Below are 112223 nucleotides of genomic sequence, written 5' to 3' on the forward strand. Positions count from 1 at the left end.
GGTGCCGTCGCTGATGGCGCTGTTCGGCAAGGCCAACTGGTGGGCGCCGGGTCCGCTGCGCCGGTTCCACGAGCGCTTCTTGAGCGGACTCCAGGAGCGGGACGAGCCTGCCGCGGCCGCAGGCGCCGGACGCGAGACCGTCTCCACCGGACGGGAGGCCTGACTTGACCGCTGACACCGCGCTTGCCGAGCGCCTGGAGGAGCGCTTCGAGGAGCTGCTCCGCAACGACGAACGGGTCGAGCCGCACGACTGGATGCCGGACGGCTACCGGCGCATGCTCATACGACAGATCGGCCAGCACGCCCACTCGGAGATCATCGGCATGCAGCCGGAGGGCGCCTGGATCGCCCGCGCCCCCTCGCTGCGCCGCAAGGCCGTACTCCTTGCAAAGGTGCAGGACGAGGCGGGGCACGGGCTCTACCTCTACGCGGCGGCGCAGACCCTCGGCGTCAGCCGCGGCGAGCTGCTCGATGCCCTGCACAGCGGCAGCCAGCGCTACGCGGGCACGTTCAACCACCCGGCGCTCACCTGGGCGGACACCGGGGCCATCGCCTGGCTGACGGACGGCGCCGCCGTCATCAACCAGGTGCCGCTGTGCCGCACGTCCTACGGGCCGTACGCCCGCGCCATGCTGCGCATCTGCCAGGAGGAGACCTTTCACGTACGCCAGGGCTTCGATTCCCTGCGCGCGCTGTGCAAGGGCACGCCCGAGCAGCGGCAGATGGCACAGGACGCGGTGAACCGCTGGTGGCTGCCTGCCGTGGTGCTGATGTTCGGCCCGCCGGACACCCCGGCGAGCAAGGACCGCGCCGCCTCCTTCGGGGCGGCGCACACCAAGCGGGCCATCGCCTGGGGCATCAAGCGGCACCCCAACGACGAGCTGCGCCAGCGGTTCGTCGACATCTGCGTGCCGCAGGCCGAGGAGCTGGGCCTGAGCCTGCCCGACCCGGCCATCGGCTGGAACCCCGAACGCGGGCACTACGACTTCACGCCCGTCAGCTGGGACCAGTACCGCGAGGTGCTCTCGGACGACTCCCAGTGCGCGCGGCAGCGCCTGGTACACCGGGTCGCCGCGCACGAGGACGGCGCCTGGGTACGGGAGGCCGCCGTCGCGGCCGCCCGGCGCGAAGCGGAACGGACAACGCAGGGGGACACACCCGAGGGGGCCCGTGGGACCGCACCGGCCGCCGACCAGAGCAGGGGGACACCGTCATGAGTACGTACACGACCACGAGGGCCGAGACGCCGTGGGAGGTCTTCGTCAGAACCCGCCGCGGCCTGGGGCACCAGCACGTCGGCTCGGTACTCGGCTCCGACGCCGACCTGGCGATGGCCAACGCGCGCGATCTGTACACACGGCGCGGGGAACCGTCGTCGATCTGGGTGGTCCGCTCCTCGGACATCCGGGCCACCGCGCCGGACGAGAAGGAGCCGCTGTTCAGCAACGGCACGGGCAAGCCGTACCGGCTCTCCGAGCAGTACGCGGCCCCGGCGGGTGGAAGCGACCATGGCCACTGACACCTTGACCGCGCTGCCGGACACCTCCGTGCTGGAGAGCGACACCGCGCAGTACGCGCTCGCCCTGGGCGACGACGCTCTGATCCTCTGCCAGCGGCTCTCCGCCTGGGTGACCAGGGCGCCCTCCATCGAGGAGGACCTGGCGCTGTCGAACATCGCGCTGGACCTCCTCGGCCACGCCCGCACCCTACTCTCGTACTCCGCCGAGCTGACCGGACACGGTGACGAGGACACCCTCGCGTTCACCCGCACCGAGCGGCAATTCCGCAATGTGCTGCTCGTGGAGATCCCCAACGGGGACTATGCGCTCACCCTCGTGCGTCAGCTCTGCCTCACGCATCACACCAGGCTGCTGTACACCGCGCTCACCGATTCTGCGGACTCAGCACTCGCCGCGTTCGCCGGAAAGGCCGTCCAGGAGTCCGCCTACCACTGCATGCACGCCGAGCAGTGGACGGTCCGGCTCGGCACCGGAACCGAGGAGAGCCACCGCCGGATGCAGGCGGGCCTGGAACAGGTCTGGCCGTACACCACCGAGCTGTTCGCGACGGACGCGGTGACCGCACGGCTCGCGGCGGAAGGTGTCGCCGTTGACCCGGCGGGGCTGCGGGCGGAGTGGGACGCGGCCGTCGGCGGCGTTCTCGCCCGGGCCGGGCTGACCCTGCCCAAGACCACCTGGCACGCCCGCGGTGGCCGGGACGGCCTGCATACCGAGGGGTTCGGGCCACTGGTGGCCGAACTCCAGGCGGTGCACCGGCAGCACCCCGGAGGCACCTGGTGACGGCAGTACGCGAGCGGCTGGCTCCCGAGCAGGTACGGGAGCGAGTCTGCGCGGTGTCGGACCCGGAGCTTCCGTTGATCACTCTCGGGGAGCTGGGGGTGGTGCGTCATGTGACGACGGGCCCTGACGGGACCGTGGAGGTCACTGTCACGCCCACCTACACCGGCTGCCCCGCCATGGATACCATCGTGGCGGAGATCAGGGTCGAACTCGCCCGCTGCGGGCATCCGGACGGGCGGGTGCGGACCGTCCTCGCGCCTGCCTGGACGACCGACTGGATCACGGCCGACGGTCGGCGCAAGCTCGCCGAGAACGGTATCTCACCACCGGGCAGCCGGACCGCGCCGCTTGACCTGCGGCTCGGCACCGGCGTGGTCTGCCCGCACTGCGGCTCGACGGCCACCCGGCCGCAGAGCCCCTTTGGGGTGACGCGCTGCCAGTCCATGCTGGTGTGTCTCTCCTGCCGGGAGACCTTCGGCCACATGAAGGCGATATGACACCACGAGACGGAGCTGTCCGTACCCTCATAGAGCGAATGCAGAGCCCCGACCGGCACCGGCCGCCGGAGCCGGTCCTGACCGGACCCGGTTTCCACGCGCTGCCGGTGCACCGGGTGGACCGGCTCACCGAAACCGCCGTGGCCGTCACCCTCAAGGTCCCCGACGGGCTGGCCGCCACCTTCACCCACCGTCCCGGCCAGCACATCGCCGTACGCCACCGTCTCGGCGGCGCGGGCGCGGGCGAGGAGATCCGGCGCAGCTATTCGATTTGCGGGCCGCCCGGCTCCGCGCGGCCGGGGACGCTGCGCATCGTCGTCAAACAGCTGGGGCCGGGCGGCTTCGGTGAGTACGCCGTCACGCGGCTCACCGTGGGCGACACCCTTGAAGCCAGCCCGCCGAAGGGCAGTTTCACGCTCGCGGACCGGCCCGGCGCGCACCACGTACTGATCGGCGGCGGCAGCGGAATCACCCCACTGCTGAGCATGGCGGCCGTTGCACTGCGCGACGACCCGCAGTGCAAGGTCTCGCTCATCTACGCCAACCGCACGGCGCGCTCGACCCTCCTCGCCGAGGAGGTGACGGACCTCAAGGACCGCCACACCGGCCGGTTCTTCGTCCTGCACGTTCTGTCCGGGGAGGAGCGCGAGTCGGAGGTACTGTCCGGCCGGATCGACGCCACGAAGCTGCCGTTCCTGCTGACCGGGCTCGGCGCCGAACCGGGCGATGCCCGCACGCACTTCTACCTCTGCGGTCCGTGGGGCCTGGTGGAATCGGTGGACGAGGTGCTGCGGGAGCTGGGCGCCGTCCCGTCCCGCGTACGCAGGGAACTGTTCACGACGGACCCGGACGCACAGGACCGGACGGCCCGCCAGGACACGGCTGCGGGCGACGGCGGCGGGGCCCGGATCACGGCCAAGCTGCACGGCCGCAGCACCGAGGCCGAGATGACCCCACAGGACCCCTCGCTCCTCGCGGCGGTACTGCGGTACCGGCCGGAGACCCCGTACTCGTGCCGCGACGGTCTGTGTGGCTCGTGCCGGGCGCGGGTGGTCGACGGCAAGGTCGTACTCGCCCGGCGCTACGCGCTCACCCAGGAGGAACAGGACGCCGGCTACACGCTGCCGTGCCAGGCCCGTCCGGCGTCGGACCACTTACGGCTGGACTTCGACGCGTAAGCACACGAGGCACAAAGACTGGGCCGGAACCGCAACATGCGGTTCCGGCCCAGTCTCTTGGAGCGGGGCGTCCGGCGGCCTGTTATGCGGCGGGTTCGGGCTCCGGCGCGTCCTCGGACTCCTCCGAAGCGGCCGGGTCGGCCGGGGTCTTCACCGAGTCGAGCAGCAGCTGTGCCACGTCGACGACCGTCAGGGACTCCTTGGCCTTGCCGTCGTTCTTCTTGCCGTTGACCGAGTCGGTCAGCATGACGAGGCAGAACGGGCACGCCGTCGACACGATGTCCGGGTTGAGGGAGAGAGCCTCGTCGACGCGCTCGTTGTTGATGCGCTTGCCGATCCGCTCCTCCATCCACATCCGCGCACCGCCGGCGCCGCAGCAGAAGCCGCGTTCCTTGTGGCGGTGCATTTCCTGCTGGCGCAGGCCGGGGACGGCGGACATGATCTCGCGCGGCGGCGTGTAGACCTTGTTGTGACGGCCCAGGTAGCAGGGGTCGTGGTACGTGATGAGGCCCTCGACCGGCGTCACCGGGATCAGCTTGCCCTCGTCGATGAGGTGCTGGAGCAACTGGGTGTGGTGGATGACCTCGAACTCGCCGCCGAGCTGCGGGTACTCGTTGGCGATGGTGTTGAAGCAGTGCGGGCAAGTGGCGACGATCTTCTTCGACGCCTTCGGCTTCTTCGTCGACGGGTCCTCGTCGTCCTCGCCGTACGCCATGTTCAGCATCGAGACGTTCTCCTGGCCGAGCTGCTGGAACAGCGGCTCGTTGCCGAGGCGGCGGGCGGAGTCACCGGTGCACTTCTCGTCGCCGCCCATGATCGCGAACTTGACGCCCGCGATGTGGAGGAGTTCGGCGAAGGCCTTGGTGGTCTTCTTGGCGCGGTCTTCGAGGGCGCCGGCGCAGCCGACCCAGTAGAGGTACTCGACCTCGCCGAGGTCCTCCAGGTCCTTGCCGACGATCGGGACCTCGAAGTCGACCTCCTTGGTCCACTCCACCCGCGCCTTCTTGGCGAGACCCCAGGGGTTGCCCTTCTTCTCCAGGTTCTTGAGCATCGTCCCGGCCTCGGACGGGAACGAGCTCTCGATCATCACCTGGTAGCGGCGCATGTCGACGATGTGGTCGATGTGCTCGATGTCGACCGGGCACTGCTCCACGCACGCGCCGCAGCTCGTGCAGGACCACAGGACGTCCGGGTCGATGACGCCGTTCTCTTCGAGCGTGCCGATCAGCGGGCGCTCGGCCTCGGCGAGGGCCGCTGCGGGTACGTTCGCCAGCTGCTCATCGGTCGCCTTCTCGTTGCCCTCGGCGTCCTTGCCGCCACCGGCGAGCAGGTACGGGGCCTTGGCGTGCGCGTGGTCGCGCAGCGACATGATCAGGAGCTTCGGGGAGAGCGGCTTGCCGGTGTTCCAGGCGGGGCACTGCGACTGGCAGCGACCGCACTCGGTGCACGTGGAGAAGTCGAGGAGGCCCTTCCAGGAGAACTGCTCGACCTGGCTGACGCCGAACACCGCGTCCTCGGCCGGGTCCTCCCAGTCGATCTCCTTGCCGCCCGAAGCCATCGGTTGCAGTGCACCGAGCGCGGTGCGGCCGGAGGATTCCCGCTTGAACCAAATGTTCGGGAAGCCGAGTATGCGGTGCCAGGCGATGCTCATGTCGAGGTTCAGGCTGACCGTGATCATCCAGATGAAGGACGCGCCCAGCTTGAGCATGGCGAAGAAGTAGACCAGGGTCTCCACATTGGCGTTGCTGACGCCCTCGAAGAGGAGGGTCAGGCCGTAGGAGACGTAGTTGTCCGGGCCGTAGTCCGCGTGGTGCAGCACGCCTTCCAGGCCGCGCAGCGTCATCACCGAGAAACCGATGAGGAAGATGACGATGTCGACGAAGTAGGCGTGGGCCCGGTTCGATCCCGCGAAGCGGGACTTGCGGCCCGGCCGGGTCGGCAGGCTCAACTGGCGGATCACGAACATGATCACGATGCCGAGCGTGGTGCCGGTACCGATGAACTCGATGTACATCTCGTACGGCAGCCAGCCACCGACGACCGGCAGCTTCCAGTCCGGCTTGAACAACTGCCCATACGCGTTCAGGATCGTCAGGAACAGCGTGTAGAAGCCCAGCGCGACGAACCAGTGGGCAAAGCCCACCAGTCCCCACTGCATCATCCGCGTATGGCCCAGGAACTCCTTGACCAGCGTCACACTCCGCTGCCACGGATTGTCCAGACGATCCGCATTCTCCGGCAACGGCGCACCCAGCCGGAAGAAACGGAAGAAGTGCACGAAGGCGCGCACGAACAACGCAATGCCGACCGCGCTGAGTGTCAGCGAAACGACGATCGCTGCGAGTTGCATGGGGGCTCCTCGAACCGGTCCCGGTGGGGTTGACGGACGTAGATGTGCGAATCGCGGGCGGGCGCCCGGAGATTACCAATCGGTAACTTATCGAGCTCGCACGAGAGTACCGCCCCTCTCTGCGGCGACACACCCGTGTACGTAGTGATCTGCGTCGCTGACAACCGGGCGACGACTAGGTCGGCACCGGCTGCACCACCAACCGCTCTCTGGTCGCGGCTGGGCTCGACGCCATCGGGCGCGGCGGGAGCAATGCTCAAGACCTTTGGATCGGCCTCGGGTGGGACGTGAAAGGGCGTACCTTCCCGAGTGATCGACAGGTCACCGAGTAGGCCCGCGCTGGAACGCGGGTCGGGAAGGCACGATCGAGTCCGCCTCCCTGATCGACGACATCGGCCGTGAAGGTGCGCGGCGGATGCTTGCCTCCGCGGGCTGCCCTACGCCTCCGCCCTCGGCCTCACTTTCGGCCTGGTGGGCTACCAGCGGCAGATCAGCAAGCAGCGCGACGAGGCTCTCAGTAATTCCCCGGTGTCCTTCCTCCTCCAGGTGGAGAACGGCCTGCGGCCTACAAGCGTGATGCGCCGCCTCGCCCATCGTGCCCCCCCCGCGTGCTCGGGGCGTGACGGCGGATGGGCGCTGCCTAGAGGTCAGGGCGTTGGGTGAGGTAGTGGCTGTGTCGGCAGGGCGTCACGTCGCAGAGTCCCGCCCGCCGCTCCTGCCGGCAGCGGCACGAGCAGGTACGGGGCTGGCCGGAGGAGGGGTACACGGTGCGGTCTGTAGGAGTCTGACAACCCTATCGATACGGCGTCTTGTCGCCTGCTGGGCCCGGCTCGGTGGCCAGCCGGTGGCCGGATGCCTTTGGACAGTGCATCACGAGGTAGCAGGGGTCAACCCGTCACATGTGCTCTGATCAGGCACGACATCACCCGACGGCATCACGCGGCATCCGGCGGCATGATCGCTCACGGTCTCGTAATGCGTAGGTCTCGGGTTCGAATCCCGAAGGCGGCTCCGGAAGAACCCCAGGACTCACTCGCCGTGACCTGGGGTTTTTTCATGCCCGGGGCGTGGCGGGGTGCACGACGGGGATGTCCTGGAAGTACCTGCGTGAGCGGCATGCCGCCGTCCATCGTCAGTGCGTCCACGCGGCGAGGTGGAGTCTCCTGGCTACACCCTCTACCGGGTTGCGGGGTTCTCCGCTGCCGTAGGAGGTGTGCCGAGCGCCCGCTGCACGGCGGCCGTGCAGCGAGTCCGACTTAGAGGGTGTCTCACGTGGCAAGTTTCGCGAGCTTCTTGTAGCAGGTCAGGGCGGCGGCGGCCAGGCTGAGGAAGGCGAGGAAGTGCGAGCCCTTTCGTTCGTATCGGACGGTGAGGCGGCGGTAGCCGAAGAGCCAAGCGATCGACCGTGCGATCTTCCAGCGGTGCCGACCGAGGCGTTCGCCGGACTCGATGCCGGGCCGCGCGATGCGCGCGACGGGCCCGCGCTCGCGCAGCCAGGCCAGGTGTTCGGCGGAGAAGTACGCCTTGTCCGCGCGGAGTTTGACGGGTCGGCGCCGCCGTGGTCCCCGGCGGGACCGGACGGCGGGTATGCCGCGGATGAGCGGCTTGAGGGCGAGGCCGTCGTGCATGTTCGCGCCGGACACGGCGACGGCGAACGGGATGCCCTGGGCATCGGACAGCACGTGCAGCTTGCTGCCCTTCTTGCCGCGATCGACCGGGTTCGGCCCGGTCAGCGATCCCCCCTTTTGGCGCGAACGGAGGCCGCGTCGACGATCGCCGAGGTCCAGTCCACCTCGCCCCGGGCCCCGAGTTCGTCCAGCACCGCCCGGTGCAGCCGACGCCACAGGCCGGCCTCGGTCCATACCGTGAAGCGGCGATGCGCGGTGGCGGGCGACGTGTCGAACGTCGGCGGCAGATGCCGCCAGGCACAGCCGCTGGTCAGCGCGTACACCACTGCCGTGAACACGGCCCGCTCGTCACACGGTGCGGTCCCACCACCTTGCGGACGAGCAGCGAACGACGGCAGCAACGGGGCGGCCAGCTCCCAGAGTTCATCAGGAACCAGACGCTTCGATAGATCAGCACCCACGACCGGCATCATGCCGCACGAACATCAAAGTCACGTGAGACAACCTCTAAGCCTTGATTGGTGCGGCCGACCTGGCGGCCTGCTCGATCTTCGCGCAGTAGGCTGCACGGGCTTCCTCGTCGATCTGCTGCTCGTGTTCGGCGCGCAACCCGGTCCGGCCGTCGAGGCCCTCGCGCAGGATATCGGCGTGCCCGGCATGCCGGATGGATTCGCCGAGGACATGGACCATGATGGCGAACAGGTTCGTGTTGGGATGGGGCTCCGGCCACCACGGCACGTGGCCGGGGGTGTCGAGGGGAAGCTCGTTGATCGTCGCGTCCGAGTGTTCCCACGTGCGCCGGTAGAACCCGATGATCTGATCGCGGGTCTCGTCCTCGGTCGCCCACAGATCGCTGCCGTTGTAGTCCTGCCACCGGCACAGCGGTTCCGGGGAAGGGCGGTCGAAGACCTCGCCGAAGTACCTGGCCTCGACGGTGGCCACGTGTTTGACCAGGCCGAGGAGGTTGGTCCCGGTCACTGTCAAAGGTCGGCGGGCGTCGTATTCGGACAAGCCGTCGAGTTTCCAGAGCAGCGCCTTGCGGTCCCGCCGCAGTCTCCCGTGCAGGTTGTCCTTCGCGAATTTATCGATCATGCGGCATGAGCCTGCCATGGGCTGCTCGTGGTCTCAAGATCCGTACGTGGTCCGCAACGACTGGCAGAGCCGAGGCCTGGCCATGGCCGCCGCCCTGACCTGCTACAAGAAGCTCGCGAAACTTGCCACGTGAGACAACCTCTTACCACAGCGCCTTCCACGTACAAACTCAATCCCCCCTTGGACTGTGAGCGCCGTTGGCCACAGTTTCGGGTGGAACCAGATGCACATCCGATTGCAACTAGCAGTTCATGCTAGCGATCTGGCGAGGTGCCAACCAGAATATCTCTGCCGCTTTGCGATAGCGAACTCACTGGGAAATCGCGATTTTTGGCTTTCCGGTGACCGAGTGGCTCGCCGTTACAAGGCGCAACGTTGATGGCCGCGTCGGGCAGGCAGAAAAGAGGCGACCGTCCTTGCCTCAGACCGCCGGGTCCCAGAGTCCGCTGGCCTCGCCGCGGGCGAGGTGCTCGGCGTAGATGTCGACCTTCCAGGCTATGACTGAACGGCATTCCTTCAGAGCCTGGATCTGTGCCTCGACGCGCTGCTGATGGGCGTCCAGGAGCTGTAGCCGTTCCGCCTCGTTGCCCGCACCGCGCCGCACCAGCTCGGCGAATCGTTTGAGGTCGGCCAGCGGCATCGCGGATTCACGCAGCTTGACGCAGATCAACAGCCAGTCGACATCGACTGCGGTGTAGCGCCGTCGGCCGCCTGTGGTGCGTTGGACCGGTCCGACCAACAGGCCCTCGCACTCGTAGAAGCGCAGTGCATGCACGCTGAGTCCGGTCCTCTCGGCCACCTCGCCGATACTCAGTGGTTCCGCACGGGTTTCGGTAGTCGACATGCAGCTCAGCCTACGGCTTGACCTAGGCAGTGTCTGATGGCTCTTGTCCGGGCGGTGGATCTATCGCTGTTCAGGGCAGGAGTCGGTCATGGTGCGTCGGCATGAACTGACAAATGCTCAGTGGGAGCGGATAGCTCCGCTGCTGCCGGAAATCGGCGGGCCGGGTGGACGGTGGGCCGATCACCGCACCGTGGTCAACGGTGTGTTCTACCGGACACGGACCGGGATTCCCTGGCGTGACCTGCCTGAACGCTACGGAACCTGGCAGACCGCCTACGAGCGACACCGCCGTTGGTCGGCCGACGGCACCTGGTCAAAGATCCTGCGTGCCTTACAGGCCGGCGCGGATGCCACCGCTTTGGATACAGACGGCGAGTGGGCGGTGAACGTCGACTCAACGACATGCCGGGCCCACCAGCACGCGGCTGGAGCCCGGCATACTCCTCCGACCGACCATCCTGAAAAAGGGGCGGCATTCGTGTGGACGAAGATGGGCGTGAGGCCCTGGGACGCTCCCGGGGCGGACTGACCAGCAAGATCCACCTGCTGGCCGACGACCGCTGCCGGCCTCTGGTCTGGCTGACCTCGCCCGGTCAGCGCGGGGACAGCCCGATGTTCATCCCGCTCATGCACGCCCTGAACGTGCCCCGCACCGGGACCGGGCGTCCCCGCACCCGACCGGACCGGGCCCGCGGCGACAAGGCGTACTCCAGCCGCGCCAACCGCGTCTACCTGCGCAGACGCGGGATCAAAGCAACGATCTCGCAGCCCGACGACCAGCGCGCGAACCGCCACCGACGCGGCCGGGCCGGCGGACGTCCACCAGCCTTCGACCGCGACCAGTACCGCCGACGCAACACCGTCGAACGCACCATCGGCAAACTGAAACAACACCGGGCCGTCGCCACTCGGTACGACAAACGCGACTACATCTTCAACGGCACCCTGGCCACCGCAGCCATCGTCATCTGGCTCCGCGACCTCATCAAAGAGCCATCAGACACTGCCTAGACCTCACTCTAGTTCGTAGCGTCGTCGGCATGACCACCACTGATCAGCAGCCGCTCGGCTCGCCCTTCTCGGCTACCAGCACCGCCGAGGACGTCATGGCCGACCTCGACCTCTCCGCCGCAACCGCCATCGTGACCGGGGGCTATTCCGGGCTCGGTCTGGAAACCACCCGGGGCCTGGCTGCCGCCGGGGCCCGGGTCATCGTTCCGGCACGCCGGCCCGAGGTCGCCCGCGCCGCCCTCGCAGATCTGGATGGTTGCGAGGTCATCCCCATGGACCTGGCGGACCTCGACAGCGTGCGTGCGGCCGCCGCGCAGATCAACGACTCCATCACCAGGCTCGACCTCCTCATGGCCGTCGCCGGCGTCATGGCCACCCCTGAGCGGCGCGTTGGACCCGGCTGGGAAGGCCAGCTTGCCGTCAACCACTTCGGACACTTCGCCCTCGCCTGCGAGCTCTACCCGCTCCTGGCCGCCGCCGGCGGTGCGCGCGTCGTCGTCAACAGCTCTGCCGGGCACGCCCTGACCGGCATCCGCTGGCACGACCCGCACTTTTTCACCGGCTACGACAAGTGGCTGGCCTACGGTCAGGCCAAGACCGCCAACGCCCTGTTCGCCGTGCAGCTCGACGCCCTTGGCCGCAACGATGGCGTCCGAGCGGTCGCCCTCCACCCTGGCAAGATCATCACTGGCCTCCAGCGAGAGATGACTCTCCAGGAGCAGATCGAGCGTGGGTGGGTGGACGAACACGGCACCGTGATCGGCGCCGACTTCAAGACACCCTCCCAAGGCGCCGCAACCGGCCTGTGGGCCGCCACCTCTTCGCTCCTCGACGGTCGCGGCGGGCTCTACCTCGAGGACTGCCACGTCGCGCACGTCTCCGCCCCCGACGAGCCCATGGACGACGGCGGCGTCCGGGCGTATGCCATCGACCCCGAGGCAGCCGCACGGCTATGGGAACTGTCCGTCGCGGCAACTGGCGCCACTCCGATCACTCGATGAACCCGCAAAAACGCTTCCGCGCTCTTGGACGTGATCTCCGAGAGCGCGGACTGAATCCTGCCGCCAGCCGTGTCGTGGACAAGGCGTTCACCGGCGTCGAGGCTCAGCTGGGCAGCACGGCCGCCTGTCGGCTGACCGGCCGCTCCCGCGCCACGCACTACCGCCGGCTCCGGTCGGCACCACTACGCAGAGCACGTGCCCCGCAGGTGCAGCCGTTGGCCCTGACGGCCGAAGAGCGGGCTGCGGTCCTGGAGTTGATGAACGGCGACGAGTACGCCGAGCTTGCGCCCACACAGATCTGGGCCCGCGAGCTGGATGCCGGCGCTATCACTGCTCCGTCTCGACGATGTACCGGCTCCTGCGCGAGCAGGATCAGTCCGGTGAGTGACGACGGCAGGCCACCCATCCCGCCAAGGCGGTGCCCACATGTCGGACTATCCCGAACGGTTCGATTCCTTGGCCCACGCCCGCGAGTGGTTCGACGCGTTCATCGCGTATTACAACCATGAGCACCGGCACTCGGGTATCGGCTGGCACACACCCGCCTCCGTCCACTTCGGGACTGCCGAAGAGGTACGGGACAGCATCCGTTGGATTGAGCGTCATGCCACTGACGCCGGCAAGTCTCTGACCAGGTAAAATCGGATCGAGCGTGATCACGTAGCAGCACGCGTCACGATTTTGCCAGCCCTCGTAATGCGTAGGTCTCGGGTTCGAATCCCGAAGGCGGCTCTGTGGAAGCCCCAGGATTCTCACTCGCCGTGACCTGGGGCTTTTGCTATTTCTTGATCTTGTGCCTCAGAGACGGCCCAGTCTGAGAACCCTCACTGAGTACATGCCGATGATCTTTCGGCCGTTGTTTCGTTCCTGCAAGGTGATCGTGTTGCGCATCCTGCGGTGGGGAGCAGTGAGTCCCAGCATGCTGAGGTACCGTCACGCGCCGTTGCTCCGAGGCCCTGGCTATTCACCGACCCGCTACACGGATGCCCTCCTGGTGCCTCCTCCCGGTGGCAGGTTGGTGCCGTCGATGAACTTGTCACGGCGCTTCTGGGGACAGGCGAAAATGCAGCTTCGTACATCATGGGCAACGAGCGGAAAGCCGGGTCATCGCCGCGGCGTGTCCCTCGCGATCGGGTGGCGATGGCTGTGTGCCTGGCCGCACCGGTGGTGACGTTCGCGGGAACGGCGGGAGCCGTCGATCAGGAACGGACGGGTGGCGGCAAGCTCTCGGCAGCCTTCGCGCAGCACGGGCGAGGTGCTGCGGTACTGACTGCGGCGCATCGGGCCCAGTGGCGTTCCGCGCCGGAGAATTCGCTGCCCGCGATCGAGGCCGCGATTCTCGATGGAGCCGAGATCATCGAGATCGATGTCAAGCGCACCAAGGACGGTGTGCTGGTCCTCATGCATGACGACAGCGTCGACCGCACCACCAACGGCAGCGGATCTGTGTCCGATCTGACGTTCTCCCAGGTCCGGGAGTTGCGGCTTCGCGAAGGTCTCGGTCACAGCGGGACGGCTGTGACCGATGTGAAGATTCCAACCCTGAAGGAAGCGCTTCTCGCGACAAAGGACCGGGCGATGATCAACCTCGACAAGGGGTGGTCGTATCGGGACGCGATGTACGACCTGGCGGTGTCGACCGGCACGGTGCCGACGGCGATCTTCAAGAGCACCGCACCTGTCGCGGAGGTCGAGGCCTTCCGGGCCAAGGATCCGGCGATCGTCTATTCCCATGTTGTCGACGATGCCAACGCGAGCAGCATGACAGCGTTCGGCGACAACCCGCCTGACGCCTACGAGCTGATCTTCGACCGTCTCACCGACGCGCAAATCCAGCCGGATGTCGTTGCCGCTGCGAGCAAGACAGGTCGCGTCTGGATCAACACCATGTGGAAGGGCCTCGCTGCGGACTACACGGACGAGCGATCGTTGATCGATCCCGATGACGGGTGGCGCGCCGTCACCGACCGTTTCTCCGCCGACATCATCCAGACCGACAATGTGCGCGAGCTGCGTCGGTTCCTCGCGGGCGCGGACGTCACGGGGCCCGGCGCTCGCTCGAAGTCGTTCCGGGTCCAGGCGGAGGACTATTCCCTCCTGGGCAAGAACGTCGGGTACTCGGACACCGATGACAGCAACAACGGCGGGGCAGCCGCGCGCCCGTACGAGGGCGTGGACATCTGCGATCAGCAGGGCGCGATCGCGGTTGCTACACCCGTGCGGGCGAATGGCTTCGATACGACATCGACGTTCCGCGCTCGGGGACCTACCGGGTTTCCGGGCGCATCGCAACCAAGGGCCCGACGGGAGCGCTGTGGCTCGACTACGGAAACCGGAAGGTGAGTGAGACGGTCAGGCTGCACAACACCACCTCTCACGATGCATTTGAGATGCAACTTCTCGATGGGAAGCGCCCCCTGGCCTCCGGAGCCCAGAGCTTCTGGGTCAGGCTGCCCGCTGAGGGAATTCAGAACTTCAACCTGGACTACCTGCAATTCGACCGCGTCCGGGGGAAGTAGCCACCTGGCCTGCAAGGTCGTCGCGCGGCGGGCCCGCGCGCGTCGTGCAGCTGCTTGCGGCCGGCAGGCCGGCAGGCAGGTACGGGCTGGTACGGGCTGGTCGCGACGCGGCCGGTGGAGCGGTTGCTGCAACCGACTCGGCCTTTGGCGCTGTGTCGTTCTCATGGGAGAGCTTCTCCGGGCTCTCCGGGCTTCTCCGGACTTTCGCCGGCCTTGAGCACGCCGGCCCTCGTGCCGCTGATCAGCTTTGCGTCGCTGTCCGTCGTGTTCACCCACGACGAGACGGTGCCTTCCCTCAAGGCCGGGTAGTTGGCGTTCTCGGTTCTCCTGCAAGTGGTTCCTCGACAGTGCAGGAACCATCAAGTCACCTGCACTGAAAGGGACTTCTCAGGCGCCCGCCAGCCTCATAGCATTCCGTTGCCCCGGAAGCGGAGATTCGCTGAAACGTCATGCTTGGGTGCGGCAGATCCTGCATCACGGCGCGTATCGGCCTGAGGCCCGTCAAAATCCGTTGCGTGATGCGTCTTCCAGAACACGCGTGGCGACAGCGCGTCGGCAAATTGCTGCTCATTCTGCTTGCGGTGATGTCCCTTGGCCTGTTCGCCTGGATAGGGGTCTCCAGCAGCGACACCGCAGGTCAGATAACAGGCGTGGCCGGATTGGCCGTCGCTCTCGCGGGACTGGCACTCGCCCTGGCCCCGTTCTTGCAGCCGCCGCCTCCGGCGAACGAGAGAGAGCTGGCCGACATCCTCGCCGAGACGCTCCAAGGACAGTGGGATGACGAGGTCATGGCGCGCAGACTGCGTGACCCGTCGGTGATCCTGCTGGCATGGTCCGCGACCGAGCGCGCGGTCGCGGACTCTCCGGACGCCATCGCGGGTCCTGCCGGAACCAGGATCCGCAGCCAGGCACTCGAAGGCCGCCTTCAGGGCGGATTCGACGATGCGATTCGCCGACTGGCCGACGGCTACCGGCAGATCCCCAGCGGACGGCTGGTGGTACTTGGCGAACCCGGGGCGGGCAAGACCGTACTGGCCGTCATGCTCGTGCTCGGACTCCTCGGCAGGCGCGAGAACGACGCCGCGGTGCCCGTACTGCTGTCGGTCTCGACCTGGGATCCGGTGAGCGAATCGCTCGATGACTGGATCGTGCAGTCGCTCGCCACGGCCTACTACAACGGCCGTCCCGAGGTGCCGCGCCGCCTGCTCGACCGCCGCCTGCTGCTACCGGTGCTGGACGGCTTGGACGAGATGCCCGAATCGGCGCGCCGCAGTGCGGTCCGCGGCATCAACCTCGCCCGCGGCGACGGGCGCGGGGTCATCGTGACCTGCCGCTCGGCAGAGTACGAGGACGTGATCGAGGGCGGCGCGCCGGTTCTGCGCCGAGCGCCGGTGGTCGAGGTCCGGCCAGTTCCCGCGCGGGACGCCCTCGCCTATCTGAGGGCCGTCGAATGGCCGGAGGGAACCGACTGGAGCAAGGTCTACGAGCGACTGGAGGCGGAGCCCGGCAGCGCAGTGTCCACCGCGCTGTCCACTCCGCTGATGCTCTCCCTGGCCCGGACCGTCCACCAGCACTGCCCCGACTCCCCGGCCAGTCTCCTGGATCACGACAGCCGGCACGAAGTGGAGGACTACCTCGTCGACCGGGTCATCCTCGCGGCCTACGCGCCCCTGCAGGTGCCGGGCGACCCGGCCTGCGCGGATCCGGACTGGCGGGTGCAGGCCGACCAGGCGGAGCGCTGGCTTACGTATCTGGCGAGGTACCTTCACCAGCACCGCGAACGCGACCTTGCCTGGTGGCTGATGGGCGGCCGGCTGCTGTCCCGCTGGGCCGGACCGGCCATCGGTATCGGGCTGGGAGTGCTCGTGATGCTCGCGGTCTCCGCCGGTGCCACCCTTCTCATGCACGACGCCCGCACCGATGACATCCTTGCCGCCGGTGCCGGTACAGGAGGCGGGTTCGCCGTCCTGGCAATGTTCATCTGGTACGCGGCCCCCGAACGGCCCCCCGGACGGCTGTCGTTCGCCGTACGCGGATCCCTGGGCCGACTGCGTCGCGGCTTCGCCACGGGACTCGCGCTGACCGCGATCCCCGCCGTACCAGTGATGGCGGCGGGCGCGGTCACCATCTCGATCGATCCGGTGGGGTGGTCCGCTTCTGTGGTGCGGGACTACTTCCACGGGCTCACGCTCTTGGTGGCTCTCGCCTCGTCGATCGGTCTGGCGCTGGCCGTGCACAACTGGCTCGATGCGCCCCCTGAGCGCTCGACTCGGGCCAACCCGCTGGACTTCCTCGTCCAGGACCGCAAGTCATCACTGACCGCTGCACTGTGTGCAGGAACGGTCCTGGCACTCTCAGCGTTCCCGCTGCTGGCGATCGCCCTGTCGGTGGGCATCGTGATCGTGGCTGTGGCCAGCGGCTGGTCCAACGAGCCGCTCATCGCCGAGGCTGCCGACCTGATATCCGATGGCTTCGAAGGCGGCCCGGCCGTCGCGGCCTCCGTATGCGGGGCCGGGGCCGTCCTGGTCCTACTCATCCTGCTGACCAGGGCCTGGCCGCGGTTTCTGTTGACCCGCCTGGTACTCGGCGCGCAGCGCCGACTGCCCTGGCATCTGATGAGGTTCCTCGCCGACGCCAGGGAGCGGCAGCTGCTGCGGCAGTCCGGGGGGACCTATCAGTTCCGGCACATCCGCCTGCAGGAACGGCTCGCAAGCCGGTCGCTTGCCAAGGACCGGGAGCCGTCCGACCCTGGGGTGGTCATCCGACAGCGGCGCCAACGGGCCGGGACGGTGGCCGCGGTCCTGGTGGCGCTGTCCTTGGTGCTGAGCACGGCGCTGCCCGACGACACCTCGCAGGCCACCTCGATCACCGGCAGCGTCGAGAGGATGGCGTTCGGCCAGGATGGCTCGACCCTGGTCACCGTCGTGAAGGGAGGAGCAACCCGATGGAACGCCGCGACGGGCAGGAAGATCGAGATCCGGTCCCACCCCAAGGTGGGACCGGCAAGCTCCGTCGGCCTTACGGAGAAGGCCAGTGGCCTGATTGTGGTCTTCGATTTTCACGCGGGCAAGGTGTCCAGGTGGGACGCCGATACCGGCAAGCAATGGAAAAAGCCGAAGGCTGTCGGCATTCGCGAGTACTTTGAAAAGGGATATCGCGGTCGGTACTACCCCTTCTACGCATTCGCCCTCAGCGGCGACGGAACGCGCCTGGCCGTTGAGGCCGACGGCCAACTACTGGTCTGGGACGTCGCCGAGGACACTCCCGTCGTCCTGGACCGGCGGCCGGACAGCACGGACATCACGCTGAACCGCAGTGACATTGCGCTGAATGAGGACGGCACGCGCCTGACCCAGTACAGCAAAGACGGCGAGGGGGCCGGCCCTGCCATCGTGCGGTGGTGGGACCTCGGAAGTGCCGTAAAGGAGGGTCCCCCTCCCTCACTCGGCGAGGAGGAGGGGCGCTCCGAGGTCGATCTGGAGGACTACCAACACTCGATCACGCTGAGCGGCGACGGCACCCGCCTGGCCGCTGCCCGAGACAATGAGGTACGGGTCTGGGACACCCGCCAGAAGCGGAAGGTCGCGGACCTCACCGGCCCAATTGCCTCTATCTACTGCCTGGCGCTCAACGAGAACGGGAGCACACTGGCCGCAACGGCGGAGCGAAACACCCGTTTCTGGACTCTTGGCCCCTAGGAAGACCTGGACGGGCGAATGCGTCGACACCCTGGGCGGAAACCCGAGGATCTGGCATCGAACGATGCCCCGAACGTGATCGCTCGTACCGGTATTGCGGGGACGTGAACACGGCCTTCGTCTGATCCTGTGCTCCGACCGTGGCGTCACACTGCCGCGTCGGCACGGGCGAGGGCGGTGCGACCTGACGCTTCGACAGGCAGGATGCTGCCTTGCTGTGGCCGGCCGCGACCGTCAGGGCTTGACCACATGTGCGCCCGGGCCGCACAGCATCATGAGGTCCTCGGGGTCCGAGGTCAGGACCGTTACGGGGGCGGTCGAGGCGAGTGCGGTGGCGGCGACGATTGCGTCCAGGGCGTACTTGTGGCCGTGCAGGCCGGCCGAGACGAGGAGCTTGCTCGCGTGGCGGGCGATGGCTTCCGTTGGCGGGACGATGTCCACACGCGAGGCGGCGTAGTCGAAGCGGGCCTGGTTGATCTTGGGGTCGCGTGCTTCGACGAGCGTGACGGAGCTGGTGACCACGCGGATGTCCTCGGCCTCGGCTGCGGCCAGCCACTCGATGAGTGCGGGCTTGCGCCGGACGAGCTGGGACAACCCCTCGCAGTCCAGGACGAGCGTGCCACTCACGCGGCGTTCGCCGAGCCGGCGGTGTCGCCGCGGAGGATCGCTCGCTTCGCATCGACCGCTGCCTGGTCGACCGGGCCGTGTTCGGCTTCCGCGTCCTCGATGAGTTCGCGCAGCCGCTCCCGCTCCAGTTGGCGCTGGATGAGGGCTTCGACGTAGGCAGACATGCCTCGCTTCCCGGTACGTGCCTTGAGGGCCGCGATGGTGCCCTCGTGGAGCGAGACGGACACCGGCCGGACGGGGCCTTCGCCGGGAGGGGGAGCGGGGGCGGGAGACGGAGGGCTGGCCATGGCGGTAGTTTAACAAAACTATTGTTACTCCGCGGCTTGGATCCGCGCCTCCAGGCTGTGGCTCAGGTCCGTGCAGGTCACCGAGGCGTAGCTGAACCACCAGGGCTGGTGGGCGGGTGGTGTCGGCGCGACGGGCCACCCGGCGCACGCCGAGTGGCTTCGCGAAGTGGCCTCCCGGAATTGCCGGGAATTGGCCACGGCCGGGCACCCGCCGTCTCCCTACTGTCAGACGCGTCATCAGCGGTCATCGGATCGCTGGTGCTCGACAGGGCCACGCCGTCCGGGGAGCTGTTCGGCGCCCCTTCGGCCGCGCCGGTCCGCTGAGCACGCTGAGCCCGCACCCCCACTCGACCCGTACGAGGAGATCCGCATGAACCGTTCGATCCTGGTGGTGTACCGGCCGGCCGCCGGCCGCTACACGGCGCAGTTCCGCAGTGTGGTCGAGGCCGCCACCGGTCTCGGCGTCCAGCCCGTGGTGCTGCTGCCCACCGGCTGGGAGGCGCCCGAGGCCGAGGGGCTGCCCCGCTACCACGCCGATCTGGACGACACGGCGGCCGTACGGGCCGCGGTCGACGGCATCTGCGCCGAGCACCGCATCGAGCGGATCTTCCCGCTCTTCGAGGGCGATGTGCTGCCCGCGAGCCGCAGCCGCCGCGACCACGGGATCCCGGGTCTCACCCCGGACCAGGCGCTCAACTTCCGCGACAAGAACGTGATGCACCGCAGGGCCGAGGAGCTCGGCGTGCGGGTGGCCCGCTCCTGTCGGCCCGACACGGTGACCGCGGTCGCGGAGTTCGCCGAGGAGGCCGGCTACCCGGTCGTGATCAAGCCGTACGCGGGCTGGGCCTGCGGCGACACCTACCGGGTGGACAGCCGCGAGGACCTGGACCGGGTCTGGGCGGCGATGGGCGACGACCGGCACGAATACCGGGTCGAGGAGTTCATTCGCGGCACCGAGTTTCATGTCGACTCGCTGTTCCAGGACGGCGAAGTCGTCTTCGAGCAGCTGTCCCAGTACACGTACTCCGTCCTTGAGTACCTCGACGAGCCTGGCGGCACCATCTCCCGCAAGCACGATCTGACCGCCCGCGAGCAGCGGATCCTTGACCTGAACGCCGTGGTTCTGCGCGGGTTCGGGCTGAGCACCGGTGTGGTCCACGCGGAGTTCTTCCTGCCCGAGGACGGCGGCGACGCCGTCTTCGGCGAGGCGGGCGCGCGGGCGGGCGGCGGTTCGATCGTCCCGGCCGTCGAGGCGGGGCGCGGCATCAACCTCGCGGGCGAGTGGTGCCGTCTCGAACTCGACCCGGACCACCGGCCGGACGCCAGGCTCGGCCCGGAGATCGGCACCGAGTACCTGAGCTCCGCGAAGTACGGGCGCATCACCGCCATCACCACGCCCGAGGAGCTGACCGCGCTCGACACCGTGCTGGACGCCGATGTGTGGAAGAGCGTGGGCGATGTGCTGGCCCCGCCGACCGCGTCCAACGACGTACTGGGCTGGTACGTGTGCGAGGGCGCCGACTTCGAGGATGTCCGGGCCCGCTTCAAGACCGTACGGGACGCGTTCCGTGTCGAGACCCAGCACATCTGACGACCACTCAGAAAGGGGGCCGAGCCATGTGGTTGACCCGGTTCAAAGAACTGCCGCTTGCGCTGCGCGTGCTCTTCCTCGCGTCGTTCGTCAACCGCGCGGGCATGTTCGTCTTCCCGCTGCTCGCCGTCTACTTGGTGCGTGGCGAGGGCCTCACCCCCGGCGAGGCCGGCCTGCTGATCTCCGTCGGCAGTACGGGCCTGCTCGTCGGCAGCCTGCTCAGCGGCCCGCTCTGCGATCTGCGCGGCCGACGCGCGGCGCTGCTGACGGCGCTGCTGCTGAACGCCGCGGGCTATCTGGGCCTCGCGGTCTTCGACGGGCCGCCGTGGACGTACGCGGGACTGCTGTTCGTCGCGCTGGTCGGCATGGGCATGTTCAGCCCCGCGTCCAACACCCTGGTCGCCGACCTCACCACCCCCGAACAGCGGCCCTTCGCCTACACGATCAGTTACGTCGGCAACAACCTGGGCATGGGCGTCGGCCCACTGCTCGGCGGCGTCGCGGCGGCGTACTCGTACCAGGCCATGTTCGCGGGGAACATCCTCGCCGGACTGGCCTGCGCGGCGATGATCGTGATCTGGGTGCCGCGCGACCGGCGCGGCGGCGCCGCCGGCCGCAAGGACAAGAGCCGCACGGGGTCCCTGGGCCACGGTCATGTGCTGCTGATCGTCCTGGTCTCCTTCTTCTACGTCGCCCCGCTGATCGGCCTCGAATACGCGCTGCCGCTCGCGGTCACGACGGTGCTCGACGAGTCCGCGGGCCTGGTCGGCGCCGTCTACACCATCAACAGCATCGTCGTGGTGAGCCTCGGACTGCTCCTGGAGAAGCACATCAGGGCGTACGGCACCAAGATGCTGCTGCTGGTCGCCGGTCTGCTGTGGGCGCTGGGCCTGGCCGTGATCGCCTTCGCCTTTTCGCTGCCCGCCATCCTGCTGTCCACGGTCGTGTGGACGCTCGGCGAGATCATCGTGTCCGTCGTCGTGCCCACGTACATTGCCGACCATGTCGACGAGCGCCGCGTCGGCAGCTTCATGGCGCTCAACGGCTTTGTCCTCGGCCTCGCCCGGCTCGTCGTACCCGTCGGCCTCGGCGTCATCTGGACGGCCCACGGCCACGAGCCCGTCTTCCTCACGCTTCTCACCGCTCCGCTGCTCGGCATGGCCGCGTTCGCGCTGCTGCGCATCAGGCCGCCGGCCGCCACACCCGTGGCCGGGCCCGCACCGGAGCCTCCGACCGTCCCTGTCCCGGCGGTCCCGCTCTGCCCCGGTCAACCCGTCGCCCCCGGACGGGACTTGACCTCGCGCACCACGGCCGCCAGCAGCTCCATGCCCTCGGTGATGCGGGCGGTGGTCAGGGCCGCGTACCCCATCAGGAAGGTCGGTTCGGTCGGCAGGTCCTGTACGAAGTAGCCGGACGCGGGGTAGATCCGCACCCCGCGGTCGGCCGCGAGCCGGGCGATCTCGGCCTCCGTGGCGCCGCGCGTCCCGGTGAGCGTGACCAGGACGTGCAGGCCCGCCGCCTCGCCGGAGATGCGCACCTCGGAGCCGAAGTGCTCAAGCAGCGCTTCGATGAGGCGACTTCGGCGCTGCCGGTAGAGACGGGTCATCCGGCTGATGTGACGGGTGTACGCGCCCGTCGCGATGAAGTGGGCGAGCGCCTCCTGGTCGACGGTGGGCGTCAGCCGGTCGGTGATCCACTTGATGCCGAGGAAGGGCTGCACGAGATGCGGCGGGAGGATCGCGTATCCGATCCGCAGGGCCGGGAAGAGCGTCTTGCTGAAGCTGCCGACGTAGACGACGGTGTCCCGGTGCCGGGCGGCGGCCAGGGCGGGCAGGCGCTCCGCGGTGAAGGTGAACTCGTTGTGGTAGTCGTCCTCCAGGACGGTCGCGCCACGCTTGTACGCCCAGTCAAGGAGGGCGAGCCGCCGCCCCTCGGACATGATGAAACCGGTCGGGAACTGGTGCGACGGGGTTACGTACACCAGCTTGACCCGCGCCGGATCGTGCCCCTGCGCCCGCACGCAGGCGTCGATGTCACCGACCCGCAGCCCCTCCTCGTCCACCGGTACGGGCACCACGGTCGCCTCGGAGCAGCCGAAGACCTGGCGCAGCACGGTGTGGCTGGGGTCCTCGATGACCACCACGTCCCCCGGCCGCACCAGCAGCCGGACGAGGATGTCCATGGCCTGGGTGGCGCCGCCGGTGACCATGATCCGGTCGGCGGACGCGTCCAGGGCGCGGCTCTGCCGTACCAGGGTGGCGATTTCCGTACGCAGCGTGGGGGAGCCCTCGGCCGGCCCGTAGCCGAGCGCGGCGGCGTCGGCCCGGCCGTACGCCTGCTGGAGGGACTGCAGCCAGCGCGCCACGGGGAAGTTGGCGAGCGCGGGCGTGCCGTGCCGGAAGTCGATCCCGGTGCCCGGGTGATGGGTGGGCGCCGGCTCCCAGGGCTGCCAGAGGGCGTTGCCGTCGTCGGTGGATCTCGGCGGCTGCGGGGTGAGAGCCGCGGGCGCCGACCGCCGGGCGCCGGACGGTACGCCGCCGGCGAGCCCGGCGACGCGGGTGCCGGAGCCACGCCGGGCGGTGAGGATGCCGTGGGCGCGCAGGAGTTCGTAGGCCCGGGTGATGACGGTCCGGGAGACGCCGAGCTGGAGGGCGAGTTCACGGGAGGCGGGCACGGCGTCACCGGGCCGCAGCTGCCCCGACCGCACCAACAGGGTTACCTGGTCGCACACTTGCTGCTGCAAGGGCGTGGCACTGTCCCGGTCCAGGGCTATGAGCAGCTCCGACGACCCCATGTCTGTCCCCCCTCACAACCACTGCCGAGTCTCCCACGACCCCCGCAGAGAACCGCAGCCGAGGCGCGTTCCGGCGGTGCGCCGGGGGAGTTGGGGCCACTGCGGCGTGCGATGCGGTCGTGGCAGGATGCCGCGACGCGAATCGTCGGGACCTGGGCGGGTATGTGCAATGTGACGACGGGCCGGACCCCGACGGGTGCCGGCGATGTGACCGAGAGGGGATGACGTGGCACAGGGGCCAGTACCGCTGACCGACCAGGAGATCGCCGAGCAGCTGGAGGGTCTCCCGGGCTGGGAGCAGCTGGGGCACGAGATCACCCGCACCTACGGGCTCGACTATCACGCGGGTGTCGCGCTGATCGTGCAGGTGGCGGACCACGAGCGTCGTATCTGCCACCACGCGGACATCGACCTGCGGATCGATCATGTCCGCTTCGGCATCACGACCCGCGAGGCCGACGACCAGCTGACGGCGGCGGATTTCGCCCTGGCGGCGAGGATCGACGCGATCGTCCAGGCCCACCAGGCGGTCCCGCTCGACTGAGAATGATCCCGGCCGGCCGAAGGCCCCGGCCCACTGTTGCCGCATTCCTCACGATCTGTCTGCTGGTGGCGGGCGTGATCGGGATGTTCATGCCCAACACCACGGGCAAGTCCCTCGATCAGCTTGAGGTCGAACGGGCCACGGGCTGACCGGGAGCGGAGAACCCGCTGCGTCGGGGCCGTTGACAGGCCGGGCGTGGGCGCTTTAGCGTGAAGCATTGAATCGTTTCAAATATTTCGCTACAAAGGTATTCGTTTCAAAGACTGCGGAATTCACACCGGGAGTGACATGACCGAGCCCACAGCCCACGACGCACGGACGGCGACAGTGGCGGCAGCCAAGGCGGCCTTGAAGCGTCAGGCGATCGAGACGCCGTCCTGGGGCTACGGAAACTCGGGGACGCGCTTCAAGGTGTTCGCCCAGGCCGGTGTCCCGCGCAGCCCGCGCGAGAAGCTGGACGACGCCGCGAAGGTGCACGAGTTCACCGGGATCGCGCCCTTCGTGGCGCTGCACATCCCGTGGGACCGGGTCGAAGGCCCCGACGGATACCAGGACCTCGCGAAGTACGCCGAGGAGCGCGGCGTGAAGCTGGGCACGATCAACTCCAATGTCTTCCAGGACGACGACTACAAGCTCGGCAGCGTCACCAACCCGGACCCGGCAGTACGCCGCAAGGCCCTCCGCCACCTCCTGGAGTGCGTCGACATCATGGACGCGACCGGGTCCCGCGACCTGAAGCTGTGGTTCTCGGACGGCACCAACTACCCCGGCCAGGACGACATCCGCGACCGGCAGGGCCGCCTGGCCGAGGCCCTTCAGGCCGTGTACGAGCGGCTCGGCGACGAGCAGCGGATGGTCCTGGAGTACAAGTTCTTCGAGCCCGCCTTCTACGCGACCGACGTACCGGACTGGGGCACGGCGTACGCGCACTGTCTCAAGCTCGGCGAGAGGGCGCAGGTGTGCGTCGACACGGGCCACCACGCACCCGGCACCAACATCGAGTTCATCGTCGCGCTGCTCCTGCGCGAGGGAAAGCTCGGCGCGTTCGACTTCAACTCCCGCTTCTACGCGGACGACGACCTGATGGCGGGCGCGGCCGACCCCTTCCAGCTGTTCCGGATCATGTACGAGGTGCGGCGCGGCGGCGGTCTGGACGGCGGCTCGGGCATCGCGTTCATGCTCGACCAGTGCCATAACGTCGAGGCGAAAATCCCGGCGGTCATCCGCTCCCTGATGAACGTTCAGGAGGCCACCGCCAAGGCCCTGCTCGTCGACCCCGACGCGCTGGCCGCCGCGCAGCGGTCCGGCGACGTACTCGCGGCCAACGCGGTGCTGATGGACGCGTACAACACCGATGTACGTCCGCTGCTCGCCGAGGTCCGTACGGAGCAGGGGCTCGACCCGGACCCGGTGGCCGCCTACCACCGCTCCGGCTGGGCCGAGCGCATTGTCGCGGAGCGTGCCGACGGGCAGCAGGCGGGCTGGGGCGCCTGAGCCCCCTTCGCACTCGCTCCGCCGAACACCCCTCATCCCGTAAGGATTTGCTCATGGCTCCCGCCACTCCCCCACACACCACTGCGGCCGGCTCCGGCTCCGGCCCGGCGTCGCTCCCCGCCGAGGCCGCCGCGCTGCTGGCCCGTTCGCACCGGCTCGGCGCCGACCCGCGCAACACCAACTACGCGGGCGGCAACACCTCCGCGAAGAGCTCGGGCACCGACCCGGTGACCGGCGGCGACGTCGAGCTGATGTGGGTCAAGGGCTCGGGCGGTGACCTCGGCACGCTCAAGCCCGAGGGCCTGGCCGTCCTGCGCCTCGACCGGCTCCGCGCGCTCAAGGACGTGTATCCGGGGGTGGAGCGCGAGGACGAGATGGTCGCCGCGTTCGACTACTGCCTGCACGGCAAGGGCGGCGCCGCGCCGTCCATCGACACCGCGATGCACGGCCTGGTGGACGCGGCGCACGTCGACCATCTGCACCCCGACTCGGGGATCGCGCTCGCCTGCGCGGCGGACGGCGAGAAGCTGACCGCCGCGTGCTTCGGCGAGCGTGTGGTGTGGGTGCCGTGGCGGCGGCCCGGCTTCCAACTCGGCCTGGACATCGCAGCCGTCAAGGACGCCAACCCGCAGGCGATCGGCTGCGTCCTGGGCGGCCACGGCATCACCGCCTGGGGCGCCACGTCCGAGGAGTGCGAGCGCAACGCGCTGAGCATCATCCGTACCGCGGAAACGTTTCTCGCGGAGCAGGGCAGGGCCGACCCGTTCGGCCCGGTGATCGAGGGGTACGCCGCGCTCGGCGCCGCCGAGCGACGCGAGCGGGCCGCCGCGCTTGCCCCCCTCATCAGGGGGCTCGCATCCCGGGACCGGCCGCAGGTCGGCCACTTCGGCGACTCCGCCGTCGTACTCGACTTTCTCGCGAGCGCCGAACACCCGCGTCTCGCGGCCCTCGGCACCTCCTGCCCCGACCATTTCCTCCGTACGAAGGTCAGGCCACTGGTCCTCGATCTGCCGCCCGGCGCACCGATCGACGACGTGACGCGCAGGCTCCTGGAGCTGCATGCCGAGTACCGCGAGGAGTACGCCGCCTACTACGACCGGCACGCCGTACCCGGCTCGCCCGCCATGCGCGGCGCGGACCCCGCGATCGTGCTGGTACCGGGCGTGGGCATGTTCTCCTTCGGCAAGGACAAGCAGACGGCGCGCGTGGCGGGGGAGTTCTACCTCAACGCCATCAATGTGATGCGCGGGGCCGAGGCGGTGTCGACGTACGCGCCGATCGAGGAGTCCGAGAAGTTCCGCATCGAGTACTGGGACCTGGAAGAGGCCAAGCTGCGGCGGATGCCGAAGCCCAAGCCGCTGGCCACCCGGGTGGCGCTGGTGACGGGCGCGGGCAGCGGCATCGGGAAGGCGATCGCGCACCGGCTGGTCGCGGAGGGCGCCTGTGTGGTGGTCGCGGACCTCGACGGCGACAGCGCATCGGCCGTCGCCGACGAACTGGGCGGCGCCGACAAGGCAGTTGCGGTGACCATGGACGTGACGTCCGAGGAGCAGATCGTGGAGGCGTTCCGGGCCGCGGCGCTGGCGTTCGGCGGCGTCGACCTGGTGGTCAACAACGCGGGCATCTCCATCTCGAAGCCGCTCCTTGAGACCACGGTGCGGGACTGGGACCTCCAGCACGACATCATGGCGCGGGGCTCCTTCCTGGTCTCCCGCGAGGCGGCCCGGACGATGCGCGCGCAGGGGCTCGGCGGCGACATCGTCTACATCGCGTCCAAGAACGCGGTGTTCGCCGGGCCGAACAACGTCGCGTATTCGGCGACGAAGGCCGACCAGGCCCACCAAGTACGGCTCCTCGCAGCTGAGTTGGGCGAGCACGGCATTCGGGTCAACGGCGTCAATCCGGACGGGGTGGTGCGTGGCTCCGGGATCTTCGCGGGCGGCTGGGGGGCGCAGCGTGCGGCGACGTACGGGATCGCGGAGGAGAAGCTCGGCGAGTTCTACGCGCAGCGCACCATCCTCAAGCGGGAGGTGCTGCCGGAGCATGTGGCGAACGCGGTGTTCGTCCTGACGGGCGGGGAGCTGTCGCACACGACCGGGCTGCATGTCCCGGTGGACGCGGGTGTGGCAGCGGCGTTCCTGCGCTGATCCGGCCCGGCCCGGCCCGAACGACTCGACCCGGCCCGGCCCGGCCCGAACGACTCGGCCCGGCCCGGCCCGGCCCGAACGACGCCACACCACACGAAACCCCCTAGCTTCCCCCCGCGAGGACCCCGTGCCACCCACCGCTTCCCTCCCCTTCGCCGCCGTCGACCTCGGCGCGTCCAGCGGGCGTGTGATGACCGTTCGGGCCGGCCCGGACCTCCTCGACCTGACGGAGGTCCACCGCTTCCCCAACCGGCCCGTGCGTACGGGCGGCACGCTGCGCTGGGACATACCGGCGCTGTACGAAGGTGTCATCGACGGGCTGCGGGCCGCCGGTCCTGTGGCGTCCGTCGGCATCGACAGCTGGGCCGTGGACTACGGCCTGCTCGACGCGGAGGGTGAGCTGCTCGGCAACCCCGTGCACTACCGCGACAGCCGTACCGAGGGGGTCGCGCAGCAGGTGTGGGAGACCCTGCCGGCCACCGAGCTGTACGCGGCGACCGGACTACAGTACGCGCCCTTCAACACGCTGTACCAACTGGTGGCGGCCCGGGAAACCCCCGAACTCGCCTCCGCCAAACGCCTGTTGCTGATCCCCGATCTCCTCACGTACTGGCTCACCGGCCAGTCGGGCACCGAGCTGACCAACGCCTCCACCACCCAGCTGATCGACCCCCGCACCGGCGACTGGGCGTACGGCGTCGCGGCGTGGCTGGGGATCGACCTGAGCCTGTTCGCGCCGCTGCGCCGCCCCGGCGATCCGGCGGGGCACCTGCTGCCGCGGGTGCTGGCCGAGACCGGTCTGACCGGGCCCGTTCCGGTGACCGCGGTCGGCTCGCACGACACCGCTTCCGCCGTGGCCGCCGTACCCGCCACCACCGACCGCTTCGCCTACATCTGCACCGGCACCTGGTCGCTCGCCGGGGTGGAACTGGACGCACCCGTCCTCACCGAGGCGAGCCGCACCGCCAACTTCACCAATGAGCTGGGCATCGACGGCACCGTCCGCTATCTGCGCAACATCATGGGCCTGTGGCTCCTCCAGGAGTGCCTGCGGGAGTGGGGCGGCCCCGACGACCTCACCGCGCTGCTGCGGGAGGCCGCCGAAGCGCCGCCGCTGCGGTCCGTCGTCGACGCCGGTGACGCCTCGTTCCTCGCGCCCGGCCGGATGCCCGAGCGCATCGCGGAGGCCTGCCGGGACGCGGGGGCGCCCGCGCCGCGCACCCGCGCCGAAACCCTCCGCTGCATCCTCGACTCGCTGGCCCTCGCCCACCGCCGCACGATCGCCGAAGCGGCGCGGCTCGCCGACCACCCGGTCGACGTCGTGCACATCGTCGGCGGCGGCGCCCGCAACACCCTGCTGTGCCAGCTGACCGCCGACGCCTGCGGCCTGCCGGTGGTGGCGGGCCCCGCCGAGGCCGCCGCGCTCGGCAACGCCCTCGTGCAGGCACGGGCCCACGGGCTGTTCGGCGACCGGGCCGCGATGCGCGAACTGGTGGCCCGTACACAGCTGTTGACGCGCTACGAACCCGGGGGCGACGCCGCCGCGTGGCAGGCGGCCGAGCGTCGGGTGCACACCGGATGACGCGCCCCGCGCTGCGCATCGCGCTGTTCCTGACGTGCGTCAACGACACCCTCTACCCGGACACCGGCCGCGCGGTCGTGAGACTGCTGCGCAGGCTGGGGGTCGAGGTGGACTTCCCCACGGCCCAGACCTGCTGCGGGCAGGCGCACTACAACACCGGCTACCGCCACCAGGCGGAGCCGCTGGCCAGGCTTCGCCGAGGTGTTCGCGGAGTACGACGCGATCGTGACGCCCTCCGGGTCGTGCGGCGCCATGGTGCGCGAGCTGTATCCCCGGATGGGCGACCGGGCCCGCGCCGAGGGCCACGGCGACGACCTGGCCGAGGTGCTCGCGCCGCTGGGCCCGAAGACGTACGAACTCACCGAGTTCCTGGTGGACGTGCTCGGGCTCACGGACGTCGGTGCGTACTACCCGCACACCGTGACGTACCACCCGACCTGCCACGGCCTGCGCTCACTCGGCTTGGGCGACCGGCCCACGCGGCTGCTCGAAGCAGTCCGGGGCCTGGAGCTCGTCGCACTGCCGCGCGCCGACGAGTGCTGCGGCTTCGGCGGCACCTTCGCCCTGAAGAACCCCGATGTGTCGGCGGCCATGGGCGCCGACAAGGTCCGCCACGCCGAGTCCACCGGCGCCGACGTGCTGTGCGCGGCGGACAACTCCTGTCTGATGCACATCGGCGGCACCATGTCCCGGCTGCGTACGTCGCTGCGCCCCGTCCATATCGCGGAGATCCTGGCGAGCACGGAAGCGGAGCCCCTGTCATGAGCGGCACATTCGTCGGCATGCCCGCCTTCCCGGAGGCCGCGCGCGACGCCGTGCGTGACCCGGTGCTGCGCGGCAATCTGCGCAAGGCCACCCGCACCATCCGCGACAAGCGCGCCCAGGCGGTCTCCGAGCTGGCGGACTGGGCCGAACTCCGCGAGGCGGGCAAGCAGATCAAGGACCACACGCTGGCCCATCTCGACCACTATCTGGTCCAGTTGGAGGCCGCTGTGACGGCGGCCGGCGGGACCGTGCACTGGGCGGTCGACGCGGAGGAGGCCAACCGCATCGTGGCCCGGCTGGTGCGGGAGACCGGCGAGACCGAGGTCGTCAAGGTCAAGTCGATGGCCACCCAGGAGATCGGCCTGAACGAGGCCCTGGAGGCCGAGGGCATCAGCGCCTACGAGACCGATCTGGCCGAGCTCATCGTGCAGTTGGGCAAGGACCGGCCCTCGCACATCCTCGTCCCCGCCATCCACCGCAATCGCGGCGAGATCCGCGATATCTTCCGCCGCGAGATGGGCGAGTGGGGGAGGCCCGCGCCCGAGGGCCTGAGCGACACCCCCGCCGAGCTGGCCGAGGCGGCGCGTGTCCACCTGCGCGAGAAGTTCCTCCGGGCCAAGGTCGCGGTCTCCGGCGCCAATTTCATGGTCGCCGAGACCGGCACCCTGGTCGTCGTGGAGTCCGAGGGCAACGGCCGTATGTGCCTTACGCTTCCCGACACTCTCATCTCGGTCGTCGGCATCGAGAAGATCGTGCCGACCTGGCGCGACCTGGAGGTCTTCCTCCAGACGCTGCCGCGCTCGTCGACGGCCGAGCGGATGAACCCGTACACCTCGATGTGGACGGGAACGGACAACACCGGTGCCGCGGACGGCCCGAGGAACTTCCACCTCGTCCTCCTCGACAACGGCCGCACCGACACACTCGCCGACGACGTCGGCCGTCAGGCCCTGCGCTGCATCCGCTGCTCGGCCTGCCTCAATGTGTGCCCGGTGTACGAGCGGGCGGGCGGGCACGCCTACGGGTCCGTCTACCCGGGGCCGATCGGCGCAATCCTCAGCCCCCAACTACGCGGCACCCAGAGCGACATCGACGCCTCGCTGCCTTTCGCGTCGACCCTCTGCGGTGCCTGTTACGAGGTGTGCCCGGTCGCCATCGACATCCCCGAGGTCCTCGTCCATCTGCGGGAGCGCGTCGCGCAGGGCGGCGAGGTCACCCGCGACGGCGTACGGGTCACACTGCCGCCCGCGCGGGGCCACATCGCCGAGCGCACGGCGATGCGGGCGGCCCGCTGGGCCTTCGGCCACCCCGCGGTACTGCGGGCCGGGCAGCGCCTTGCCTCGCTCACCCGCCGCATCCATCCCCGCACACTGCCGGGCCCCGGCCGGGCGTGGAGCGCGACCCGTGATCTGCCACGGGTGCCCAAGAGGGCGTTCGGAGACTGGTGGCGGCTGACCCGGCGACGTAACTCCGAGGGGAAGGACAGCACATGAGCAGCAGCAGGGACGTGATCCTGGACCGGGTGCGACGGGCGCTCGGCCCGGCGGCGGAGGCGCAGGACGTGGGGGAGGCGTATCGGACGTCCGTCGGCCGGGACTACCTGCGCGAGCACGGCGCGCGCAGCGCCGGGCAGAACGTCGAACTGCTCGCCGAGAACCTGGCGGACTACCGGGCGATCGTGCACCGCACGGACCCGGCCGCACTCCCGGACCTGCTGGCGCGGCTGCTCGCCGCGCGCGGCTCGCGGACGGTCCTGGTCCCGGACGGTCTGCCGCCCGAGTGGCTGCCCGCGACCGGCCCCGAGCGCGTCCGGGACCGGGCCGAGGGCACCCCGGAGCAACTCGACGCCCTGGACAGCGTCATCACCGGGTGCGCGGTCGCCATCGCCGAGACCGGCACGATCGTCCTGGACGGCGGCCTTGGCCAGGGCCGGCGCAGGATCACCCTTGTCCCGGACCACCACATCTGCGTGGTCCGGGTCCCCGGCCAGGTCGTCCCCTCGGTCCCGTTCGCGCTGGAGCGGCTCGACCCGGCCCGCCCGCAGACCTGGATCTCGGGTCCTTCGGCCACCAGCGACATCGAGCTGGACCGGGTGGAGGGCGTGCACGGCCCCCGCACGCTTGAGGTGGTCCTGCTGACAGGTTGATGCCAGTCAGCGTGGTGCCAGTCAGCGTGGTGCCAGGCTGGATCGTCGTACGACCAGCTCCGGCTGGAGTACGACGCGGCGGTGCTGGTGGCTGCGCTCAGGGGTGGATTCGATCTCCTCCAGGAGGAGTTCGGCGGCGAGGGTGCCCATGGCGACGGCTGGCTGGCGCACGGAGGTGAGCGGCACGGCTGCGGCGGCGGCGAACTCGATGTCGTCGTAGCCGACGATCGCCATGTCCTGGGGGACGCGTACTCCGGCGGCGTACATCTCCTGGAGGACGCCCAGCGCGAGCAGGTCGTTGGCGCAGAAAGCGGCCGTGGGCCGGTCGGCCATGCCCAGGATGCGGGCGCCCGAGTCACGGCCTGCGGCCACGTCGAGCCGCTCGGTCGCCAGCTCACGCAGCGCCGAGGCCGGCAGGCCCGCTTCGGCGAGTGCCCGGAGCGCGCCCGCCCGGCGGTCCCTGACCTGGTTGAACCCGGGAGGGCCACTCACATACGCGATGCTGCGGTGTCCCGCGTCGAGGAGGTGGCGCACCGCGAGCGCCCCGCCCATGACGTCGTCGACGGACACCGAGCACTCGGTGGTGCCGTCGGCGACGCGGTCGACCAGGACGAACGGGATCTCGCGCCGACGGAACGCGGCGATGTTGCGGCCGGTCGCGTCCGCCGGGGTCAACAGGACGCCCCGCACCCGCTGTTCGGCGAAGAGCGACAGGTACTCGGCCTCCTCGACGGGGCTCTGGGCGCTGTTGCACACCATGACGCGCAGCCCCGCATCGCGCGCGGCACGCTCGGCGCCGCGCGCGACGTCCACGAAGAACGGGTTGGCCAGGTCGAGGACGAGCAGGGCCATGATGCGGCTGTGTCCGGCGCGCAGTTGCCTGGCGGATTCGCTGCGGACATAGCCGAGGCGGTCGATGGCGGTCCGCACCCGGTTGCGGGTCTCCTCGGAGACCATGTCGGGGCGGTTGATCACGTTCGACACGGTGCCGACCGACACCCCGGCCCGCCTCGCCACGTCCTTGATGCCGACCATGTGCTCCCGTTCTCCGTTCCGGGGGCCGGCCGTTCCCGGCCGACCCCCGCCCGCACCCTCGAAACCTTCGGCCTCAGAACTTGAACTGGTCGATGTTCTTCTTGTCGAAGACCGTCGGCTCACCGAGGTCGACGACACCCTTGTCGCCGATGGTGAAGCTGCCGAGGTCGCCCGCCTTGTACGTCTCGCCCTTCTTGCCGGTGATCTGCCCGGAGGACAGCGCCACGGCGGTGTGCGCGGCGAGCGCGCCGAGCTTGGCCGGGTCCCACAGTTCGAAGCCCTCGACGGTGCCGTTCTTCACGTACTGGCGCATGTCGTTGGGGGTGCCGAGCCCGGTCAGCTTGACCTTCCCCTTGTACTTGGACCCCGACAGGTACTGGGCCGCCGCCTTGATGCCGACCGTGGTCGGCGAGATGATCCCGGCCAGCTTCGGGTATTCCTGGAGGAGGCCCTGGGTCTGCTGGAAGGACTGCTGGGCGTCGTCATTGCCGTAGGCGGTCTTGACGAGCTTCATGTCCTTGTACTTCGGGTCCTTCAGCTCGTCCTTCATGAACTCGATCCAGGTGTTCTGGTTCGTCGCGGTCTGCGCGGCGGACAGGATCGCGATGTCGCCCTTGTAGCCGAGCTGTTCGCCGAGCAGCTGCACCTGGGTGCGGCCGATCGCCTCGGCACTGGCCTGCGACACGAACACGTTGCGGCACTCGGTGTTGGTGTCCGAGTCGTACGTCACGACCTTGATGTCGTTCTTCATGGCCTGCTTGAGCGCGGTGCACAGGGCGCCCGGGTCCTGCGCGGACACGGCCATGGCGTCGACCTGCTGCTGCATGAGCGTATTGACGTAACTGACCTGGCCGCTGGTGTCGGTGGCGCTGCTGGGGCCGGTCTCCTTGTACGTCGAGCCGAGCGCCTTCAGCGCCTTCTCGCCGCCCCGGTCGGCGACCGTGAAGTACGGGTTGTTGACCTGCTTGGGCAGGAAGGCGACGGTGAGGCCCTTCTTGGTGGCCGCGCCCGGGTCGGCCTTCGCGCCGGACTGGGCGGCGCCCGCGTCGTCCTTGGCCGAGTCCTTGGTGGTGCCTCCGCAGGCCGTGGCGGCGAGGGTGAGCGAGGTGACGGCGGCGAGGGCGGCGCAGCCGCGGCGGAGTGCGGGAGAGAGCATCTTCGGTCCCTTTCGGACGTTGCGTGAGGTCGAGGGGCGGGGGTGGGCGCGGCGGTCAGGAGGCGGGGGCTGGCGTCGCGGGTGTCGCGGGTTTTCGTGCGGCCCGCGCCGTGGTGATCTGCCGGGCCACGCGCGGTCCGAGCACCGACACCACGAGCAGCACGCCGGTGACGACGATCTGCGACTGGGCGGAGACGTTGAGCAGACTCATCGCGTTCTGCATCGCGCCGAGGAGGAAGACACCGGCGACCGCGCCGCCGAGGGTGCCCTTGCCGCCGTCGAAGTCGATGCCGCCGAGCAACACCGCTGCCACAACGGACAGTTCGAGCCCGGTCGCGTTGTCGAAGCGGGCGCTCGCGTAGTGCAGGGCCCAGAAGATGCCGGTGAGCGAGGCCATGAACCCGGTGGCAACGAACAGCCACAGCTTGTGCCGCCTGACGCGGATGCCCGCGAAGCGCGCGGCCTCCTCGTTGGCGCCGATCGCGAAGAGCGAGCGGCCGAAGGGCGTGGCGTGCAGGACGACGGCGGCGATCGCGAGGAGTACGAGGAAGGGCAGGAAGGCGTACGGCAGGAAGGTGCCTTCGATCCGTCCGGACGCGAAGTCCAGGTACTGCGTGGGGAAGTCGGTGACCGCGTCGGAGCCGAGCACGATCTGCGCGATGCCCCGGTAGGCGGCCATGGTGCCGATGGTGACGGCGAGCGAGGGCAGTCCGAGCCGGGTCACCAGCAGGCCGTTGATCAGGCCGCAGACGACGCCGAGCAGCAGGCAGATCGGGATGATCGCCTCGATCGACAGGCCGGCGTTCCACAGGGAGCCCATCACGGCCCCGGAGAGCCCGGCCGTCGATGCCACCGAGAGATCGATCTCTCCGGAGACGACGAGGAGGGTCATCGGCAGGGCCAGCAGGGCGATGGGGAGCGTATTGCCGATGAGGAAGGACAGGTTGAGTGCGTTCCCGAAGCCGTCGACGAACGAGAAGGACATCAGGAGCAGTACGACGAGGAGCGCGCCCAGTACGCCGTCCCACCTGAGGGAGGCAGACCTGAGGGATACAGAGGGGCGGCCGGCGCGCTTGCGCGGGATGTCAGCCACGGCGGGTGTTCCTCTTCTTCAGGGCCTTGGCGACGCGCAGTGCGACGATCCGGTCGACGGTGATGGCCAGGACGAGCAGCACGCCATTGATGGCGAGCACCCATACGGAGCTGACGCCGAGGGCGGGCAGCACACTGTTGATGGAGGTCAGCAGGAGTGCGCCGAGCGCCGCTCCGTAGACGCTTCCCGACCCGCCGGTGAAGGCGACACCGCCGACCACGACGGCGCTGACGACGGTGAGTTCGTAGCCGTTGCCGGTGGCGGAGTCGACGTTCCCGAAGCGCGCCAGGTACAGCGCCCCCGCGAGCCCGGCCAGCGCCCCGCACGCGGTGTACGCGGCGAGGATCCGCTTGCGCACCGGGATACCGGCGAGGCGCGCGGCCTCCGGGTTGGAGCCCAGGGCGTACAGCTCGCGACCGCCGCCGAAGTGCCGCAGGTAGTACGCGACGAGGACGAGGACGCCGACCGCGATCAGTGCGAGATACGGGACCGCGGAGATCCCGCCGGAGCCGAACTCGACGAAGCCGTCGGGCAGGTCGGACGCGGTGATCTGCCGTGAGCCCACCCAGATCGAGTCGACGCCGCGGATGACGTAGAGCGTGCCGAGCGTCACGACGAGCGCGGGGACCTGGCCGAGGCTGACCAGCGCCCCGTTGAGCAGCCCGCAGGCCATGCCGAGCGCGACGGCCAGGATGATCGCGACGACCGAACTGCCGCCGCCCTGAAGGTAGGTGCCAGCCGCGAAGGCGCTGATGCCGAGCGTCGAGCCGACCGAGAGGTCGACATTGCGGGTGATGACGACCAGGGCCTGCCCGGTGGCGACGAGGACCAGGATGGTCGCGTTCAGCAGCAGGTCCTTGATGCCCTGCTCGGAGAGGAACTCGCTGTTGCCCGCCTGGGTGATGCCGACCATGGCCAGGAACACCAGCAGGATGGCGAGCTCGCGCATCTTGAAGACGCGGTCGACGAGACGGGTCGCGCCCGCCTTCTCCTTGCCGACGGGGGGCGACGGGGGCGCCGGGGGCGCCGGAGGTTCGGCTGTCACGGTCATGCCGCCCTCCCGGTGGCCGCTGCCATCACGGACTCTTCGGTGGCGTCGGCGCGCGCGATCTCCGCGGCGATGCGCCCTTCGTGCATGACGAGGACCCTGTCTGCCATGCCGAGGATCTCCGGCAGGTCGGAGGAGATCAGCAGCACCGCGACGCCGTCGGCGGCGAGCGCGGACAGCAGCCGGTGCACCTCCGCCTTGGTGCCGACGTCGATGCCACGGGTCGGCTCGTCGACGATCAGCACCCGGGGCTCGGTGGCGAGCCATTTGGCGAGTACGACCTTCTGCTGATTGCCGCCGGACAGCGTGCCGACGGCGTCGGCGATCCGCGCGTACTTCACCTGGAGCTTCACCGCCCAGCCCAGCGACCGGCTGCGTTCGGCGCCGCGGTCCATCAGCCCCGCGCGGACCGTGGTGCGCAGCCCGGTCAGGCCGATATTGCGCTCGATCGACATGTCCATCACCAGGCCCTGGGCCCGCCTGTCCTCCGGGACGAGGGCGAGCCCGGCCGCCATGGCCGCGCTCGGCGCGCCGTTGACCAAGGCTTTCCCCTGGACCTCCACGGTCCCGGCGTCCCACCGGTCGACGCCGAACACGGCGCGTGCGACCTCGCTGCGGCCGGCCCCGACGAGCCCGGCGAGACCGACGATCTCGCCGCGCCGCACATCGAACGACACATCGGTGAAGACCCCCTCGCGGGTCAGCCGGCGCACACTGAGCGCGACCTCGCCGACCTCGGTGACCTGCTTGGGGTAGAGCTCGTCGAGGTCGCGGCCCACCATGCGGCGTACGAGATCGTCCTCGGTCAGCCCGTCGAGGGGCTCACTGGCGATCAGGGCGCCGTCGCGCAGGGTCGTGACGCGCTGGCACAGCTCGAAGATCTCGTCCAGCCGGTGGGAGATGAAGAGGATCGCGGCGCCCTGTTCGCGCAGAGTGCGTACGACGCCGAAGAGGCGGGCCACTTCACTGCCGGTGAGCGCGGCGGTCGGCTCGTCCATGATCAGTACGCGGGCGTCGAAGGACAGCGCCTTGGCGATCTCGACGAGCTGCTGATCGGCGATGGACAGGCCGCGCGCGGGCTGCTCGGGGTCGAGGTCCACGGCGAGCCGGGTGAAGAGCGCCGCGACGGTCGCGTTGACGGCCTTGTGGTCGACCCGCCCGAAGGAGCGGCGCGGCTGGCGCCCCATGAAGATGTTCTCGGCGATGGAGAGGTCGGGGAAGAGCGTCGGCTCCTGGTAGATGACGGCGACCCCGGCGTCGCGGGCGTCGGCGGGACCGTTGAAGACGACCGGGGCGCCGTCGAGCGACAGCCCTCCGGCGTCGGGGCGGTGAACCCCGGCGAGGGCCTTGATGAGGGTGGACTTCCCTGCGCCGTTCTCGCCCGCGAGGGCGTGCGCCTCGCCGGCGTACAGCTCCAGGGAGACGTCCTGGAGGGCGCGCACGGCGCCGAAGGACTTGCTCAGGCGCTGCACGGCCAGGACGGGGGGCTCTTTCATGGTGGCACCGATCGGTGATGGGGTAGCAACGGCGAGTAGGCAATGAAAGGTTTCAATCAAGCTGCCTGGGAAGCTAGCCCCGCAGTAACTCGGCCGTCAATGGCGAGGACCGGAAAACCTTGGACTCAAACCTTTGACTCATTGGCAATGCAAGGGACGGCAGGGGCGATGCTCGTCGAGAGCCTTGACAGTGTCGATCACCCTCCCTAGCTTCGCTGTCGTGAAACGATTCATCTTCGAGTCGTCAGGGAGTGAAGTTGTGATCAGCAGGAGACGACTGCTCAGCACCACCGCCACGGCAGCCGCCGGAGCAGCCATCGCCGGAGCCGCGCCGGCCGCCCTGGCCGCACAGCCCTCCGCGTCCACTGCCGCGACGGCCGCCGGGGGCGTGAAGGCCGTACGCGTCACCTCGCCCACCGTCGAGTACGTGAAACACCCGCTCGGTCTCGATGTGCCCCGCCCCAGGCTCAGTTGGCCCCTGGCGTCGGACGAGCCCGGCCAGCAGCAGAGCGCCTATCAGGTCCGGGTCGCCACCACCCCGGGCCGCCTCGCGAAGCCCGACATCTGGGACAGCGGCAAGGTCGCCTCGAGCGATTCCGTCCTGGTCCCGTACGCCGGCCCCGCGCTCAAGGCACGTACGCGCTACCACTGGTCGGTGCGGGTCTGGAACGCCGCCGACCGGGCCTCGGCCTGGAGCGAGCCGTCCTGGTGGGAGACCGGGCTCACCACGGCCTCCGACTGGACGGCGCGGTGGATCGGCGCACCGGCCGCGCTCATCGGCGCCCCCGCGCTGGACCCCGCCTCCTGGATCTGGTTCCCCGAGGGCGACCCGGCGAGCAGCGCCCCTGCGGCGACCCGCTGGTTCCGCGGCCGGGGCACAATCCCCTCGGGGGTGACCCGCGCACGGCTGGTCATCACCGCGGACGATGGCTTCACCGTGTATGTGAACGGCGCCCAGGTCGCGCACACCGAAGCGGACAGCGAGGCGAACAACTGGCGCCGCCCCGCCGTGGTGGACGTGACCGGCCGGCTCACCACCGGCTCCGCCGTCATCGCCGTCTCCGCCACCAACGCGTTGGTGGGGCCCGCGGGTCTGCTCTGCCTCCTGGAGCTGACGACCGCAGCCGGGGTCACCACCTTCACCACCGACGCCGGCTGGAAGGCCGCCGACAAGGAGCCGTCGGGCGACTGGCAGTCGGCGGGCTACGACGACGCCGCCTGGCCTGCCGCGAAGGTCCTCGCCGCATGGGGCTCGGGCCCCTGGGGCAAGGTGGTGCCCGCGCACTCCCCGGCCGCGCAGCTGCGCCACGAGTTCCGCCTGAAGACCAGGAAGGTCGCACGGGCCCGCCTGTACTCGACGGCCCTGGGGCTCTACGAGGCGCACCTCAACGGCAAGCGCGTCGGCGACGACCGGCTCGCGCCGGGCTGGACGGACTACCGCAAGCGGGTCCAGTACCAGACGTACGACGTGACGGACCTCCTCGAACGGGGGAACAACGCCCTCGGAGTGACCCTCGCTACCGGCTGGTACGCGGGCAACATCGCCTGGTTCGGGCCGCACCAGTACGGCAAACAGCCCGCCGTACTGGCCCAGTTGGAGGTCACGTACACCGACGGCACGACCGAGCGTGTGCTGTCCGGCACCGACTGGCGCGCCGCCACCGGGCCGGTCACGAGCGCCGACCTGATGTCCGGCGAGGACTACGACGCCCGACTGGAGACGGCGGGCTGGACGCGCGCCGGATTCGACGACTCCAAGTGGTCGAAGGCCGAAGCCGTCGACAAGGTGACCGCCACTCTGGTCGCCGAGATCGACGGCCCGTCGCGCGTCGAGGACGAGATCACCGCGAAGAAGGTGACCGAGCCCAAGCCCGGCGTCTTCGTCTTCGACCTCGGCCAGAACATGGTCGGCGCGGTCCGCCTCAGCGTCACGGGCAAGGCCAGCACCACGGTCCGGCTGCGGCACGCGGAGGTACTCAACCCGGACGGCACGATCTACACCACCAACCTCCGCACCGCCCGCGCCACCGACAACTACACCCTCAAAGGCGGCGGCAAGGAGACATACGAACCCCGCTTCACCTTCCACGGCTTCCGCTATGTCGAGGTCACGGGATACCCGGGCAGGCCGCCGCTCAGCGCGGTCGTCGGTCGTGTCGTCCATACGTCGACGCCGTTCACGATGGACTTCAAGACCAACGTACCGATGCTCAACCAGCTCCACAGCAACATCACTTGGGGCCAGCGCGGCAACTTCGTGTCCGTCCCCACCGACACACCCGCGCGCGATGAGCGGCTCGGCTGGACCGGCGACATCAACGTCTTCGCGCCCACCGCCGCCTACACCATGGAGTCGGCGCGCTTCCTCAGCAAGTGGCTGGTCGACCTGCGCGACGCGCAGGCACCCGACGGCGCCTTCACCGATGTCGCGCCCCAGATCAATGGGCTCGGCGCGGGCTCCGCGGGCTGGGGAGACGCCGGTGTCACGGTCCCCTGGGCGCTCTACCAGGCGTACGGCGACACCCAGGTCCTGGCGGACGCCTGGTCGTCCATGCTGAAGTGGCTCGACTACCTCGAAGCGCACAGCAGTGGGTTCCTGCGCCCGGATTCGGGGTTCGGCGACTGGCTCAACCTCCAGGACGAGACCCCCAAGGACGTAGTGGGCACGGCCTACTTCGCGCACAGCGCCGCACTGGTGGCGCAGGCCGCCGAGGCGCTGGGCAAGGACCCGGCGCCGTACAGGTCACTGTTCACCAGCGTCCGCGACGCCTTCCGCGCCGCGTACGTCACGGGCGGCGGCCGGGTGAAGGGCGACACGCAGACCGCGTACGTACTGGCCCTGTCCATGGATCTGTTGGCGGACGCTGACCGCAAGCCCGCGGCCGACCGGCTCGTCGAACTCATCAAGTCGAAGGGCTGGCACCTCTCCACCGGCTTCCTCGGCACACCACGGCTGCTCCCCGTGCTCACCGCCACCGGGCACACCGATGTCGCCTACCGGCTCCTCGTCCAGCGGACCTTCCCCAGCTGGGGCTACCAGATCGACCGGGGCGCCACCACGATGTGGGAGCGTTGGGACTCCATCAAGCCCGACGGCAGCTTCCAGGACGCCGGGATGAACTCCTTCAACCACTACGCGTACGGCTCCGTGGGCGAGTGGATGTACGCGAACATCGTCGGCATCGCACCGGCGGACCCCGGCTTCCGCAAGGTCCTCGTCCGGCCGCGGCCCGGCGGTGGTGTGACGGAGGCCGAAGGCCGCTTCGACTCGGTGCGCGGCCCGATCAGCACCCGCTGGAAGACGGGCGCCGACGGCTTCAAGCTCACCGTGACCCTGCCCGCCAACACCACGGCCGAGGTATGGATCCCGGCCGAAAACAAGGCGCGGGTCGACCACGGGAGGGCGAAGTTCCTGCGGATGGAGGACGGCTGCGCGGTCTACACCGCGGGCTCGGGCACGCACCGATTCACCGCCTGACGCAAGGCAGTTGGTGAGAGCGGCCGGCCGGTTGAGCGAACCGGCCGACCGACGGTCAGCGAGGTGCGTCAGCGTGAGCGTGGTGCGTCAGCGTGGTGCCAGGCTGGATCGTCGTACGACCAGCTCCGGCTGGAGTACGACGCGCCGGTGCTGGTGGCTGCGCCCGTCGGTCGATTCGATCTCCTCCAGGAGGAGTTCGGCGGCGAGGGTGCCCATGGCGATGGCGGGCTGGCGCACGGAGGTGAGCGGGACGGCTGCGGCGGCGGCGAACTCGATGTCGTCGTAGCCGACGATCGCCATGTCCTCGGGCACCCGTACCCCGGCGGCGTACATCTCCTGGAGCACACCCAGCGCGAGCAGGTCGTTGGCGCAGAAAACGGCCGTCGGCCGGTCGGCCAGGCCGAGCAGTCGCCCTGCGGCGTCGCGCCCCGCGGCCACATCAAGACGCTTCGCGGGCAGCTCGCGCAGCGCGTCGGCGGGCAGCCCCGCCTCGGCGAGGGCCTGGAGCGCGCCCGTCCGGCGGTCCTGGACCTGGTTGAGCTCGGGCTGCCCGCTCACATAGGCGACGCTGCGGTGTCCCGCTTCGAGGAGGTGGCGCACGGCGAGGGCTCCGCCGACGACGTCGTCGACGGACACCGAGCACTCGGTGGTGCCGTCGGCGACCCGGTCGACCAGGACGAACGGGATCTCGTGGCGCCGGAAGCCCTCGATGTTGCGGCCGGTCGCGTCGGCGGGGGTGAGGAGCACGCCCCGCACCCGCTGCTCGGCGAAGAGCGACAGGTAGTCGGCCTCCACACTGGGGCTCTGGCTGCTGTTGCACATCATGACGCGCAGCCCGGCGTCCCGCGCGGCGCGCTCGGCGCCCCGGGCGACGTCCACGAAGAACGGGTTGCCCATGTCGAGGACGAGCAGGGCCATGATCCGGCTGTGGCCCGCGCGCAGTTGCCTGGCGGATTCGCTGCGGACGTAACCGAGCCGCTCGATGGCGCTCTGCACCCGGTCGCGGGTCTCCTCGGAGACCATGTTGGGGCGGTTGATCACGTTCGACACGGTGCCGACCGACACCCCGGCCTGCTTCGCCACGTCCTTGATACCCACGGACGGTGCCATCGGGCGGAAAACCTCCAGCGAAACGAGCGGTGTCGGGCACCTGGGCAATGGCCGCGGCCCCTTGGAGGGGCGAGTTTACGCCGCCGGGCACGACGGGACCGGTGGCGGCGGGGGCCGGTCCGCCGGTCCGGTGGCGAAGGAGCGGGCTCCGGAGCCCGTCGAGGCCGCACGATGAGCTGATCGTCCCGGGCCGAGGGCGCAGGGACTTTTCTAGGAACGGTGCCCCAGGCTTGTGCCTTTGCCGTGCTGGCCCCGGGCCTCGCGCCTTCGGCCGTGCCGCCTCAGCCCCTCCCCGGTGCGGTCCCCGGGCCTGGACCCGAACCCGTCCCAGGACCCGTCCCCGTCCCCGTCCCAGTCCCCCGCAGGGGCTCGCGGCTCCACACCTCCAGTTCGGCCCGGCTCTCGGTCGCGGTGATCCGGCCGGTCATCGACCAGCCCCAGGACCGGTACGCGGAGGTGGCCGCCGTGTTCGTCGCGTCGACGAACGTAGTGACGAGCTCGGCGTCTACCCGGGCGAGCAGCCGCTCCTGGAGGTGGCTGGCGATGTGCTGGCGGAGGTGGGACGGGTGCACCATCAGCTCGGCGATGGCGAAGACGTTCCCGGAAGCGGTGAGTTCCTCGATGTCCTGCGGTACGCCCCCGCGCAGCCCCTGCCACCAGCCGCCCGAACGGTGCGGCGGATAGCCGTAGACACAACCGGCCAGGGCGGTGTCGCTGGCGACGAGCATGTCGAAGCCCGGGCGCTGTACATCGGTGGCGAATCGTTTCAGGAAGACCCGCCGGTCGTGGAACTCCTCGCCCGACGCTCCGCGGTACGCCGCGACGTACAGGTCCGCGATGGCCTCCCGTTGTTGATCGGCCTGCCAACGGCTCAGTCGACGTAAGAACACCTCTGTCATGCGGACATCGTGGCAGTGCGCTGCTGTTCGGGGAACGGCGCGCGGCGCGTATCGGGCGTCGGGGGCCACTCACCCCGTGGCCCGGCCGGAGAGCGCCGCCTCGATCTGGGGGGCCACCTCCCGGCCGGACAGCGGTTTCCCTTCGCGGCTGAACGCGTGCACATCGTGCTCGCCCAGGCGCAGGGCGGGGGTCCCGCGGATGCCGCTGCGTTCGAAGGCTTCGGCCACGGCGGACGCCCACGGGAGGTAGCCGCCGTCCTGGACCGCCTGCCGGAAGCCGTCCGAGCCGAGGCCGCCCCCACCGGTACCGGCGGGGACCGACCGGGCCACGGCCAGCAGGTTGGCGGGGTCGCCGTACGCGTCGTCGCGCTCCTCGGGCTGGTTCGCGTAGAGCGCCTCGTGCAGTGCCTTGAACTCGGCCTGCCCCTCGTTGACCGCAGCCCCCAGCGCGCCCAGCGCCGTCCTGGAGCCCCGGCCGCCCTGCATCCCGTCGAGGAACGTCGCGAAGTGGTACTCCAGGCGCAGCCGGCCGGCGTCCGCGAAGGCCCGGATGGTGGCGCCCGACGAGCGTTCCATCGCCGCGCAGTACGGGCAGCGGAGGTCCTCGTACAGCGCCAGGGCCGGTACGCCGTCACCCAACGGGCCGTACGGGACCACAAGCCCGTGCTCGCCCGTCGTGTGCGCGGGCGTCGCCGGGGCCGTGGCCCCGCCGGGGGCCTGCGGGGGCGTGCCGTCCGGGTGGGCTGGCTGGTTCATGCGCTGGCTCCTTCGGTGCCGTCAGATCCTGTCCAGCTACGCACAGCGCCCGGCGCGACGCATCATTTGGCCGCCCGGTCGGCCCCTCGCCCGCCGCTCGCGTTCCCCCGCTCGCGTTCTCCGTTCTTGCCCGTACGTCGCTGTCTGTTGACGTGGGACCGCGACGATCGCGACGTGGGCGAAGTGGGCGACGCTGAAGCAGCGCCTGACGTTCTCTGCATTACGTCTGCCCGCACTCAACCCAGAGCAGCTTCCCGCCACTGCCCGGCAGCCCATCACCCAGCAGACACGCCCCCCAGCTGTCGGCGCAGAGCCGCACGATCTGCAGCCCCCCGCCCGGACTCGGCCAGCCGTTCAGGCGTGGGCAGCGCGGGAAGGCTGCCGTTGAAGGGCGAGGGGATATCGGGACTGGTGTCCCACACGCTGAGCCGCAGCCCCTGCGGCCCGGCCGCACGGATGCGGAGTGTGTACGGGCCCCCGGAGTGCAGGTGTGCGTTGGTGACCAGCTCACTGGCCAGCAGCTCGGCGGTATCGGCGAGCCCGGCGCCCACACCGTGGGTGCGGAGTACGGCCCGGAGGGTGCAACGTGCGATGCCGGGGGCGCGTGGATCGTGCGGGAGTCGAAGGGCGTACGTCCAGGGCGGCGATACGGTGGCCATGGAAGTCTCCGATCACGAGGGAGAGTTGGGTGAGGCGGTACGTGCGGTGCGAATACGTGTGCTGCCTGGTGACCAGATCGCTCCGTCGAGCGGGGTGCTTCCAGGCGGTGGCCTGAGGACGCACGCGAGATCTACCTCCAGGCCGTCCCCGAGTTCAGCCCGCAGGACCTGGAGCATCGCGTTTCGCACCGGATCAAGCGCCAGGCGATCCTGTACGGCGACGATCCGGCCCCGTACCGCGCGGTCATCCATGAGGCAGCGCTACGGATGCGATTCGGCGGCCGGTCAGTGGCCCGGGTCCAGCTGCACCATCTGCTCAAGCTGAGCGAATTGGAGCACGTCTCGATCCTCACGATCCCGTTCGCCGTCGGCTCCTACCCTGGGTCTGGACAGACGGCCTACTTCAGCCATGGCCCTGTCCCTCAGCTCGACACGGCCCAGCTCGATCAGGCGCATGGCATGACGTTCATCGACGCCGAGGCGCAACTGGCCCAGTACCGCATGCTGTTCGACCGCCTGGAGGCCACGGCTCTGGGCGAGGCAGAATCACGCGACTTCATCCACGACATCGCCGAAAACCTGTGAACCTGTGAACCTGTGAAGGGGAAGCAATGACCACACCCGCCTGGCAGAAGTCCTCGTCTTGCGCCCAGGGCGAGGCATGTCTGCACGTCGCCTCGACAAGCAGCACCCGTACGGTCAAACTCACCGAAAGCAGCGACGCCACCAGGGCGATACTCCACACGACCCCCGACACCTGGGCCGCATTCCTCCGCACGGTCAAGGAGCACGCGCCCCATGCCTGACATCCCCACCGGCCTCGACTGGATCCGCGCCGCCCCCGAGGGCGAGGAGGGCCCCGGCCCCTGGATCGAGGTCGCCTTCGGCCCAGCGAACCTGGTCTACCTCCGCGAGACCAGCGACCCCGAGAACGTCGTCACCACAACCCAACAGAAGTGGGACGCGTTCGTACTCGGCGTCCAGGCAGGCGAGTTCGACCACTTCGCCGACCTCGACACGGGTGGGTGACCGAGCTCCAGGAACCGGTAAACAGGGCCTGATCAGAGAGGGCAGCCAGCACCCTGGCTGCCCCGAGATGCCTTCGTCCCGAGAATTCACCCACAGGGTCCGGGCCGACCGAGCACGCTGGGTTCGGCTGGATCTCCGTGGACCGGGACTTCGCCGCCGTGGAAGTTCCGGTCCACGGTCCCCAAGGGCCCTGGCCGCCGCACCGCCCGACGGGCCCCCTGCCCCCACACCGCCCGCCCCGTCACTTCGCGTCGGCGTAACACTCCACGATCGCCGTCGTGAAGGGGAACCGCACCGGTGTCTCGCCGAAGGCGACCCGGCCGGCCAGGGCTCCGGCCACGCGGATCGCCTCCGCGACCGTGTCCGCCTCCTCGGCCGGGCAGTGCACTATCACCTCGTCGTGCTGGAAGAAGACCAGCTCGGCGCGGAGCCCCGCGGTCGTCAGCGACCGTCGCAGCGCCGCCATCATCAGCAGTGCCCAGTCCGCCGCGCTGCCCTGCACCACGAAGTTCCGGGTGAAGCGGCCCCGCGCGCGGGCGTTCGTCGACGCGTATCCCGGGGTGAACTCCCCGTCCCGGCCGGGCTCCTGAGCCGTCGCCGCCGCCTCCTCCTGCGGCATACCCGCCTCCTCGCCGTCCCCCGCCCCCGCCGCGGGCGGACAGGTCCGGCCGAGCCAGGTCCGTACGAGCCGCTGCTCCTCGCCCGCTCGCGCCGCGTCGTCCACGTACGCGACGGCGCGTGGGAAGCGTCTTCGCAGCGCCGCCAGGTTCTTCAGGCCGTCGCCCGACGTCTGCCCGTACACCGCGCCCAGCACGGCGAGCTTCGCCATGTCGCGGTCACCGGCGAACGCCCGGTCCGACACCGCCTTGTAGAGGTCGCCGGGCTGGCCCGCCACCTCCATCAGCCCCGGGTCGCGTGAGATCGCGGCCAGCACCCGCGGCTCCATCTGGTCGGCGTCGGCGACCACCAGGCGCCATCCGGGGTCCGCGATCACCGCCCGGCGGATCACTTTGGGGATCTGGAGCGCGCCGCCGCCGTTGGTCACCCACCGGCCGGTGATCGTCCCGCCCGGCAGGTACTGGGGTCTGAAACGGCCGTTGCGCACCCAGTCCTGGAGCCAGCCCCAGCCGTGCGCCGTATAGATCCGGTACAGCTTCTTGTGCGCGATGAGCGGCTCCACCGCCGGGTGACCGAGGCTCTCGATCTCCCAGCGCCGGGTCGACTTGATCTTGATCCCGGCCTGGCCGAACGCCTTGATCACGTCCGCGGGCAGCTCCGGCCGCACCCGCCGTCCGAACGCCGCCGATACCTCGTCCGTCAGCTCCGCCAGCCGGCGCGGCTCCCCGCCGCCCGCGTACCGCTCGCCCAGCAGCTCGTCGAGCAACTCCCGGTGCACATCGGCCCGCCACGGCAGCCCGGTCCCGTTCATCTCGGCGGCCACCAGCATCCCCGCCGACTCGGCCGCGGTCAGCAGCCGCATCCGGTCGGGGTGCTCGGCCGCCGCGTGTCTGCGGCACTGGTCGGCGTACACCTCAAGGAGGTCGTCGAACGGCACCCGCACCGGCTGCGGCTCGAAGAGCGAGGACTGCGAGCCGGGCTCGGCGGCGCGCTGCGGCGGATCGGGCGGCACGGCCCGGTCGTGCAGCCGCGCCCAGGCGGCCGCCGCCGAGTGCGGTTCACCTTGCCGCCCCTCGTGCCCGAGGAGCAGCGCCTCCGCGTCCTCGATGTCGTAACACCGCTCGACCCGCACCCCGGCGGCGAGCAGCCGTGGGTAGATCTCGACGGTCGAGCGCCACACCCACCGCCCGACCTCGGGCCGGGACCGGATCGCCTGCGCGAGGTCCGCCTCCTCGCGCACGTCACCGGCGGGCCGCCCGTCCCGCCCCAGCGGCACGAGCAGCGCCCCACCCGCGTCCGTCGCGGCGATGGCCCACCGATCGTTCATGGGTGCGAGTCTGGCACCCGGCACTGACATTGGCCGGGGGCGCGTGGTCGGCGGCGCGTGGCAGGGGGTGCGTGGTCGGGCGGCGCGTTGGTCGGGGCTGGGCGGGGGATGCCCTCCGAACCCCCCTCACCGCCCCCGCGGGCAACTGACCAACGCCGCGATCGCCGCCACTGCCGCGCAGACGCCGGTCGCGAGCCCCAACGTCGTCCACGGCACGGTGACCGACACCGGCACCGACAGGGTGGCGAGGGCCGCGCCGAGGCCCGCCAGGTTCACCGCCGAGACCGCCGCGCCCAGAATCGCGCCGATCGCGACGGCGAACAGCGCCTCACCGGCGACCACCCGCAGAATCTGCGTCCGTGTGGCGCCGCTCAACCGCAGGGCGTACAGCTCGGCGGACCGCGAGGAGTTGGCCATCAGGAGCGTGTTGGCGAGGGCGATCGCCGTGTAGAGGAGAGCGATGCCCAGCACCAGCCACAGCCCGAGCCGGGTCTTGGAACTGGTCTGCGGGTGGGTCGCCGCCAGCCAGTCAGCGACACCGGCGACACCGGCGATATCAGCGGCACCGGTGCCACCGGCCGCATCGATGCCACCCGCGCCCTGCCCACCCGCGCCCCGCCCACCGGCGCCGGCCCGCAGGGCGGACGTGACAGCCCCGGCGTCGGCCCAGTCCGCGAGTTGTACGTCGATACGGTCGACCGGCGCCGACGGCGCGTTCGCGGCGGTGACGTACGCCCCGTTGTCGCCCGTGCCGAGCGCCAGCACCGCCACGATCCGCAGGGTCGCGGGCCGCCCGTCGCCGAGCCATACGTCGACCCGCTGCCCCACTTCGTGCCGCTCCCACTCCTCGTTGACGCCGATCGAACGGTCGTCGAGGTCACGCACATCGCCCGCCACCACCGGCAGCCTGCTGACCTGCGCCAGCGCGCCCGGGTCGCTCACCGCGCGGGCGTCGGAGCGGATGAGTGCGCTGCCCTCCTCCCGTACGAAAACGGCCATGGAGGCGGACGGCGAGAGCGTCGCACCGGGCACCTCGACGGGTCTCAGATCGGCCCCCGTGACCACCAGATCCGCGGCGGTCCGCGCACGCGCCTCCGCGGCCTTCGACGCGGTGACCGTCTCGGCCGACCCGAGCAGCGAACCGGCCAGCGCGACGGTCACCAGGACGGGCGCGGCGACGGCGGCGGTACGACGCAACGCGGCGCCGGTGTTCTCGCGGACCAGCATCCCGATGGCCCCCGGCAGCCGCAGGCAGCGCGCCACCGGACGTACGAGCAGCGGCGCGAGCAGCGCGACGCCCGTGATCAGGACCATCGGCTGCGTCGTGTACGTCTTGCGCAGATCCGCGTCCACAGGGTGTGGATGAGCCAGCTTCTTCGACACCCGCGCGGTGTTCGGCCCCCGCTCCACCTCCACGGTCAGCGTGTCCGTACCGCGCACCACGACTGGCGACGAGGCGAACCGCTGCGGGGTGCGCGTCGGCGGGTCGAGGCTCGCGGCGATGCCGAGTGTCATCGTCGTCATCAGCCCGACCCCGATCGCCAGCGCCACGAAGCTGCCGACGAACGTGGCCCAGCGGGTCCGCAGCGCACTCAGCGCGACCGTCAGCACGCCACACGCTCCAGGCCGGTCATACGGGCGGCGATCTGCTCGGCGGTGGGGGCGGCCAGGTCGTCGGCGACGCGGCCGTCGACCAGGAAGATCACCCGGTCCGCGCGCGGCGGCCATCGGATCGTGGGTGACCATCACAATCGTCTGCCCCTCCAGATCCACCAACTCCCGCAGCATCAGCAGTACTTCGCGGCTGGTCGTGGTGTCGAGCGCCCCGGTCGGCTCGTCCGCGAAGAGCACAGCGGGCCGTGTGATCAGCGCCCGCGCGATCGCCACTCGCTGCTGCTGCCCGCCCGGCCCTACCTCGCTCGGCGAGCGGTGCAGGTGGGCGACGTATTCTGAGCCCTGTAATCGGCCACCGGCCCGTCCCGCCGTGCACCACGGCCACACCGTGCTCCATGCCGACAACGACTTCGCCGCGGTGGGCGAAGCGCTCAAGGAAGTGCAGCAGCGGGATGTCCGTGCCTGAGGGATCGATCGAAGCCGTCGACAAGGCGTTCGCCGCCGCGCTGTACACGGACGGCGACGCGGGTCTCGACATCGGCGCTTCACTGCTGGCCGCCGACCGGCGCGCGGATGCCGAACTGCGGCGTCGCGGCGAGGAGTTCGTCACGCGGGCCTGGCAGCGGGGCTGGCAGCCGGTCGATGTCGAGCGGATCGTCCGGCGGGATCTGGCGGAGCACCATGTGCGGCTGGTGGGCGAGCTGATCGCCGGGGAGGTGCGGGGGTACGGGCAGCTGCCGCCGCGCTGGGAGGCACAGCTCGCGGAGCTGGATGTGCGGGAGTGGCGGGCGGACCGGTTCTCGTACGCGACCGCAGTGCTGGAACTGCTGCGTGTGCTGCTGCGCCTGCCCGCGATCGAGCCCGTGGGACCCGCGCCGGCCGCGTCCGTACACGTACCGCCGCCGCACGGCAGTGAGCCCCGCATGCTCACCCGCATCCGCGCCCTGCTCGCCAAGGCCGAGGCCACCGACTTCCCCGAGGAGGCGGAGGCGCTCACCGGCAAGGCGCAGGAGCTGATGGCGCGGCACAGCATCGACGAGGCGGTGCTGGCCGCCCAGGGGCACACCGGTGACGTGCCCGCCGCGCGGCGGATCGGGGTCGACGCCCCGTACGAGACGGCCAAGGCGATCCTGTTGAGCGCCGTCGCCGACGCGAACCGGTGCCGCGCCGTATGGAACGGCGACCTTGGCTTTTCCACGGTCGTCGGCTTCGAAACCGACCTGGAATCAGTCGAGTTGCTTCATACGTCGCTCCTGGTGCAGGGCACCGCGGCGATGACCCGCGCGGAGGCGGCCCAGCGCGCGGGCGGTCGTAAGCGCACCAAGGCGTTCAGGCAGTCGTTCCTGACGGCGTACGCGAGCCGGATGGGGGACAGGCTCCACGAGGCCACCGAGCACGTCACCGAGGAGGCCGGCGGCTCGCTGCTGCCGGTCCTCGCGGCGCGGGACGTGGCGGTCGAGGACCGCACGGACCGGATGTTCCCGGAGACGACGGCGACCCGCGTGCGCGGTGTCACCGACTACGCGGGCTGGGAGCACGGCACGGCCGCGGCCGACCGTGCCCACCTGCCGAAGTCGCGCCGGACCCCGATCCGGCCCGGGGACTGACAGGGGGCCGAGGGGCCCGGGCTCACGGCCTCCTGAAGTGCTCGATCAGCCGCGCGTAGCTGTCCTCGGCGTGCCCCTCCTCCAGCGCCCTGATCACCAGGCCCACGGTGAAACCGGGGAACTCCGCGTTGATGCCGCGCGCCCGGCTCTCCCGGACCAGGTCCTCGGCCGACGGCAGGTGGTGCTGGAGTGCGCCGTACGGCGTCGCGTATTCACCGCGGTCGACCTCGTCGGCGATCATCGGGAAGGACCCGAGGAGCGCGGAGACGGACGGGCCGGCCTGCTCCAGGAACTCCTTGACCTCGATGCCCTCGCTCGACAGCAGCGCGGCGGCGTGCAGGAAGCCGTTTAGCGCGCCCCACATGGTCCCGTGCACGGCCATCCCGTACAGGGCAGGCACCCCCGCATCGGCGGCGATCAGGCTCCCGCGCCCACCGAGAAGGTCGAGCGCAGCCCTGTGCCGGTCGTACACCGCACGCTCGCCGCCGTAGAACACCACGGTCTCCGGGCTTCCGACGCCCGGCGCGATCGTCATGATCTGCCCGTGCAGATACGCCACGCCCCGGCTTTCGGCCCACTCGGCAACTGCCTTGGCCTCGGCGGACGTTCCATCGGTCAGATTGACCACGGCGCGGCCGTCCAACGCGTCTCCCGCCGATTCCAGCAGGGCGCGGGCGTTCTCGTTGCCTTTGACGCTGACGACCACGAGCGAGCCCGCGGCAACGGCGTCACGGACGTTTGCGGCCCGCTGCGCCCCCTTGGCGACCAGGGCGTCGGCCTTCTCCGGCGTACGGTTCCACACGGTGGTCGGATGCCCGCCGTCCAGGAAGGCGCCGACGAGCGCGGTGCCCATCTCGCCCAGGCCGAGCACGGTGACGGTACTTCCAGCAGGTGCGGTGCTTGCGGCTCCATCAGTCATGAGCAGCACGCTAGAAACTGAACCGCACTTGAGGTCAAGGGCGGGCGCGGCCGCCACTATCACGACAGACAAAAACAGGCCCGATGCCTAAGCATCGGACCTGTTTTCACAGTAGCGGGGACAGGATTTGAACCTGCGACCTCTGGATTATGAGCCCAGCGAGCTACCGAACTGCTCCACCCCGCGTCGTTAAACCCAACTCTACGCCACTTGGACCTCAACGGGAAATCGCCCCCATTTCGAGCACTCCCCCACCGCGGAGACCCCGCCGATTTCAGCCCGTCCGGCGTTCGAGGACCGGGACCGGTACGAGGGTGGACCCCGTCCCTCCCACCTGGTCCCGTCGCGCCCCGCCATTTCAGCCGTCCGGCGTTATGGGCGGACCCCGCCCCACCCCGCCCAATCCAGCCCGTCCGGCGTTTGAGGACCGGGGTCTGGGGCGGAGCCCCAGTTCGGGAAGGGGCGGGTAGGGGAACAAGCCCCGCGCAGCGGCCCACTCACCCGCACCCGCCCACTGCGCCCGGACGACGGGCCGCGGCCCGTACGTGAAAAGCGCTCCGAGAAGCGCTCCGGGAGGCGTGCGTTCCGAAACGCGCCCCGGTCAGGAACCCGGCAGCTTCGGCATGTCGGTGGGCACACCCTCGGGCAGCTTGTCGCCCGCGGTGGACTTCTTGAAGGAGTCCGTGATCCCGCTGCCCTCCCACTTCACCGTGAGCGTCTTGCCGTCTGCGGACGGCGTGACCGTCCCCTTGGCGCGGTCGGTGTTGCCGTCGGGGCACTTGAGCGACAGCGATACGCCGCCGTCCTCGGCCACGGTGCCCGAGCAGACCCGGTCGGCGCCCGCGACGGCCGCGTCCTTGCCCTGGATGACCAGTCCGAGGACCTTGCCGCCGGACATCGCCGTCCAGGTCCCGGCCACGTCCTTGGTGCCCGCGCCGGCGCCACCGGCGGGCGGCGGGCTGCTCTGCCCGGTGCTCCCGCCCTTGCCCTTGTCCTTCGCGTCGGCGTCCGAACCGCCCTTGCTGTCGCTGCTGCAACCGGTCAGTGCGAGAGCGGCCGCGAGGGCCACGGCGGCGGCGGTGGTACGTACGTGCTTGCGCACTCCGGTCTCCCCAGTTTCGTCAGATCCGAACGCGCCAAGTTACCAGGAGGATTTGCGCACCCCGGGGAGGAATCCGGCGTGTGCCTGCTCGCGCATCCGCACCCTGGAAAGCCCGAACTTCCTTAGGTGTCCCCGGGGTCGGCCGTCCACGCTGTCGCGGTTGCGTACCCGGGTGGCGCTCGCGTCGCGCGGCTGACGCCGCAATTCGCGCAGCGCCGCCACTCGTTCGGCCTCGCCCGTGGCCGGGCTGCGGAGGAGCTCCTTGAGCTGGGCCCGGCGCACCGCGTGGCGTTCGACGATCGCCTTGCGCTTCTCGTTCTGCGCGATCTTGCTCTTCTTCGCCATCAGACCTTCACTCCCCGCGCACGGATCCGGGCGACGGCGGCCTCGATGCCGATCGAGTCGATGGCTTTGATCGCCCTGGCGCTGAGAGTGAGGCGGACATGGCGGCCCTCGCTCGCCAGCCAGTAGCGCTTGCGCTGAATGTTGGGGTCGAAGCGGCGGGGGGTGCGCCGGTGGGAGTGGGAGATGTGGTGGCCGAAGCCCGGCTTGGCGCCGGTCAGCTGGCAGTGCGCGGACAAGGCGAATCGCTCCTCTTGATAATGGAAACCATTTCCATATACTAACCACATGGCACGCAACGAAGTCCGCCCGATCATCAAACTCAGGTCCACCGCGGGGACCGGCCACACCTACGTCACCCGCAAGAACCGCCGGAACGACCCCGACCGCATGACGCTCCGCAAGTTCGACCCGGTCGTCCGCCGCCACGTCGACTACCGCGAAGAGCGTTGACCGACTGACCGACTGACCGACTGACCGACTGACCGACTGACCCACTGACCCCGAGCCACTGCCGCCCCGCGCCGGGCGGCCCTGCGCCGCGCCCCACCGCCACCAGAGAAAGAGGCACACACCATGCAGAACGGCATCCACCCGCCCTACGGCCCCGTCGTCTTCCGCGACAAGGCCGGCGGCTTCGCCTTCCTCACCCGCTCCACCGCCGTCAGTGACAAGACGGTGGAGTGGGAGGACGGCCGTACGTACCCCGTCGTCGACGTCGAGATCTCCTCGCAGAGCCATCCCTTCTATACGGGGACCGCACGCGTGCTGGACACCGCGGGACGCGTCGAGCGCTTCGAGCGCCGCTTCGGGGTGAGCCGGTAATGGGCGGCGCGGGGGCGAAGCTGCCCGTCGTGATCGTCGGCGGGCTGCACTCCGACGCCCGCAAGGAGGTCGTGGAGCGGCTGCTGCGCACCGTGCCCGGCAGCGTCGCGCTGCACCACGACCTCTCCACCGCGGCCGAGGGGACGGTGCGCCGCAGCGTTCGCGACAGCCTCGGCGAGCGCGCCTCCGGCGAGGCTCCGCTGGTCAACGACTGCGCCTGCTGCGCGCTGCGCGAGGACCTGGTGCCCGAGCTTGAGCTGCTGGCCGGCGACGGACGCACCCGGCTCGCCATCGTCGAGCTGTGGGACTCCGTGGAGCCCAAGGGGATGGCCGAGGTGGTCGTCGAGCACGGCGGGGACGTCCTGGATCTGACCGGGGTGATGACGGCCGTCGACCCCGCGCTGTTGCTGCCCTACCTCGGCTGCGGCGACGACCTGGCCGACGCCGGGCTCGCCGCTGCCGCCTCGGACCAGCGCACGGTCGCGGACACCTGGGCGCGCCAGCTGGAGTACGCGCCGGTGCTGGCCGTGGTGGAGAGCGAGGAGGCGGACGACACGGACGAGGCGCTGCTCGCCCAACTTCACCCGACGGCCCGCCGGGTGAAGGTCGCCTCGGGCGAGCTGGCCGCCGCCGCCTTCGCGGGCTTCGACGTGGAGGCCGCCGCCGACCGCCAGCACCCGGCCTGCGCGCAGCTGCCGCAGGAGGCGGACGAGTCGGGCGTCGGGACGCTGGTGTGGCACCGGCTCAGGCCCTTCCATCCCGGGCGGCTGTACGAGGCCCTGGAGGGCCTGACGTGTGCGGCGGCCCGCAGCCGTGGCCGTTTCTGGCTCGCCGACCGGCCGGACACGCTGCTCGCGTGGGACGCGGCGGGCGGGGCGCTGTGCGTGGAGAGCGCGGGACCGTGGCTGGCCGCCCTGCCGGACGCCGCGTGGGAGATGGTGCCGCCGGTGCGCAGGGCGGCGGCCGCCATGGACTGGCACCCCGAGCACGGGGACTGCTGCCAGCACCTGGTCTTCACCTCGCCCGGCCTGGACCGTGACGGGCTCGAAGGGCTGCTTGAGTCCTGCCTGCTGACGGACGCGGAGTACGCCGGGGGGCGCGAGGCGTGGAAGCGCTTGCCGCCCGCATTCGATTCACTGCTGGAGGTGTGACGGCCCGTAGTGCATTTCGTATCGCGGAAAGATCTGTGCCTGTCGTGTGACAAGGGTCTCCGCGCAACGGAATTTTCGGGGCCCGTGTGCGATCGTGAATGGACGGAAGACGGCCCCGCCGCCGTACTTGCCCCGGCCGACCGGATTTCTGTAATCGGGAGGACACCGCGCGTGCACGTGCATCTGCCCATGCATCGGCAAGTGAACGAAGCTATGATCCGGGGCAGTTGACATCTGCACTTCCGGGAGCGACCTGTGCACCACGCGTACAACGGCATGGCGGCCACAGAGCTTCACGGGGCCGTCTGGCAGAAGAGCAGGCACAGCAACTCGCAGGGCTCGTGTGTGGAGTTCGCGAAACTGCCGGGCGGGAATGTCGCGATGCGCAATTCGCGGCATCCGGACGGCCCTGCCCTGGTTTATACGCCTGCCGAAATAGAGGCGATGCTGATCGGCGCCAAGGCGGGCGAGTTCGACCATCTGACAGCCGGCGGCTGACCGTCGGTATTCGGCCGCACCGGTTTCCTCGACCGTCCTGGCAGTAGGCGCTTTCTGGCCGCGCCCCGCCACCGGCGGCCGGTTCACTGCGGCTGTCCGCCCGGCGGCCGGTTCACTGCGGCTGTCCGCCCGGCGGCCGGTCTCCTACGGCTGCCCGCCCGGCAGTCGGAACAGTGCCCAGACGACCTTGCCGTGCAGTGTCCCGGCGAGCGGGTGCCAGCCCCAGCTGTCGCTGAAGGAATCCACCAGGAACAGACCGCGGCCCGACTCGGCCGAGAAGTCGTCGCTCTCGCGCGCGACCGGGCTCTCCCGGCTGGGGTCGCGCACGGCGCACACCAGACGTGAGGTCCAGTGCATCAGATGCAGCCGTACGGGCGCCTCCTGCTCGCGCTCACGCGGGGTGTCCGCGGGCAGGGCGTGCCGCAGGGCATTGGTGACGAGCTCCGAGACGACCAGGGCGACGTCGTCGAAGCGCTCGCAGAGGTTCCACTGTCCGAGCGTCGACTTGGTGAACTGTCTCGCCCCCCGCACCGCTTCGTATCTCGCGGGCAGCGCGCACGATGCCGAGCTGGACACGGCTGCGGGGTCGATGGGGGGTAGCCCCTGCCTTAACGGCTCGAGCATGGTCGATCCATTCGTCCCCATGCGAGGCACTCCCAGGATTCGCGTACGAAAGAGCATGCAGGTGCGCGCGAGGACCATGGTTCCGAATGCGTACGGCAGATGCAAGGGCAGATGCACGTGCAGGCGCCGGACCTGTCCGCCCCCGTGCCGGTTCTTGCTCATTTCTCCCTGCGATCTCTTTCGTTGTCTTACGGACGTCTTGCCATTTCCGTAACCGAATGAGTACAGGCTGAAGGGTTTTGATGGCAGACTGCGGCACTCGGGGCACCGGGGGATGGTGTTCCGTTTTTGAACTGTCGGACTGTGGAGGGTTGGAGAAGTGACCGCAGACGAGTCGAGCGGCTCCGTGGTGCGGCGCATCCTGCTGGGTTCTCAGCTGAGGCGGCTGCGCGAGACACGTGGCATCACGCGTGAGGCGGCCGGCTACTCGATCCGTGCGTCCGAATCCAAGATCAGTCGCATGGAGTTGGGACGGGTGAGCTTCAAGGCCAGGGACGTCGAGGATCTGCTCACCCTCTATGGCGTGAGCGACGGCACGGAGCGCGAGTCCCTGCTCGGCCTCGCCCGCGAGGCCAACGTGGCGGGCTGGTGGCACAGTTACGGCGATGTGCTGCCTGGCTGGTTCCAGACGTACGTCGGCCTCGAAGCCGCAGCCTCGCTGATTCGGATCTACGAAGTCCAGTTCGTGCACGGGCTGTTGCAGACGGAGCCGTACGCACACGCGGTCGTAAGCCGGGGGATCCCCGATGCGCCGCGCGCCGAGATCGACCGACGGGTCGCGCTGAGGCTGGAGCGCCAGAAGGTGCTCGTCTCCGAGCGGCAGCCGCGCTTTCACGCCATTCTGGACGAGGCGGCCCTGCGCAGACCCTACGGCGACCGCTCTGTGATGCAGGGGCAGTTGAGGCACCTGATCGAGGTGTCGGAGCATCCGAACGTCACACTCCAGATCATGCCGTTCAGTTTCGGCGGGCACGCGGGCGAGAGCGGCGCCTTCACGATGCTGCGCTTCCCGGAGTCCGATCTCTCCGACCTCGTCTACCTGGAACAGCTGACCAGCGCGCTGTATCTGGACAAGCGCGAGGAGGTCGCCCAGTACGAACGGGTAATGGGGCGGCTGAAAGCCGACAGCCCGGGTCCTGCGGAGAGCCGTGACGTCCTCCGTGGTCTACTCCAACTCCTTTGAAACACCCGTACGATGACGCCACGTCATGCGTGAGTCCTGCGACCAAGGGGTGTCATGTCCTTCTTCACCGAGCTGGCCAGTCAGTACATCGACGGTGAGTGGAGGGCGGGCAGCGGCTCCTGGGACATCATCGACTTCAACCCGTACAACGGGGAGAAGCTGGCCTCCATAGCTGTGGCGACCGCCGACGAGGTGGACCAGGCCTACCGGGCGGCGGAGCGCGCGCAGGTGGCCTGGGGCGACACCAACCCGTACACCAGGCGGCTGGTCTTCGAGCGCGCCCTGCGGGTCGTCGAGGACCGCGAGGAAGAGATCGTCGAGGCCATCGTCGAGGAGCTGGGCGGCACCCGGCTCAAGGCGGCCTTCGAGCTGCACCTCGCCAAGGAGTTCCTGCGCGAGGCGGTCCAGCTGGCGCTGCGGCCCGAGGGCCGCATCCTGCCCTCGCCGACGGACGGCAAGGAGAACCGGGTCTACCGCCTCCCGGTCGGCGTCGTGGGCGTCATCAGCCCCTTCAACTTCCCCTTCCTCCTGTCGATCAAGTCCGTCGCGCCGGCCCTGGCACTCGGCAACGCCGTTGTCCTCAAGCCGCACCAGAACACGCCGATCGTCGGCGGCTCCCTGGTCGCCAAGGTCTTCGAGGAGTCGGGCCTGCCCGCCGGGCTGCTGAATGTCGTGATCACCGACATAGCGGAGATCGGCGACGCGCTGATCGAGCACCCGGTGCCCTCCGTCATCTCCTTCACCGGCTCGGACAAGGTCGGCAAGCATGTCGCCACCGTGTGCGCGGCGAACTTCAAGCGGGCCATCCTCGAACTCGGCGGGAACAGCGCGCTCATCGTGCTGGACGACGCCGATGTCGACTACGCCGTGGACGCCGCGGTCTTCAGCCGGTTCGTGCACCAGGGACAGGTCTGCATGGCCGCCAACCGCATCCTGGTGGACCGCACGGTGGAGAAGGAGTTCACCGAGAAGTTCGTCGCCAAGGTGAAGACGCTGAAGGTCGGCGACCCCGCGGACCCGCAGACCCACATCGGCCCGCTCATCAACTCCTCGCAGGCCGAGATGGTTTCGGCGCTGGTCACCCATACGGTCGAGGCGGGCGCGACGGCACTGCTGCACGGGCAGACCGTGGGCAACCTGGTGGCGCCTTCCGTGCTGACAGACATCGCGCCCGGTTCGCCGGTGCTCTCGCAGGAGATCTTCGGCCCGGTCGCGCTCATCGTCCCGTTCGACGGCGAGGAAGAGGCGATCCGGATCGCCAACGACACCCCGTACGGCCTGAGCGGCGCGGTGCACACCGGGAACGTCGAGCGTGGTGTGCAGCTGGCCAAGCGCATCAACACCGGCATGATCCACATCAATGACGGCACGGTCCATGACGAGCCGATCGTCCCGTTCGGCGGCGAGAAGCACTCGGGTTCCGGGCGGCTGAACGGCGAGTCGATGATCGAGGCGTTCACCACCCAGAAGTGGATCTCGGTGCAGCACGGCCGGTCGAGGTTCCCCTTCTGAGCGGGCCGATTCTGAGCGGGCCGATTCTGAGTGCGCTGAGTGCGCTGATTACGCGGCTTGCGCGGCTTGCGGACAGAACCTGACCGCAAGGGTTCGTAGCGTGGAGGCATCTTCTCCGACTCGAACCTCGAACCTCGAACAAGGCGGACATCATGGTCACTCACGTTCCGGCAGAGGCATCCGGCGACGAGCGCGGCGCGCTCCTGGCCTTCGTGGAGGCGCAGCGCGGGGCGGTCCGCCGTTCCGTGCTCGGTCTCACCGACGAGCAGGCGGCGACCCGCCCCAGCGCGAGCGAGCTGTCGCTCTCCGGGTTGCTCAAGCACGTCGCCGAGATGGAACTCAACTGGCTGCGGATGGCGCAACAGCGCCCGAACGAAGCGGCGCGCACCGAGGCGACCTGGGGCGACAGCTTCCGCCTGGTCGGCGACGAGACGGTGGCCGGCGTGCTGGAGTTCTGGGCCGGGGTGGCGGCGGAGACGGAGTCGTTCATCCGTGAGGTCCCGAGCCTGAACGACACCTTCCCGCTGCCCGAAGCGCCCTGGTTCCCCAAGGACGCGGAAGTCTCGATGCGGTGGCTGCTGCTGCACATGGTGGAGGAGGCGGCCCGCCACGCGGGCCACGCGGACATCGTCCGCGAATCCCTGGACGGCAAGGGCGCGTTCGACCTGGTGGCGCAGGAGCGGGGCGGCGGCGAGGGCTGGGGGTAGACCCCTGCGCACAGCGCCGCAGGCACCGCACCCGCACCCGTCCGCCACACCAGCGCACCGATAAGCTAGTCAAAATTGAGTAGCCCAAACGGGGCAATGGAGCAAAGAACGAAAGGTGCGCTGCGATGTCAGCGATCCGCCTGCTGGTACTCGGCGCCGTCCGTCAGCACGGGCGGGCGCACGGCTACCAGGTACGCAACGACCTGGAGTTCTGGGGCGCCCATGAGTGGTCCAACGCCAAACCCGGGTCGATCTATCACGCACTGAAGCAGCTGGCGAAGCAGGAGATGCTGCACGCCCACGAGATCGCCCCGAGCACCGTCGGCGGCCCGCCGCGCACCGAGTACGAGCTCACCGACAAGGGCACCGAGGAGTTCTTCGCGCTGCTCCGCGAGGCCTTGACGACGTACGACCAGAAGATGGACGTGCTGTCGGCCGGGGTGGGATTCATCGTCGACCTGGAACGGGCCGAGGTGATCGAACTGCTCAAGCAGCGGGTGCGCGGCCTTGAGGCGTGGCGTTCCTCGGCGACGGACTTCTACACACCCGAGGACGGCCCCGAGTCGCTGGGTCACATCGGCGAGATCATGCACATGTGGGTGCACTCGGCGGACGCGGGGGCCGAGTGGACGCGCGGCCTGATCGAGCGGATCGAGGCCGGCGCGTACACCTTCGCGGGGGAGGGTGAGCCGGTGTTGGGGGTGCTCAAGGACGGAGATGAGAACCCGTACGCGACGGGCGTGCCCCATGAGGGGGATCTCCTCTAGTCAAGTTTGATGAATGTGGGTGGCGAGTAGGGGACAGCGCCGCACCCGCCCCCCCCCCCCCCCCCCACACACACGCACCGCCATCAGTGATGGAACGAAGACTTCGCGCGTCCCGCCGCCCCCGCCGGCTCCGCCTGCCCCCGCAGCTCCGGAAGCGAATCCCGGAGCGCTTCGAGCAGCAGCGCCGCCAGATCCGCCGAGAACCCGTTGCGGCACACGATCCGCAGGACGGACAGGTCCTGCCGGTTCGCCGGGAAGGTGTACGCCGGCACCAGCCACCCCCGCTCCCGCAGTCGCCGCGACACGTCGAAGACGTCGTAATTGCGTACCTCCGGCGCCGTGGTGAACGCGAACACCGGCAGTTCGTCGCCCCGCGTGAGCAGCCGGAAGTCGCCCAGCGCCTCGATCCGCTCCGCGAGCCCCATGGCCACGTCCCGCGTCGTCCGCTGCACGGCCCGGAAGCCGTCCCGGCCGAGCCGCAGGAACGTGTAGTACTGCGCGACCACCTGCGCACCGGGCCGGGAGAAGTTGAGGGCGAAGGTCGGCATGTCGCCGCCGAGGTAGTTGACCCGGAAGACCAGCTCCTCGGGCAGCTCTGCGGGGGAGCGCCACAGGGCCCAGCCGACCCCCGGGTAGACCAGGCCGTACTTGTGCCCCGAGGTGTTGATGGACGCCACCCTCGGCAGCCGGAAGTCCCACACCAGGTCCTCGTCGACGAACGGCGCGAACATCGCGCCCGACGCCCCGTCGACATGCACCGGCACATCGAGCCCCGTCCGCTCCTGGAGCGCGTCGAGCGCGGCGCAGATCTCGGCGACCGGTTCGTAGCTGCCGTCGAAGGTGGAGCCGAGCACGGCCACCACGCCGATGGTGTTCTCGTCGCAGAGGTCGGCCGCGGCCTGCGGGTCGAGGTGGAAGCGGTCGCCCTCCATGGGGACCTGCCGCGCCTCGACCTCCCAGAAGTTGCAGAACTTCTCCCAGCACACCTGGACGTTGACGCCCATCACCAGATTCGGCCGGGCGCTGCCCGGATAGCGGTCCGCGTTCCGGTTGGCCCAGCGGCGCTTGAGCGCCATCCCGGCGAGCATGCAGGCCTCGCTGGACCCGGTCGTCGAGCAGCCGACGGCGGTCGCCGGGTCCGGTGCGTTCCACAGGTCGGCGAGCATGGCGACGCAGCGCTGCTCCAGCGCGGCGGTGCGCGGGTACTCGTCCTTGTCGATCATGTTCTTGTCCCGGCACTCGCTCATCAGGACGTCCGCCTGGGGTTCCATCCAGGTGGTGACGAAGGTGGCGAGGTTGAGCCGGGAGTTGCCGTCGAGCATCAGCTCGTCGTGGACGAGTTGGTACGCCGTCGAGGGCGGCACCGGGCCGTCCGGGAGGCGGTGCGTGGGCGGGGCGGATTCCATGGCGCCGACCGGGTCGGCCGCGCCGTAGAAGGGATTGAGGGAAAGTCTGCGGTACTGCTCGCTGGTTCCCTCGGCCTTGCCGTCCAGGTGCCCCGGGCCGCCCTTGTGAAGTGCCATGCACTCACCATAACGGGACATAAGCCGCATGATCGTGTGGCGTAAAGGCTTGCATCTCACGTGACGTGAGGACCCAGGCTGAGGTGCGTCCAGCAAAGTGCTGAGCGGGAGACGAAGGAGCGGAAGACGTGACCGTGAGCTATTCCGTGGGACAGGTCGCCGGATTCGCCGGAGTGACGGTGCGCACCCTGCACCACTACGACGAGATCGCGCTGCTCTCCCCGAGCGGCCGCAGCCACGCGGGCCACCGGCGTTATGACGACGCCGACCTCGACCGGCTGCAGCAGATCCTGTTCTACCGGGAGCTCGGCTTCCCGCTCGATGAGGTGGCGGCCCTCCTGGACGACCCCGCCGCGGACCCGCAGGACCACCTGCGGCGCCAGCACGAGCTGCTGTCCGCCCGGATCACCAAGCTTCAGGAGATGGCCGCCGCCGTCGAAACCGTCATGGAGGCGAAAAAGATGGGCATCAATCTCACCCCCGAGGAGAAGTTCGAGGTCTTCGGGGACCACGACCCGGAGGCGTACGCGCAGGAGGTCGAAGAGCGCTGGGGAGGCTCCGACGCGTACCGCGAGTCCCGGCGCCGCAGCGCCTCGTACACCAAGGAGGACTGGCAGCGGATCCAGGCCGAGGCCGACGCCATCAACCGCCGCTTCGTCGCCCTGATGGAATCCGGCGCCGAGCCCGAGTCCCCGGCCGCGATGGATGTCGCCGAGGCGCACCGCGGCTGGATCAGCGCCAACCACTACACGTGCAGCTACGAGATCCACGTCGGACTGGCCGAGATGTACGTCGCCGACGAACGTTTCACGCGAAACATCGACCGGATCAAGCCAGGCCTGGCGGCCTTCCAGCGGGAGGCGATGCTGGCGAACGCCATCCGCACCATGTGAGACGGCAAATGAGCGCCATGCAAGCAGGCACGTGGGGGGCTCCGCCCCGGCCCGGGGCGGAGGATTGGCTGAGGAACACTGGAACCAGGCGGGGCCCGGCCACGTTGTAGCTTTGGCAGCAAGCCCGCCGCTGACGATCCCACCCTGGAGCCCGGTACCCGTGAATACGCTGTCGCTCGGACCGAGCTGGCTTGAGCCGACCTACCTCCTTGAGCAGTTCGGGCTCGCCGGTCTGCTGCTCATCGTCTTCGCCGAGTCCGGGTTGCTCATCGGCTTCTTCCTGCCGGGCGACTCGCTGCTGTTCACCACCGGCATCCTGGTGACCACGGGCGTGCTCGACACCCCGTTGTGGCTGGTCTGCACGCTGGTCGTCCTGTCGGCGGTCATCGGCGACCAGGTCGGCTATCTCTTCGGCCGCAAGGTCGGCCCGTCGCTCTTCAACCGGCCGGACTCCAAGCTCTTCAAGCAGGAGAACGTCCAGAAGGCGCACGAGTTCTTCGAGAAGTACGGCCCCAAGTCCCTGATCCTGGCCCGCTTCGTGCCCGTCGTGCGTACGTTCACGCCGATCATCGCCGGCGTCAGCAAGATGAACTACCGCTCGTTCGTCACGTTCAACATCATCGGCGGTGTGCTCTGGGGCGCCGGCGTGACACTGCTCGGCGCCGCCCTGGGCAACGTGCAGTTCGTCCACGAGAACATCGAGGCGATCCTGATCGGCATCGTGCTGGTCTCGGTGCTGCCGATCGTGATCGAGTTCCTGCGCGCCCGCAGTAAGAACAAGAAGGCGGCGGCCACCGCGGCCGACGGCCAGGACGGGCTGCCCCCGACCTCGCGCGGCCGCCACGCCAAGCGCTGAGGCGCCGTAGCCCCACAGCACTGAGCCGATAGTAGATCAGACGCGCTGAGCCGGTAGGAGATCAGAAGCCGCGCGTCCGCTTGGCCGCGCGGCGGCTGGCTCCCCGGCCGGTCCCCGGCGTCTTGAGGAACAGCCGGGAGATCTCGCCGCCCAGGTTGACCCCGATCGCGATGGCCAGCGCCAGCGCGGCCGCCTTCGACAGCGAGGTCATCCCGGCGTTCAGGTCGTTCTGCGCGATGCCGAGCAGACCGAAGTACGTCGCGGAGCCCGGCAACAGCGGACCGATCGCCGCCGTGACGTACGGCAGCGCGGACGCGTACTGGTAGCGCGAGAACAGCTGGCCGAAGAGGCCCACCAGACCGGCGGCGACGGCGGTCGACGCGACCGGTGAGATCCCGCCGACGTTGTTCATCGCACCGTAGATGAGCCAGGCCACCCCGCCGTTCAGGGTCACCATCAGCACGGTGTTGCGCTCCTGCTGGAGCAGGATGGCGAAGGCGAACGACAGCAGCATCGACGCGAGGATCTGGGTCACCGGACGCTCGGTGCCCTCCAGGGCCGTGGCCGGGTGCAGCTCGGCGTGCAGCTGCAGGCCCAGATAGAGCACGATCAGCACGCCCATGACGATCGCGATGAAGAAGTACATGACTTCGAGCAGTCGCGCGGACGCGGTGATGTAGTAGCCGGTCAGGCCGTCCTGCACGCCCGCCACCAGGGCCCGCCCCGGCAGCAGCGCGAAGAGTCCACCGGTGATGACGGCGGACGGCTGGGTGTCGAACAGCGAGGTCGAAGGCGCCAGCGTGAGCGCGACTCCTATCGCGGCGGGCGGCATCGCCGCCACCACGAACTGGTAGAACTCCGGGATCCCGCGCCCCGCGAGCACCCACGCGAGCCGGTCGCCGAGCATCGCGCCGACCATCGCCGCCAGGAAGACCACCGGACCACCGCCGACCAGCACGGAGGCCGCGCCGGCCAGCAGCCCACTGGCCCCCGTCAGGGCCCAGCCCGGGTACGGGTGGCGGTTACGGCGGATCTCCGCCAGCGTGCGGTACGCCTCTTCCAGCGTGACGTCGGTGTCCGGCGACGTGATGTCGTCGATGAGGTGGTAGACGGCCGCCAGCCGTGTGTAGTCGGTGCCCCGCCTGCGCACGGTCCTGCTCGCCGTCACCGGGTCGTCCACCAGCGACGGCTGGTAGGAGATCGACAGCAGGGTGAACGTGACGTTCGGCTCGCAGCGGTCGAGCCCGTACGCCCGGCTGACCCCGAACATCGCGGCCTCGACGTCCTCGGCGCCCTCGCCGCCCGCGAGCAGCAGCTCACCGATACGCAGCGTCAGGTCGAGCACGCGCGGCACGGCGGGCCCGGCGTCGTCGTGCCGCTGCACCGGCTCCGTGACGGGCCGGTCGCCGACCGGCATACGCAGCAGGGTGCGCATCCGGTCCTGCCAGGGCGCCTCCTTGGTCAGCCGGATCACGGGGATGCCGTGGGCCGGGGTGAAGGTGGGCGCGTTGCGGACGCTGTACGTGCTCGGCGTGTCGAACGCCGACGCCTCGGGCGGGGTGGGCAGTTCGGTGGTGAACCCCTGCGGCAGCGCGAACTCGGAGGTCGGGTGTTCCTCCTCGGCCAACTCGGGCTGCCGTCCGCCCGACGGCGGCGTGAAGGCGCTGCGCGCCTCGTCCGACTGCGGCTTGCGGTCGTCGGGCCCGTTGTCCTCGGCCCCATGACCGCCGCGCTTCGGCTCAGCCACCACTTGCCCCGCTCCTTGCCCTGCTCGTTCTTGCCGTAGTGCTTGTTGTCGTTCTTGTTGTCGTTCCTGCTGTCGTACGTCGCGCTCGTTGCAATCGTTCGCTTCGCCACGCTCGCGATCGCCCGCAGGCCCAGTATGCGGAAGCGGGCCTTCAGGTCACGCAGGACCCAACACGCGGCGGGCGGCGCACCCCCGTTGGGGTGCACCGCCCGCCGCGCTGCCGGACGAGCCTGGGCTCGTCGGTTTCGAACCCTGTCAGTGCTGGCCGCCCTGCGCCTGCAGGCGCTTGTACGAGGCCTCGACCTCGGCCTCTGCCTCGGTGCGCCCGACCCAGTCGGCGCCTTCCACCGACTTGCCGGGCTCCAGGTCCTTGTAGACCTCGAAGAAGTGCTGGATCTCCAGGCGGTCGAACTCCGAGACATGGTGAATGTCGCGCAGGTGCTCGACACGCGGGTCCGACGCCGGGACACAGAGCAGCTTGTCGTCGCCACCGGCCTCGTCCGTCATCCGGAACATGCCGATCGCGCGGCACTTGATGACACAGCCCGGGAAGGTCGGCTCCTCCAGGATGACAAGGGCGTCCAGCGGGTCGCCGTCCTCGCCGAGGGTGTTCTCGACGAAGCCGTAGTCCGCCGGGTAACTGGTCGAGGTGAAGAGTCGACGGTCAAGGCGGATCCGACCGGTTTCGTGGTCCACCTCGTACTTGTTCCGCGAACCCTTCGGGATCTCGATGGTGACGTCGAACTCCACGGGTGGCTCCTCCATGATCAGCACATACTTCGGGTGGTTAAGTGTCCCTCACGCAGGTGTGTGGTTGCGAAAGGGGCTGGTCCGCGGTGCCGGAGTGGAAAATGTGGCAGCTCGCGACGGGCGCCGCCGTGGTCGGTCTCGCCCTGTCTGCCGGGACGGTGGCCGCGGCAGGCCCCTGGGACTCCGGTCAGCGTAAGGCCGAGCGGGAGTGGGCCGCGTCCCAGGACCGTACGGGTGGCGCACATCACGAGACACCGGCGCGCGACACCCCCGCGCCCGCCCCCAGCGCCGCCGGCGTACTCGCCGCGCTGGGCGCCCCCGTGCCGCCGCCCGCCAAGAGCGGCGTCGCCGACGCGCTCGGGCCCCTGCTGTACGACGACCCCACGCTCGGCAAGATCCGCACCGCCTCGGTGATCGACACCGCGACAGGCACCCAGGTGTACGGGAGAGGGTCCCGGGACCCGATGACCCCCGCCTCCACCGTCAAGATCGCCACGACGTTCGCCGCGCTCTCCGCGCTCGGCCCCGACCACCGCATCGCCACCACCGTCACCGCCGTCCCCGACGGCCGGCGGATCACGCTGGTCGGCGGCGGCGACCCGACGCTCGGCCGGGCCGGACTGCGCGCCCTCGCCGACGACACGGCCAGGGTGCTGAAGGACCGCGGCGTCGGCGAGGCGGAGATCAGTTACGACACGACGCTCTACTCGGGACCCGAGCTTCACCCCATCAGCCCCAACGAGAACATCAGCCCCGTCAGCGCGCTCATGCTCGACGAGGGCCGGCTCGACGGCTCCCGCAGCGGCCCCGCCCCGCGCACCGGCGACCCCGCGGGCGACGCCGCCCGCGCCTTCGCCGAGCTGCTGCGGGAGCGCGGTATCAAGACCAAGGGCGACCCGGCCGGCGGGAAGGCCCCGAAGGGCGCCGAGCCGGTCGCCAAGACCCTCTCCGAGCCCCTGTCCGCCCTGGTCGAGCGCGCCCTGACCCACAGTGACAACGACATCGCCGAGGCCCTCGCCCGCCAGACCGCCCTCGCGTCCGGTCAGCCCGCGAGCTTCGAAGGAGCGGGCCGGGCGGTCAGGTCCCGGCTGAAGAAGATGGAACTGCCACTGTCCGGAGCCCGCTTTGCGGACGGCAGCGGCCTCGACCGGGCCGGCCGGATCTCCGCGGCCCTCCTCGCCCAGTTGCTGGCCCGCGCCGCGGACCCGGCCCGACCCGGCCTGCGCCCCGTCCTGACGGGCCTTCCGGTGGCCGGGTTCAGCGGCACCCTCAAGAGCCGCTACCGCGAGGAATCACCCGGTACGGGCATGGTCCGCGCCAAGACCGGCACCCTCACCGGGGTGAACACTCTGGCCGGCACCGTCGTCGACGCGGACGGCCGGCTCCTCTCGTTCGCCTTCCTCTCCTCGGGCGCCACGACCCCCGACGCGGCCCAGTCCGCCCTCGACCGGCTGGCCTCCACCATCGCCAACTGCGGCTGCGCCCCCTCCGAGGGACGGCCGGGCCGCAAGTGAACCCCGAGGAACTTCAGGGTCGCGGGTGCTGGGCAACCCCTCACCGCGGGCGGGTTGGACCACGTACGGTTGGCGCATGACGAGCATCGGTGGTGCGGAGATGGTCGACTGGAATCTCGCGGTGGCGACCGCGACCCGGCTGGTTAGGCCGGGCCCCGACGTGAGTCGTGACGAGGCGCGTGCCGTCGTCGCGGAGCTGCGTCGGCATGCCAAGGCCGCGGAGGAGCATGTGCGCGCCTTCACGCGGATGATCCCCGAGGGGCACGAGCCGGAGAACACCCCGGTCCTGGTCGTCGACCGGGCCGGCTGGATCAAGGCGAATATCGCCGGGTTCAGGGAGCTCCTGAAGCCCCTCCTCGACAAGATGCAGGAACGCAGGGGCGGCGGCCCCGGCGGCGCCGTGCTCGGCGCGGTCGGCGGCAAGGTGACCGGCGTCGAGGTCGGCATGCTGCTGTCGTTCCTCGCCTCGCGCGTCCTCGGCCAGTACGAGACCTTCGCCCCCGCGAGCCGTGAGTTCCCGGCCGGGGCCAACGGCGGCGGGCGGCTGCTGCTCGTCGCCCCCAACATCGTGCACGTCGAGCGCGAGCTTGAGGTGGACCCGCACGACTTCAGGCTCTGGGTCTGCCTGCACGAGGAGACCCACCGCACCCAGTTCACGGCCGTGCCCTGGCTGCGCGACCACCTGGAGGGCGAGATCCAGGCGTTCCTCGGCGAGACCGAGGTCGACCCGATGACCGTCCTTGAGCGGCTGCGCGAAGCGGCCCAGTCACTGGCCGGCGGCCGTCCCGAGGGTGAGGAGGGCGAGGACGAGGGCCGCAGCCTCGTCGAGATCGTCCAGACCCCCGCGCAGCGCGAGATCCTGGGCCGGCTGACCGCCGTCATGTCACTGCTCGAAGGCCACGCGGACTTCGTGATGGACGGCGTCGGCCCCGACGTGGTGCCGTCCGTCGCCGAGATCCGCGAGAAGTTCCAGCAGCGCAGGGCCAAGGGCGCCGGCCGCCTCGACCAGGCGCTGCGCAAGCTGCTCGGCCTGGACGCCAAGCTGCGCCAGTACCGCGACGGCGAGCGCTTTGTTCGAGCCGTGGTCGAAGAGGTCGGAATGGACGGCTTCAACCGGATCTGGACCTCTCCGAACACCCTCCCCACCAAGTCGGAGATCGCCAAACCGGCGGACTGGGTCGCGCGGGTGCACCGTAAGACAGAGTCGTAAATCCGATGCGGCCGACGGCAGAAGAACGCCCCTTGAATCACCCATCCGAGGGACCGTGAGGGCTGGGTAGGCGTGCAATGCTCGGGTATTGGCTCGGCTCTGTCACCATCAACGCACTCTGAGTGACTGGCTTTTCCTCCCGAGGCACCCTCCCACTTCACCGAAGGGCACCGGATATGGGTCCCCATCCTGCGGTCGCAGCGATACGCCTGGCGGTCCGCCGCGTACTTCACGACGTACTGAACGACATCCCCGCACACGCACTGTCCGCCTCGCACGGCGGCGCGCACGAACTGCCGCCGACGCCGCTCGTGCTGGTCGCCTGCTCCGGCGGCGCCGACTCCATGGCCCTCGCCTCCGCCCTCGCCTTCGAGGCGCCCAAGCTCGGCTTCAGGGCCGGCGGCATCACCGTTGACCACGGCCTTCAGGGCGGCTCCGACCTGCGGGCCTCGGAGGTCGTCGAGCGGCTCGACGCGCTGCGGCTCGACCCCGTCGAAGCCGTCGCCGTGACCGTCGGGCACAGCGGCGGGCCCGAAGCCGCCGCCCGCGACGCGCGCTACGCCGCGCTGGACGACGCCGCCGAGCGCCACGGCGCCGCCGCGGTCCTGCTCGGCCACACCCGCGACGATCAGGCCGAGACGGTCCTGCTCGGCCTCGCCCGCGGCTCAGGCATCCGCTCGCTCTCCGGAATGGCGGCCGTCTCGGGGGCGGCCGGCCGTTACCGGCGGCCCTTCCTCCAGATCGACCGGCAGACCGCCCGCAAGGCCTGCCTGGTCCAGTCGCTTCCCGTCTGGGACGACCCGCACAACACCGATCCCGCGTACACCCGCTCGCGGCTGCGCCACGACGGGCTGCCGGCGCTGGAGAAGGCGCTCGGCAAGGGCGTCGTGGAGGCGCTGGCGCGTACGGCGCAGCTGTCCCGGGACGACGCCGACGCCCTGGACGCCTGGGCCGCCCAGGCGGACGCCTCCGCACGGGACGAGATCGGGCAGCTGGAGTGCGCCAAACTCCATGTCCTGCCGTCGGCCGTGCGCCGCCGGGTGCTGCGCCGCGCGGTCCTCGCCGCGGGCTCTCCGGCCGGGTCCCTCTTCGCGCGGCACGTCGAAGAGGTCGACCGGCTGATCACCGGCTGGCGCGGGCAGGGAGGCATCAACCTGCCCGGCCGGGTGGAGGCGCGACGCCAGGGTGGCAGACTGGTCATTCGGCAGGGCTGAGCCGAAGTACTACGAAAGTGATGCGGGTGGACTCGAACGACATGAGCACCGACCTCAAGTCGGTGCTCATCACCAAGGAAGAAATCGACGCGAAGCTGGCCGAGCTGGCAGCCAAGATCGATGCGGAGTACGTGGGCAAGGACCTGCTCATCGTCGGCGTCCTCAAGGGCGCTGTGATGGTGATGGCGGACCTGGCACGCGCTCTGTCCACCCCCGTCACGATGGACTGGATGGCGGTGTCGTCCTACGGCGCGGGTACCCAGTCCTCCGGCGTGGTCCGGATCCTCAAGGACCTCGACACCGACATCAAGGGCAAGCACGTCCTGATCGTCGAGGACATCATCGACTCGGGCCTGACGCTCTCGTGGCTGCTGTCGAACCTCGGTTCGCGTGAGCCGGCGTCCCTGAATGTATGCACGCTGCTGCGCAAGCCCGAGGCGGCCAAGGTCACTCTCGACGTCAAATGGGTCGGCTTCGACATTCCCAATGAGTTCGTCATTGGCTATGGGCTGGATTACGCAGAGAAGTACCGCAATCTCCCGTTTGTCGGGACGCTCGCCCCGCACGTGTACGGCGGCTGAGCCGGTCCGTATCGGACGAGGACCGGACGAGGGCCGGACGAGGATCTGTCAGAGATCTGACGGAGATCTGACGGGAACCCTTATCCGCTTCCCGCCGTTGAAGCATGGGAAGGCGGGTTCGTCAGCCGTCCCCTGCGGTCGCGGGTGACAATGCTGGGGTACCGTCCGAAGAACAGTCTTTTAAACAGCAGCATTTACCTAGGCAGGAGGGACGGGGCGAGTACCGCCCCGTATGGATGGACGTGAAGCGATACTTCCGTGGGCCGGTCATGTGGATCGTACTGGCCGTCCTCGCCGTGGTCGTGCTGATGCAGGTTGTCGGCTCGTCCGGCGGCTATAAGACGGTGGACACCGCCGAGGTCGTCCAGTCGATCGACAAGAACCAGATCAAGCAGGCCAAGCTGACGACCGGTGACGAAGCAGTCATCAAGGTCGAGCTCAAGTCTGGCCAGAAAGTCAAGGGCAGCAGCAAGATTCAGGCAAGCTACATCGGCGACCAGGGCGTCGCGCTTGCCAACAAGCTGCAGTCGAAGTTCGACAATGGGGACATCGAAAAGGGCTACACGGTCTCCCCCTCCAAGCAGAACCCGTTCGTCGGGATCCTGCTTTCCCTGCTCCCCTTCGTCCTCATCGTGGTCGTCTTCCTGTTCCTGATGAACCAGATGCAGGGCGGTGGCTCCCGTGTCATGCAGTTCGGGAAGTCCAAGGCCAAGCTGATCACCAAGGACACCCCCAAGACGACGTTCTCCGATGTGGCGGGCGCCGACGAGGCGGTGGAGGAGCTCCACGAGATCAAGGAGTTCCTGCAGGAGCCGGCGAAGTTCCAGGCCGTCGGCGCCAAGATCCCCAAGGGCGTGCTGCTGTACGGCCCGCCCGGTACGGGCAAGACGCTGCTCGCTCGCGCCGTCGCCGGCGAAGCGGGCGTGCCGTTCTACTCCATCTCCGGTTCCGACTTCGTCGAGATGTTCGTCGGTGTCGGTGCCTCGCGTGTCCGCGACCTCTTCGAGCAGGCCAAGGCGAACGCTCCGGCGATCGTCTTCGTCGACGAGATCGACGCCGTGGGCCGGCACCGCGGTGCCGGTATGGGCGGCGGGCACGACGAGCGCGAGCAGACGCTCAACCAGCTGCTCGTCGAGATGGACGGCTTCGACGTGAAGGGTGGCGTCATCCTGATCGCCGCCACGAACCGGCCGGACATCCTCGACCCTGCGCTGCTGCGTCCCGGCCGTTTCGACCGGCAGATCGCGGTCGACCGTCCGGATCTGCTTGGCCGTCTTGAGATCCTCAAGGTGCACGCCAAGGGCAAGCCGGTCACGCCGGAGGTCGACCTCCGGGCCGTCGCCCGTCGTACGCCCGGCTTCACCGGCGCCGACCTGGCGAACGTACTGAACGAGGCCGCGCTGCTGACCGCCCGTATGGATCTGAAGCTGGTGGACAACCACGCTTTGGACGAGGCGATCGACCGTGTCGTGGCCGGACCGCAGAAGCGGACCCGGATCATGAGCGAGAAGGAAAAGAAGATCACCGCGTACCACGAGGGCGGCCACGCCCTGGTCGCGGCGGCCTCTCCGAACAGCGACCCGGTGCACAAGGTCACCATCCTCGCCCGCGGGCGTGCCCTCGGTTACACGATGGTGCTCCCGGACGAGGACAAGTACTCGACCACGCGCAACGAGATGCTGGACCAGCTCGCCTACATGATGGGCGGCCGTGCGGCCGAGGAACTCGTGTTCCACGACCCGACCACGGGCGCTTCGAACGACATCGAGAAGGCCACCACCACGGCCCGCGCGATGGTGACGCAGTACGGCATGACCGAGCGTCTCGGTGCGATCAAGTTCGGTCAGGACGGCTCCGAGCCGTTCCTCGGCCGCGACATGGGTCACCAGCGGGACTACTCGGAAGAAGTTGCGGCGCTGGTCGACGAAGAGGTCAAGAAGCTCATCGAGACCGCGCACAACGAGGCCTGGGAGATTCTCGTCGAGAACCGCGACGTTCTCGACAACCTGGTCCTCGCGCTGCTGGAGAAGGAAACGCTGAACAAGGAGCAGATCGCCGAGATCTTCACTCCGATCGTGAAGCGCCCGGCCCGCCCCGCGTGGACCGGATCCTCCCGCCGTACGCCGTCCACCAGGCCGCCGGTGCTCTCCCCGAAGGAACTGTCCCTCACCAACGGAGCCACGGCCAACGGTGCCGTTCCCGCAGTGACGGCAGGCCCGGACACCACCAAGGCCGCTCCGGCGGCCGAGGCGGTCCCCGAGGAGCGTCCCGAGAGCTGACCACTCGGGTCCCACCGGGCCCGGAATGGATGCCGCGTCCCCCAGGTTTTAGCCTTGGGGGGCGCGGCATTCTTCTGTGCCCGCTGGTGTGGGCATGCGAAAGCACAGGAACGAGGCACAAATGACCGACCCGGTGACGCTGGACGGCGAGGGCTCCATAGGCGAGTTCGACGAGAAGCGGGCCGAGAACGCCGTACGTGAGCTGCTCATCGCCATCGGGGAGGACCCCGACCGGGAGGGCCTGCGGGAAACACCGGCACGTGTGGCGAGGGCGTACAAGGAGATCTTCGGCGGGCTGTGGCAGACCCCCGAGGAGGTCCTGACGACCACGTTCGACCTCGGTCACGACGAGATGGTCCTGGTGAAGGACATCGAGGTCTTCTCGACCTGCGAACACCACCTGGTGCCGTTCCGCGGGGTGGCGCACGTCGGATACATCCCGGCGACCAGTGGCAAAATCACGGGGCTTTCCAAGCTGGCCAGGCTCGTTGATGTCTATGCCCGCCGCCCGCAGGTGCAGGAACGACTGACCACCCAGATAGCCGACTCGCTGATGGAAATCCTGGAGCCGCGCGGCGTGATCGTCGTTATCCAGTGCGAGCACATGTGCATGTCGATGCGCGGCATCCGCAAGCCCGGGGCCAAGACGATCACCTCGGCGGTCCGCGGGCAGCTGCGGGACGCGGCGACCCGCAACGAGGCGATGAGCCTGATCATGGCCCGCTAGCAAGCCGTCCCGGTCCTTGCCGCCATTGACCCCGATGGCGGGCCGTCGGGCCAGAGCCGGGCCCCGGACACCTTGAGGGTCGTACGTGGCCCTGCGCGGCCGGGGCCGTGGGAGAAGCCTGCGGGGCCCGGGAAGCCCGAGGGCCGTCGGCCGTACGTACGCGCCCTACACGGCCGGGGCCGTGCCCTGCTCCTCGTCGTCCGGGAGCCGGCAGACCCGCTCCAGGAAGATCGCCGCCGCGATCACCGCCGCGCCCGCCAGGACGGCCGAGCCCGCATAGATGGCCTGCTCCTGGCGGGCGGGGATGTCGAGGCTGTTCATCAGCAGGTACACGCCGGTGCCGCCGTACATCCCGGAGACCAGCGACGCGACCAGCGCACTCGCCTGGCCGAATACCACCGCGCGGGCCGCCATCAGCGGCTCGACGCCCTTGGCGCCGGGGCGCCGCTCGCGCTGGGCGCGCAGCCGGGAGCGCAGCGAGAGGGCGGTCGCGAGCAGGACCGCCGCGATCAGCGCCAGCACGACGGGCGCCGCCAGCGGCACGCTCGGCAGGGTGGAGACGGTGTCCCAGACCCGGGCGCCGCCCCAGGACAGGACTCCGGCCACGGCGAACAGGCCGGCCAATACACCGAGCCGCAGTTGCTTCACCGGGAGAGCCCCTCACATCAGGTCGCATCGGGCAGTTCGCATCGGGCAGGTCAGATCGGGCAGGTCGGATCCGGGTCGGGTCGACACCGGTCCGACAGGCTAACGATTACTCGGGCAGGCGGAGTTCCAGATCGGCGCGCGGAAGTACACCGGCGGTGCCCGCGCCGGCCAGCAGGTCCGCCACCGGGCCGCGGCCGGGCAACTGTGCCTCCGGCTCCACGTCGTGCCACGGGGCCAGCACGAAGGCCCGCTCGTGGGCCCGCGGGTGCGGCAGGGTGAGGGCGGGGTCGTCGGAGACGACATCGGCGTACGCCACGATGTCCACATCGATGGTGCGCGGCCCCCAGCGCTCCTCGCGGACCCGGTCGAAGGCCTCCTCGATGGCCTGGCCGCGCTCCAGCAGGGAGGACGGCGGCAGCGTGGTCTTCACGACGATCACCGCGTTGAAGTACGAGGGCTGGGAGCCGGGGTCGACGCCCCACGGCTCGGTCTCGTACACCGGGGAGACGGCCTTGACCCGCAGGCCGGGGGTGTCCTCCAGGGCGTCGATCGCGCCCTGGAGGGTCTCCAGGCGGTTGCCCAGATTGCTGCCGAGCGAGATCACCGCGCGTTTCGGGTTGGACAGGGTGATGTCGGCCGCGTCCACCTGCTCGACCACGGAGGCGGGTACCGGCTGCACGGTCGGGTCGCTCTGCGTCGCCCCGTTCGAAGAAAACACAGTCATACTCGGCTCCGGGTGATGGTGATGGTCACGTCGTCGAAGGGCACGGTGATCGGGGCGTCCGGCTTGTGGACGCAGACCTCGACCTCCTCGACCCCGTCGTGCTTGAGGCACTGCTGGGCGATCCGCTCAGCGAGCGTCTCGATCAGATCGACCGGTTCTCCCTGTACGACCTCCACGACCTCTTCCGCCACGACGCCGTAGTGCACGGTCTTCGCCAGGTCGTCGGTGGCCGCCGCGGGGCGGGTGTCGAGGCCGAGCACCAGGTCCACGATGAAGGTCTGGCCTTCCGCGCGCTCCCGGGGGAACACGCCATGGTGCCCACGGGCCTTGAGGCCGCGCAGCGCGACACGATCCACGCGAATCACTCCTGCTTTTCGTAGTGAAGAAGGGTTCCTGCCGAGTGCGGTCGGCACGTCACCCTCACTCGAATCTACCTGCGAGCGCCGCCGGTGCTCGCCCACGGGGCCATGGACAGAACCGCGCGGGGCTGGTAGCCGCCCATACCCATGGGGTCCGCCGCCCAACCTCGGCCGCCCGCTGTGAGAGCTCCGACGGGCCCGTACCCGCTCAGGCGGGTGACTCCTCGTCCTCGTCCTCGTCGGTTTCTGTCAGCACGGGTGAACCGTGGTGCGACCAGAGCTTCCAGCCATCGGGCGTGCGGCGGAACACATTGGTGGCCACGATCAGCTGGCCCACCAGGGGACCCAGCTCGCCCGCCTCCTCGGAGGGGCCGCCGCTCAGGGTGTTCTCGGTGCAGTTCACCAGGGCGGTCTCGCCCAGCACCGTCACCTTCACATCGGTGAGGAAGAACTGGATGTACTCGGTGTTCGCCATGATCAGCGCGTACGAGCGCAACACCTCGCCGCGGCCCGAGAGCACCGGCCAGCCGGGGTGGACGCAGGAGATCTCGTCCTCCAGCCAGAGCGACGTCAGCTCCTCGAAGTCACCCTGCTCCACTGCCTCGTAGAACGCGGTGTTGGCCAGCTCGACCAGCTCGGCGTCACCGTGCGCGGAGTCGTCGCGCCCGGAGTCGTCGCGCCGGGAGCTCACAGGGCTCCCTCGATGGCCCTGGCGACTCGTACGGCGTCGGCGGTCGCCCGCACCTCGTGGACGCGCACGGCCCAGGCGCCCTCGTGCGCGGCGATCGCGGAGACCGCAGCGGTGGCCGCGTCACGCTCGCGGGCGGGCGGCGGCGGGGCCGCCTCCGCGCCGGCCAGCACCCGGCCGAGGAACCTCTTGCGGGAGGCGGCGATCAGCAGCGGGCGGCCCAGGGCGCGCAGTTCGGAGAGGTGGGCGACCAGGGCCAGGTCGTGCTCGGCCTGCTTGGCGAAGCCCAGGCCCGGGTCGATCACGATCCGCTCGGGGGCGATGCCCCCTTCGACGACGGCCGCCACGCGCGCGTGGAGCTCGGCCACGACCTCGGCGACCACGTCGGCGTACACCGCGCGGTTGTTCATGTCCTGGCTGAAGCCCCGCCAGTGCATGACGACGAACGGGACTCCGGCCGCCGCGACCACCGGGATCATCGCGGGGTCGGCCAGGCCGCCACTGACGTCGTTGACCAGGACCGCACCGGCCGCGACCGCCTGCTCGGCGACGGCCGCGCGCATGGTGTCCACGGAGACGACGATGCCCTCGGACGCGAGGCCGCGCACCACCGGGATCACCCGCCTCAGCTCCTCGTCCGCGTCGACGCGCGGCGCTCCGGGGCGCGTCGACTCGCCGCCGACGTCCACCAGGTCGGCGCCCTCGGCGGCGAGGTCAAGGCCGCGCTTGACCGCGGCGGTGGTGTCGAACCAGCGGCCGCCGTCGGAGAAGGAATCGGGCGTCACATTGACGACCCCCATCACCGCACAGCGGTCCCACTCCGGCAGACCCTCGATTCGGCCACGCGCACGCAACGTACTCATACGACCAGCGTAGGCGTCAGCAGGGGATACCCGGACCCCGCGTACCCCGCGGGGTACGCGAGGTCCGCGAGGTGGACCACGGGCCGCGGCCGTCCGGCAGTCAGGCGGCCGACCGCTCGGCGTCCAGGCTCCGGGGCTGGTCGAGGTGGGCGCAGGGGCGGCGTGGCCTGCGGGCGGCGCGGCGGGCGAACGGGCGGGGCAGCGCCAGCGTGACGAATCCCTCCGCCTGCATCGCCGCGAAGCCGATGCGCGGCAGGTCGCGGTTGCTGCGGAACACCACGAAACGCGGCTCCCAGCGCGGCCGGAACTTGGCATTGAACTTGTACAGCGACTCGATCTGGAACCAGCGGGAGAGGAAGACCAGCAGGCCGCGCCAGAGTCGCAGCACCGGCCCCGCGCCGATCTTCTCGCCACGGGCGAGCGCCGAGCGGAACATCGCGAAGTTCAGCGAGACCCGGGCCACACCCAGCTGGGGGGCGGCCTGCAGGGAGGCGACGATCAGCAGCTCGTTCATGCCGGGGTCGGCGGAGCGGTCGCGGCGCATCAGGTCCAGGGACATGCCGTCCGTACCCCACGGGACGAAGTGCAGGACGGCCTTCAGATCGCCGTACGGGGAGTCCGCGTCGGCGGTGTTGTGCGCGGTGGCGATCACGCAGTCCCCGTCGCCGGGCTCGCCGATGCGGCCGAGTGCCATCGAGAAGCCGCGCTCGTTGTCGGTGCCGCGCCAGTCGGCGGCGGCCCGTCTGATCCGCTCAAGCTCGGCCTCGCCGAGGTCACGGACGCGCCGCACCCGGGTCTCGTAGCCACCCCGCTCGATGCGCTTCACCATCTGGCGCACGTTGCGCATGGCGCGCCCGCTGAGGGAGAAATCCGGCACGTCCACCACCGCTTCGTCGCCGAGCTCCAGCGCGTCGAGCCCGGTCTCGCGGGTCCACACCTCGCCGCCGGTCTCGCTGCACCCCATGACGGCCGGGGTCCAGGAGTGCGCCTTGGCCTCGTCCATGAAGCGCTCGATGGCGCCCGGCCAGGCCTCGACGTCGCCGATCGGGTCGCCGCTGGCGAGCATCACACCGGAGATCACCCGGTAGCAGACGGCGGCCTTGCCGCTGGGCGAGAAGACGACGCCCTTGTCGTGGCGGAGCGCGAAGTGGCCCAGCGAGTCACGGCCGCCGTGCTTGGCGAGCAGCTCGCGCAGCCGCCGCTCGTCGTCCGGGGTGAGGCGGGCGGCCGGGTGTTCGGGGCGCAGGGCCAGGTAGATGGTGGTGATGGCGGTGAGCAGGCCCAGCGCGCCCAGTGAGTAGCCGACGGTCCAGGAGACCTGGCCTGCGTAGTCGACCGGGCCCTCCAGGCCGAAGAGCCCGTACAGGACGTGTTCCAGCCGCTCGGCGACGCTCGGGTTGCCGACCACCTTCGCCGGGTGTGAGCTGACGATGATCAAGCCAAGCCCGAGGGACCCGGCACCGAGGAGGACGAAGTTCGCCAGAGCCTTCCAGCGGCTGCTCGGGTCGGGCAGTGCGGCGAATTCGCGGCGGTGGCGCAGCAGCAGGGCGAGCAGCGCCAGCGAGATCAGTACGCCGAGGAGCGAGTGGCGGTACGTGAACTGGGCCACGGCCCCGGCGGGCAGCAGCACCACGGCGGCGCGCCAGGCGCGGCGCTTGTGGCGCTTGAGGCCGTGTGCGAGGAGCAGCAGCAGAACGCCGGCGCTGATGGCGAGGGCGGCGGCAAACGGTCCGAGCGCACCCGGCAGCACCTCGGCGACGGTGTGCATCCGGCTGTTTCTGAAGCGCGGGAAAACCCCCGCCGCGATGTCCAGGAGGCCCACGACGGCGCAGGCCGTACCGACCAGGGAGGGCACCGATTCGGGGCGCGGTCCGCTCAGGGCCCGTCGAATCCAATTCGGAACCATCCGTGATTTATCCCCATCTACTTTGCTGGACATCGCTTCCCATGGTTCACGCGAGAGATCTTCTGTCCGTGGGCCGAAGCAGCCGGACAATTTGCGTCCTCTAGGACGGCGCAGCCGGGGAGCGGGTTCACTCACGCTCACGAAATTCTCAGGCAGAAAGCTGTCTCGTCACATGGGTCTCACCAGCAACAAGGTTCTGGCGCTCGCCGTACTCCTGGCAGTGGCGCTGTTCGCGACCACGATCTGGCTCTGGCCGCGGCTGGCCGGCCGCGGCTGGCGCTCGGTGCTGGGCCGTGTCGGGCTGTTGCTGGCGACCCAGGTGCTGCTCTTCGCATCGGTCGGTTTCGCCGCCAACAAATCGTTTCTCTTCTACGGCTCCTGGGGCGATCTCTTCGGTCAGGAGACGGAGATGGGGGTGGTCGTGGACCACTCGGCCGGCGGCAAGGACATCAAGGTCCTCGGCACCCAGGCCGTGGACGTGCCGGGCGGCTCCACGCCCCGGGTGGGCGGCCAGGTGCAGAAGATCGTCGTGGTGGGGCGGAAGTCCGGGATAGACAGCCCCGCCTACGTCTATCTGCCGCCCGAGTACTTCCAGCCGGAGTACGCGAAGAAGACCTTCCCGGCGTCCGTGGTGCTCACCGGCTACCCGGGCACCGCGGAGAACCTGATCCAGGGGCTGCGCTACCCGAAGACGGCGTACACGCAGGTCAAGAGCGGCAAGATGCAGCCGATGATCCTGGTGATGATGCGGCCGACGGTGGCGCCGCCGCGGGACACCGAGTGCGCGGACATACCCGGCGGCCCGCAGACCGAGACCTTCTTCGCCAAGGACCTGCCCAGGGCGATATCGAGGTCCTACCGGGTCGGCACCGAGCCGCGGAACTGGGGCTTCATGGGGAACTCCACCGGCGGCTACTGCGCGCTCAAGATCGCGATGCACCACCCCGGCACCTTCGGCGCGAGCGCGGGTCTCTCCGCGTACTACAAGGCCGCCGACGACGCGACGACCGGCGACCTCTTCGGCGGCAGCCAGGCGCTGCGGCACCGGTCCGACCTGCTGTGGAGCCTGGACCACGCGAAGCCGGGCGCGCTGGCGCGCTCGTCGTTCCTGGTGACCAGCTCCAAGTCGGGCGAGGGGAATCTCAGGAACACCCTGAAGTTCATCAACAAGGTGCCCGCGCCCGCGCGCGTCTCGTCGATCACCCTCGACAGCGGCGGCCACAACTTCAACACCTGGCGGCGCGAGATCCCGCCGGCCCTGGCCTGGATCAGTGGCCGGCTGACGGGCTGACGGGCTGAGGGGCCGACCGGCGGGCTCAGGACGGGCAGCTCAGGACGGGCAGCTCAGGACTGGCAGCCCAGGACTGGCAGCTCAGGGCAGGCTGATCGATTCCACTTCCACCTCGGTACGGGGAACGGCGTGCGCGTCCGCGTCGATCGACCTGCGCAGCGCCTCGTGCAGCCTCGCCGGGGTGAGGACGCCGAGGAAGTGTCCGGCGCTCCCCTCGTCGATGACCGCGATCCAGCCCGCGTCGTGCTGGAGCATCGTGGCGAATGCCTGCTTGAGCGAGGCGCCGACGGGCAGCCAGGCCTCCATGCGGCGGGCGTGCTCGCGTACGGTCCCGGTCGCGGCGTTGGCACGCTCGGCGGAGATCCAGCCGTGCAGATCGTCCTTACTGTCCAGGACGACGGCCCAGCGGGCGCCCTCCGCGGCGAGCATGTCCGCCGCCTTCTTCAGCGGGTCGTCCAGGTGCACGACGGGCGGCTGCTCCAGGTCGCCGGGCTCGATCGGCGTGACGGAGAGCCGCTTGAGACCGCGGTCGGCGCCGACGAAGTCCGCGACGTACGGCGTCGCGGGCATGCCGAGGACGGCGGCCGGGGGGTCGAACTGCTCGATCCTGCCCTGCCCGTAGACCGCGATGCGGTCACCGAGTCGGACGGCCTCCTCGATGTCGTGCGTGACGAAGAGCACAGTCTTGCGCATCTGTGACTGGAGCTTGAGGAATTCGTTCTGAAGGTGTTCGCGTACGACCGGGTCGACCGCCCCGAAGGGCTCGTCCATCAGCAGAACGGGCGGGTCGGCCGCCAACGCTCTTGCCACGCCGACGCGCTGGCGCTGACCGCCGGAGAGCTGGTCGGGGTAGCGGTTCCCGTGCACCTTCGGGTCGAGACCGACCAGGTCGAGCAGCTCGGCGGCGCGCGCGTGGGCCTTGGCGCGCTTGACGCCCAGGAGGTGGGGGACGGTCGCGGTGTTCTCCAGGACCGTCTTGTGCGGGAAGAGGCCGACCTGCTGGATGACATAGCCGATACGGCGGCGCAGCTGCACGGGGTCGACGGTGGATATGTCTTCTCCGTCGAGGAATATCCGGCCGTCGGTCGGCTCGATCAGCCGGTTCACCATCTTCATGGTGGTGGTTTTGCCGCAGCCGGAAGGCCCGACGAGCGTGACCAGTTCCCCCTCGGCGACTTCGAAGGAGAGGTCGTCGACGGCAGTGGTGCCGTCGGCGTACCGCTTGGTGACGTTCTCGAATCGGATCATGATTCCCCATTGTGGCCGGTGCCCTGTGCTGTGACATTTCCCGGGGGGCGACCCCCGAACCCCCGCCCCATGTTGCTGCAATGTGACGGCCTCGGCGATTGTCAGTGGCCGAGGATAGGGTCGTCAGACATAAGTTCGGGTTGTCGGGGGAGGTGGGGCGGCATGAGTGGCGCGCAGAACTGTCTGGCGGCGAACGACTGGATTTGCGGCGAGTATGTCCGGTCCCGCAGCCAGGAGTTGATCGACGCGACGGTGCAGCATGTGTGGATCACCGTGGTCTCGGTGGTGATCGGGCTGCTGATCGCCTTTCCGCTGGCGCTGCTCGCGCGGGGCCGCCGCAGGTTCGCCGGACCGGTCCTGGGCCTGACGACCCTGCTCTACACGATTCCGTCGCTGGCGATGTTCTCGCTGCTGCTGCCGCTGTTCGGCCTCTCACCGGCTGTGGTGATCACCGGCCTGGTGCTCTATTCGCTGACCGTGCTCGTGCGGAACATCCTGGCGGGCCTCGAAGCGGTGCCCGCCGAGGCACGCGAGGCCGCGCAGGGCATGGGGTACGGTCCTGGTCGGCTGCTGTGGGAGGTCGAGCTGCCGCTCGCGCTGCCCGCGCTGCTGGCCGGGGTGCGGATCGCGACGGTGTCGACGGTCGCCATGACGACGATCGGCGCGATCGTCGGGTACGGCGGTCTTGGCACGCTGATCGTCGACGGGCTCGACTCCATCTTCAAGGCGCAGGTGCTCACCGCCTCGGTGATCTGTGTGCTGCTCGCGGTGGTGGCGGACCTGCTGCTGCTCGGGCTGCAGCGGATGCTGACGCCCTGGACCCGGATACGTAGGCCGGGCAGCGGGCGTGCGCCGCGCATCCGTGCGCCGCGTATCCGTGCGGCCCGTGCGGCCCGTGCGGCCGATGTGGCGAAGGTCGGCTGATTCATGGGAGCCATCGGGGACGCCTTCAGCTGGCTGACGACCAACGCCAACTGGCAGGGCGAGAGCGGCATTTGGAACAGGCTGGGCGAGCACCTCTACTTCAGCGGCGTGTGCCTGCTGCTGTCCTGCCTGATCGCGTTGCCGCTCGCGCTGTGGCTGGGGCATCTGGGCCGGGGCGGCGCGCTCGCCATCAATCTCTCCAACGTCGGGCGGGCGATCCCCACCCTCGCGGTGCTGATCCTGCTCACGCTCACCCCGCTGGGCAGGCAGGGTGACCTGCCGACGATCATCGCGCTGGTGCTTTTCGCCGTGCCGCCGCTGCTGACCAATGCCTACATCGGCATGCGGGAGGTGGACCGGGCGGTGGTGGAGGCCGCGCGGGGGATGGGTATGTCGGGGCGCCAGCTGTTCCTCCGGGTCGAGCTGCCCCTCGCGTATCCGCTGATCATGACGGGGCTCAGGTCGGCCGCGGTCCAGGTGGTCGCCACGGCGACGCTCGCCGCGATGGCGGGCGAGGGCGGCCTCGGCCGGATCATCACCGCCGGGTTCAACACGTACAACACCCCGCAGGTGGTGGCGGGCGCGCTGCTCGTCGCCGTGCTCGCGCTGCTCGTCGAGGGCGCACTGGTGGCGGCGCACCGGCTGCTCGACCCCATGCGGCGCCGTGTCGTCCCGCAAGAAACCGCGTGACGGCCCCCATTCCTCCCTTTCTCCTTCGTACTTCTTTCTCTTGTGTCTCTTCTCTTGGATTGGTGAACCTCATGAGCAGGATCTCGCGCACAGCAGGTGCGGTAGTGGCCGTAGTGGCGCTGGCCGGTGGGCTGGCGGCCTGCGGCGGTGGCGACAGCCTGGAGAAGGACAAGGACGGCGGCTCGACCGCGGCCGGTGACGGCGGCAAGAAGGCTTCGCTGGTGATCGGTTCGGCCGGTTTCACCGAGTCCAAGGTGCTGGCCGAGCTGTATGTGCAGCTCCTCGACGACGCCGGATACGGCACCTCCGTCAAGACCGTCGAGAACCGCGAGCTGTACGAACCGGCCCTGGAGAAGGGCGAGATCGACGTCGTACCGGAATACGCGGCCACGCTCGCGGAATTCCTCAACGCCAAGGCGAACGGGCCCAAGGCGCCGGAGCAGAAGCCGGTTGCATCCAGTGATGTCACCGCCACGTACAAGGCGCTGGAAAAGCTCGCGGATCCGCGTGGACTCAAGGCGCTGAAGCCCGGCGAGGCCGTCGACCAGAACGCTTTCGCGGTGACCAAGGAATACGCCGAGAAGAACAAGCTCAAGACCCTCTCCGACCTTGGAAAGTCCAAGCTCAAGGTGAGGATCGCGGCGGGCGACGAATGCACCGTGCGGCCATTCTGCGCACCAGGGCTGAAGAAGACGTACGGCATCGAGGTGACCGGCGTCGACCCCAAGGGCGTGGGCACGCCGCAGGCCAAGCAGGCGGTCAAGGACGGCGCGGACCAGCTGGTGCTGACCACCACGACCGACGCGACGCTGAAAAGCTTCGGGCTCGTACTCCTGGAGGACGACAAGAAGCTCCAGAACGCGGACAACGTACTGCCCGTGGTCAATGCGAAGGACGCCGGATCCCAGGAGATAGCGGACGCGCTCGGCAAGCTCACCGAAGTGCTGACGACGGATGATCTGGTCGAGCTGAACCGCAAGATCGACGCCGACCGGGCGAAGCCCGCGGACGCGGCGAGGGAGTACCTGGAGTCCAAGGGGCTGATCAAGAAGTAGAGGCAGAAGTAACTGCCTGAGAACAGATTGCCGGGGTGGGCCCCATCTGTGGCCTACGCACGGTAAATTTCAGGCCATGCCACGTGGACGCCACCGTCATTCCCCACCCCTGCACAGGATCCTGCCGCCCTTGGCGGTCGCCGGCGCGTCAGCTCTCTGCGCCGCCGGCGCCTGGCTGTTCGCGGAACCGGTGGCGCTCCGCGTCCTGGTCGCCGCCGCAGCCGCCGCGGCGGTCACCGGCGCGGTCCTCATGCGCAGCTGGGACCGCGCGGCGGGCAGACTTGTCGCGGAGCTGACGCGCGCCCGCGCGGGCGACGAGTGGAAGACCGAGGAGCGCATAGCCGACATCGAGGCCGACCTCGACGAGTCGCGCGTCCTGCGTACCAAGCTCGACGACAAGCTGCGCACCAAGCGGGTCGAGCTGGCAGCGCTGCGGGGCGAACACGCCGCGCTGCTGCGGCGGTACGCGACCGCGGAGACCGAGCGGGCCGGCGTGCTGGAGAGCCGCCGGCTGCTCACGATCGCGGCAGCCGCCCCGGCGAAGGCCCTGCCCGCGGCGAGCAGCACGCCGACGCCGTCCGCGTATCTGCGGGCGTCGAGGGCGCTGGACCACCTGGCGCGCAACGCGGCGGAGCAGGAATCACGGAATTCGCGGGACGAGCGGGACGCGGAGGGTTCGCGGGGCACGCCGGGCGAGCGGGATGTGCAGGCCGAGCGGGATGTGCAGGCCGTGTGGGACGCGCAAGGTCCGCAGGACGCGCAGGACGCGCAGGGTTCGCAGGACGTGCCGGGTTCGCAGGGCCCGGACGGGGCGCGGGATGCTCGGAAGTCGCCGGACGCGCGGGGCCCGCAGGGGCCTCGGGGGCCCCGGGGCGCGCGGAAGTCACCGGGTACGCCGGGTACGCGGGGCGCGGTGGGCCCGCTGGGTACGCGGGATGCACCGAAGTCCCCGGAGGCCAGGAAGGCGGAGGAGCCGGAGGAGCCGGAGGGGAAGCACGAGGCGGCCGCCGGTAGCGCCGTGCCCTCCCCGGAGCACTCGCGCCCGTCGTCCGCCATCGTCCCGCGCCCCGCTGCCGCCTCGGCGGTCGTCCCGTACGCCTCGCTGCGCCGCCCCTCCTCGCGGGTGGAGGGCGGATTCGACTTCTTCGGTACGCAGAAGCCCGCCGCGGCGGCCATCGCAGCCGTGCAGAACGTCGACCTCGCGGATGTGGTGGGCGAGGAGGCGCTGGAGGCGGCCCGGAAGGTCGCCGGGACGAGCAGGGCGGTGGGCCAGGTCATCGACCTGACGCCGCACGACGAGACGGAGCAGCTGGACGTGGCGGAGCTCCGCAGCGCGCTCTCCTAACGGGGCGGCGCGGGTTGACCCAACGGGGCCGAGCCGCCACCCGCGCGGACCAGGCCCGACTCGTACGCCAGGACCACGACCTGGACGCGGTCGCGCAGGCCCAGCTTGGTCAGGATGCGGCCCACGTGGGTCTTGACCGTGGCCTCCGACAGGACCAGCCGCGCCGCGATCTCGCCGTTCGAGAGGCCCTGGGCGACGAGCAGCATCACCTCGTGCTCCCGCCCGGTCAGCCGCTCAAGCTCCTTCTGCCGCGGCTCCTTGCCCGTGCTCGGCAGCATCGGCGCGAAGCGGTCGAGCAGGCGCCGCGTCGTGGACGGCGCGACGACCGCGTCGCCGCTGTGCACCGACCTGATCGCGCTCAGCAGTTCGGCGGGCGGCACATCCTTCAGCATGAAGCCGCTGGCCCCGGCCTTCAGCCCCGAGAAGGCGTACTCGTCGAGGTCGAAGGTGGTCAGGATGAGGACCTTGGGGGCGTCGGGCTGCGCGCAGATGCGCCGCGTGGCCTCGACCCCGTCCAGTTTCGGCATGCGCACGTCCATCAGCACCACGTCCACCTCCGCGGTGCGCAGGACCTCGACGGCCTCCTCGCCGTTGCCCGCCTCCGCAACGACCTCCATGTCGGGCTGGGCGGCCAGGACCATCCGGAAGCCGGTGCGCAGCAGCACCTGATCGTCGACGAGCATCACGCGGATGGACATGGGAGGGGGCCTCTCGTAAAGGTCAAAAAAGCGGTCAATGGGCGGGCTTGAGCGGCAGGAGCGCGCTGATCCGGAAACCACCGCCGGACCGTGGCCCGGCATCCAGCGTGCCGCCGACCATACCGACGCGCTCCCGCATACCGATGAGCCCGTGCCCCCGGCCGTCCGCGCCGCCGTCCTCGTACAGCTCGTGCGCCGCGCCCCGCCCGTCGTCCTCGACGAGCAGACCGAGCCCGTCGTCGAAGTAGACCAGCCGCACGCTCGCGCCCACATCGGGGCCACCGTGCTTCCGCGCGTTGGTGAGGGCCTCCTGCACGATGCGGTACGCCGTGAGCTCCACCCCGCTCGGCAGTGGCCTGGCGGTCCCCTCGACCTTGAAGTCGACGGTGAGGCCCGTGCTGCGCACCTGCTCGACAAGGTCCTCGATCTGCTCGACGTCGGGCTGCGGCACGTACTCGCCGCTCTCCCGCTGCTCGCCGGTCCGCAGCACACCCAGCAGCCGGCGCATCTCCGCCAGCGCCTGCCGGCCGGTCATCGAGATGGTCTCAAGCGCCTGCTTGGCCTGGGCGGGGGAGGCGTCCAGGACGTATGCCGCGCCGTCCGCCTGCACCACCATCACCGACACGTTGTGCGCGACGACGTCGTGCAGTTCGCGGGCGATACGGGCCCGCTCGGCGGCGACCGCGACCTTCGACTGGGCCTCGCGTTCCTTCTCCAGGCGCGCGGCGCGCTCCTCCAGCTCCGCGAAGTACGCCCGTCGGGTCCGCATGGAGTCGCCGAGCACCCAGGCGAGTGCGAACGGCAGGGTCAGTACGACGGCGAAGAAGATCGCCGGGACGATCGTGCCGTCTTTCTCCGCGGGCCACCGCAGCTGAGCCAGGGTGGCCGCGCTCAGGCCGCAGAACAGGGCGACGCGGGAGATCCACCGTGGCCCGTCGCTCGCGGCGATGGTGTAGGTGATGACGAGCATGGCCCAGTCGGCCGGATTGACTTCCACGTCGATGACGAGCTGGACGATGCCCAGCACGATGGTCAGCGCCAGCATCTTTTCCGGCGCGCGGCGGCGCAGCGCCACCACGACGCAGAGAAGCGTGATGACGGCGATGGCGGCGATGAGGGGCCAGGTTCCGGTCGGCACCTGGGCCGCCCACAGCATCGAGAACCCGAAGAGGGTCACAGCCCAGAAGCTGTCGACACTCGTCGGGTGCCTGCGGATGAAGTCGTAGAGGCGTTGCACGTGACCCAGCGTAGGGAAACCGAATAGGTGCAGGGGTCAACCGGAGGGGCGATCCGAGTAGCGAGTGTGTACTCCCCAAGGTGGAGGCCAGGTGTCAGACCGGGCGATTCCGGACCTTCTTGACAGTCGGGGAGAGGCAGGGCTCGCCGGCCCGGCGCGCGGCCGACGGGAGAGACTGGGACCGTGATAGATGCCCTGGGCGAATCGGACCAGTCGGATGCGTCGGAGTTGTCGGGCGAGTGGCTGGGGTGGCGTGAGGCGACCGAGCGGGCGTTGTACGGGCCCGGCGGTTTCTATCTGCGCCCGGAAGGCCCCGCCGGGCATTTCCGTACGTCCGTGCACGCCTCCCCGCTCTTCGCCTCCGCCGTGGCCCGGCTGCTCACCGAGACCGCCGATGCGCTCGGTCGGCCGAACGGCCTGGCGCTCGTCGATGTCGGCGCCGGGCGCGGCGAGCTGCTGACCGGAGTGCTGGCCGCGCTCCCGGCCGGCCTGACGGTCCGGGCGTACGCCGTGGAACGCGCGGCGCGCCCCGCCGGGCTCGACCCCAGGATCGAGTGGGTCGCCGAGCCGCCCGTCGGTGTCACCGGGCTGCTCTTCGCCAATGAATGGCTCGACAACGTGCCGGTGGATGTGGCGGAGGTCGACCCGTACGGGGTACCGCGCCACGTCCTGGTCCGCGCGGACGGCGAGGAGATGCTCGGCGGGCCGGTGACCGGAGCCGACGCCGAGTGGCTCGCGCGCTGGTGGCCGCTCGACGCCGAGCCGGGCCTGCGCGCCGAGATCGGCCGCCCCCGGGACGAGGCGTGGGCCCGCGCCGTCGCGACGCTCGACGCGGGCCTCGCGGTGGCCGTCGACTACGCCCACGCGCGCGTGGCCCGGCCCCCCTTCGGCACCCTGACCGGTTTCCGCGCCGGCCGTGAGGTCCCGCCGGTGCCGGACGGGACGTGCGACCTCACCGCTCATGTGGCGCTGGATGCCTGTGCGCTGCCGGGCGCGGAGCTGCTCACTCAGCGGGACGTGTTGCGGAAGCTCGGCGTCTCGGGTGACCGGCCGTCGATCTCGCTGGCCGCCGGCGATCCGGTGGCGTACGTCCGGGCCCTGTCGGTGGCGGGCGAGTCGGCGGAGCTCACCGCGAAGAACGGGTTGGGCGAGTTCGGCTGGCTGTTCCAGCGGGTGCCCGCCGACCACCACCCCTGGTGATAGCTGCCCGAGCCGCCGTCGTGCTGCCCCTCCCGTACCCAGTACGTCTTCGGCGGGACCTGGGGTCTGTGCGGCACCGGCTTGGGGGGTGTGCTCTTCTTTCCGCCGCTTTCCCGCGCCGCTTTCCCGCCGCCGTTCCCTTTCCCCTTTTCCCCGTCGCTCTTCTTCCCCTTCCCCGGGTTCTCCTTGGTGGGCTTTCGGGCGGGCGCTGCGGAAGCTGCGGGTGAGGGCCCGGTGGTGACCCCCACCGCGGATTTCGCCGACCCGTCCGAGTCCGCGGCGTTCGGCCGGATGTCGGTCAGCCACCTCTGCTCGGGGGACGAGTCGCGGAGCTTGACCACCACGGTGGCTTTCGGATCCGGGGTGAGCGGGACGAGCGCGAGCCGCTCGGTCCAGCGCGGGATCATTTGACCCCGGATGGTCAGGTCGTACCGGGTGTCCGAGGAACCCTTCGCCGTCGGCTTCGTGCAGTCGCCCAGCACGGCCGTGCCGTCGTTCGCCCGGGAGTTCAGGCACAGTTCGGGCTCGGGGAAGCTCCGCAGCAGCCCGTCGTCCTCGTAGAGCCACAGCTGTGTCTCCGCGTTCGTGCAGGCCGCAGTCGTCACCGGGGTGCCGCTCTTCGTCTTGCCTTCGGGGAGGTCGAGGCACAGACCGGTGGCGGCGTTGCGCAGGGACGTGTGCACCGTTCCCGACGAATGGGCGGCGGAGCCGGGCGGGGGCGCCGACGCGCCGGGGAAGGTCGGGGAGGACGAGCCCGCGGGCGGGCTGCTCGGGACGATGGTGCTCTCGTGGCTGCTGCTCTTGTAGTCGTCGCCGTCGCTCCAGAGGCCCGACGCGAGGTTGACGACCAGCACCCCGGCGACGATCACGGCCAGACCCGTCGCGGCGACCCCGGTCCGTACGCGCTGGCGGTCCGCGGGGGAGACGCGGGTCAGCAGGACTCGGCGCGCTGCTCCCGAGTGCCGCCCGGTGCGGCGCCCGGGAGTTCCGCCCTGCGGCAGGGTGGAGCGGCGGCCCGGCCGGGAGTCGAGGTAGCGCCGGGCGCTGCGGCCGAGCAGCCCCTCGGCGAGGAGGGTGGGGAGCCGTCCGCGGAACAGCCCCAACTGCTCGGCGGCGTAACGGCAGTGCCGGCACCGCGAGAGGTGTTGTTCGACATCGGGGATGAGGCCCCCGCCCCGGCGCATGGAAACGTCGAGCAGCCGGTTGTAGTGACGGCATTCTTTTTCCTGCGCGAGTTCGATATGGCCTCGCAGCAGACCCTGCCGAAAGAGCTCGCGCGCGTGTTCGACCTGAACTTGGGCCGTGGCGGCATCGAGGGCGAGCAGCGCCGCGGGCGCGGATATGTCCTCGGCTTCGGGCTCCGTGTGCCACAGGAGGCATTGGGCGGAGCCGGGCAATTCCTGGAAGGCGCGAAAGGCGAGCCGTCGGTTCTGCGGCGGTACGACCTTCCCGGCGCGCATGTTGCGGCCGTCGGCCGGTTGGCGGAGCTCGGGCAGCAGGAGCGGGATGCGCGGGTCGACGTACCAGGAAGCGGCGATATGGCGGACGGCGGACAGCAGCTGCGGTCGCAGTGCGATGGCGCCGTCGGGTCGCGGCCCGGCCTCCAGCACCCTGGTGAAGGCGGCCGTGGTCAGCAGGGACGCGGCGTGCGGCGACGAGGCCCAGAAGGCGGCGTAGTCGGACACGGCGGTCTGATGCCGGGCCAGCAGCAGGGTGACCGAGTAGTGGGACTCCTCCGCCGTCCGGGTCTTCAGCGCGGCCACGAGAACGTTGTCAGATTCCGCTGCGGCGGGGGTGGATCGAGGTGCGTAGGTGGGTCGGGGCGGGTGGGGGGTGCTCTGCACGACGGGTTTTCCTTCCAGGGCACTGCGGCGGGCAAAAGCTCTCACCGAGATAAAGAAGGGCAGCAATTGGTATGTACCTGCATATCGAACAGGTGCACAAAATCGCGCATTGTCCGTACGCGAACAAACGCACTTTCGCACATTCCGCTGACCGGTAACAAGAGATTCGGAGCACCCGGCAGTAATGGATTGGCTACGCGGCATATTTGACTATGCGTCAAACACTTCTGTACGGCGCCGGACCGGATCCCGCACGGTCATGTGAGACCCCGGGCGGTCATGTGAGACCCCGCGCGGTCTCCGCGGTCGTCTCCCCACGGTCCCCGCATTCGTACCCGCGTGGTCCCCGCAGCCGCCTTCGCGGGCAGGGCTGAGACACTGTGCGCATGACGGAGACCATGGTCGGCATCGGTGGCGCGGCGGAGAGCACGGACATGGTGCTCAACATCGGTCCGCAGCACCCGTCCACGCACGGCGTGCTGCGCCTGCGGATCGTGCTCGACGGCGAGCGGATCCAGCAGGCGGAGCCGGTGGTGGGCTATATGCACCGCGGCGCGGAGAAGCTCTTCGAGGCGCGCGACTACCGGCAGATCGTGATGCTGGCGAACCGCCACGACTGGCTGTCCGCCTTCTCCAACGAGCTGGGCGTGGTGATGGCCGTCGAGCGGATGCTCGGCATGGAGGTCCCGGAGCGCGCGGTCTGGACGCGGACGCTGCTTGCCGAGCTGAACCGGGTGCTCAACCACCTGATGTTCCTCGGCTCCTACCCTCTGGAACTCGGTGGGATCACCCCGGTCTTCTACGCGTTCCGCGAGCGCGAGGAGCTTCAAGCCGTGATGGAGGAGGTCTCCGGCGGCCGGATGCACTACATGTTCAACCGCGTCGGCGGCCTCAAGGAGGACCTCCCGGCGGGCTGGACGGGCCGCGCGCGGGCGGCGATCGCGGACGTCCGGTCCCGGATGGACGTGTACGACGGGCTGGTCCTCGGCAATGAGATCTTCCGCGGCCGTACGCGCGGCGTCGGCGTGCTGTCGGCCGAGGCCGTCCACGCGTACGGGGTGTCAGGGCCGATCGCCCGCGCCTCGGGCGTCGACTTCGACCTGCGCCGCGACGAGCCGTACCTCGGCTACGGGGAACTCCAGGACACCCTCAAGGTCGTCACCCGGACCGAGGGCGACTGCCTGGCCCGCTTCGAGGTTCTCCTTGAGCAGACGCACAACGCGCTGGCGCTGGCGGACGCGTGCCTGGACCGGCTCACCGCGCTGGACCCCGGGCCGATCAACCAGCGGCTGCCCAAGGTGGTGAAGGCCCCGGAGGGCCACACGTACGCCTGGACCGAGAATCCGCTCGGCATCAACGGCTACTACCTGGTGTCGAAGGGCGAGAAGACGCCGTACCGGCTGAAGCTGCGCTCGGCCTCGTTCAACAACATCCAGGCGCTGACGGAGCTGCTGCCGGGGACGCTGGTCGCGGACATGGTGGCGATCCTGGGCTCGCTCTTCTTTGTCGTCGGCGACATCGACAAGTAGCGATCGACGAGTAGCGATCGGCACGCAGTGATCGGCAAGTAGCTTCTGCGCGGCGGCAGTTCGGCCAGATCCGTTCGGCCCGATCCGATCAGTGGGGTCTGATCAGCGGGGTCCGCCTACCTGAGCACCCCCTCCAGGAAATCGCTCCCGAGCCGGGCCACCACCTGAAGGTCCAGCTGGTGCATCACATACCGGCCGCGGCGCTGGGTCGTCAGCAGCCCGGCCTTCTTCAGGACCGCCAGGTGCCGGGAGACCTCGGGCGCGGTGATGCCGTGCGAGTCGGCGAGCTCACCCGTGGTGTACGGCGAGCGCGCCAGATTGCGGCACAGGCGCATGCGCATCGGGTGGGCCAGGGCCTCCATCCGCAGCTTCAGCAGCTCGACCGAAGCGGGCGAAGGCAGCTCGGGGGAGCCGACCGGATAGTGGATCACCGGTCGCCAGCCGGGGGCGTGCAGGATCATCAGATGCGGCCAACCGAAGCTGGACGGGACGAAGGAGAGGCCCGCACCCACCGCCGGATCCACGGCCGTGGTGTGCCCCTCGGCCAGCTTGTCGACGCGGATCAGGGTCCTGGCCCCGCCCGCCCCGCCGTGCTCGTCCAGCGACAGCGCAGGGGACACGGCGTGCAGTGCCTCGGCCAGTCCTTTGTGCCGCAGCAGCTCGATCCTGTGCCGGGCGTCGGCGGCCAGCTGGACCCGGGTGCGGCGCCAGGTGTCCGCGAAGAACGCCTGCTCGCAGTCCTCGAAGAGGCGCCGCAGCCACTTTCGTACGGCCGACGGATCGTCCAGCAGATGGCGTGCGAAGTCCAGTTGCTTCGGCCCGCGCGCCGCGGCCAGCTCCAGCGCGCGCTCGCGTATCGCCGGGTCCGTGAGCGCGGAGGGGCCGCCGACGCCGTACGTACTGGAGCAGGTGAACTCCAGGGCGGCGGAGACGAACCGCTCCTCGTCGAGCCGGTCCAGCGCGTCCAGCTCCTCGGCGAGGGTGGCGCCCGTCCTGCCGTCGCCGCCGCGCACCCCGGCGAACGGCAGGAAGACGTCCGAGAAGGTGGTGCGCCATAGGAAGTCCGCCTCGTGCAGCCGGTCGGCGAGGTCCGGCTTGAGGCAGGCGGACGTCGCGGTCGCCCAACCGTGCAGGCCCGGGTGATGGCCGGGCTCGGCCAGGGCATGCAGGGTCATGCCGAGCTCCGCGAGCGGCGAGATCTCGAAGGTGATGCGCTCGGTGGGCAGGCCGGTGATGTCGATGGTCACGCTCATGGATCCATCGTGCCTGCCGCCACTGACAGTCGGCCGCCGATTGACTGGCCTCGTCAAACGAAGCGCGTGCGGGCGGGGGCGGTCCGCACGCTGGAGCACATGAACGCAACCCAGCAACACATGCTCGATGTCTACCGCGCCGCCCAGCTCGGCACGGCCGCTCCGCCGGCGCCGGGGCGGCACGACTGGCAGGCGGTTCGTGAGGTCCGCGACTACGGGCGCTTCCGGGCGGGGGTGGAGGGGCGGCCGGTACGGGCCCGGGTCGGAGCCGGGATCGGAGCCCGGGTCGGGGCGGCGCTGAGGCGGGTGGCCGGGGCGCGGGTGGAGTCGCCTGCGGCGCAGTCCCCGACCCGCCCCTTCCCGCTCCGCCAGCTCGGCGACGACCCTTCGCCGTAAACGTCGGACCACTCCCCGACGTCGTACACAGAGCCCGCGTCTGCCGCCGGCACGGCCGGCTGCTCCCCGACGGGTACGAACCGTCGAGGGGCGCCACAGGGGCCCGCTTCGACTGTTTGCACGCCGTGCGCCTGTGCCGTGCGCCTGCGCCGTCGGCCGTTCTGCTCACTGGTGTCCGTCATCCTTCGCTCCTCGCACAGGGTGCCCCGCAGTCCCGCCGCCCACAGGCTGTGGACGGCGAGGGACCGCCACGAAACGCTGGCGTAGCATGACGAGAAATCGTCCGGTACCCCCCGCGGACTGGAACGGAAGGCCGTCCCCGCGTGAACGTGAACGCACCACACGAGTCCCTGGACGCCAGGGACCGCCCCGCCCGCCTCACTGTCGGCGTCGTCGGAGCAGGCAGGGTGGGTCCCGCCCTCGCCGCCGCGCTGCGGCTCGCAGGGCACCGTCCCGTCGCCGTCTCCGGTGTCTCGGACGCGTCCGTGCGCAGAGCCGCGACGCTGCTGCCCGACGTCCCGCTCGTACCCCCCGCCGAGGTCTTCGCCCGCGCCGACCTGGTGCTGCTCACCGTCCCCGACGACGCTCTGCCCGGCCTGGTCGAGGGCCTCGCGGAAACCGGCGCGATCCGCCCGGGACAGCTCCTGGTGCATACGTCAGGGCGGTACGGGACCGGAGTCCTCGCGCCCGCCCTGCGCGCCGGTGCGCTCCCGCTCGCGCTCCACCCCGCCATGACGTTCACCGGCACCTCCGTGGACGTCCAGCGGCTGGCCGGCTGCTCCTTCGGCGTCACCGCGCCCGAGGAGTTGCGGCTCGCCGCCGAAGCCCTGGTCATCGAGATGGGCGGCGAGCCCGAGTGGATCGCTGAGGAGGCCCGCCCGCTTTACCACGCGGCCCTGGCGCTCGGCGCGAACCACCTGGTCACCCTGGTCGCCCAGTCCATGGAGCTGCTGAGCACCGCGGGCGTGGAAGCCCCCGCCCGGATGCTCGGCCCGCTGCTCGGCGCCGCCCTCGACAACGCCCTGCGCTCCGGCGACGGCGCGCTCACAGGCCCCGTGGCGCGCGGCGACGCCGGCACCGTCGCCGTGCACATCTCCGAGCTGCGCAAGCACGCGCCGCAGACCGTCGCCGGATACCTGGCGATGGCCCGTACGACCGCCGACCGCGCCCTGGCGTACGGCCTGCTCAAGCCGGAGCTGGCGGAGGACCTGCTGGACGTCCTGTCGGACGGGGCGGGCCCTGTCGGCGGAGCGAGTGGCGCAGGCAGCGGCGAGGGGGACGACCGATGACCCCCCGCCTCGTCCGTACCGCGGCCGAACTGCACGCGCTCGCGCGCACGGGCCCGCGTGCCGTCGTCATGACCATGGGCGCCCTGCACGAAGGGCACGCCTCCCTGGTGCGCGCCGCCAGGGAGCACGTCGGCCCCAGTGGTTCCGTCGTGGTCACCGTCTTCGTCAACCCGCTCCAGTTCGGTGCGGGCGAGGACCTGGACCGCTACCCCCGCACCCTCGACGCCGACCTTGTCGTCGCCGGACAGGCGGGCGCGGACGCCGTCTTCGCCCCCGCCGCCGAAGAGGTCTACCCGGGCGGCGAACCGCAGATCCGGATCGCCGCGGGACCGATGGGGGAGCGCCTCGAAGGGGCGTCGCGCCCCGGCCACTTCGACGGCATGCTCACGGTCGTCGCGAAGCTGCTGCACCTCACCCGGCCCGACGTCGCGCTGTACGGGCAGAAGGACGCCCAGCAGCTCGCCCTGATCCGCCGGATGGCCCGCGACCTCAACTTCCCGGTGGAGATCGTCGGTGCACCGACCGTGCGCGAGGCGGACGGCCTGGCCCTGTCCAGCCGCAACCGTTTCCTCGCGCCCGCCGAGCGCCGCACCGCGCTCGCGCTCTCCCGCGCGCTGTTCGCCGGCCGCGACCGGCTCGCCGCCCAACAGGCCCTGCACGCGCGCGCACAGGCCCCGTCCGTACCTGCACGCGCGCGTGCGACCGTGCCGGCGGCCTTCGGTGAGGAGCGGGCGGCGGCCGACGCGTACGCGGTCGCGGAGGGGAGCTTCCTGAGCGTCCCCGCCGCCGCCACCGCCCCTGCCGCCGTCCCCGCCGCCGTGCGCGCGGCGGCCCGCGCCGTTCTGGACGCAGCGGCGCGCCTGGACCCCCCGCTCGCCCTCGACTACGTCGCCCTGGTCGACCCGTCCGACTTCACCGAGGTGCCCGACGGCCACCTCGGTGACGCGGTCCTCGCCGTGGCCGCCAGGTCCGGTGCCACCCGGCTGATCGACAACATCCCGCTGACCTTCGGAGCCCCGGCATGACCCGCACCGGTATACGGCTGAACGCCCCCGCCCCCGGCTGGTCCATCGACGCCGACGTCGTGGTCGTCGGCTCCGGCGTCGCGGGCCTGACGGCCGCGCTGCGCTGCACCGCGGCGGGCCTGCGTACGGTCGTCGTCACCAAGGCCCGGCTGGACGACGGCTCCACGCGCTGGGCGCAGGGCGGCATAGCCGCGGCGCTGGGCGACGGCGACACCCCCGAGCAGCACCTGGACGACACGCTCGTCGCGGGAGCAGGCCTGTGCGACGAGGACGCCGTACGGGCCCTGGTCACTGAGGGCCCGGACGCCGTGCGCCGCCTGATCGAGACCGGCGCCCTCTTCGACACCGACCCCGAGTCGGGCGTCATTCAGCTCACCCGCGAGGGCGGCCACCACCGCCGCCGCATCGCGCACGCGGGCGGCGACGCGACGGGCGCCGAGATCTCCCGGGCACTGGTCGAAGCCGTCCAGGAGGCTTCACTGCGTACGATCGAAAACGCCCTGGTACTGGACCTGTTGAAGGACCCCGAAGGCAACACCGCGGGTGTCACCCTGCACGTCATGGGCGAGGGCCAGCACGACGGCGTCGGCTCGGTCCGCGCCCCGGCCGTCGTCCTCGCCACCGGCGGCATGGGCCAGGTCTTCTCGGCCACCACCAACCCGCCCGTCTCCACGGGCGACGGCGTGGCCCTGGCGCTGCGCGCGGGCGCGGAGGTCTCCGACCTCGAATTCGTCCAGTTCCACCCGACGGTGCTCTTCCTGGGCGCGGACGCGGAGGGCCAGCAGCCGCTGGTCTCCGAGGCGGTACGGGGCGAGGGCGCCCACCTGGTCGACGCGGACGGCGTGCGCTTCATGCTCGGGCAGCACGAACTGGCCGAGCTGGCGCCCCGCGACATCGTCGCCAAGGCGATCATGCGCCGCATCCGGGAACAGGGCACCGAGCACATGTACCTGGACGCCCGGCACTTCGGCGCCGAGATGTGGGCGTCGCGCTTCCCCACCATCCTCGCGGCCTGCCGCGCCCACGGCATCGACCCGGTGACCGAGCCCATCCCCGTCGCCCCGGCGGCCCACTACGCCTCCGGCGGCGTCCGCACGGACCTCCGCGGCCGTACGTCGGTCCCCGGCCTGTACGCGTGCGGCGAGGTCGCCTGCACGGGCGTCCACGGCGCGAACCGCCTCGCGTCCAACTCCCTCCTGGAGGGCCTGGTCTTCGCGGAGCGCATCGCCGAGGACATCGCGGCCCGCCCCGCCGCCCCCGCGGCCACCGCCGTGGAGAGCGCCGAGGTCTCCGGCCCCCTCCTCGACCCCGCCACCCGCATCGACATCCAGCGGATCATGACGGCGGGCGCGGGCGTGCTCCGCTCGGCCCGGAGCCTCGACAACGCGGCGGACGCGCTGGAAGCGCTGTACCTGAGCGCCGTCTACGACGCGGAGCACACCCCGCCCCCGGAGTCCGCCGCCCACACCGCCCACACCGCGGACACCAAGGACGCCGAGCCCGGCGTCGACGCGTGGGAGGTCACCAACCTCCTCCTCGTCTCGCGCGTCCTGGTCGCCGCCGCCCGCGAGCGCGAGGAGACCCGCGGCTGCCACTGGCGCGAGGACCACCCGGACCGCGACGACGCGGACTGGCGCCGCCACCTCGTCGTACGCCTCACCTCCGACCGCAGCCTCGTCGTACGCCGTACCGAATCCGCCGCATTCCCGCCCGTAAGCCCCGCAGCAACTCACCCCGCATGAAACCGGTCCGTACGAACCCGGCCCGTACGAAACCAGAAGGAGCAGTAACCGTGAGCACGCCCGACAACCCCCAGCTCCTGCCGACCGCCGCGTCCGGCGGCTGCGGCGACTCCTGCGGCTGCGGCGGTGAGGACACGTACGAGCTCGACTCCGTCGAGTGCGGCCTGGACCCCGACCTCGCCCAGCTCCTCGTCGACGCCGGCCTCGACCCCCTCCAGGTCGAGGACATCGCGAACGTCGCCCTCGCCGAGGACCTCGCGGACGGGCCGGACGTGACGACCGTCGCGACCGTCCCCGAAGACGCCGTCGCGACCGGCGACTTCACCGCCCGTGAAGCGGGCGTCGTCGCCGGTCTGCGGGTCGCGGAAGCAGTCCTTTCCATCATCTGTACGGACGAGTTCGAGGTCGAGCGGCATGTCGAGGACGGCGACCGCGTCGAGCCGGGCCAGAAGCTGATCAGCGTCACCACCCGCACCGCCGACCTCCTCACCGGCGAGCGCAGCGCACTGAACCTGCTGTGCCGCCTGTCGGGCATCGCGACCGCCACGCGCGCGTGGGCGGACGTTCTCGACGGTACGAAGGCCAAGGTCCGCGACACCCGCAAGACAACGCCGGGGCTGCGCGCCCTGGAGAAGTTCGCGGTCCGCTGCGGCGGCGGCGCCAACCACCGGATGTCGCTGTCCGACGCAGCCCTCGTCAAGGACAACCATGTGGTGGCGGCGGGGGGAGTGGCAGAGGCGTTCAAGCTCGTACGCACCCGGTTCCCCGACGTCCCCGTCGAGGTCGAGGTCGACACACTCGCCCAGGTCACCGAAGTCCTGGCGGCGGGCGCCGACTTGATCCTCCTGGACAACTTCACCCCGGCCGAGACCGCCGAGGCCGTCGCCCTGGTGGCCGGCCGCGCCACCCTGGAGTCCTCGGGCCGCCTCACCCTCGACACGGCACGCGCGTACGCCGAGACCGGCGTCGACTACCTCGCCGTGGGCGCGCTCACCCACTCCGCCCCGATCCTCGACATCGGCCTCGACCTCCGCGAGCCGACCGCCGAACCGAATGCCGAGGCGAAGTAACCCATGCTGCTCACCATCGACGTCGGCAACACCCACACCGTCCTAGGCCTGTTCGACGGCGAGGAGATCATCGAGCACTGGCGGATCTCCACCGACGCCCGTCGCACCGCCGACGAACTCGCCGTGCTCCTCCAGGGCCTGATGGGCATGCACCCGCTCCTCGGCGACGAACTGGGCGACGGCATCGAGGGCATCGCGATCTGCTCCACCGTCCCGTCCGTCCTGCACGAGCTGCGTGAAGTGACCCGCCGCTACTACGGCGACGTACCGGCCGTGCTCGTCGAACCCGGCATCAAGACGGGCGTGCCGATCCTCATGGACAACCCCAAGGAGGTCGGCGCCGACCGCATCATCAACGCGGTCGCGGCGGTCGAGCTGTACGGCGGCCCGGCCATCGTCGTGGACTTCGGCACGGCGACGACGTTCGACGCCGTATCGGCGCGCGGCGAGTACGCGGGCGGGGTCATCGCCCCCGGCATCGAGATCTCCGTCGAGGCGCTGGGCGTCAAGGGCGCCCAGCTCCGCAAGATCGAGCTGGCCAGGCCGCGCAGCGTGATCGGCAAGAACACGGTCGAGGCCATGCAGTCCGGCATCGTGTACGGATTCGCGGGCCAGGTCGACGGTGTGGTGACCCGAATGGCACGCGAGCTGACCGGCCCTACGGGTGACCCGGACGATGTCACCGTCATCGCGACGGGCGGTCTCGCCCCGATCATCCTCGGCGAGGCGTCGGTCATCGACGAGCACGAGCCGTGGCTGACCCTGATCGGCCTGCGCCTGGTGTACGAGCGGAACATGGCCCGTATGTAGCCGGGAAACCCCGCCGGACGGCGGCCCGCCCCGGCACCCGCCCGCCCCGGCACCCGCCCGCCTCGGCACCCGCCCGCCTCGGCACCCGCCCGCCCCGGCACCCGCCCGCCCCGGCACCCGCCCGGGGCGCGGCGCCCGCACCCGGCATGGTCCGGCGCGCCGCGATACATCGCTTAACCCGATTTTGTCCCATTAGCACGTATCGTCACCTCATGCCCACGCCATACGGATCCCGCGGCGGCATGGCGTTCAGCGCAGACGAGCTGCGGGTGCTCCGACGCGCCCTCGCCACCGCCCTCCATCCCACCCCGCTGTCCGACGAGGACGTCCAGGACGCCCTGCGCCTCGCAGGCTCGGTGGACGAGGCGGTCCACGAGGCAGGCAGGCTGCGCGCGTTCCTCCTCGCCGACCTCGCCCGCTACCGCTCCGCACTCCCGGCCGCCGCCCCCGGCTACCTGGAGCTGCTCCAGGACGCCCTGGCCGCCGGGTACCAGCCCGTCCCCGACGACCTGGTGGCCCTGCGCACGCTGCGTCACCTCCCGGTGGGCCTCGCACTGCTGCGCCGCTGCCAGGTGGTCGCCGAGCTGTCGCTGCGGGCCCGGCTGGCCGGCCGCAGCGCCGCCCCGGCCCCGCGCATCCGGCTGCTCGCTCTGCCCGGCGGACGCGCCGCCGACGAGCCGCGCCCCAAGGAGCCGGTGCCGGCACCGGTGCCGGTGCCTGACCGCGTCCCGCAGCCCGGCCGCCCCATGCCCAAGCCCTCCGAGGTCTTCCCGCCCCGCCGCCGCCCCGTCCCCCCGCCGGAACAATGGGCCGCCGGGTAGCTACTCTGGACGGCATGGACTACGTTTCCGCGCTCCTGCCCCCGGTAGTGATGGCCGCATTCTTCATCGCCCTGGTCATGACGATCATCAAGACCCAGGGCGGCTCCAACAAGGGCAAGGAGGACGCGGCCGTGGACGCCGCCATCGTCCGCGCCGAGTCCGTGCAGCAGGCCAGGGCCCCCAGGTCCGGCGACGCCTGACCCGCTCGCCCCACCCGTCGGGCCCCGCGTTTCACGAGGGCGTACAGCTCACTTCGAGCCGTACGCCCTTTTCGCTGCGCAAATAACCGGCCGCAACCCTTATCTCCCACTATGGTGGCGCTGTGCCCCGCCAATTGGGAGACCTGGAAGACGCAGTCATGACACGCGTGTGGCAGTGGAACCGCCCGGTCACTGTCCGGGAAGTCCTTGAGGACCTTCAGAAGGAACGGTCCATCGCCTACACCACCGTGATGACCGTAATGGACAATCTCCATCAGAAGGGCTGGGTACGCAGGGAAGTCGACGGCCGCGCCTATCGATATACGTCGGTCTCCACTCGGCCCGCCTACTCGGCCGCACTGATGAACGAAGCCTGGTCGCAGAGCGACAACCCCGCCGCGGCCCTGGTCGCCTTCTTCGGCATGATGTCGACGGAGCAGCGCGTCGCTCTGCGGGACGCGATGCGCGTCGTTCAGGGTGACGACCCCGCCGAGGCCCGCGTTGCGCCCGTCGGCCCCACGGATGGCCCAACAGATGAGCCCGCAGATGAGCCCCCACAGGACGCGGACGGCACAACTGAGGGCACTGAGGGCGCCGAGAACGCGGACGGCGCGGCGAGATAGCGTCGCCGTATGCCCACCGAGCTTCCCGCGCTTCCCAATGCCGCCGAAAAGGCCATCACCGTCCGCCGGGCGAGGACCAGTGATGTGCCATCCGTCCGCAGCCTCGTGGACACGTACGCACAGAAGCGGATCCTGCTCGACAAAGCGAACGTCACGCTTTACGAGGACATCCAGGAGTTCTGGGTCGCGGAACGCGACGAGGATGCCACTGTGGTCGGCTGTGGGGCTCTGCATGTCATGTGGGAAGACCTCGCCGAAGTGCGAACTCTCGCCGTGGACCCGCACTTCAAGGGCGCGGGAGTCGGACATCAAGTTCTGGACAAGCTGCTCCAGACCGCCCGATGGCTCGGCGTTCGGAAGGTTTTCTGCCTCACCTTCGAAGTCGAGTTCTTCATCAAGCACGGCTTCGTGGAGATCGGTGGGGCGCCGGTTGACGGAGATGTCTACAGCGAGCTGCTGCGTTCCTATGACGAGGGTGTGGCTGAGTTCCTCGGTCTCGAACGGGTGAAGCCGAACACCTTGGGCAACAGTCGGATGCTTCTGCACCTGTGATCGCCAGAAGTCGCCGGAACCCTATGTCCGAAACGCGCACGTTTCCCGTGTTCTTGAGGGACTGAACCTCGACCGGGGGTTTGTGTTTTCCAGAGAAAAGCGGTTTCCTTTCCGCGTACTGCATTTTCGATGAAAGGAAATCCGGTGGCACAGAAGGTTCAGGTCCTTCTTGTTGACGACCTCGACGGCGTCGAGGCCGACGAGACCGTGACGTTCGCTCTCGATGGCAAGACCTACGAGATCGACCTCACTACGGCCAACGCGGACAAGCTCCGCGGTCTGCTAGACCCGTACACCAAGGGCGGCCGTCGTACTGGTGGCAGGGCTTCCTCGGGTCGCGGCAAGGCGCGTGCGACTGCCGGTGGCAACCAGAACACCGCCGAGATCCGTAAGTGGGCCAAGGCCAACGGTTACAACGTGAATGACCGCGGTCGCGTCCCCGCCGACATTCGTGAAGCTTATGAGAAGGCCAACGGCTGAGAAGCTGCTGCGGTACCGGGGGTCGACCCCCGGTAATGCACAGCCGCACGCAACAACCGGGCCCGGTGGCATTCCGTCGCTGCCGTGCCCACGAGTCGTACGAGATCGGGTGCGTCCCCGCGGCACCCGAGACCCGCGAAGGCCGGCAGTGTCGGTTCCACCTCGCGCCCCGGCTCGGGGGGTCGCAGCCACACGGCGGCCCCCTGTGGGCCCACCTGTCCGGGCGGGGCAGGGGCGGTCATCCGCCCGCCCGTGCCGAGGGCGTGCAGTTCGAGGGCCACACCGCCCCATTCAAGCCAGTCGAGCAGCCCCGGCAGCTCCTCCGCGCTGCCTGCGGCGACCAGCAGGCGCATGCGCTGCCCCATGAGGGCGACCGGCCCCGTTCGTGCCCCGAAACGCCGCAGCACCGCGAAACCCGCGTCGGTCGGCAGCTCCAGTACGTCGAAGCGCAGCCCGGTCAGCAGATGCACCGGCAGGCCTCCGGCGACCGCCCAGCCGAGCTCGTGTTCGTACCATCGGGCAGTACCGTCCGCGCCTTCGAGCGGCAGCGGTGTGCGCGGGGGCGGCACGGTGGACGTCATGTCCGGACCAACTCCCAAAACGCCCCGGGGTTACGCTCTGTCCGCGAACGAACGCGTTCTGTTGATGCTCGGGGGGCGTGCGGAGGCGTTCGGCGGCGCAAGGGTGTTCGCCCGTAGCGGAGGGAACCGTGCGCGCGCCGCATGGAGTGTCAGTCCTTGCGGGTAAGACATTCCTAGTGGGAAGGGGCGACACGCTGGCCGAGCCGTCTCACGTTCGCCATCGGCGTACTGGATGAACGGGTATCTACTTGGCCTGCGGGAACATCGTCTCGCACCATCAGGTTGAGCAGTTGTCGGCTGTTCGGCAGAGGATTCTTCGCGGAGGCGACGGATCCGGACGGATGTCGGCAGTTGGAATGAGCTGTCCCGTCCCACGGGACTAGCATGCGGAAGGACAGGGAGGGGACCGACCCCTCTCACTGCCTGACCGCTCTGAGGAGCGATTAACGATGTTCGAGAGGTTCACCGACCGCGCGCGGCGGGTTGTCGTCCTGGCTCAGGAAGAAGCCCGGATGCTCAACCACAACTACATCGGCACCGAGCACATCCTCCTGGGCCTTATCCATGAGGGTGAGGGTGTCGCCGCTAAGGCACTGGAGAGCCTCGGGATTTCGCTCGAGGCGGTCCGCCAGCAGGTGGAGGAGATCATCGGACAGGGGCAGCAGGCCCCTTCCGGCCACATCCCCTTCACTCCCCGTGCCAAGAAGGTCCTGGAGCTGTCGCTCCGCGAGGCCCTTCAGCTCGGCCACAACTACATCGGCACCGAGCACATCCTGCTCGGCCTGATCCGCGAGGGCGAGGGCGTCGCAGCCCAGGTCCTCGTGAAGCTGGGCGCCGATCTGAACCGGGTGCGGCAGCAGGTCATCCAGCTGCTCTCCGGTTACCAGGGCAAGGAGGCCGCCACCGCAGGCGGTCCGGCCGAGGGCACGCCCTCGACCTCTCTCGTCCTGGACCAGTTCGGCCGCAACCTGACGCAGGCCGCTCGCGAATCCAAGCTCGACCCGGTCATCGGGCGCGAGAAGGAGATCGAGCGGGTCATGCAGGTGCTCTCGCGCCGTACGAAGAACAACCCGGTTCTCATCGGCGAGCCCGGCGTCGGAAAGACGGCGGTCGTCGAGGGACTGGCGCAGGCCATCGTCAAGGGTGAGGTGCCCGAGACCCTCAAGGACAAGCACCTCTACACCCTCGACCTCGGTGCGCTCGTCGCCGGATCCCGCTACCGCGGTGACTTCGAGGAGCGCCTGAAGAAGGTCCTGAAGGAGATTCGCACCCGCGGCGACATCGTCCTGTTCATCGACGAGCTCCACACCCTGGTGGGTGCGGGCGCCGCCGAGGGCGCGATCGATGCCGCCTCGATCCTGAAGCCCATGCTTGCGCGTGGTGAGCTTCAGACCATCGGTGCGACGACGCTCGACGAGTACCGCAAGCACCTTGAGAAGGACGCGGCGCTTGAGCGCCGTTTCCAGCCGATCCAGGTGGCAGAGCCTTCCCTCTCCCACACGATCGAGATTCTCAAGGGCCTGCGCGACCGCTACGAGGCCCACCACCGCGTGTCCATCACGGACGAAGCGCTGGTGGCGGCCGCGACGCTCGCCGACCGCTACATCTCCGACCGCTTCCTTCCCGACAAGGCGATCGACCTGATCGACGAAGCGGGCTCCCGGATGCGCATCCGCCGGATGACCGCACCGCCGGACCTCCGCGAGTTCGACGAGAAGATCGCGAATGTCCGCCGGGACAAGGAGTCCGCGATCGACTCGCAGGACTTCGAGAAGGCGGCTTCTCTGCGCGACAAGGAGAAGCAGCTCCTTGCGGCCAAGGCCAAGCGCGAGAAGGAGTGGAAGGCCGGCGACATGGACGTCGTCGCCGAGGTCGACGGCGAGCTGATCGCCGAGGTGCTGGCCACGGCCACGGGCATCCCGGTCTTCAAGCTCACCGAGGAGGAGTCCTCGCGCCTGCTGCGCATGGAGGACGAGCTCCACAAGCGCGTCATCGGCCAGAAGGACGCCATCAAGGCCCTCTCGAAGGCGATCCGCCGTACGCGAGCAGGCCTGAAGGACCCGAAGCGCCCCGGTGGCTCGTTCATCTTCGCCGGCCCGTCCGGTGTCGGTAAGACTGAGCTCTCCAAGACGCTCGCCGAATTCCTCTTCGGCGACGAGGACGCACTGATCTCCCTCGACATGTCGGAGTTCAGCGAGAAGCACACGGTTTCCCGTCTCTTCGGTTCTCCCCCCGGTTACGTGGGTTACGAAGAGGGTGGCCAGCTCACCGAGAAGGTGCGCAGGAAGCCGTTCTCGGTCGTCCTCTTCGACGAGGTCGAGAAGGCCCACCCCGATATCTTCAATTCCCTTCTGCAGATCCTGGAGGACGGTCGTCTGACCGACTCCCAGGGCCGCGTCGTGGACTTCAAGAACACGGTCATCATCATGACGACCAACCTCGGGACCCGGGACATCTCCAAGGGGTTCAACCTGGGCTTCGCCGCCCAGGGCGACACCAAGTCGAACTACGAGCGAATGAAGAACAAGGTCAACGAAGAGCTCAAGCAGCACTTCCGGCCCGAGTTCCTCAACCGTGTCGACGATACGGTCGTCTTCCACCAGCTGACCGAGGAAGACATCGTCCAGATCGTCGACCTCATGCTCGACAAGGTGGATGAGCGGCTCAAGGACCGTGACATGGGCATCGAGCTCAGCGCGGACGCCAAGGCGCTGCTCGCGAAGAAGGGCTACGACCCGGTCATGGGCGCCCGGCCGCTGCGCCGGACGATCCAGCGGGAGATCGAGGACACCCTCTCCGAGAAGATCCTTTTCGGAGAGCTGCGCCCCGGTCACATCGTGGTCGTCGGAACCGAGGGCGAGGGTGACGCGAAGAAGTTCACCTTCCGCGGCGAGGAGAAGTCGGCGCTGCCCGACGTCCCCCCGATCGAGTCCGCGGCGGGCGGCACCGCCGGCCCGAACATGACGAAGGACGCGTAACCCGCGCCCGAGCGCATGTGCAGTAGCCAGAAGGGGCGGCCCCGGAACCAGCAATGGTCCCGGGGCCGCCCCTTTGGCGTACGGCTTTACGGCTTTACGGCTTTACGGCTTTACGGCGTCAGCAGGAGGCGGGCTTGCGCCAGCTGCATTCGAGGTCGGCGGCGGGGGTCGCGGCGCGGTCGGGCCGGGGGCGTACGAGCCTGGTGGTGTCCTTGTCGGACGAGGCGAGGGTGACCACGATCGCGTCCTCGATGCTCTTCACGGACGCGGCCAGGTAGTTGTTGAGGACGATGCTGAAGACCAGCTCGCGCCCGCCCGCGTCCGTGACGTACCCCGAGAGGCCCGAGGCGCCCGTCAGGGAGCCGGTCTTGGCGCGGGCGTTCAGAGCGGCCGGGGTGCCGCACATCCGGCTGCGCAGGGTGCCACCGACGCGGCGGTCGGGGTCGCAGGCGACCGGGAGTGAAGCGCGCCAGTCGGCGTACCAGGGCGCGTCCCGCACGGACAGCAGGAGCTGGGCGAGCTGTCCGGCGGGGATGTTGTTCATCCGGGAAAGACCGGAGCCATCGACCTGGCGGAGGGTGGCCGGGTCGACGCCCTCCTTCTTGAGGTGCGTGGTGATGGCGGCCAGCCCGGCCGTCCAGGTGCCGTCGCCGGTCGTCTCGTACCCGAGGGTCTTGGTGAGGGCCTCGGCGTGCATGTTGTTGGACAGCTTCATGAACGGGTGCATCAGCTCCTTGAGCGGCATGGAGCTGTGCGTGGCGAGGCTCCTTGCGCCCTGGGGAGTGGGACGGCCGAGGCGGGTGGGTCCTGTGATGCGTACGCCGTGGGCGGCGAGGGCGTCGGCGAAGACCTCGGCGGCGTATCCGGTGGGCTCCCACACGCTGACCCACTCCTTGGTGGCGCCCGCGCCGACGGGAATGTTGCCGGTGACGCTGATGCTGTTGGAGCCGTGCCGCCGCTCGATCGCGAGCGTGTCGGTCCCACCGGCGGGGACGGTGGTGGCGCGGATGTCGAGGTCCACGTAGTCGGTGGGCGGAGTCAGCGTCAGCTTCGGGCGGGCGCCCGGCGCGGCGCCGGGCGCGGCCTCGACGACGACCGTGCCGGAGTCGTAGTCGGTGTCGGGGGCGACGGTGAGCGCGGAGATCTGCGCCGAGTAGTACGCGGACTCGTCGTCGGCGGCCCAGGAGCGGCCCAGGCGCTGCGCGTCGAACCGGGTGTCGTCGGCGACGAGGCGGCCGGTGACACGCTTGATGCCCGACCTGGCGACGTCGGCGGCGAGCCGGTCGTAGTCCTTGGCCAGGGTGGTGGGGTCGCCGGTGCCGCGGAGGTAGAGGTCGCCGCGCAGGACGGAGCCGTGGCGGCTGCCGGTGGAGAGGGCGTCCGTGCGGTAGCGGTAGTCGGGGCCGAGGAGGGCCATGGCCGCGGTGGAGGTGGGCAGCTTGGTGTTGGACGCGGGCATCAGGCGGTCGGCGCCGTCACGCCGGTAGAGGGTCTCGCCGGTGGCGGCATCGGCCACGACGACACTCGCGGCGCCGCCGTCCAGGCGGGGGTCGGTGAGGATCGTGTCGATGGCGCCCTTGATGCCGATGTCGGAGGGCCCGGCGCCGGCGGGCGAGCTCCAGGTGAGCGTGCAGGCGAGCCCGATGGAGAGGAACACGGGCCAGGTCCGGGCGCGGGAACGGGGGAGACGCGTACGCGGTGTGCTCACGGGTCTGGTCATGGCACAGGAGCATCCCGGACGGGGGTGGCGGGGGGAAGGAGGCGTGCGGCGGGCGGTGGGGTGTCGAGGTGTCGGGGGTGCGGTGGGTTGCTGCACCCCCGACACGTGCCTGCGTTATGCCTCGGTCCGGGCCGCGCGTATCAGGGCTGCGAGGGCGTGGGGAGTGGTGGTGAGGATGGCGTCCGGCTCGTCGCTCTCCCGGAGGCGGATGGTGCCGTCGGGGGCGGTGGCGAGGTAGACGCAGTTGTCGCCCGCTGCGTCGCTGAAGGTGGACTTCTGCCAGTTGAGCTGGGACATGTTGCCCTTCCCTAGTGGGTGTACAAGAGGTGTTGGATGAGACCCCAGGAGTCGCGCCGTTCGTGCCGTTCGAGGGAGCCGTCCGAATCCACTGCGGGGAGCGCGGTCTGACTCAGGCTGCTGAACGTGGCTCCGTAGCCGACGATGGACTCGAAGTCGTCGAGTCGCAATGGGTTTGCCGGGTGCTCCACAACGACGGTCTCCAGCCCTGGTACTCCAGGGTCGACGATGTGGAAGGGGTTGCCGAACCATGCGCGGGCGCCGGACTCGAACGGCAGGACCTGAATGGTCACTCCGGGGTGACCGGCCATCCTGATGAGGTGCGTGAGTTGGTCTCTCATCACCTGCGAGCCACCCACTTCGATGCGCAAGGCCGCTTCGTGGATGACGGCGTGGAAGCTGATGGGCGGATCTGAGTCGAGCACCGACTGGCGTGCCCGCCGGTAGCTGACGGCAGTTTCCACCTCCTCGGGCGAGGCATCGGGCAGACCTGCGCAGAAGAGCGCGCGCATGTACGACTCGGTCTGGAGGAGCCCGGGAATCAGGAGCGTCTCATGGCTCTGCAAGCTCGTTGCGGAGGCTTCGAGTTCGGCGAGGTCCAGCGACGACTGCGGTCGGCTTTTGCGGTACTCCGACCACCAGCCCTTGCCGTTGCTCTCGGCCATGCTCACGAGAGCGTCAACGTAGGCCTCATTGCTGAGGCCATAGCCGCACACCAGTTCACGGAGACGTTGGGTCGGGATTCCCGTTCGGCCAGCTTCGACGTGACTGAGGTGCGGGCTGCCCATGTCGATCAACCTGCCGCCCTCGGCAACCGTGAAGCCAGCTTGTGTGCGCAACTTTCGTAGCTCTGAACCGATTCGACGCTGCCGCTCAGTGATCAGGATCCGCAGTGCCACGTGGTGCCCTCCTGGGAGTTTCGATCACAGTTTGCCCCTGACGGCCCAACGGGTCCAGCCATCTGAGCAATAAGGTTGCACTTGTGAGGAGTTGAACGCTACCGTGAGTGCGGCGATGCTCACACAGAGATGTTGGAAGCCCGCTGTCGACGCAGCACAACCACGTCTGGCCACGGAAGCGCACCGCCTGATCCATCGCGCGGGGGCGGTAGGCCACTGCGGCCGGGCGTAATCCATCAGTCGAAGCAGCGAACCCAACGCCTTGGAGGCGTCTCGTGGGCGTACCTGAGCATGAACTCCCGCAGTCCTACACCCTCTTCACCCCCGGCAACGCCAGCTCGCCCAAGATCTGCCGCGACTTTGTGCGGAACGCCCTGGAGACCCTGGGACTGGGGGACTTGGCCGATACGGCGGCCCTGTGCACCTCGGAGCTGGTGACGAACGTGCACCAGCACGCAGCAGGCGACGTACACCTGCGAACCGCCATCGAAGCGACCCATGTGCGGGTCGCCGTCTACGACGAGAGTTCTAAGTTGCCCACGCCCCGGCGGGCAAAGGGCGGCGATATGGACGGGCGCGGGCTGTTTCTGGTGAACGCGCTGTCGGATCTGTGCGGAGTGACGAGCACAGTGCAGGGGAAGGGGGTGTGGTTTCAGCTCAACCGGTGACGAGGTCAGCGGGGTTGCAACCCGAGGACGGTGATGTGCTCGGGGAGGCGGTCGAGGCCGCGCACGAGGTGGGAGGTGCCGAAGAGGTGGATGGTCCGGAGCTGTGGAAGCGCTGCCACTGACGTGAGGTCGATCTCCGGCAGGAGCGTACCGAGGTCCAGGTAGGTCAGGTGGGGGAAGAGCTCGGACACTGCGTCGAGCATGGCCGAGGAGATGTCGCCGACGAGGGAAAGGCGCGTGACAGCGGGGACGGACAGTGAGCGGTGAGCGGAGAGAAGAGAATCTCCGGTGGTGTCCAGGTGGGAAAGCCGGGTCAGGTCGCCGATTTCCGCCCACTCCTCCGGCGTCCGAGGACTGCACTGGGGGCCGAGTGTGAGAGTCTCAAGATCGCGGTATCTGCCGAGCCCGCACAGGCCGCCGGTCGGCGCGGGGAGCCCCAGGTCCAGGGCCAGTAAGGGAGCCTTCGGCGGTAGGTCGGACATGGACCAGGCGATTTCTTCGCCGTCAAGACTGAGGTCCGTCAGGCTTCCCAGTGCCGCAAGGGCGCTGGTGTCCGTGTCCTCGAACAGGCCCACGTTGAGCACGCGCAGGGGCAGCCCGACGAGTCCGGTCAGATCAGTGAGTCGGGGGCAGTTGGTGATGAACAGGGTGCTGAGGCGGTCCTGGCCGCGCAGGAACGACACATCGGTCAGGGACGGGTTGTCGCGGACACGGACATCGGTGAGTGAGGCGCCCGCCGTGTAGGTGTGCAGAGCCTGCGCGGACAGTTCGCCCTTCGCGTCGAGCATCGGCCGGGTGCCGAGTGCGCTCAGCGCCGCCAGCTGTTCGTGCGTCGAAGCCGTGAAGTACAGGCCGTCGGGGTCGATATGTGCAATGACCTCTTCGGTGTACGGGCCGGTCTCGAACCGGGCCCAGGACCAGATGAGTTGGGCCCGCACCAGCTCGGACTCGTGGCCGCAGAATCGCGCGAGGAAGAGGATCGCCAGGTCCGACGCCACATGGGACGCGGCGACCACGACATCGTGGGCGACGTCCGGCTCCAGCTGCTCCGGCCCCGGCAGCAGGTCGAGGATCATGGGCCCGGCCGTCGCGAGTTCGCGGGCCGCTTCGGAGCTTCGCGGCGGGATCAGTGCTGCGGCTCGCTCCTCGACCGACTGGCGTACGTGCGGGGCGAGTTCGGCGGCGTGCTCCAGGCAGGCCGCCGCCAGCAGGTGGACGCGGGTGCGGACGGCGGGATCCGGGTGCGCGTCGCCGTACGTGAGCAGGTCGGTGAAGAACTCCGCGCGCTCGCGCGGCCGGGCGTGGGCGACCGCCATGCGGATGACGTCGCGCCACTGGTCGTCCGCCGCGTGCTCGATCAGCACCCCGAAGTCGCCATCGTCCACCACGGCGCGTGCGCCGAGGAAGTCCTGGAACGTGCGGTGGATGAAGTCGACGGTGCTGGGGGCCGGTTCGCGCAGGAGGCCGCTGCGGTGCAGGAAGTGGTCGAAGACCGCCTTCGCGTCGCCCAGCGCGGCCAGCTCAGGAACGGCGGGGAGCGCGTCCGTGATGATGCGCTCGGCCCGTGAACGGTCCATGACGGCTCGGCCGTTGCGGATCAGCCAGTACGCGAGCCGTTGCAGGAGCTGGATCTGCGGTTCCTCGCGCAGGTCCGGGACACCCATCGCGCGCTCGCGGTCGCGGCGTACGAGCAGCATCGACAGAGCGGCGGTGTAGAGGTCCTTGCGGCCCAGCGGGAGGAAGCCGCGGCGGTCGCGGTGCAGGGCGCAAATCAGGCCGCACAGAAGCGGGTTGGTGGCGAGGTGGCCCAGGTCGGGCTTCGCACGTACGGCGGCGAGGAGTTGTTGCTCGTACGCCGCCAGGTCCTTGTCGTCCTCGTCGGAGCCGGTGCGCGCGGCCGTGTGCCAGCGCTTGATGAACGCCGCGACGTCGGCCGGGCGCATCGGGGACAGCGTCAGCTCGGTGAAGTCCTCGTCGCCGAGCCAGTCCTCCCGTACGGCCGAGGGGCGGGAGGTGACCAGCCAGCGGTTGCCCGGGTAGGCGTCGATGAGGTCGCTGAGCCACGCGCGCGTGCGGGCGCGTTCGGCGTCCGGGATCTCGTCGATGCCATCGACCAGCACCAGGCCGCGCTTGGCCGTGAGCACCCGCGCCTCCCAGCCGGTGGGCTGCTCCCCGGCGAGGGCGGAGTCGACGGCGGCCAGGAAGTCCTTGGGGGCGGGGAGGCGCTCGCCGTGGCGGGTGAGGGTGCGTAAGGGGAGGACGAAGGGGACACGGTCGTGGAGGTACGCCATACGGTCGTCGAGGTCCTGGCGCGCGGCGGACACGGCGAGCCACTGGACGAGGGTCGTCTTGCCGGAGCCCGCCTCGCCGCGCAGCAGGACGCGCTCGTGGGTGGACAGGGCCTGATCGGCTGGGCGGGTTTCGAAGCGGGCCGTGTGCAGGGCGGCCTCGGTCTTGAGCAGTTGCTCATGATGTTTGGGGTTGATCCGGGTCCGAGAGGCCAAGAACCGGGGGTACTTTCCGTATCCCTCGGCGGAGTCCACGAGCGCGCGGGCCAGCTCACTCGCGGCGGCCCCGCCCCCCGTCGCCTCCAGACTCAGATACGCCGCGTCCAGCGGCCACTTCC

Annotated in this window: 102 protein-coding genes, 1 tRNA gene and 6 pseudogenes (2 of these 109 only partly in view); 65 read left to right on the plus strand and 44 right to left on the minus strand. The window is 69.9% G+C overall.

Translation table 11 applies throughout. The features are described from left to right. The 6 genes in view from ABCR94_RS30945 to ABCR94_RS30970 are tightly spaced (at most 38 nt apart) and all read left to right on the plus strand, a layout consistent with a single transcriptional unit that may run on beyond the window. A protein-coding gene (locus ABCR94_RS30945) for an MMPL family transporter (protein WP_347123861.1) crosses the window boundary here: on the plus strand, nucleotides 1-163 show its final stretch. Its footprint begins 2054 nt before the window's first position; only the last 163 of its 2217 coding nucleotides appear in the window; the start codon falls outside the window, past its left edge; it ends in the stop codon at nucleotides 161-163. Nucleotide 164: 1 nt separating this feature from the next. Continuing rightward, complete coding sequence (gene paaA, locus ABCR94_RS30950; RefSeq protein WP_521978215.1) at nucleotides 165-1217, plus strand: 1,2-phenylacetyl-CoA epoxidase subunit PaaA; 1053 nt, start codon at nucleotides 165-167, stop codon at nucleotides 1215-1217. Next, on the plus strand, nucleotides 1214-1519 hold the full coding sequence (gene paaB / locus ABCR94_RS30955) for a 1,2-phenylacetyl-CoA epoxidase subunit PaaB (protein ID WP_347123863.1): 306 nt from the start codon (nucleotides 1214-1216) through the stop codon (nucleotides 1517-1519). Before paaA ends, paaB begins: the two co-directional genes overlap by 4 nt. Next, a complete protein-coding gene (paaC, locus tag ABCR94_RS30960; RefSeq protein ID WP_347123864.1) occupies nucleotides 1509-2300 on the plus strand; it encodes a 1,2-phenylacetyl-CoA epoxidase subunit PaaC in 792 nt (263 codons plus the stop codon). Before paaB ends, paaC begins: the two co-directional genes overlap by 11 nt. Further along, a complete protein-coding gene (gene paaD, locus ABCR94_RS30965) occupies nucleotides 2294-2797 on the plus strand; it encodes a 1,2-phenylacetyl-CoA epoxidase subunit PaaD (RefSeq protein ID WP_521978269.1) in 504 nt (167 codons plus the stop codon). Before paaC ends, paaD begins: the two co-directional genes overlap by 7 nt. A gap of 38 nt (nucleotides 2798-2835) precedes the next feature. Then, a complete protein-coding gene (locus tag ABCR94_RS30970; RefSeq protein WP_347123866.1) occupies nucleotides 2836-3975 on the plus strand; it encodes a 2Fe-2S iron-sulfur cluster-binding protein in 1140 nt (379 codons plus the stop codon). 82 nt (nucleotides 3976-4057) lie between these two features. On the opposite strand, the gene ABCR94_RS30975 is transcribed toward ABCR94_RS30970, so the two are convergent. The 3 genes from ABCR94_RS30975 to ABCR94_RS30985 all read right to left on the minus strand — a co-directional run bounded on the left by ABCR94_RS30975 (nucleotide 4058) and on the right by ABCR94_RS30985 (nucleotide 9045). Then, the gene (locus ABCR94_RS30975; RefSeq protein ID WP_347123868.1) at nucleotides 4058-6325 is read right to left on the minus strand and encodes a (Fe-S)-binding protein; all 2268 of its coding nucleotides are present in this window, start codon (nucleotides 6323-6325) and stop codon (nucleotides 4058-4060) included. A gap of 1268 nt (nucleotides 6326-7593) precedes the next feature. After that, a protein-coding gene (locus ABCR94_RS30980; RefSeq protein ID WP_521978218.1) for an IS5 family transposase occupies nucleotides 7594-8414 on the minus strand; the annotation gives its coding sequence in 2 pieces (ribosomal slippage) (nucleotides 7594-8072 and nucleotides 8072-8414; 822 coding nt in all). Nucleotides 8415-8460: 46 nt separating this feature from the next. Beyond that, nucleotides 8461-9045 (minus strand): DinB family protein, encoded by a 585-nt coding sequence (locus ABCR94_RS30985; protein ID WP_347123870.1) that lies wholly within the window; start codon nucleotides 9043-9045, stop codon nucleotides 8461-8463. Between ABCR94_RS30985 and ABCR94_RS30990 the strand changes: the two genes are divergently transcribed. After that, nucleotides 9044-9178 carry a hypothetical protein gene (locus ABCR94_RS30990; RefSeq protein WP_347123872.1) on the plus strand — a complete coding sequence of 45 codons (135 nt, stop codon included), beginning with the start codon at nucleotides 9044-9046 and terminating at the stop codon, nucleotides 9176-9178. The genes ABCR94_RS30985 and ABCR94_RS30990 overlap by 2 nt on opposite strands. Before the next feature lie 288 nt (nucleotides 9179-9466). On the opposite strand, the gene ABCR94_RS30995 is transcribed toward ABCR94_RS30990, so the two are convergent. Then, nucleotides 9467-9889 (minus strand): MerR family transcriptional regulator, encoded by a 423-nt coding sequence (locus ABCR94_RS30995; protein ID WP_347123874.1) that lies wholly within the window; start codon nucleotides 9887-9889, stop codon nucleotides 9467-9469. Between the two features lie 88 nt (nucleotides 9890-9977). Between ABCR94_RS30995 and ABCR94_RS31000 the strand changes: the two genes are divergently transcribed. The 6 genes from ABCR94_RS31000 (at nucleotide 9978) to ABCR94_RS31020 (ending at nucleotide 18118) form a co-directional block, all read left to right on the plus strand. Next, a protein-coding gene (locus ABCR94_RS31000) for an IS5 family transposase (RefSeq protein ID WP_521976869.1) occupies nucleotides 9978-10900 on the plus strand; the annotation gives its coding sequence in 2 pieces (ribosomal slippage) (nucleotides 9978-10364 and nucleotides 10367-10900; 921 coding nt in all). Nucleotides 10901-10929: 29 nt separating this feature from the next. Continuing rightward, nucleotides 10930-11901: an SDR family NAD(P)-dependent oxidoreductase gene (locus ABCR94_RS31005; RefSeq protein WP_347123876.1), complete on the plus strand. Its 972-nt coding sequence runs from the start codon at nucleotides 10930-10932 to the stop codon at nucleotides 11899-11901. Nucleotides 11902-12327: 426 nt separating this feature from the next. Next, on the plus strand, nucleotides 12328-12540 hold the full coding sequence (locus ABCR94_RS39255) for an integrase core domain-containing protein (RefSeq protein ID WP_521978222.1): 213 nt from the start codon (nucleotides 12328-12330) through the stop codon (nucleotides 12538-12540). A 441-nt stretch (nucleotides 12541-12981) separates the two neighbouring features. After that, complete coding sequence (locus ABCR94_RS31015; RefSeq protein ID WP_347123877.1) at nucleotides 12982-14244, plus strand: glycerophosphodiester phosphodiesterase family protein; 1263 nt, start codon at nucleotides 12982-12984, stop codon at nucleotides 14242-14244. Then, nucleotides 14145-14420 (plus strand): carbohydrate-binding protein, encoded by a 276-nt coding sequence (locus tag ABCR94_RS39260; protein ID WP_521978271.1) that lies wholly within the window; start codon nucleotides 14145-14147, stop codon nucleotides 14418-14420. Before ABCR94_RS31015 ends, ABCR94_RS39260 begins: the two co-directional genes overlap by 100 nt. Nucleotides 14421-14938: 518 nt before the next feature. Further along, complete coding sequence (locus ABCR94_RS31020; RefSeq protein WP_347124058.1) at nucleotides 14939-18118, plus strand: NACHT domain-containing protein; 3180 nt, start codon at nucleotides 14939-14941, stop codon at nucleotides 18116-18118. Nucleotides 18119-18352: 234 nt separating this feature from the next. Here the strand turns inward: ABCR94_RS31020 and ABCR94_RS31025 are convergent, their stop codons facing one another. After that, a complete protein-coding gene (locus ABCR94_RS31025) occupies nucleotides 18353-18745 on the minus strand; it encodes a type II toxin-antitoxin system VapC family toxin (RefSeq protein ID WP_347123878.1) in 393 nt (130 codons plus the stop codon). Continuing rightward, nucleotides 18742-19032, minus strand: a complete 291-nt coding sequence (locus tag ABCR94_RS31030) for a hypothetical protein (RefSeq protein WP_347123879.1) — start codon at nucleotides 19030-19032, stop codon at nucleotides 18742-18744. The genes ABCR94_RS31025 and ABCR94_RS31030 overlap by 4 nt, the downstream gene beginning before the upstream one ends. A gap of 370 nt (nucleotides 19033-19402) precedes the next feature. On the opposite strand from ABCR94_RS31030, the gene ABCR94_RS31035 reads away from it, so the two are divergent. Continuing rightward, a complete protein-coding gene (locus ABCR94_RS31035) occupies nucleotides 19403-20623 on the plus strand; it encodes an ATP-grasp domain-containing protein (RefSeq protein WP_347123881.1) in 1221 nt (406 codons plus the stop codon). 26 nt (nucleotides 20624-20649) lie between these two features. Next, nucleotides 20650-21858: pseudogene (locus ABCR94_RS31040) on the plus strand (MFS transporter); the annotation flags it as partial. 32 nt (nucleotides 21859-21890) lie between these two features. Here ABCR94_RS31040 and pdxR read toward each other — a convergent pair. Continuing rightward, nucleotides 21891-23417: a MocR-like pyridoxine biosynthesis transcription factor PdxR gene (gene pdxR, locus ABCR94_RS31045; protein WP_347123883.1), complete on the minus strand. Its 1527-nt coding sequence runs from the start codon at nucleotides 23415-23417 to the stop codon at nucleotides 21891-21893. A 226-nt stretch (nucleotides 23418-23643) separates the two neighbouring features. Between pdxR and ABCR94_RS31050 the strand changes: the two genes are divergently transcribed. The 8 genes and pseudogenes from ABCR94_RS31050 (at nucleotide 23644) to ABCR94_RS31085 (ending at nucleotide 32095) form a co-directional block, all read left to right on the plus strand. Continuing rightward, complete coding sequence (locus ABCR94_RS31050; RefSeq protein WP_347123884.1) at nucleotides 23644-23961, plus strand: 4a-hydroxytetrahydrobiopterin dehydratase; 318 nt, start codon at nucleotides 23644-23646, stop codon at nucleotides 23959-23961. Nucleotides 23962-23963: 2 nt separating this feature from the next. Further along, the gene (locus tag ABCR94_RS31055) at nucleotides 23964-24110 is read left to right on the plus strand and encodes a hypothetical protein (RefSeq protein WP_347123885.1); all 147 of its coding nucleotides are present in this window, start codon (nucleotides 23964-23966) and stop codon (nucleotides 24108-24110) included. Between the two features lie 139 nt (nucleotides 24111-24249). Then, entirely contained in the window at nucleotides 24250-25455 is a 1206-nt protein-coding gene (rhaI, locus tag ABCR94_RS31060) for an L-rhamnose isomerase (protein WP_347123887.1), read from the plus strand. A gap of 53 nt (nucleotides 25456-25508) precedes the next feature. Further along, complete coding sequence (locus ABCR94_RS31065) at nucleotides 25509-27602, plus strand: bifunctional aldolase/short-chain dehydrogenase (RefSeq protein ID WP_347123888.1); 2094 nt, start codon at nucleotides 25509-25511, stop codon at nucleotides 27600-27602. 190 nt (nucleotides 27603-27792) lie between these two features. Further along, nucleotides 27793-29184 (plus strand): rhamnulokinase, encoded by a 1392-nt coding sequence (locus ABCR94_RS31070; RefSeq protein ID WP_347124060.1) that lies wholly within the window; start codon nucleotides 27793-27795, stop codon nucleotides 29182-29184. 11 nt (nucleotides 29185-29195) lie between these two features. After that, nucleotides 29196-29949 (plus strand): annotated as a pseudogene (locus ABCR94_RS31075) ((Fe-S)-binding protein). Beyond that, the gene (locus tag ABCR94_RS31080) at nucleotides 29946-31442 is read left to right on the plus strand and encodes a LutB/LldF family L-lactate oxidation iron-sulfur protein (protein WP_347123889.1); all 1497 of its coding nucleotides are present in this window, start codon (nucleotides 29946-29948) and stop codon (nucleotides 31440-31442) included. The pseudogene ABCR94_RS31075 and the gene ABCR94_RS31080 overlap by 4 nt, the downstream one beginning before the upstream one ends. After that, nucleotides 31439-32095, plus strand: coding sequence for a LutC/YkgG family protein (locus ABCR94_RS31085; protein ID WP_347123891.1), 657 nt, complete (start codon nucleotides 31439-31441; stop codon nucleotides 32093-32095). The genes ABCR94_RS31080 and ABCR94_RS31085 overlap by 4 nt, the downstream gene beginning before the upstream one ends. A gap of 21 nt (nucleotides 32096-32116) precedes the next feature. Here ABCR94_RS31085 and ABCR94_RS31090 read toward each other — a convergent pair whose 3' ends face one another. The 5 genes from ABCR94_RS31090 to ABCR94_RS31110 form a co-directional block, all read right to left on the minus strand. After that, nucleotides 32117-33130: a LacI family DNA-binding transcriptional regulator gene (locus tag ABCR94_RS31090; RefSeq protein ID WP_347123893.1), complete on the minus strand. Its 1014-nt coding sequence runs from the start codon at nucleotides 33128-33130 to the stop codon at nucleotides 32117-32119. Nucleotides 33131-33203: 73 nt separating this feature from the next. Next, nucleotides 33204-34286: a rhamnose ABC transporter substrate-binding protein gene (gene rhaS / locus ABCR94_RS31095; protein ID WP_347123895.1), complete on the minus strand. Its 1083-nt coding sequence runs from the start codon at nucleotides 34284-34286 to the stop codon at nucleotides 33204-33206. A 55-nt stretch (nucleotides 34287-34341) separates the two neighbouring features. Beyond that, nucleotides 34342-35379, minus strand: coding sequence for an ABC transporter permease (locus ABCR94_RS31100; protein WP_521978229.1), 1038 nt, complete (start codon nucleotides 35377-35379; stop codon nucleotides 34342-34344). Next, a complete protein-coding gene (locus tag ABCR94_RS31105; protein WP_347123896.1) occupies nucleotides 35372-36430 on the minus strand; it encodes an ABC transporter permease in 1059 nt (352 codons plus the stop codon). The genes ABCR94_RS31100 and ABCR94_RS31105 overlap by 8 nt, the downstream gene beginning before the upstream one ends. Beyond that, nucleotides 36427-37923: a sugar ABC transporter ATP-binding protein gene (locus tag ABCR94_RS31110; RefSeq protein ID WP_347123898.1), complete on the minus strand. Its 1497-nt coding sequence runs from the start codon at nucleotides 37921-37923 to the stop codon at nucleotides 36427-36429. Before ABCR94_RS31110 ends, ABCR94_RS31105 begins: the two co-directional genes overlap by 4 nt. A 259-nt stretch (nucleotides 37924-38182) precedes the next feature. On the opposite strand from ABCR94_RS31110, the gene ABCR94_RS31115 reads away from it, so the two are divergent. Continuing rightward, the gene (locus tag ABCR94_RS31115) at nucleotides 38183-41401 is read left to right on the plus strand and encodes an alpha-L-rhamnosidase (protein ID WP_347123900.1); all 3219 of its coding nucleotides are present in this window, start codon (nucleotides 38183-38185) and stop codon (nucleotides 41399-41401) included. Between the two features lie 87 nt (nucleotides 41402-41488). Here ABCR94_RS31115 and ABCR94_RS31120 read toward each other — a convergent pair whose 3' ends face one another. The 4 genes and pseudogenes from ABCR94_RS31120 to ABCR94_RS31135 all read right to left on the minus strand — a co-directional run bounded on the left by ABCR94_RS31120 (nucleotide 41489) and on the right by ABCR94_RS31135 (nucleotide 44825). After that, nucleotides 41489-42511: a LacI family DNA-binding transcriptional regulator gene (locus tag ABCR94_RS31120; RefSeq protein ID WP_347123901.1), complete on the minus strand. Its 1023-nt coding sequence runs from the start codon at nucleotides 42509-42511 to the stop codon at nucleotides 41489-41491. A 281-nt stretch (nucleotides 42512-42792) separates the two neighbouring features. After that, nucleotides 42793-43410 (minus strand): GNAT family N-acetyltransferase, encoded by a 618-nt coding sequence (locus tag ABCR94_RS31125; RefSeq protein WP_347123902.1) that lies wholly within the window; start codon nucleotides 43408-43410, stop codon nucleotides 42793-42795. Nucleotides 43411-43479: 69 nt separating this feature from the next. Continuing rightward, nucleotides 43480-44166, minus strand: a complete 687-nt coding sequence (locus tag ABCR94_RS31130) for a DsbA family protein (RefSeq protein ID WP_347123904.1) — start codon at nucleotides 44164-44166, stop codon at nucleotides 43480-43482. A gap of 220 nt (nucleotides 44167-44386) precedes the next feature. Beyond that, nucleotides 44387-44825, minus strand: a pseudogene (locus tag ABCR94_RS31135) (ATP-binding protein). Nucleotides 44826-44954: 129 nt separating this feature from the next. Here ABCR94_RS31135 and ABCR94_RS31140 point away from each other — a divergent pair. Genes ABCR94_RS31140 through ABCR94_RS31150 form a run of 3 tightly spaced genes read left to right on the plus strand, consistent with a single transcriptional unit; the run spans nucleotide 44955 to nucleotide 45854 of the window. Further along, the gene (locus tag ABCR94_RS31140; RefSeq protein WP_347124064.1) at nucleotides 44955-45410 is read left to right on the plus strand and encodes a DUF5753 domain-containing protein; all 456 of its coding nucleotides are present in this window, start codon (nucleotides 44955-44957) and stop codon (nucleotides 45408-45410) included. Nucleotides 45411-45436: 26 nt separating this feature from the next. Then, nucleotides 45437-45631: a DUF397 domain-containing protein gene (locus ABCR94_RS31145; protein WP_347123908.1), complete on the plus strand. Its 195-nt coding sequence runs from the start codon at nucleotides 45437-45439 to the stop codon at nucleotides 45629-45631. After that, nucleotides 45624-45854 carry a DUF397 domain-containing protein gene (locus ABCR94_RS31150; RefSeq protein WP_347123909.1) on the plus strand — a complete coding sequence of 77 codons (231 nt, stop codon included), beginning with the start codon at nucleotides 45624-45626 and terminating at the stop codon, nucleotides 45852-45854. The genes ABCR94_RS31145 and ABCR94_RS31150 overlap by 8 nt, the downstream gene beginning before the upstream one ends. A gap of 241 nt (nucleotides 45855-46095) precedes the next feature. On the opposite strand, the gene ABCR94_RS31155 is transcribed toward ABCR94_RS31150, so the two are convergent. The 3 genes and pseudogenes from ABCR94_RS31155 to ABCR94_RS39265 form a co-directional block, all read right to left on the minus strand. Continuing rightward, on the minus strand, nucleotides 46096-47799 hold the full coding sequence (locus ABCR94_RS31155) for a bifunctional 3'-5' exonuclease/DNA polymerase (RefSeq protein ID WP_347123911.1): 1704 nt from the start codon (nucleotides 47797-47799) through the stop codon (nucleotides 46096-46098). Between the two features lie 126 nt (nucleotides 47800-47925). Further along, complete coding sequence (locus ABCR94_RS31160) at nucleotides 47926-49410, minus strand: FtsX-like permease family protein (protein WP_521978277.1); 1485 nt, start codon at nucleotides 49408-49410, stop codon at nucleotides 47926-47928. A gap of 252 nt (nucleotides 49411-49662) precedes the next feature. Next, nucleotides 49663-49800, minus strand: a pseudogene (locus ABCR94_RS39265) (hypothetical protein); the annotation flags it as partial. On the opposite strand from ABCR94_RS39265, the pseudogene ABCR94_RS39270 reads away from it, so the two are divergent. Further along, nucleotides 49781-49879 (plus strand): annotated as a pseudogene (locus ABCR94_RS39270) (VapC toxin family PIN domain ribonuclease); the annotation flags it as partial. The pseudogenes ABCR94_RS39265 and ABCR94_RS39270 overlap by 20 nt on opposite strands. After that, nucleotides 49866-51020 (plus strand): DUF2786 domain-containing protein, encoded by a 1155-nt coding sequence (locus ABCR94_RS31170; protein WP_347123915.1) that lies wholly within the window; start codon nucleotides 49866-49868, stop codon nucleotides 51018-51020. The pseudogene ABCR94_RS39270 and the gene ABCR94_RS31170, both read left to right, overlap by 14 nt. A 22-nt stretch (nucleotides 51021-51042) precedes the next feature. Here the strand turns inward: ABCR94_RS31170 and ABCR94_RS31175 are convergent, their stop codons facing one another. From ABCR94_RS31175 to rpmB, 5 genes are all read right to left on the minus strand, one after another. Continuing rightward, a complete protein-coding gene (locus tag ABCR94_RS31175; protein ID WP_347123916.1) occupies nucleotides 51043-51939 on the minus strand; it encodes an NAD(P)-dependent oxidoreductase in 897 nt (298 codons plus the stop codon). A 112-nt stretch (nucleotides 51940-52051) separates the two neighbouring features. Next, nucleotides 52052-52125 (minus strand) — tRNA-Met (locus ABCR94_RS31180). A gap of 415 nt (nucleotides 52126-52540) precedes the next feature. After that, nucleotides 52541-53041: a hypothetical protein gene (locus tag ABCR94_RS31185; protein WP_347123917.1), complete on the minus strand. Its 501-nt coding sequence runs from the start codon at nucleotides 53039-53041 to the stop codon at nucleotides 52541-52543. Nucleotides 53042-53080: 39 nt separating this feature from the next. Next, entirely contained in the window at nucleotides 53081-53386 is a 306-nt protein-coding gene (gene rpsN / locus ABCR94_RS31190; protein WP_347123919.1) for a 30S ribosomal protein S14, read from the minus strand. Beyond that, complete coding sequence (gene rpmB / locus ABCR94_RS31195) at nucleotides 53386-53622, minus strand: 50S ribosomal protein L28 (RefSeq protein ID WP_347123921.1); 237 nt, start codon at nucleotides 53620-53622, stop codon at nucleotides 53386-53388. The genes rpsN and rpmB overlap by 1 nt, the downstream gene beginning before the upstream one ends. A 49-nt stretch (nucleotides 53623-53671) precedes the next feature. Between rpmB and rpmG the strand changes: the two genes are divergently transcribed. The 4 genes from rpmG to ABCR94_RS31215 all read left to right on the plus strand — a co-directional run bounded on the left by rpmG (nucleotide 53672) and on the right by ABCR94_RS31215 (nucleotide 55857). Further along, on the plus strand, nucleotides 53672-53836 hold the full coding sequence (rpmG, locus tag ABCR94_RS31200; protein ID WP_347123922.1) for a 50S ribosomal protein L33: 165 nt from the start codon (nucleotides 53672-53674) through the stop codon (nucleotides 53834-53836). A gap of 123 nt (nucleotides 53837-53959) precedes the next feature. Further along, on the plus strand, nucleotides 53960-54208 hold the full coding sequence (locus ABCR94_RS31205) for a type B 50S ribosomal protein L31 (protein WP_347123924.1): 249 nt from the start codon (nucleotides 53960-53962) through the stop codon (nucleotides 54206-54208). Next, nucleotides 54208-55359, plus strand: coding sequence for a CobW family GTP-binding protein (locus ABCR94_RS31210; RefSeq protein ID WP_347123926.1), 1152 nt, complete (start codon nucleotides 54208-54210; stop codon nucleotides 55357-55359). Before ABCR94_RS31205 ends, ABCR94_RS31210 begins: the two co-directional genes overlap by 1 nt. Nucleotides 55360-55614: 255 nt before the next feature. Continuing rightward, nucleotides 55615-55857, plus strand: coding sequence for a DUF397 domain-containing protein (locus tag ABCR94_RS31215; RefSeq protein WP_347123927.1), 243 nt, complete (start codon nucleotides 55615-55617; stop codon nucleotides 55855-55857). Nucleotides 55858-56001: 144 nt separating this feature from the next. Here the strand turns inward: ABCR94_RS31215 and ABCR94_RS31220 are convergent, their stop codons facing one another. Next, on the minus strand, nucleotides 56002-56502 hold the full coding sequence (locus ABCR94_RS31220) for an ATP-binding protein (RefSeq protein WP_347124067.1): 501 nt from the start codon (nucleotides 56500-56502) through the stop codon (nucleotides 56002-56004). A 298-nt stretch (nucleotides 56503-56800) separates the two neighbouring features. Here ABCR94_RS31220 and ABCR94_RS31225 point away from each other — a divergent pair, with 298 nt between their 5' ends. The 4 genes from ABCR94_RS31225 (at nucleotide 56801) to ABCR94_RS31240 (ending at nucleotide 60650) form a co-directional block, all read left to right on the plus strand. Beyond that, a complete protein-coding gene (locus ABCR94_RS31225; protein WP_347123929.1) occupies nucleotides 56801-57664 on the plus strand; it encodes a Sco1979 family transcriptional regulator in 864 nt (287 codons plus the stop codon). Nucleotides 57665-57718: 54 nt separating this feature from the next. After that, nucleotides 57719-59176: an aldehyde dehydrogenase family protein gene (locus tag ABCR94_RS31230; protein WP_347123930.1), complete on the plus strand. Its 1458-nt coding sequence runs from the start codon at nucleotides 57719-57721 to the stop codon at nucleotides 59174-59176. Between the two features lie 152 nt (nucleotides 59177-59328). Next, nucleotides 59329-59883, plus strand: a complete 555-nt coding sequence (locus ABCR94_RS31235) for a DinB family protein (protein ID WP_347123932.1) — start codon at nucleotides 59329-59331, stop codon at nucleotides 59881-59883. Nucleotides 59884-60008: 125 nt separating this feature from the next. Then, a complete protein-coding gene (locus tag ABCR94_RS31240; RefSeq protein ID WP_347123934.1) occupies nucleotides 60009-60650 on the plus strand; it encodes a PadR family transcriptional regulator in 642 nt (213 codons plus the stop codon). A gap of 83 nt (nucleotides 60651-60733) precedes the next feature. Here the strand turns inward: ABCR94_RS31240 and gad are convergent, their stop codons facing one another. Then, complete coding sequence (gene gad / locus ABCR94_RS31245; protein WP_347123935.1) at nucleotides 60734-62173, minus strand: glutamate decarboxylase; 1440 nt, start codon at nucleotides 62171-62173, stop codon at nucleotides 60734-60736. A gap of 134 nt (nucleotides 62174-62307) precedes the next feature. Here gad and ABCR94_RS31250 point away from each other — a divergent pair, with 134 nt between their 5' ends. Together ABCR94_RS31250 and ABCR94_RS31255 are read left to right on the plus strand one after the other, a co-directional pair. After that, nucleotides 62308-63066, plus strand: coding sequence for a MerR family transcriptional regulator (locus ABCR94_RS31250; protein ID WP_347124069.1), 759 nt, complete (start codon nucleotides 62308-62310; stop codon nucleotides 63064-63066). A 160-nt stretch (nucleotides 63067-63226) separates the two neighbouring features. After that, nucleotides 63227-63922 (plus strand): DedA family protein, encoded by a 696-nt coding sequence (locus ABCR94_RS31255; RefSeq protein ID WP_347123937.1) that lies wholly within the window; start codon nucleotides 63227-63229, stop codon nucleotides 63920-63922. Between the two features lie 61 nt (nucleotides 63923-63983). Here the strand turns inward: ABCR94_RS31255 and ABCR94_RS31260 are convergent, their stop codons facing one another. Next, nucleotides 63984-65669, minus strand: coding sequence for a threonine/serine exporter family protein (locus ABCR94_RS31260; RefSeq protein WP_347123938.1), 1686 nt, complete (start codon nucleotides 65667-65669; stop codon nucleotides 63984-63986). 255 nt (nucleotides 65670-65924) lie between these two features. Then, nucleotides 65925-66419: an inorganic diphosphatase gene (locus tag ABCR94_RS31265; RefSeq protein ID WP_283516579.1), complete on the minus strand. Its 495-nt coding sequence runs from the start codon at nucleotides 66417-66419 to the stop codon at nucleotides 65925-65927. A 101-nt stretch (nucleotides 66420-66520) separates the two neighbouring features. Here ABCR94_RS31265 and dacB (ABCR94_RS31270) point away from each other — a divergent pair, with 101 nt between their 5' ends. The 6 genes from dacB (ABCR94_RS31270) to folE all read left to right on the plus strand — a co-directional run bounded on the left by dacB (ABCR94_RS31270) (nucleotide 66521) and on the right by folE (nucleotide 73944). Beyond that, nucleotides 66521-67933 carry a D-alanyl-D-alanine carboxypeptidase/D-alanyl-D-alanine endopeptidase gene (gene dacB / locus ABCR94_RS31270; RefSeq protein ID WP_347124070.1) on the plus strand — a complete coding sequence of 471 codons (1413 nt, stop codon included), beginning with the start codon at nucleotides 66521-66523 and terminating at the stop codon, nucleotides 67931-67933. A gap of 76 nt (nucleotides 67934-68009) precedes the next feature. After that, a complete protein-coding gene (locus tag ABCR94_RS31275; protein WP_347123940.1) occupies nucleotides 68010-69143 on the plus strand; it encodes an Rv3626c family coenzyme F420 biosynthesis-associated protein in 1134 nt (377 codons plus the stop codon). A gap of 176 nt (nucleotides 69144-69319) precedes the next feature. Then, on the plus strand, nucleotides 69320-70357 hold the full coding sequence (gene tilS / locus ABCR94_RS31280; protein ID WP_347123941.1) for a tRNA lysidine(34) synthetase TilS: 1038 nt from the start codon (nucleotides 69320-69322) through the stop codon (nucleotides 70355-70357). Nucleotides 70358-70377: 20 nt separating this feature from the next. Then, nucleotides 70378-70938, plus strand: coding sequence for a hypoxanthine phosphoribosyltransferase (gene hpt, locus ABCR94_RS31285; RefSeq protein ID WP_347123943.1), 561 nt, complete (start codon nucleotides 70378-70380; stop codon nucleotides 70936-70938). A 236-nt stretch (nucleotides 70939-71174) separates the two neighbouring features. Further along, nucleotides 71175-73217, plus strand: coding sequence for an ATP-dependent zinc metalloprotease FtsH (gene ftsH / locus ABCR94_RS31290; protein ID WP_347123945.1), 2043 nt, complete (start codon nucleotides 71175-71177; stop codon nucleotides 73215-73217). A 121-nt stretch (nucleotides 73218-73338) separates the two neighbouring features. Then, nucleotides 73339-73944, plus strand: coding sequence for a GTP cyclohydrolase I FolE (gene folE / locus ABCR94_RS31295; protein ID WP_347124072.1), 606 nt, complete (start codon nucleotides 73339-73341; stop codon nucleotides 73942-73944). Between the two features lie 165 nt (nucleotides 73945-74109). Here the strand turns inward: folE and ABCR94_RS31300 are convergent, their stop codons facing one another. The 6 genes from ABCR94_RS31300 to ABCR94_RS31325 form a co-directional block, all read right to left on the minus strand. Further along, nucleotides 74110-74592: a DUF3180 domain-containing protein gene (locus ABCR94_RS31300; protein ID WP_347123947.1), complete on the minus strand. Its 483-nt coding sequence runs from the start codon at nucleotides 74590-74592 to the stop codon at nucleotides 74110-74112. Nucleotides 74593-74698: 106 nt separating this feature from the next. Next, the gene (gene folK / locus ABCR94_RS31305) at nucleotides 74699-75316 is read right to left on the minus strand and encodes a 2-amino-4-hydroxy-6-hydroxymethyldihydropteridine diphosphokinase (RefSeq protein WP_347123949.1); all 618 of its coding nucleotides are present in this window, start codon (nucleotides 75314-75316) and stop codon (nucleotides 74699-74701) included. Beyond that, nucleotides 75313-75672, minus strand: coding sequence for a dihydroneopterin aldolase (folB, locus tag ABCR94_RS31310; RefSeq protein WP_347123951.1), 360 nt, complete (start codon nucleotides 75670-75672; stop codon nucleotides 75313-75315). The genes folK and folB overlap by 4 nt, the downstream gene beginning before the upstream one ends. A gap of 211 nt (nucleotides 75673-75883) precedes the next feature. Beyond that, entirely contained in the window at nucleotides 75884-76366 is a 483-nt protein-coding gene (locus ABCR94_RS31315) for a nuclear transport factor 2 family protein (protein ID WP_347123953.1), read from the minus strand. Continuing rightward, nucleotides 76363-77226 (minus strand): dihydropteroate synthase, encoded by an 864-nt coding sequence (folP, locus tag ABCR94_RS31320; protein WP_347123955.1) that lies wholly within the window; start codon nucleotides 77224-77226, stop codon nucleotides 76363-76365. The genes ABCR94_RS31315 and folP overlap by 4 nt, the downstream gene beginning before the upstream one ends. 100 nt (nucleotides 77227-77326) lie before the next feature. Continuing rightward, the gene (locus tag ABCR94_RS31325) at nucleotides 77327-79165 is read right to left on the minus strand and encodes a phosphatidylglycerol lysyltransferase domain-containing protein (protein WP_347123957.1); all 1839 of its coding nucleotides are present in this window, start codon (nucleotides 79163-79165) and stop codon (nucleotides 77327-77329) included. 139 nt (nucleotides 79166-79304) lie between these two features. Between ABCR94_RS31325 and ABCR94_RS31330 the strand changes: the two genes are divergently transcribed. Continuing rightward, a complete protein-coding gene (locus ABCR94_RS31330) occupies nucleotides 79305-80423 on the plus strand; it encodes an alpha/beta hydrolase (RefSeq protein ID WP_347123959.1) in 1119 nt (372 codons plus the stop codon). 81 nt (nucleotides 80424-80504) lie between these two features. Here the strand turns inward: ABCR94_RS31330 and ABCR94_RS31335 are convergent, their stop codons facing one another. Further along, entirely contained in the window at nucleotides 80505-81671 is a 1167-nt protein-coding gene (locus ABCR94_RS31335; RefSeq protein ID WP_347123960.1) for an ABC transporter ATP-binding protein, read from the minus strand. A 162-nt stretch (nucleotides 81672-81833) separates the two neighbouring features. On the opposite strand from ABCR94_RS31335, the gene ABCR94_RS31340 reads away from it, so the two are divergent. From ABCR94_RS31340 to ABCR94_RS31355, 4 genes are all read left to right on the plus strand, one after another. Further along, complete coding sequence (locus ABCR94_RS31340) at nucleotides 81834-82595, plus strand: ABC transporter permease (protein WP_347123962.1); 762 nt, start codon at nucleotides 81834-81836, stop codon at nucleotides 82593-82595. Nucleotides 82596-82598: 3 nt separating this feature from the next. Beyond that, nucleotides 82599-83285, plus strand: a complete 687-nt coding sequence (locus tag ABCR94_RS31345) for an ABC transporter permease (protein WP_347123964.1) — start codon at nucleotides 82599-82601, stop codon at nucleotides 83283-83285. Between the two features lie 71 nt (nucleotides 83286-83356). Further along, the gene (locus ABCR94_RS31350) at nucleotides 83357-84340 is read left to right on the plus strand and encodes an ABC transporter substrate-binding protein (protein WP_347123966.1); all 984 of its coding nucleotides are present in this window, start codon (nucleotides 83357-83359) and stop codon (nucleotides 84338-84340) included. Between the two features lie 76 nt (nucleotides 84341-84416). Beyond that, nucleotides 84417-85685 (plus strand): collagen-like domain-containing protein, encoded by a 1269-nt coding sequence (locus tag ABCR94_RS31355; RefSeq protein WP_347123967.1) that lies wholly within the window; start codon nucleotides 84417-84419, stop codon nucleotides 85683-85685. On the opposite strand, the gene ABCR94_RS31360 is transcribed toward ABCR94_RS31355, so the two are convergent. Continuing rightward, nucleotides 85682-86383, minus strand: coding sequence for a response regulator transcription factor (locus ABCR94_RS31360; protein WP_347123969.1), 702 nt, complete (start codon nucleotides 86381-86383; stop codon nucleotides 85682-85684). The genes ABCR94_RS31355 and ABCR94_RS31360 overlap by 4 nt on opposite strands. Before the next feature lie 34 nt (nucleotides 86384-86417). Next, nucleotides 86418-87620 carry a sensor histidine kinase gene (locus ABCR94_RS31365; RefSeq protein ID WP_347123971.1) on the minus strand — a complete coding sequence of 401 codons (1203 nt, stop codon included), beginning with the start codon at nucleotides 87618-87620 and terminating at the stop codon, nucleotides 86418-86420. 183 nt (nucleotides 87621-87803) lie between these two features. Here ABCR94_RS31365 and ABCR94_RS31370 point away from each other — a divergent pair, with 183 nt between their 5' ends. Further along, complete coding sequence (locus ABCR94_RS31370; RefSeq protein ID WP_521978246.1) at nucleotides 87804-88820, plus strand: SAM-dependent methyltransferase; 1017 nt, start codon at nucleotides 87804-87806, stop codon at nucleotides 88818-88820. 314 nt (nucleotides 88821-89134) lie between these two features. Here the strand turns inward: ABCR94_RS31370 and ABCR94_RS31375 are convergent. After that, nucleotides 89135-90868, minus strand: a pseudogene (locus ABCR94_RS31375) (RICIN domain-containing protein); the annotation flags it as partial. Between the two features lie 182 nt (nucleotides 90869-91050). Here ABCR94_RS31375 and ABCR94_RS31380 point away from each other — a divergent pair. Next, on the plus strand, nucleotides 91051-92193 hold the full coding sequence (locus ABCR94_RS31380; RefSeq protein WP_347123972.1) for an NADH-quinone oxidoreductase subunit D: 1143 nt from the start codon (nucleotides 91051-91053) through the stop codon (nucleotides 92191-92193). A 116-nt stretch (nucleotides 92194-92309) separates the two neighbouring features. Here ABCR94_RS31380 and ABCR94_RS31385 read toward each other — a convergent pair whose 3' ends face one another. Continuing rightward, a complete protein-coding gene (locus tag ABCR94_RS31385) occupies nucleotides 92310-93440 on the minus strand; it encodes a DUF5937 family protein (protein WP_347124076.1) in 1131 nt (376 codons plus the stop codon). Between the two features lie 105 nt (nucleotides 93441-93545). Between ABCR94_RS31385 and ABCR94_RS31390 the strand changes: the two genes are divergently transcribed. The 11 genes from ABCR94_RS31390 to ABCR94_RS31440 all read left to right on the plus strand — a co-directional run bounded on the left by ABCR94_RS31390 (nucleotide 93546) and on the right by ABCR94_RS31440 (nucleotide 102454). After that, the gene (locus tag ABCR94_RS31390; RefSeq protein WP_347123974.1) at nucleotides 93546-93842 is read left to right on the plus strand and encodes a hypothetical protein; all 297 of its coding nucleotides are present in this window, start codon (nucleotides 93546-93548) and stop codon (nucleotides 93840-93842) included. 323 nt (nucleotides 93843-94165) lie between these two features. Next, nucleotides 94166-95131, plus strand: coding sequence for a Rossmann-like and DUF2520 domain-containing protein (locus ABCR94_RS31395; RefSeq protein WP_347123975.1), 966 nt, complete (start codon nucleotides 94166-94168; stop codon nucleotides 95129-95131). After that, nucleotides 95128-96156 (plus strand): pantoate--beta-alanine ligase, encoded by a 1029-nt coding sequence (gene panC, locus ABCR94_RS31400; RefSeq protein WP_347123977.1) that lies wholly within the window; start codon nucleotides 95128-95130, stop codon nucleotides 96154-96156. The genes ABCR94_RS31395 and panC overlap by 4 nt, the downstream gene beginning before the upstream one ends. Continuing rightward, on the plus strand, nucleotides 96153-97898 hold the full coding sequence (locus ABCR94_RS31405) for an L-aspartate oxidase (protein ID WP_347123979.1): 1746 nt from the start codon (nucleotides 96153-96155) through the stop codon (nucleotides 97896-97898). The genes panC and ABCR94_RS31405 overlap by 4 nt, the downstream gene beginning before the upstream one ends. 50 nt (nucleotides 97899-97948) lie before the next feature. Continuing rightward, entirely contained in the window at nucleotides 97949-98968 is a 1020-nt protein-coding gene (nadC, locus tag ABCR94_RS31410; protein ID WP_347123980.1) for a carboxylating nicotinate-nucleotide diphosphorylase, read from the plus strand. Between the two features lie 3 nt (nucleotides 98969-98971). Further along, a complete protein-coding gene (locus tag ABCR94_RS31415; RefSeq protein WP_283522171.1) occupies nucleotides 98972-99778 on the plus strand; it encodes a type III pantothenate kinase in 807 nt (268 codons plus the stop codon). A 242-nt stretch (nucleotides 99779-100020) separates the two neighbouring features. Further along, the gene (locus ABCR94_RS31420; protein WP_347124078.1) at nucleotides 100021-100599 is read left to right on the plus strand and encodes a hypothetical protein; all 579 of its coding nucleotides are present in this window, start codon (nucleotides 100021-100023) and stop codon (nucleotides 100597-100599) included. Nucleotides 100600-100613: 14 nt separating this feature from the next. Beyond that, a complete protein-coding gene (locus tag ABCR94_RS31425; protein ID WP_347123982.1) occupies nucleotides 100614-100799 on the plus strand; it encodes a hypothetical protein in 186 nt (61 codons plus the stop codon). A 122-nt stretch (nucleotides 100800-100921) separates the two neighbouring features. Then, entirely contained in the window at nucleotides 100922-101422 is a 501-nt protein-coding gene (locus ABCR94_RS31430; protein ID WP_347123983.1) for a BlaI/MecI/CopY family transcriptional regulator, read from the plus strand. Between the two features lie 9 nt (nucleotides 101423-101431). Then, nucleotides 101432-101974, plus strand: coding sequence for an amino-acid N-acetyltransferase (locus tag ABCR94_RS31435; RefSeq protein WP_347123985.1), 543 nt, complete (start codon nucleotides 101432-101434; stop codon nucleotides 101972-101974). A 144-nt stretch (nucleotides 101975-102118) separates the two neighbouring features. Further along, on the plus strand, nucleotides 102119-102454 hold the full coding sequence (locus ABCR94_RS31440) for a histone-like nucleoid-structuring protein Lsr2 (protein ID WP_347123987.1): 336 nt from the start codon (nucleotides 102119-102121) through the stop codon (nucleotides 102452-102454). Here the strand turns inward: ABCR94_RS31440 and ABCR94_RS31445 are convergent. Beyond that, nucleotides 102433-103035, minus strand: a complete 603-nt coding sequence (locus ABCR94_RS31445; RefSeq protein WP_347123989.1) for an SCO3374 family protein — start codon at nucleotides 103033-103035, stop codon at nucleotides 102433-102435. The two genes, ABCR94_RS31440 and ABCR94_RS31445, sit on opposite strands and share 22 nt — an antisense overlap. A 449-nt stretch (nucleotides 103036-103484) precedes the next feature. Here ABCR94_RS31445 and ABCR94_RS31450 point away from each other — a divergent pair, with 449 nt between their 5' ends. After that, entirely contained in the window at nucleotides 103485-106013 is a 2529-nt protein-coding gene (locus ABCR94_RS31450) for an ATP-dependent Clp protease ATP-binding subunit (protein ID WP_347123991.1), read from the plus strand. Between the two features lie 118 nt (nucleotides 106014-106131). On the opposite strand, the gene dacB (ABCR94_RS31455) is transcribed toward ABCR94_RS31450, so the two are convergent. From dacB (ABCR94_RS31455) to ABCR94_RS31465, 3 genes are all read right to left on the minus strand, one after another. Beyond that, the gene (gene dacB, locus ABCR94_RS31455; protein WP_347123992.1) at nucleotides 106132-107733 is read right to left on the minus strand and encodes a D-alanyl-D-alanine carboxypeptidase/D-alanyl-D-alanine endopeptidase; all 1602 of its coding nucleotides are present in this window, start codon (nucleotides 107731-107733) and stop codon (nucleotides 106132-106134) included. Between the two features lie 114 nt (nucleotides 107734-107847). Next, nucleotides 107848-108030 (minus strand): DUF397 domain-containing protein, encoded by a 183-nt coding sequence (locus tag ABCR94_RS31460; RefSeq protein ID WP_347123994.1) that lies wholly within the window; start codon nucleotides 108028-108030, stop codon nucleotides 107848-107850. 11 nt (nucleotides 108031-108041) lie between these two features. Continuing rightward, nucleotides 108042-108929, minus strand: coding sequence for a helix-turn-helix domain-containing protein (locus ABCR94_RS31465; RefSeq protein ID WP_347123996.1), 888 nt, complete (start codon nucleotides 108927-108929; stop codon nucleotides 108042-108044). A 275-nt stretch (nucleotides 108930-109204) separates the two neighbouring features. On the opposite strand from ABCR94_RS31465, the gene ABCR94_RS31470 reads away from it, so the two are divergent. Continuing rightward, on the plus strand, nucleotides 109205-109597 hold the full coding sequence (locus ABCR94_RS31470) for an ATP-binding protein (RefSeq protein ID WP_347123998.1): 393 nt from the start codon (nucleotides 109205-109207) through the stop codon (nucleotides 109595-109597). A gap of 5 nt (nucleotides 109598-109602) precedes the next feature. Here ABCR94_RS31470 and ABCR94_RS31475 read toward each other — a convergent pair whose 3' ends face one another. Then, a protein-coding gene (locus ABCR94_RS31475; protein ID WP_347123999.1) for an NACHT domain-containing protein crosses the window boundary here: on the minus strand, nucleotides 109603-112223 show its 3' portion. 658 nt of this gene lie beyond the right edge of the window; only the last 2621 of its 3279 coding nucleotides appear in the window; its start codon lies beyond the right edge, outside the window — the gene reads right to left on this strand; it ends in the stop codon at nucleotides 109603-109605.

The organism is Streptomyces changchenzhani (assembly GCF_039766235.1).
Taxonomy (GTDB): domain Bacteria; phylum Actinomycetota; class Actinomycetes; order Streptomycetales; family Streptomycetaceae; genus Streptomyces.

Excerpts from the sequence above, each read along its gene's own strand:
- paaB (WP_347123863.1), top strand. The coding sequence starts at position 1,214 with ATGAGTACGTACACGACCACGAGGGCCGAGACGCCGTGGGAGGTCTTC.
- paaC (WP_347123864.1), top strand. The coding sequence starts at position 1,509 with ATGGCCACTGACACCTTGACCGCGCTGCCGGACACCTCCGTGCTGGAG.
- ABCR94_RS30970 (WP_347123866.1), top strand. The coding sequence starts at position 2,836 with ATGCAGAGCCCCGACCGGCACCGGCCGCCGGAGCCGGTCCTGACCGGA.
- ABCR94_RS30975 (WP_347123868.1), bottom strand. The coding sequence starts at position 6,325 with ATGCAACTCGCAGCGATCGTCGTTTCGCTGACACTCAGCGCGGTCGGC.
- ABCR94_RS30990 (WP_347123872.1), top strand. The coding sequence starts at position 9,044 with ATGCGGCATGAGCCTGCCATGGGCTGCTCGTGGTCTCAAGATCCGTAC.
- ABCR94_RS30985 (WP_347123870.1), bottom strand. The coding sequence starts at position 9,045 with ATGATCGATAAATTCGCGAAGGACAACCTGCACGGGAGACTGCGGCGG.
- ABCR94_RS30995 (WP_347123874.1), bottom strand. The coding sequence starts at position 9,889 with ATGTCGACTACCGAAACCCGTGCGGAACCACTGAGTATCGGCGAGGTG.
- ABCR94_RS31005 (WP_347123876.1), top strand. The coding sequence starts at position 10,930 with ATGACCACCACTGATCAGCAGCCGCTCGGCTCGCCCTTCTCGGCTACC.
- ABCR94_RS39255 (WP_521978222.1), top strand. The coding sequence starts at position 12,328 with ATGTCGGACTATCCCGAACGGTTCGATTCCTTGGCCCACGCCCGCGAG.
- ABCR94_RS31015 (WP_347123877.1), top strand. The coding sequence starts at position 12,982 with ATGGGCAACGAGCGGAAAGCCGGGTCATCGCCGCGGCGTGTCCCTCGC.
- ABCR94_RS31020 (WP_347124058.1), top strand. The coding sequence starts at position 14,939 with ATGCGTCTTCCAGAACACGCGTGGCGACAGCGCGTCGGCAAATTGCTG.
- ABCR94_RS31030 (WP_347123879.1), bottom strand. The coding sequence starts at position 19,032 with ATGGCCAGCCCTCCGTCTCCCGCCCCCGCTCCCCCTCCCGGCGAAGGC.
- ABCR94_RS31035 (WP_347123881.1), top strand. The coding sequence starts at position 19,403 with ATGAACCGTTCGATCCTGGTGGTGTACCGGCCGGCCGCCGGCCGCTAC.
- pdxR (WP_347123883.1), bottom strand. The coding sequence starts at position 23,417 with ATGGGGTCGTCGGAGCTGCTCATAGCCCTGGACCGGGACAGTGCCACG.
- ABCR94_RS31055 (WP_347123885.1), top strand. The coding sequence starts at position 23,964 with ATGATCCCGGCCGGCCGAAGGCCCCGGCCCACTGTTGCCGCATTCCTC.
- rhaI (WP_347123887.1), top strand. The coding sequence starts at position 24,250 with ATGACCGAGCCCACAGCCCACGACGCACGGACGGCGACAGTGGCGGCA.
- ABCR94_RS31065 (WP_347123888.1), top strand. The coding sequence starts at position 25,509 with ATGGCTCCCGCCACTCCCCCACACACCACTGCGGCCGGCTCCGGCTCC.
- ABCR94_RS31070 (WP_347124060.1), top strand. The coding sequence starts at position 27,793 with ATGACCGTTCGGGCCGGCCCGGACCTCCTCGACCTGACGGAGGTCCAC.
- ABCR94_RS31080 (WP_347123889.1), top strand. The coding sequence starts at position 29,946 with ATGAGCGGCACATTCGTCGGCATGCCCGCCTTCCCGGAGGCCGCGCGC.
- ABCR94_RS31085 (WP_347123891.1), top strand. The coding sequence starts at position 31,439 with ATGAGCAGCAGCAGGGACGTGATCCTGGACCGGGTGCGACGGGCGCTC.
- ABCR94_RS31090 (WP_347123893.1), bottom strand. The coding sequence starts at position 33,130 with ATGGTCGGCATCAAGGACGTGGCGAGGCGGGCCGGGGTGTCGGTCGGC.
- rhaS (WP_347123895.1), bottom strand. The coding sequence starts at position 34,286 with ATGCTCTCTCCCGCACTCCGCCGCGGCTGCGCCGCCCTCGCCGCCGTC.
- ABCR94_RS31105 (WP_347123896.1), bottom strand. The coding sequence starts at position 36,430 with ATGACCGTGACAGCCGAACCTCCGGCGCCCCCGGCGCCCCCGTCGCCC.
- ABCR94_RS31110 (WP_347123898.1), bottom strand. The coding sequence starts at position 37,923 with ATGAAAGAGCCCCCCGTCCTGGCCGTGCAGCGCCTGAGCAAGTCCTTC.
- ABCR94_RS31120 (WP_347123901.1), bottom strand. The coding sequence starts at position 42,511 with ATGGCACCGTCCGTGGGTATCAAGGACGTGGCGAAGCAGGCCGGGGTG.
- ABCR94_RS31125 (WP_347123902.1), bottom strand. The coding sequence starts at position 43,410 with ATGACAGAGGTGTTCTTACGTCGACTGAGCCGTTGGCAGGCCGATCAA.
- ABCR94_RS31130 (WP_347123904.1), bottom strand. The coding sequence starts at position 44,166 with ATGAACCAGCCAGCCCACCCGGACGGCACGCCCCCGCAGGCCCCCGGC.
- ABCR94_RS31145 (WP_347123908.1), top strand. The coding sequence starts at position 45,437 with ATGACCACACCCGCCTGGCAGAAGTCCTCGTCTTGCGCCCAGGGCGAG.
- ABCR94_RS31150 (WP_347123909.1), top strand. The coding sequence starts at position 45,624 with ATGCCTGACATCCCCACCGGCCTCGACTGGATCCGCGCCGCCCCCGAG.
- ABCR94_RS31155 (WP_347123911.1), bottom strand. The coding sequence starts at position 47,799 with ATGAACGATCGGTGGGCCATCGCCGCGACGGACGCGGGTGGGGCGCTG.
- ABCR94_RS31170 (WP_347123915.1), top strand. The coding sequence starts at position 49,866 with ATGTCCGTGCCTGAGGGATCGATCGAAGCCGTCGACAAGGCGTTCGCC.
- ABCR94_RS31175 (WP_347123916.1), bottom strand. The coding sequence starts at position 51,939 with ATGACTGATGGAGCCGCAAGCACCGCACCTGCTGGAAGTACCGTCACC.
- rpsN (WP_347123919.1), bottom strand. The coding sequence starts at position 53,386 with ATGGCGAAGAAGAGCAAGATCGCGCAGAACGAGAAGCGCAAGGCGATC.
- rpmG (WP_347123922.1), top strand. The coding sequence starts at position 53,672 with ATGGCACGCAACGAAGTCCGCCCGATCATCAAACTCAGGTCCACCGCG.
- ABCR94_RS31205 (WP_347123924.1), top strand. The coding sequence starts at position 53,960 with ATGCAGAACGGCATCCACCCGCCCTACGGCCCCGTCGTCTTCCGCGAC.
- ABCR94_RS31210 (WP_347123926.1), top strand. The coding sequence starts at position 54,208 with ATGGGCGGCGCGGGGGCGAAGCTGCCCGTCGTGATCGTCGGCGGGCTG.
- ABCR94_RS31220 (WP_347124067.1), bottom strand. The coding sequence starts at position 56,502 with ATGGGGACGAATGGATCGACCATGCTCGAGCCGTTAAGGCAGGGGCTA.
- ABCR94_RS31230 (WP_347123930.1), top strand. The coding sequence starts at position 57,719 with ATGTCCTTCTTCACCGAGCTGGCCAGTCAGTACATCGACGGTGAGTGG.
- ABCR94_RS31235 (WP_347123932.1), top strand. The coding sequence starts at position 59,329 with ATGGTCACTCACGTTCCGGCAGAGGCATCCGGCGACGAGCGCGGCGCG.
- ABCR94_RS31240 (WP_347123934.1), top strand. The coding sequence starts at position 60,009 with ATGTCAGCGATCCGCCTGCTGGTACTCGGCGCCGTCCGTCAGCACGGG.
- gad (WP_347123935.1), bottom strand. The coding sequence starts at position 62,173 with ATGGCACTTCACAAGGGCGGCCCGGGGCACCTGGACGGCAAGGCCGAG.
- dacB (WP_347124070.1), top strand. The coding sequence starts at position 66,521 with ATGTGGCAGCTCGCGACGGGCGCCGCCGTGGTCGGTCTCGCCCTGTCT.
- ABCR94_RS31275 (WP_347123940.1), top strand. The coding sequence starts at position 68,010 with ATGACGAGCATCGGTGGTGCGGAGATGGTCGACTGGAATCTCGCGGTG.
- tilS (WP_347123941.1), top strand. The coding sequence starts at position 69,320 with ATGGGTCCCCATCCTGCGGTCGCAGCGATACGCCTGGCGGTCCGCCGC.
- hpt (WP_347123943.1), top strand. The coding sequence starts at position 70,378 with ATGCGGGTGGACTCGAACGACATGAGCACCGACCTCAAGTCGGTGCTC.
- ftsH (WP_347123945.1), top strand. The coding sequence starts at position 71,175 with ATGGACGTGAAGCGATACTTCCGTGGGCCGGTCATGTGGATCGTACTG.
- folE (WP_347124072.1), top strand. The coding sequence starts at position 73,339 with ATGACCGACCCGGTGACGCTGGACGGCGAGGGCTCCATAGGCGAGTTC.
- folK (WP_347123949.1), bottom strand. The coding sequence starts at position 75,316 with ATGACTGTGTTTTCTTCGAACGGGGCGACGCAGAGCGACCCGACCGTG.
- folP (WP_347123955.1), bottom strand. The coding sequence starts at position 77,226 with ATGAGTACGTTGCGTGCGCGTGGCCGAATCGAGGGTCTGCCGGAGTGG.
- ABCR94_RS31325 (WP_347123957.1), bottom strand. The coding sequence starts at position 79,165 with ATGTCCAGCAAAGTAGATGGGGATAAATCACGGATGGTTCCGAATTGG.
- ABCR94_RS31330 (WP_347123959.1), top strand. The coding sequence starts at position 79,305 with ATGGGTCTCACCAGCAACAAGGTTCTGGCGCTCGCCGTACTCCTGGCA.
- ABCR94_RS31335 (WP_347123960.1), bottom strand. The coding sequence starts at position 81,671 with ATGATCCGATTCGAGAACGTCACCAAGCGGTACGCCGACGGCACCACT.
- ABCR94_RS31340 (WP_347123962.1), top strand. The coding sequence starts at position 81,834 with ATGAGTGGCGCGCAGAACTGTCTGGCGGCGAACGACTGGATTTGCGGC.
- ABCR94_RS31345 (WP_347123964.1), top strand. The coding sequence starts at position 82,599 with ATGGGAGCCATCGGGGACGCCTTCAGCTGGCTGACGACCAACGCCAAC.
- ABCR94_RS31350 (WP_347123966.1), top strand. The coding sequence starts at position 83,357 with ATGAGCAGGATCTCGCGCACAGCAGGTGCGGTAGTGGCCGTAGTGGCG.
- ABCR94_RS31355 (WP_347123967.1), top strand. The coding sequence starts at position 84,417 with ATGCCACGTGGACGCCACCGTCATTCCCCACCCCTGCACAGGATCCTG.
- ABCR94_RS31360 (WP_347123969.1), bottom strand. The coding sequence starts at position 86,383 with ATGTCCATCCGCGTGATGCTCGTCGACGATCAGGTGCTGCTGCGCACC.
- ABCR94_RS31380 (WP_347123972.1), top strand. The coding sequence starts at position 91,051 with ATGACGGAGACCATGGTCGGCATCGGTGGCGCGGCGGAGAGCACGGAC.
- ABCR94_RS31390 (WP_347123974.1), top strand. The coding sequence starts at position 93,546 with ATGAACGCAACCCAGCAACACATGCTCGATGTCTACCGCGCCGCCCAG.
- panC (WP_347123977.1), top strand. The coding sequence starts at position 95,128 with ATGACCCCCCGCCTCGTCCGTACCGCGGCCGAACTGCACGCGCTCGCG.
- ABCR94_RS31405 (WP_347123979.1), top strand. The coding sequence starts at position 96,153 with ATGACCCGCACCGGTATACGGCTGAACGCCCCCGCCCCCGGCTGGTCC.
- ABCR94_RS31415 (WP_283522171.1), top strand. The coding sequence starts at position 98,972 with ATGCTGCTCACCATCGACGTCGGCAACACCCACACCGTCCTAGGCCTG.
- ABCR94_RS31420 (WP_347124078.1), top strand. The coding sequence starts at position 100,021 with ATGGCGTTCAGCGCAGACGAGCTGCGGGTGCTCCGACGCGCCCTCGCC.
- ABCR94_RS31425 (WP_347123982.1), top strand. The coding sequence starts at position 100,614 with ATGGACTACGTTTCCGCGCTCCTGCCCCCGGTAGTGATGGCCGCATTC.
- ABCR94_RS31435 (WP_347123985.1), top strand. The coding sequence starts at position 101,432 with ATGCCCACCGAGCTTCCCGCGCTTCCCAATGCCGCCGAAAAGGCCATC.
- ABCR94_RS31445 (WP_347123989.1), bottom strand. The coding sequence starts at position 103,035 with ATGACGTCCACCGTGCCGCCCCCGCGCACACCGCTGCCGCTCGAAGGC.
- ABCR94_RS31450 (WP_347123991.1), top strand. The coding sequence starts at position 103,485 with ATGTTCGAGAGGTTCACCGACCGCGCGCGGCGGGTTGTCGTCCTGGCT.
- dacB (WP_347123992.1), bottom strand. The coding sequence starts at position 107,733 with ATGACCAGACCCGTGAGCACACCGCGTACGCGTCTCCCCCGTTCCCGC.
- ABCR94_RS31460 (WP_347123994.1), bottom strand. The coding sequence starts at position 108,030 with ATGTCCCAGCTCAACTGGCAGAAGTCCACCTTCAGCGACGCAGCGGGC.